The organism is Mucilaginibacter calamicampi, assembly GCF_042676765.1.
GTDB lineage: Bacteria > Bacteroidota > Bacteroidia > Sphingobacteriales > Sphingobacteriaceae > Mucilaginibacter > Mucilaginibacter calamicampi.
Genome location: NZ_JBHTHU010000022.1, coordinates 173,015 through 288,357, shown reverse-complemented (window position 1 = coordinate 288,357; position 115,343 = coordinate 173,015). Strand labels below are relative to the sequence as shown.

Annotated in this window: 106 protein-coding genes and 2 tRNA genes (1 of these 108 cut by a window edge); 68 read left to right on the top strand and 40 right to left on the bottom strand. The window is 43.2% G+C overall.

Annotated elements, in window-relative coordinates; all coding sequences use genetic code 11:
• Positions 1 to 334: 334 nt before the first annotated feature.
• The 10 genes from ACFQZS_RS18810 to ACFQZS_RS18765 all read right to left on the bottom strand — a co-directional run bounded on the left by ACFQZS_RS18810 (position 335) and on the right by ACFQZS_RS18765 (position 9,626).
• Positions 335 to 601, bottom strand: coding sequence for a UBP-type zinc finger domain-containing protein (locus ACFQZS_RS18810; RefSeq protein WP_377102560.1), 267 nt, complete (start codon positions 599 to 601; stop codon positions 335 to 337).
• Positions 601 to 2,268: an FAD-dependent oxidoreductase gene (locus tag ACFQZS_RS18805; protein ID WP_377102559.1), complete on the bottom strand. Its 1,668-nt coding sequence runs from the start codon at positions 2,266 to 2,268 to the stop codon at positions 601 to 603. The genes ACFQZS_RS18810 and ACFQZS_RS18805 overlap by 1 nt, the downstream gene beginning before the upstream one ends.
• Positions 2,269 to 2,295: 27 nt before the next feature.
• Complete coding sequence (locus ACFQZS_RS18800; protein WP_377102558.1) at positions 2,296 to 3,696, bottom strand: sensor histidine kinase; 1,401 nt, start codon at positions 3,694 to 3,696, stop codon at positions 2,296 to 2,298.
• 246 nt (positions 3,697 to 3,942) lie between these two features.
• Positions 3,943 to 4,767: a TerC family protein gene (locus ACFQZS_RS18795; protein ID WP_377102557.1), complete on the bottom strand. Its 825-nt coding sequence runs from the start codon at positions 4,765 to 4,767 to the stop codon at positions 3,943 to 3,945.
• A gap of 55 nt (positions 4,768 to 4,822) precedes the next feature.
• The gene (locus tag ACFQZS_RS18790) at positions 4,823 to 5,779 is read right to left on the bottom strand and encodes a hypothetical protein (protein ID WP_377102556.1); all 957 of its coding nucleotides are present in this window, start codon (positions 5,777 to 5,779) and stop codon (positions 4,823 to 4,825) included.
• Positions 5,780 to 5,788: 9 nt separating this feature from the next.
• Positions 5,789 to 6,901: a toxic anion resistance protein gene (locus ACFQZS_RS18785; protein ID WP_377102555.1), complete on the bottom strand. Its 1,113-nt coding sequence runs from the start codon at positions 6,899 to 6,901 to the stop codon at positions 5,789 to 5,791.
• Between the two features lie 8 nt (positions 6,902 to 6,909).
• Positions 6,910 to 7,521, bottom strand: coding sequence for a TerD family protein (locus ACFQZS_RS18780; protein ID WP_377102554.1), 612 nt, complete (start codon positions 7,519 to 7,521; stop codon positions 6,910 to 6,912).
• A gap of 12 nt (positions 7,522 to 7,533) precedes the next feature.
• On the bottom strand, positions 7,534 to 8,088 hold the full coding sequence (locus ACFQZS_RS18775; protein WP_377102553.1) for a TerD family protein: 555 nt from the start codon (positions 8,086 to 8,088) through the stop codon (positions 7,534 to 7,536).
• A gap of 4 nt (positions 8,089 to 8,092) precedes the next feature.
• Entirely contained in the window at positions 8,093 to 8,926 is an 834-nt protein-coding gene (locus ACFQZS_RS18770; protein ID WP_377102552.1) for a phosphoribosyltransferase family protein, read from the bottom strand.
• Positions 8,901 to 9,626: an HAD family hydrolase gene (locus ACFQZS_RS18765; RefSeq protein ID WP_377102551.1), complete on the bottom strand. Its 726-nt coding sequence runs from the start codon at positions 9,624 to 9,626 to the stop codon at positions 8,901 to 8,903. Before ACFQZS_RS18765 ends, ACFQZS_RS18770 begins: the two co-directional genes overlap by 26 nt.
• A 337-nt stretch (positions 9,627 to 9,963) precedes the next feature.
• Here ACFQZS_RS18765 and ACFQZS_RS18760 point away from each other — a divergent pair, with 337 nt between their 5' ends.
• Positions 9,964 to 10,365 (top strand): OsmC family protein, encoded by a 402-nt coding sequence (locus ACFQZS_RS18760; RefSeq protein WP_377102550.1) that lies wholly within the window; start codon positions 9,964 to 9,966, stop codon positions 10,363 to 10,365.
• A gap of 40 nt (positions 10,366 to 10,405) precedes the next feature.
• On the opposite strand, the gene ytxJ is transcribed toward ACFQZS_RS18760, so the two are convergent.
• From ytxJ to ACFQZS_RS18745, 3 genes are all read right to left on the bottom strand, one after another.
• On the bottom strand, positions 10,406 to 10,738 hold the full coding sequence (gene ytxJ, locus ACFQZS_RS18755; protein ID WP_377102549.1) for a bacillithiol system redox-active protein YtxJ: 333 nt from the start codon (positions 10,736 to 10,738) through the stop codon (positions 10,406 to 10,408).
• Positions 10,739 to 10,969: 231 nt separating this feature from the next.
• On the bottom strand, positions 10,970 to 11,464 hold the full coding sequence (ribH, locus tag ACFQZS_RS18750; protein WP_377102548.1) for a 6,7-dimethyl-8-ribityllumazine synthase: 495 nt from the start codon (positions 11,462 to 11,464) through the stop codon (positions 10,970 to 10,972).
• 131 nt (positions 11,465 to 11,595) lie between these two features.
• Positions 11,596 to 12,273, bottom strand: a complete 678-nt coding sequence (locus tag ACFQZS_RS18745; RefSeq protein WP_377102547.1) for a tetratricopeptide repeat protein — start codon at positions 12,271 to 12,273, stop codon at positions 11,596 to 11,598.
• Between the two features lie 140 nt (positions 12,274 to 12,413).
• On the opposite strand from ACFQZS_RS18745, the gene recF reads away from it, so the two are divergent.
• The 7 genes from recF to ACFQZS_RS18710 all read left to right on the top strand — a co-directional run bounded on the left by recF (position 12,414) and on the right by ACFQZS_RS18710 (position 19,204).
• Positions 12,414 to 13,514: a DNA replication/repair protein RecF gene (gene recF / locus ACFQZS_RS18740; RefSeq protein ID WP_377102546.1), complete on the top strand. Its 1,101-nt coding sequence runs from the start codon at positions 12,414 to 12,416 to the stop codon at positions 13,512 to 13,514.
• Positions 13,507 to 13,797: a DUF721 domain-containing protein gene (locus ACFQZS_RS18735; RefSeq protein WP_377102545.1), complete on the top strand. Its 291-nt coding sequence runs from the start codon at positions 13,507 to 13,509 to the stop codon at positions 13,795 to 13,797. Before recF ends, ACFQZS_RS18735 begins: the two co-directional genes overlap by 8 nt.
• Positions 13,798 to 14,311: 514 nt before the next feature.
• Positions 14,312 to 15,322 carry a DHH family phosphoesterase gene (locus ACFQZS_RS18730; protein WP_377102544.1) on the top strand — a complete coding sequence of 337 codons (1,011 nt, stop codon included), beginning with the start codon at positions 14,312 to 14,314 and terminating at the stop codon, positions 15,320 to 15,322.
• A gap of 2 nt (positions 15,323 to 15,324) precedes the next feature.
• The gene (locus ACFQZS_RS18725; RefSeq protein ID WP_377102543.1) at positions 15,325 to 16,260 is read left to right on the top strand and encodes an FKBP-type peptidyl-prolyl cis-trans isomerase; all 936 of its coding nucleotides are present in this window, start codon (positions 15,325 to 15,327) and stop codon (positions 16,258 to 16,260) included.
• Between the two features lie 43 nt (positions 16,261 to 16,303).
• Positions 16,304 to 17,317 (top strand): FKBP-type peptidyl-prolyl cis-trans isomerase, encoded by a 1,014-nt coding sequence (locus tag ACFQZS_RS18720; RefSeq protein WP_377102542.1) that lies wholly within the window; start codon positions 16,304 to 16,306, stop codon positions 17,315 to 17,317.
• A gap of 67 nt (positions 17,318 to 17,384) precedes the next feature.
• Entirely contained in the window at positions 17,385 to 18,149 is a 765-nt protein-coding gene (locus tag ACFQZS_RS18715; protein WP_377102541.1) for a TatD family hydrolase, read from the top strand.
• A 35-nt stretch (positions 18,150 to 18,184) separates the two neighbouring features.
• Positions 18,185 to 19,204 (top strand): asparaginase, encoded by a 1,020-nt coding sequence (locus ACFQZS_RS18710; protein WP_377102540.1) that lies wholly within the window; start codon positions 18,185 to 18,187, stop codon positions 19,202 to 19,204.
• Positions 19,205 to 19,485: 281 nt separating this feature from the next.
• Here the strand turns inward: ACFQZS_RS18710 and ACFQZS_RS18705 are convergent, their stop codons facing one another.
• From ACFQZS_RS18705 to ACFQZS_RS18695, 3 genes are all read right to left on the bottom strand, one after another.
• Positions 19,486 to 21,039 carry a carboxylesterase/lipase family protein gene (locus ACFQZS_RS18705; RefSeq protein ID WP_377102539.1) on the bottom strand — a complete coding sequence of 518 codons (1,554 nt, stop codon included), beginning with the start codon at positions 21,037 to 21,039 and terminating at the stop codon, positions 19,486 to 19,488.
• Between the two features lie 67 nt (positions 21,040 to 21,106).
• The gene (locus ACFQZS_RS18700; protein ID WP_377102538.1) at positions 21,107 to 22,546 is read right to left on the bottom strand and encodes a hypothetical protein; all 1,440 of its coding nucleotides are present in this window, start codon (positions 22,544 to 22,546) and stop codon (positions 21,107 to 21,109) included.
• 16 nt (positions 22,547 to 22,562) lie between these two features.
• On the bottom strand, positions 22,563 to 24,557 hold the full coding sequence (locus ACFQZS_RS18695) for a hypothetical protein (protein WP_377102537.1): 1,995 nt from the start codon (positions 24,555 to 24,557) through the stop codon (positions 22,563 to 22,565).
• Positions 24,558 to 24,793: 236 nt separating this feature from the next.
• Between ACFQZS_RS18695 and ACFQZS_RS18690 the strand changes: the two genes are divergently transcribed.
• The 4 genes from ACFQZS_RS18690 to ACFQZS_RS18675 all read left to right on the top strand — a co-directional run bounded on the left by ACFQZS_RS18690 (position 24,794) and on the right by ACFQZS_RS18675 (position 31,045).
• Positions 24,794 to 25,195, top strand: a complete 402-nt coding sequence (locus tag ACFQZS_RS18690) for a hypothetical protein (protein WP_377102536.1) — start codon at positions 24,794 to 24,796, stop codon at positions 25,193 to 25,195.
• A 151-nt stretch (positions 25,196 to 25,346) separates the two neighbouring features.
• Positions 25,347 to 26,429, top strand: a complete 1,083-nt coding sequence (locus ACFQZS_RS18685) for an efflux RND transporter periplasmic adaptor subunit (RefSeq protein WP_377102535.1) — start codon at positions 25,347 to 25,349, stop codon at positions 26,427 to 26,429.
• A gap of 22 nt (positions 26,430 to 26,451) precedes the next feature.
• The gene (locus ACFQZS_RS18680) at positions 26,452 to 29,619 is read left to right on the top strand and encodes an efflux RND transporter permease subunit (protein WP_377102534.1); all 3,168 of its coding nucleotides are present in this window, start codon (positions 26,452 to 26,454) and stop codon (positions 29,617 to 29,619) included.
• Complete coding sequence (locus ACFQZS_RS18675; protein WP_377102532.1) at positions 29,612 to 31,045, top strand: TolC family protein; 1,434 nt, start codon at positions 29,612 to 29,614, stop codon at positions 31,043 to 31,045. The genes ACFQZS_RS18680 and ACFQZS_RS18675 overlap by 8 nt, the downstream gene beginning before the upstream one ends.
• A gap of 98 nt (positions 31,046 to 31,143) precedes the next feature.
• Here the strand turns inward: ACFQZS_RS18675 and ACFQZS_RS18670 are convergent, their stop codons facing one another.
• Positions 31,144 to 31,767 carry a dioxygenase family protein gene (locus ACFQZS_RS18670; protein ID WP_377102530.1) on the bottom strand — a complete coding sequence of 208 codons (624 nt, stop codon included), beginning with the start codon at positions 31,765 to 31,767 and terminating at the stop codon, positions 31,144 to 31,146.
• 200 nt (positions 31,768 to 31,967) lie between these two features.
• Here ACFQZS_RS18670 and rlmD point away from each other — a divergent pair, with 200 nt between their 5' ends.
• From rlmD to ACFQZS_RS18645, 5 genes are all read left to right on the top strand, one after another.
• Positions 31,968 to 33,380 carry a 23S rRNA (uracil(1939)-C(5))-methyltransferase RlmD gene (gene rlmD / locus ACFQZS_RS18665; protein ID WP_377102529.1) on the top strand — a complete coding sequence of 471 codons (1,413 nt, stop codon included), beginning with the start codon at positions 31,968 to 31,970 and terminating at the stop codon, positions 33,378 to 33,380.
• Positions 33,381 to 33,399: 19 nt separating this feature from the next.
• Positions 33,400 to 33,795, top strand: coding sequence for a hypothetical protein (locus tag ACFQZS_RS18660; RefSeq protein ID WP_377102528.1), 396 nt, complete (start codon positions 33,400 to 33,402; stop codon positions 33,793 to 33,795).
• Positions 33,796 to 33,900: 105 nt separating this feature from the next.
• Positions 33,901 to 34,416, top strand: a complete 516-nt coding sequence (locus ACFQZS_RS18655) for a phosphoribosyltransferase family protein (protein WP_377102527.1) — start codon at positions 33,901 to 33,903, stop codon at positions 34,414 to 34,416.
• A gap of 99 nt (positions 34,417 to 34,515) precedes the next feature.
• Positions 34,516 to 35,601 carry a hybrid sensor histidine kinase/response regulator gene (locus ACFQZS_RS18650; RefSeq protein WP_377102526.1) on the top strand — a complete coding sequence of 362 codons (1,086 nt, stop codon included), beginning with the start codon at positions 34,516 to 34,518 and terminating at the stop codon, positions 35,599 to 35,601.
• A gap of 7 nt (positions 35,602 to 35,608) precedes the next feature.
• Positions 35,609 to 36,031, top strand: a complete 423-nt coding sequence (locus tag ACFQZS_RS18645; protein WP_377102525.1) for a response regulator — start codon at positions 35,609 to 35,611, stop codon at positions 36,029 to 36,031.
• Between the two features lie 7 nt (positions 36,032 to 36,038).
• On the opposite strand, the gene ACFQZS_RS18640 is transcribed toward ACFQZS_RS18645, so the two are convergent.
• The 4 genes from ACFQZS_RS18640 to ACFQZS_RS18625 form a co-directional block, all read right to left on the bottom strand.
• Positions 36,039 to 36,503, bottom strand: coding sequence for a response regulator (locus ACFQZS_RS18640; protein ID WP_377102524.1), 465 nt, complete (start codon positions 36,501 to 36,503; stop codon positions 36,039 to 36,041).
• A 111-nt stretch (positions 36,504 to 36,614) separates the two neighbouring features.
• Positions 36,615 to 37,199, bottom strand: coding sequence for a carboxymuconolactone decarboxylase family protein (locus tag ACFQZS_RS18635; RefSeq protein WP_377102523.1), 585 nt, complete (start codon positions 37,197 to 37,199; stop codon positions 36,615 to 36,617).
• An 89-nt stretch (positions 37,200 to 37,288) separates the two neighbouring features.
• Entirely contained in the window at positions 37,289 to 37,834 is a 546-nt protein-coding gene (locus ACFQZS_RS18630; protein WP_377102522.1) for a peroxiredoxin, read from the bottom strand.
• Between the two features lie 135 nt (positions 37,835 to 37,969).
• Positions 37,970 to 38,686 carry a LytR/AlgR family response regulator transcription factor gene (locus tag ACFQZS_RS18625; RefSeq protein WP_377102521.1) on the bottom strand — a complete coding sequence of 239 codons (717 nt, stop codon included), beginning with the start codon at positions 38,684 to 38,686 and terminating at the stop codon, positions 37,970 to 37,972.
• A gap of 156 nt (positions 38,687 to 38,842) precedes the next feature.
• On the opposite strand from ACFQZS_RS18625, the gene ACFQZS_RS18620 reads away from it, so the two are divergent.
• The 5 genes from ACFQZS_RS18620 to ACFQZS_RS18600 all read left to right on the top strand — a co-directional run bounded on the left by ACFQZS_RS18620 (position 38,843) and on the right by ACFQZS_RS18600 (position 47,553).
• Entirely contained in the window at positions 38,843 to 40,129 is a 1,287-nt protein-coding gene (locus ACFQZS_RS18620) for a sensor histidine kinase (RefSeq protein ID WP_377102520.1), read from the top strand.
• Between the two features lie 194 nt (positions 40,130 to 40,323).
• Positions 40,324 to 41,331 carry a hypothetical protein gene (locus tag ACFQZS_RS18615; RefSeq protein WP_377102519.1) on the top strand — a complete coding sequence of 336 codons (1,008 nt, stop codon included), beginning with the start codon at positions 40,324 to 40,326 and terminating at the stop codon, positions 41,329 to 41,331.
• A gap of 31 nt (positions 41,332 to 41,362) precedes the next feature.
• Positions 41,363 to 44,290, top strand: a complete 2,928-nt coding sequence (locus ACFQZS_RS18610; protein WP_377102518.1) for an outer membrane beta-barrel protein — start codon at positions 41,363 to 41,365, stop codon at positions 44,288 to 44,290.
• A gap of 103 nt (positions 44,291 to 44,393) precedes the next feature.
• Positions 44,394 to 45,209 carry an MBL fold metallo-hydrolase gene (locus tag ACFQZS_RS18605; RefSeq protein ID WP_377102517.1) on the top strand — a complete coding sequence of 272 codons (816 nt, stop codon included), beginning with the start codon at positions 44,394 to 44,396 and terminating at the stop codon, positions 45,207 to 45,209.
• A 133-nt stretch (positions 45,210 to 45,342) separates the two neighbouring features.
• On the top strand, positions 45,343 to 47,553 hold the full coding sequence (locus tag ACFQZS_RS18600) for a tetratricopeptide repeat-containing hybrid sensor histidine kinase/response regulator (protein ID WP_377102516.1): 2,211 nt from the start codon (positions 45,343 to 45,345) through the stop codon (positions 47,551 to 47,553).
• A gap of 343 nt (positions 47,554 to 47,896) precedes the next feature.
• Here ACFQZS_RS18600 and ACFQZS_RS18595 read toward each other — a convergent pair whose 3' ends face one another.
• Complete coding sequence (locus ACFQZS_RS18595) at positions 47,897 to 48,475, bottom strand: DUF4142 domain-containing protein (RefSeq protein ID WP_377102515.1); 579 nt, start codon at positions 48,473 to 48,475, stop codon at positions 47,897 to 47,899.
• Between the two features lie 225 nt (positions 48,476 to 48,700).
• Between ACFQZS_RS18595 and ACFQZS_RS18590 the strand changes: the two genes are divergently transcribed.
• The 7 genes from ACFQZS_RS18590 (at position 48,701) to ACFQZS_RS18560 (ending at position 56,480) form a co-directional block, all read left to right on the top strand.
• Positions 48,701 to 49,567: a M23 family metallopeptidase gene (locus ACFQZS_RS18590; protein ID WP_377102514.1), complete on the top strand. Its 867-nt coding sequence runs from the start codon at positions 48,701 to 48,703 to the stop codon at positions 49,565 to 49,567.
• Positions 49,567 to 49,926, top strand: a complete 360-nt coding sequence (locus ACFQZS_RS18585; protein ID WP_377102513.1) for a bactofilin family protein — start codon at positions 49,567 to 49,569, stop codon at positions 49,924 to 49,926. The genes ACFQZS_RS18590 and ACFQZS_RS18585 overlap by 1 nt, the downstream gene beginning before the upstream one ends.
• A gap of 81 nt (positions 49,927 to 50,007) precedes the next feature.
• Entirely contained in the window at positions 50,008 to 51,324 is a 1,317-nt protein-coding gene (gene ahcY / locus ACFQZS_RS18580) for an adenosylhomocysteinase (RefSeq protein ID WP_377102512.1), read from the top strand.
• Positions 51,325 to 51,704: 380 nt separating this feature from the next.
• Positions 51,705 to 53,321, top strand: a complete 1,617-nt coding sequence (locus ACFQZS_RS18575) for a Na+/H+ antiporter (RefSeq protein WP_377102511.1) — start codon at positions 51,705 to 51,707, stop codon at positions 53,319 to 53,321.
• A gap of 285 nt (positions 53,322 to 53,606) precedes the next feature.
• A complete protein-coding gene (locus tag ACFQZS_RS18570) occupies positions 53,607 to 55,013 on the top strand; it encodes a glucuronyl esterase domain-containing protein (RefSeq protein WP_377102510.1) in 1,407 nt (468 codons plus the stop codon).
• A gap of 76 nt (positions 55,014 to 55,089) precedes the next feature.
• Entirely contained in the window at positions 55,090 to 56,118 is a 1,029-nt protein-coding gene (locus ACFQZS_RS18565; RefSeq protein WP_377102713.1) for an alpha/beta hydrolase family protein, read from the top strand.
• A gap of 23 nt (positions 56,119 to 56,141) precedes the next feature.
• Complete coding sequence (locus tag ACFQZS_RS18560; protein ID WP_377102509.1) at positions 56,142 to 56,480, top strand: glucuronyl esterase domain-containing protein; 339 nt, start codon at positions 56,142 to 56,144, stop codon at positions 56,478 to 56,480.
• Positions 56,481 to 56,541: 61 nt separating this feature from the next.
• On the opposite strand, the gene ACFQZS_RS18555 is transcribed toward ACFQZS_RS18560, so the two are convergent.
• From ACFQZS_RS18555 to ACFQZS_RS18545, 3 genes are all read right to left on the bottom strand, one after another.
• On the bottom strand, positions 56,542 to 56,988 hold the full coding sequence (locus ACFQZS_RS18555; protein ID WP_377102508.1) for a carboxymuconolactone decarboxylase family protein: 447 nt from the start codon (positions 56,986 to 56,988) through the stop codon (positions 56,542 to 56,544).
• Between the two features lie 78 nt (positions 56,989 to 57,066).
• Positions 57,067 to 57,639: a Crp/Fnr family transcriptional regulator gene (locus ACFQZS_RS18550; RefSeq protein WP_377102507.1), complete on the bottom strand. Its 573-nt coding sequence runs from the start codon at positions 57,637 to 57,639 to the stop codon at positions 57,067 to 57,069.
• 2 nt (positions 57,640 to 57,641) lie between these two features.
• Positions 57,642 to 58,028, bottom strand: coding sequence for a hypothetical protein (locus ACFQZS_RS18545; protein WP_377102506.1), 387 nt, complete (start codon positions 58,026 to 58,028; stop codon positions 57,642 to 57,644).
• 61 nt (positions 58,029 to 58,089) lie between these two features.
• On the opposite strand from ACFQZS_RS18545, the gene ACFQZS_RS18540 reads away from it, so the two are divergent.
• Positions 58,090 to 58,500 (top strand): hypothetical protein, encoded by a 411-nt coding sequence (locus ACFQZS_RS18540; RefSeq protein ID WP_377102505.1) that lies wholly within the window; start codon positions 58,090 to 58,092, stop codon positions 58,498 to 58,500.
• A gap of 292 nt (positions 58,501 to 58,792) precedes the next feature.
• Here ACFQZS_RS18540 and ACFQZS_RS18535 read toward each other — a convergent pair whose 3' ends face one another.
• The 4 genes from ACFQZS_RS18535 to ACFQZS_RS18520 form a co-directional block, all read right to left on the bottom strand.
• The gene (locus ACFQZS_RS18535) at positions 58,793 to 59,866 is read right to left on the bottom strand and encodes a hypothetical protein (RefSeq protein ID WP_377102504.1); all 1,074 of its coding nucleotides are present in this window, start codon (positions 59,864 to 59,866) and stop codon (positions 58,793 to 58,795) included.
• Positions 59,867 to 59,947: 81 nt separating this feature from the next.
• Complete coding sequence (locus ACFQZS_RS18530; RefSeq protein WP_377102503.1) at positions 59,948 to 61,084, bottom strand: helix-turn-helix domain-containing protein; 1,137 nt, start codon at positions 61,082 to 61,084, stop codon at positions 59,948 to 59,950.
• Positions 61,085 to 61,178: 94 nt separating this feature from the next.
• Positions 61,179 to 61,255 (bottom strand) — tRNA-Ala (locus ACFQZS_RS18525).
• A 273-nt stretch (positions 61,256 to 61,528) separates the two neighbouring features.
• Positions 61,529 to 61,915 carry a winged helix-turn-helix transcriptional regulator gene (locus ACFQZS_RS18520; RefSeq protein ID WP_377102502.1) on the bottom strand — a complete coding sequence of 129 codons (387 nt, stop codon included), beginning with the start codon at positions 61,913 to 61,915 and terminating at the stop codon, positions 61,529 to 61,531.
• 131 nt (positions 61,916 to 62,046) lie between these two features.
• Here ACFQZS_RS18520 and ACFQZS_RS18515 point away from each other — a divergent pair, with 131 nt between their 5' ends.
• The 5 genes from ACFQZS_RS18515 to ACFQZS_RS18495 all read left to right on the top strand — a co-directional run bounded on the left by ACFQZS_RS18515 (position 62,047) and on the right by ACFQZS_RS18495 (position 65,458).
• Positions 62,047 to 62,829 carry an SDR family oxidoreductase gene (locus tag ACFQZS_RS18515; protein ID WP_377102501.1) on the top strand — a complete coding sequence of 261 codons (783 nt, stop codon included), beginning with the start codon at positions 62,047 to 62,049 and terminating at the stop codon, positions 62,827 to 62,829.
• A 686-nt stretch (positions 62,830 to 63,515) separates the two neighbouring features.
• Positions 63,516 to 64,718, top strand: a complete 1,203-nt coding sequence (locus ACFQZS_RS18510) for an MFS transporter (protein WP_377102500.1) — start codon at positions 63,516 to 63,518, stop codon at positions 64,716 to 64,718.
• A gap of 215 nt (positions 64,719 to 64,933) precedes the next feature.
• Positions 64,934 to 65,119, top strand: coding sequence for a hypothetical protein (locus tag ACFQZS_RS18505; RefSeq protein WP_377102498.1), 186 nt, complete (start codon positions 64,934 to 64,936; stop codon positions 65,117 to 65,119).
• Positions 65,120 to 65,129: 10 nt separating this feature from the next.
• On the top strand, positions 65,130 to 65,279 hold the full coding sequence (locus ACFQZS_RS18500; RefSeq protein ID WP_377102497.1) for a hypothetical protein: 150 nt from the start codon (positions 65,130 to 65,132) through the stop codon (positions 65,277 to 65,279).
• 29 nt (positions 65,280 to 65,308) lie between these two features.
• Positions 65,309 to 65,458 (top strand): hypothetical protein, encoded by a 150-nt coding sequence (locus ACFQZS_RS18495; protein ID WP_377102496.1) that lies wholly within the window; start codon positions 65,309 to 65,311, stop codon positions 65,456 to 65,458.
• Positions 65,459 to 65,542: 84 nt separating this feature from the next.
• On the opposite strand, the gene ACFQZS_RS18490 is transcribed toward ACFQZS_RS18495, so the two are convergent.
• Together ACFQZS_RS18490 and ACFQZS_RS18485 are read right to left on the bottom strand one after the other, a co-directional pair.
• Positions 65,543 to 66,787, bottom strand: a complete 1,245-nt coding sequence (locus ACFQZS_RS18490) for an MFS transporter (protein WP_377102495.1) — start codon at positions 66,785 to 66,787, stop codon at positions 65,543 to 65,545.
• A 66-nt stretch (positions 66,788 to 66,853) separates the two neighbouring features.
• The gene (locus ACFQZS_RS18485) at positions 66,854 to 67,288 is read right to left on the bottom strand and encodes a MarR family winged helix-turn-helix transcriptional regulator (RefSeq protein WP_377102494.1); all 435 of its coding nucleotides are present in this window, start codon (positions 67,286 to 67,288) and stop codon (positions 66,854 to 66,856) included.
• A 310-nt stretch (positions 67,289 to 67,598) separates the two neighbouring features.
• Here ACFQZS_RS18485 and ACFQZS_RS18480 point away from each other — a divergent pair, with 310 nt between their 5' ends.
• Genes ACFQZS_RS18480 through ACFQZS_RS18465 form a run of 4 tightly spaced genes read left to right on the top strand, consistent with a single transcriptional unit; the run spans position 67,599 to position 73,032 of the window.
• A complete protein-coding gene (locus tag ACFQZS_RS18480; RefSeq protein WP_377102493.1) occupies positions 67,599 to 71,618 on the top strand; it encodes a DUF4175 family protein in 4,020 nt (1,339 codons plus the stop codon).
• A 1-nt stretch (position 71,619) separates the two neighbouring features.
• Entirely contained in the window at positions 71,620 to 72,039 is a 420-nt protein-coding gene (locus ACFQZS_RS18475) for an ATP-binding protein (protein ID WP_377102492.1), read from the top strand.
• Entirely contained in the window at positions 72,039 to 72,467 is a 429-nt protein-coding gene (gene ybeY / locus ACFQZS_RS18470) for an rRNA maturation RNase YbeY (RefSeq protein WP_377102491.1), read from the top strand. The genes ACFQZS_RS18475 and ybeY overlap by 1 nt, the downstream gene beginning before the upstream one ends.
• Before the next feature lie 52 nt (positions 72,468 to 72,519).
• On the top strand, positions 72,520 to 73,032 hold the full coding sequence (locus ACFQZS_RS18465) for a glutathione peroxidase (RefSeq protein ID WP_377102489.1): 513 nt from the start codon (positions 72,520 to 72,522) through the stop codon (positions 73,030 to 73,032).
• 62 nt (positions 73,033 to 73,094) lie between these two features.
• On the opposite strand, the gene ACFQZS_RS18460 is transcribed toward ACFQZS_RS18465, so the two are convergent.
• Positions 73,095 to 73,805 carry a pirin family protein gene (locus ACFQZS_RS18460; RefSeq protein ID WP_377102488.1) on the bottom strand — a complete coding sequence of 237 codons (711 nt, stop codon included), beginning with the start codon at positions 73,803 to 73,805 and terminating at the stop codon, positions 73,095 to 73,097.
• Positions 73,806 to 73,889: 84 nt separating this feature from the next.
• On the opposite strand from ACFQZS_RS18460, the gene ACFQZS_RS18455 reads away from it, so the two are divergent.
• The 4 genes from ACFQZS_RS18455 to ACFQZS_RS18440 all read left to right on the top strand — a co-directional run bounded on the left by ACFQZS_RS18455 (position 73,890) and on the right by ACFQZS_RS18440 (position 80,146).
• Entirely contained in the window at positions 73,890 to 74,546 is a 657-nt protein-coding gene (locus tag ACFQZS_RS18455; RefSeq protein WP_377102486.1) for an NAD-dependent epimerase/dehydratase family protein, read from the top strand.
• Positions 74,543 to 76,405 (top strand): ABC-F family ATP-binding cassette domain-containing protein, encoded by a 1,863-nt coding sequence (locus tag ACFQZS_RS18450; protein WP_377102485.1) that lies wholly within the window; start codon positions 74,543 to 74,545, stop codon positions 76,403 to 76,405. The genes ACFQZS_RS18455 and ACFQZS_RS18450 overlap by 4 nt, the downstream gene beginning before the upstream one ends.
• 110 nt (positions 76,406 to 76,515) lie before the next feature.
• Positions 76,516 to 78,378 (top strand): tRNA uridine-5-carboxymethylaminomethyl(34) synthesis enzyme MnmG, encoded by a 1,863-nt coding sequence (gene mnmG, locus ACFQZS_RS18445; protein WP_377102483.1) that lies wholly within the window; start codon positions 76,516 to 76,518, stop codon positions 78,376 to 78,378.
• 115 nt (positions 78,379 to 78,493) lie between these two features.
• Entirely contained in the window at positions 78,494 to 80,146 is a 1,653-nt protein-coding gene (locus ACFQZS_RS18440; RefSeq protein WP_377102482.1) for an Ig-like domain-containing protein, read from the top strand.
• Here ACFQZS_RS18440 and ACFQZS_RS18435 read toward each other — a convergent pair.
• The gene (locus ACFQZS_RS18435) at positions 80,136 to 80,648 is read right to left on the bottom strand and encodes a gamma carbonic anhydrase family protein (protein ID WP_377102481.1); all 513 of its coding nucleotides are present in this window, start codon (positions 80,646 to 80,648) and stop codon (positions 80,136 to 80,138) included. The two genes, ACFQZS_RS18440 and ACFQZS_RS18435, sit on opposite strands and share 11 nt — an antisense overlap.
• 114 nt (positions 80,649 to 80,762) lie before the next feature.
• On the opposite strand from ACFQZS_RS18435, the gene ACFQZS_RS18430 reads away from it, so the two are divergent.
• Positions 80,763 to 80,835, top strand: a tRNA-Gly gene (locus tag ACFQZS_RS18430).
• Positions 80,836 to 80,856: 21 nt separating this feature from the next.
• Positions 80,857 to 81,270, top strand: a complete 414-nt coding sequence (locus ACFQZS_RS18425; protein WP_377102480.1) for a hypothetical protein — start codon at positions 80,857 to 80,859, stop codon at positions 81,268 to 81,270.
• Here the strand turns inward: ACFQZS_RS18425 and nadB are convergent, their stop codons facing one another.
• Positions 81,271 to 82,863, bottom strand: coding sequence for an L-aspartate oxidase (gene nadB / locus ACFQZS_RS18420; RefSeq protein WP_377102479.1), 1,593 nt, complete (start codon positions 82,861 to 82,863; stop codon positions 81,271 to 81,273). It lies immediately after the preceding gene.
• A gap of 409 nt (positions 82,864 to 83,272) precedes the next feature.
• On the opposite strand from nadB, the gene nadA reads away from it, so the two are divergent.
• The gene (gene nadA / locus ACFQZS_RS18415; protein ID WP_377102477.1) at positions 83,273 to 84,265 is read left to right on the top strand and encodes a quinolinate synthase NadA; all 993 of its coding nucleotides are present in this window, start codon (positions 83,273 to 83,275) and stop codon (positions 84,263 to 84,265) included.
• A gap of 219 nt (positions 84,266 to 84,484) precedes the next feature.
• On the top strand, positions 84,485 to 85,165 hold the full coding sequence (locus ACFQZS_RS18410) for a porin family protein (RefSeq protein WP_377102476.1): 681 nt from the start codon (positions 84,485 to 84,487) through the stop codon (positions 85,163 to 85,165).
• Positions 85,166 to 85,203: 38 nt separating this feature from the next.
• Here the strand turns inward: ACFQZS_RS18410 and ACFQZS_RS18405 are convergent, their stop codons facing one another.
• Positions 85,204 to 86,652: a DNA/RNA non-specific endonuclease gene (locus ACFQZS_RS18405; protein ID WP_377102475.1), complete on the bottom strand. Its 1,449-nt coding sequence runs from the start codon at positions 86,650 to 86,652 to the stop codon at positions 85,204 to 85,206.
• Positions 86,653 to 86,761: 109 nt separating this feature from the next.
• On the opposite strand from ACFQZS_RS18405, the gene thiL reads away from it, so the two are divergent.
• From thiL to ACFQZS_RS18390, 3 genes are read left to right on the top strand one after another with little or no spacing between them, the layout of a single operon-like run.
• Entirely contained in the window at positions 86,762 to 87,811 is a 1,050-nt protein-coding gene (gene thiL / locus ACFQZS_RS18400) for a thiamine-phosphate kinase (RefSeq protein ID WP_377102474.1), read from the top strand.
• A gap of 57 nt (positions 87,812 to 87,868) precedes the next feature.
• Positions 87,869 to 88,324: a hypothetical protein gene (locus ACFQZS_RS18395; RefSeq protein ID WP_377102473.1), complete on the top strand. Its 456-nt coding sequence runs from the start codon at positions 87,869 to 87,871 to the stop codon at positions 88,322 to 88,324.
• Positions 88,325 to 88,359: 35 nt separating this feature from the next.
• Positions 88,360 to 89,217, top strand: a complete 858-nt coding sequence (locus ACFQZS_RS18390) for a hypothetical protein (protein ID WP_377102472.1) — start codon at positions 88,360 to 88,362, stop codon at positions 89,215 to 89,217.
• A 140-nt stretch (positions 89,218 to 89,357) separates the two neighbouring features.
• On the opposite strand, the gene rmuC is transcribed toward ACFQZS_RS18390, so the two are convergent.
• The 4 genes from rmuC to ACFQZS_RS18370 all read right to left on the bottom strand — a co-directional run bounded on the left by rmuC (position 89,358) and on the right by ACFQZS_RS18370 (position 94,006).
• A complete protein-coding gene (gene rmuC / locus ACFQZS_RS18385; RefSeq protein ID WP_377102471.1) occupies positions 89,358 to 90,740 on the bottom strand; it encodes a DNA recombination protein RmuC in 1,383 nt (460 codons plus the stop codon).
• A gap of 200 nt (positions 90,741 to 90,940) precedes the next feature.
• Positions 90,941 to 91,414, bottom strand: a complete 474-nt coding sequence (locus ACFQZS_RS18380; RefSeq protein ID WP_377102470.1) for a gliding motility lipoprotein GldH — start codon at positions 91,412 to 91,414, stop codon at positions 90,941 to 90,943.
• 5 nt (positions 91,415 to 91,419) lie between these two features.
• On the bottom strand, positions 91,420 to 92,859 hold the full coding sequence (ricT, locus tag ACFQZS_RS18375; protein ID WP_377102469.1) for a regulatory iron-sulfur-containing complex subunit RicT: 1,440 nt from the start codon (positions 92,857 to 92,859) through the stop codon (positions 91,420 to 91,422).
• 1 nt (position 92,860) lies between these two features.
• Entirely contained in the window at positions 92,861 to 94,006 is a 1,146-nt protein-coding gene (locus tag ACFQZS_RS18370) for a DNA polymerase III subunit (RefSeq protein WP_377102467.1), read from the bottom strand.
• 209 nt (positions 94,007 to 94,215) lie between these two features.
• On the opposite strand from ACFQZS_RS18370, the gene ruvX reads away from it, so the two are divergent.
• From ruvX to ACFQZS_RS18335, 7 genes are all read left to right on the top strand, one after another.
• Positions 94,216 to 94,626, top strand: coding sequence for a Holliday junction resolvase RuvX (ruvX, locus tag ACFQZS_RS18365; protein WP_377102466.1), 411 nt, complete (start codon positions 94,216 to 94,218; stop codon positions 94,624 to 94,626).
• A gap of 17 nt (positions 94,627 to 94,643) precedes the next feature.
• A complete protein-coding gene (locus ACFQZS_RS18360; protein WP_377102465.1) occupies positions 94,644 to 95,462 on the top strand; it encodes a maleylpyruvate isomerase N-terminal domain-containing protein in 819 nt (272 codons plus the stop codon).
• 9 nt (positions 95,463 to 95,471) lie between these two features.
• Complete coding sequence (locus ACFQZS_RS18355) at positions 95,472 to 96,122, top strand: O-methyltransferase (RefSeq protein WP_377102464.1); 651 nt, start codon at positions 95,472 to 95,474, stop codon at positions 96,120 to 96,122.
• Positions 96,123 to 96,125: 3 nt separating this feature from the next.
• Positions 96,126 to 96,692 (top strand): glucosaminidase domain-containing protein, encoded by a 567-nt coding sequence (locus tag ACFQZS_RS18350; protein WP_377102463.1) that lies wholly within the window; start codon positions 96,126 to 96,128, stop codon positions 96,690 to 96,692.
• A 15-nt stretch (positions 96,693 to 96,707) separates the two neighbouring features.
• Entirely contained in the window at positions 96,708 to 97,556 is an 849-nt protein-coding gene (locus ACFQZS_RS18345) for a glucosaminidase domain-containing protein (RefSeq protein ID WP_377102462.1), read from the top strand.
• Between the two features lie 64 nt (positions 97,557 to 97,620).
• Entirely contained in the window at positions 97,621 to 98,358 is a 738-nt protein-coding gene (locus ACFQZS_RS18340; RefSeq protein WP_377102460.1) for a hypothetical protein, read from the top strand.
• A 105-nt stretch (positions 98,359 to 98,463) separates the two neighbouring features.
• Positions 98,464 to 99,450, top strand: a complete 987-nt coding sequence (locus tag ACFQZS_RS18335) for a DUF3078 domain-containing protein (protein ID WP_377102459.1) — start codon at positions 98,464 to 98,466, stop codon at positions 99,448 to 99,450.
• Between the two features lie 2 nt (positions 99,451 to 99,452).
• Here the strand turns inward: ACFQZS_RS18335 and ACFQZS_RS18330 are convergent, their stop codons facing one another.
• On the bottom strand, positions 99,453 to 100,643 hold the full coding sequence (locus ACFQZS_RS18330) for a redoxin domain-containing protein (protein ID WP_377102458.1): 1,191 nt from the start codon (positions 100,641 to 100,643) through the stop codon (positions 99,453 to 99,455).
• A 125-nt stretch (positions 100,644 to 100,768) separates the two neighbouring features.
• On the opposite strand from ACFQZS_RS18330, the gene ACFQZS_RS18325 reads away from it, so the two are divergent.
• The 11 genes from ACFQZS_RS18325 to ACFQZS_RS18275 all read left to right on the top strand — a co-directional run.
• Positions 100,769 to 102,274 (top strand): sensor histidine kinase, encoded by a 1,506-nt coding sequence (locus tag ACFQZS_RS18325; protein ID WP_377102457.1) that lies wholly within the window; start codon positions 100,769 to 100,771, stop codon positions 102,272 to 102,274.
• A complete protein-coding gene (locus ACFQZS_RS18320; RefSeq protein WP_377102456.1) occupies positions 102,271 to 102,957 on the top strand; it encodes a response regulator transcription factor in 687 nt (228 codons plus the stop codon). The genes ACFQZS_RS18325 and ACFQZS_RS18320 overlap by 4 nt, the downstream gene beginning before the upstream one ends.
• Positions 102,958 to 103,103: 146 nt before the next feature.
• Entirely contained in the window at positions 103,104 to 104,432 is a 1,329-nt protein-coding gene (gene ffh, locus ACFQZS_RS18315; protein WP_377102455.1) for a signal recognition particle protein, read from the top strand.
• Positions 104,433 to 104,503: 71 nt separating this feature from the next.
• A complete protein-coding gene (locus ACFQZS_RS18310; protein ID WP_377102454.1) occupies positions 104,504 to 105,130 on the top strand; it encodes a hypothetical protein in 627 nt (208 codons plus the stop codon).
• Between the two features lie 8 nt (positions 105,131 to 105,138).
• Positions 105,139 to 106,734, top strand: coding sequence for a M1 family metallopeptidase (locus ACFQZS_RS18305; protein WP_377102453.1), 1,596 nt, complete (start codon positions 105,139 to 105,141; stop codon positions 106,732 to 106,734).
• 71 nt (positions 106,735 to 106,805) lie between these two features.
• Positions 106,806 to 108,350: a YifB family Mg chelatase-like AAA ATPase gene (locus tag ACFQZS_RS18300; protein WP_377102452.1), complete on the top strand. Its 1,545-nt coding sequence runs from the start codon at positions 106,806 to 106,808 to the stop codon at positions 108,348 to 108,350.
• A 107-nt stretch (positions 108,351 to 108,457) separates the two neighbouring features.
• On the top strand, positions 108,458 to 108,799 hold the full coding sequence (locus tag ACFQZS_RS18295) for an Imm32 family immunity protein (protein ID WP_377102451.1): 342 nt from the start codon (positions 108,458 to 108,460) through the stop codon (positions 108,797 to 108,799).
• A gap of 336 nt (positions 108,800 to 109,135) precedes the next feature.
• Positions 109,136 to 110,152, top strand: coding sequence for a hypothetical protein (locus tag ACFQZS_RS18290; protein WP_377102450.1), 1,017 nt, complete (start codon positions 109,136 to 109,138; stop codon positions 110,150 to 110,152).
• 379 nt (positions 110,153 to 110,531) lie between these two features.
• Positions 110,532 to 113,348: a carbamoyl-phosphate synthase large subunit gene (carB, locus tag ACFQZS_RS18285; protein WP_377102449.1), complete on the top strand. Its 2,817-nt coding sequence runs from the start codon at positions 110,532 to 110,534 to the stop codon at positions 113,346 to 113,348.
• 91 nt (positions 113,349 to 113,439) lie between these two features.
• The gene (locus ACFQZS_RS18280; RefSeq protein WP_377102712.1) at positions 113,440 to 113,850 is read left to right on the top strand and encodes a BrxA/BrxB family bacilliredoxin; all 411 of its coding nucleotides are present in this window, start codon (positions 113,440 to 113,442) and stop codon (positions 113,848 to 113,850) included.
• 189 nt (positions 113,851 to 114,039) lie between these two features.
• Positions 114,040 to 115,343 carry the 5' portion of a M1 family aminopeptidase gene (locus ACFQZS_RS18275; protein ID WP_377102448.1) on the top strand. The gene runs 1,180 nt beyond the window's last position, so 1,304 of the gene's 2,484 nt are visible here — the first part of the coding sequence; it begins with the start codon at positions 114,040 to 114,042; its stop codon lies beyond the right edge, outside the window.

Below are 115,343 nucleotides of genomic sequence, written 5' to 3'. Positions count from 1 at the left end.
AGGTAAAATAAAAGGAAGATAATGTTGCGTGCCGCAGGTATGGCATCTAAGTTTACGTACCTGCGGCACGCTTTTCTATTCTACCGACCTTTAACTCCTAAAGGAGTTGCAGCTTAACAGTGTTTTTATAATTTTTAAAATGCTGACTATCATTGCCTTACAGGCAATTCATAGCTAAACTCCCATACGAATAAGTGTGTTGCAAAGTGTTGCGTGTTTAACCATGCAATTGTGATAACTTATTAACGATAAGCTAGTTGAAAAAAACGCTGTTGCAAAGTGTTGCATCTGTTGCTATTTATATCTGCAACATTTCATCATTCACGCTTCACAATCAATACTCTGCAAAAACCTCATCCGGATGGCACCATAACCAGCGCTCGCCGGGTTGCGCCGAGGAGATAACCGGGTGGCCGGTTTCGTGGTAGTGCGCAGTCATATGCTTCATGGGCGAATCATCGCAGCACAGGGTTACGCCACACGTTTGGCAAGTGCGCAGGTGCACCCAGCGGCCATGGTTTTTGATACAGATCTCGCAAACCAGTTCATCCGCTACCTTAAGTTCAGTAAGTGCCTCTATGTGCGTGCATGTATTTGCCATTATTTTACCTCCGCTAAATATTTGTGTACAAAACTAATAGCCATTGAGCCTTCGCCCACGGCTGAAGCAACACGGTTCATGGCTCCGGCCCTAACGTCGCCTGCGGCAAATACGCCGGGGCAGCTGGTTTCTAACAGATACGGGTCTCGTTTTTGTTTCCAGATCCTGTCAAAATCGCTGTTCAACTTCAGGTCTCGCCCGGTTTCAACAAAGCCGCGGTCATCCTTAATAATATCAAGTCCCAACCAATCGGTAAAAGGTTTGGCGCCAATAAAAATATAAAGGGCATCGGCTGTCTTGCGGGTGATCTCGTTTGTTGACAGGTCCTGTATATCCAAATGCTCCAATCTTTCTGAGCCATAAGCCGAAGTGATCTCTGTTTTAGGCATTACATGGATGTTGGACTCACCTGCTATCTGGTCAATCAAATAAGCCGACATGGTATAACTCAAACTATCCTTACGGATAAGGATATATACATTTTTAGCAAACTTAGACAGGTACATGGCTGCCTGCCCGGCAGAGTTACCGCCGCCAACTACATAAACTTCTTTATCACGGCAGGCCGTAGCTTCCGTCATAGCGGCACCGTAGTAAATGCCTGCACCGGTAAACTGGCTCATGCCTGGGGTTTCCAGCTTGCGGTAATCAACCCCGGTGGTAACTATTACACTGCGGGTTACTATATCTTCGGCATCTTCCATTACAATGCGTTTGTAACCATCCTTTTGCTGTATAGCCTTAACCGTTTGCGGCGAAAGGAACTCGGTGCCCAAACGCGCGGCCTGTGTCATGGCCCGGCGGGTTAACTCCGCTCCGCTTAAACCCGTAGGGAAACCCAGATAATTCTCAATCCGCGAACTTGTGCCCGCCTGCCCTCCGGGTGCGCGCCGCTCTATCAGCAAAGTTTTTAAACCTTCGGAAGCGCCATAAACGCCTGCCGCCAAACCAGCGGGACCAGCGCCTATTATCACCACATCATATATATCCTGGCGTTGTATCTGTGGGTTAAGGCCAATCCTGTCGGCAATCTCCACAATGCCGGGGTTGGTCAAAAATTTGCCGTCCTCTAAAAAAACAACGGGCAGATCAGAAGCCGACAGGTTGTTGTGCTGCATCATCTTCTCCGCCTCTTTTTCTGTTTGCACGTCAAGCCATTGGTAAGGTACCAGGTTGCCGGCCAAAAAGTCTTTCAGCTCATGCGATCGCTGCGAGTATTGGTAACCAATTACCTTAATGCCTTTAAAAACGGGATGATAGTCGCATTGCCAGTTATCCAACAGATCATCAATAACCGGGAACAGTTTTTCCTCGGGCGGATCCCAGGGTTTAATCAGGTAGTAATCCAGCTTAACGGCATTGATAGCCTGTATAGCGGCATCCTTATCGGCGTAAGCAGTAAGTAGCACCCGTTTTGCTTCGGGGAAGTACTTGAGCGCCTTTGCCAAAAAATCAACACCCGGCATATCGGGCATGCGCTGGTCTGATATAAAAAGAGCGATGCTCTCGCCTTTGTTACTCAGATCGAGCAAGCTATCTAAAGCTTCCTGTATGTTGGTGGTACTTAAAATTCTATAACCCTCGCGGTAGCGGCTTTTCAGGTCGCGGGTAATGGCCCTTAAAACCTGGGCGTCATCGTCAATACAAAATATGATAGGTAAACTCATTGTGATATAAAGATACAAATAGGCTTGTTAACCATTAAACGGAAACTCAACAATAAAAACCGTGCGCCCCGGTTCTGATTCGATCTTAATTTTGCCATTGTGCTGCTTTACAATGTTGGTTACTACATCTAAACCCAGGCCTGTGCCTTTTCCGGCTTCCTTAGTGGTAAAAAACGGATCAAAGATGCGGCTTTTAATTTCCTCAGGGATTCCCGGGCCATTGTCAATAATGCAAACCTGCACACATTCCTTAGCGCGGCCGGTTTTAATTTGCAACACCGCGTTATCGCGTCCATCCATAGCATCCAACGCGTTATCAATCAGGTTGGTCCAAACCTGGTTTAGTTCGCCAATCATGGCATTAACGGGGGGCAGCGTAGTATCAAATAACTCTTCTACCTTAACATTACCGTGTTTTATTTTATGCTGAAGCATGGTTAGCGTATTACGAATGCCGTTATGGATATCTGCATATTGCTTACCATGCCCCTGATCCATATGGGTAAAGGTTTTTACCGCGCCCACCAGCTCGGCAATACGGCGGGATGCTTCTTCAATATCTATCACCATTTTTTCGGTAACCAGGTTGTTGTTGATCCAGCCAAAAACGGATGAAAGCGCTTCCTGTGGAATGTGCTTCTTGAAATCATCCAGGTCATCAACAGAAAAACCAAAATCAACCAGGCTTTCCGCTATCTCCTGACTGTTTTCTACCTCGTATTCGTCCAGCCAATCCAGTACGTCATCTTCTCTCTCTGAACGTTCCATCATGCTTAGGGTGGGCTTTTCATCTTTGCATACTACCGAGAACAGTTTATCGCTAACGTATGTAACATCATCAACACTCAGCTTAAGGGCCATTACCCGTTTAAAGGCATCAGGGACCAGCTTTAGGTGTTTTAAAAGCGAGACAGAACCACGTACTACTGCCGATGCCGGGTTATTCAGCTCGTGCGCCAGTCCGGCAGATAGCTTACCCAACGCCATCATCTTTTCGTTTTGCTGCTGCAAGGCCGTAAAATCGCGGATGCGGTTGGCCATAACGTGCACCAGGGCCTGCGTCAGCTCAAACTGACTGCGGATCATTGATTGTTCCTGTTCTATCGGGAAGAACAAAACAGTTAGCGTTTCTACAACTTCGGCATTGCCAATGGTTATCTTCCCGCGCGAAAAAGGTAAATGCCCGGTAATATCCTGAGCTTCGAACACAGCAACCTCGCGCATTTCTTTGCCTTGGGGCATGCATAGGCGAAAGCTTCCGTCAACAACAATATAAGTGCCTTTTATCGGGTTATTGGGTACAAAAACACTGTCGCCTAATTGCAGCGTTATTTGCTCGCTTCTATCCAGAAACCATTGTAATTGTTCAAGCGGCACATCTTTAAGGGCATCAATGCTTTGCAGCCATTGGGCGGTAACTTTTTCCATAAGCAATGTTATGGTATAAAGTTATGGGGAAAAGTTGAGAGTTTTAGGGATACGATCCTATGAGGTGAAAATTAAACCTCGTTGTCATTTCGATTGAGCGGGGTGGGACTGTGCGGCTGCGCGAAAGAGAAATCTTTTCAAATTGATTAGCCGCCGGTCGCTTCGAAAGGATTTCTCTTTCGCGCTCTTCTCAGCCTTTCCGCACGTGCTCTATCGAAACGACATTGAAGTTTGTTATTGTTGTGCCTAACTCTTATCCAAAACATCCTCTGCTGCTTCAGCAACTTCGGGTTTGGTAATGTTTTTTCTGGGATAGTTAAAAAGTATAGAAGATAATACAGGCAGTATAAATATAACTACGGTGAAGATAGACACATACATATCCATTTGTTCACCAGCAATAGCATGGGTTAACGGTGTATTTGAGTAGAAAAATGATGAAGGGTCAGTAATAATTGATGATGTTAGCTTAATGCCTAACACGCCGATCACTATAAAAGCAATGGCTTCTAGAAAGGTAAACTTCTCCATCAGCTTTACAAAAGCCTGTGCCACAAAACGCATGGCCAGTATGCCAATGAAAACACCGGTGTAGATCAAAAACACGTGGTCTGTAAATGCTACGGCCGCAAAAACGTTGTCAATAGAAAAGGCCAGATCCATTAACTCAACCAGCGCCACCGTGGCCCAAAACGGCCCGATCAGTCCGACTGTTGATTTGTACAACCAGCTTTCGTCTTTGTTAACAGCTTCTTCCTCACCTTTTTCTGCAGATTTATTTTTGAAGTAACTAAATGCCAGATAAATAAGGTACAAACCGCCTAATGGTTTTAACCACCACACCTTAACCAGCCACGACGCCAGCAGTAAGCAAATACCGCGGAAAACATAGGCCCCGATAATACCATACCGTAATGCTTTATTGCGCTGCTCTTTAGGCAGGTCAAGCACCATTGTTGCCAGTACCGCGGCGTTATCAACAGATAAAAGGCTTTCAATAACTATCAGGTTTAATATAATAAGCAATCCTGCTTTTATGTCTTCGCCTAAAAGCGAATGTAAAATGTCCATGTATTAAGCTATATTTTTGTGTTAGACCAACAATACAAATATCTGTTACAATATGCTAAATGATATCGGTATTCAGCATGGTTTTTAAAATATTTGCCTGCGCGTCAAAGCCGGCAATATTTTGCAGGAAGTTAATATCGGTAATTTTTTTATAATTCTCTGCTAACAGGGAGCTTACCTCTTGCGGGATATTGATGCGAGCTAAACTCGCGCTGCTTTGCAGTTGGTCGTTTTTGTCTAATAGTTCCTGTATTATGCGCTCGTTGCGGGTTACTTCCGTGGCCTGGTCAATCGTATTTAAAACGGCAGCATCGCAAAGCAAAAACAAATGGCGCGAAGGGTAGAACAGGTAATAAGTGTCCTCGTCAATAAACTTATAAACCTCAAGCGCCAGGTTGCCGGTTTTTAGCCCGCAGTAAAACTCCGTACGGAAATCGTGCTTGCAGGCCTTCCCCATTAACTTACGCTCAATAACGGCGCTGGCGTTGGTGTAAACTTCGGCTGGCTGGTAAGCGGTAAGGTCGCCCAGCATTTCCGTGCTGATATCAAAAAAATAATCCTGCGCGTAACGAGCGCTAAAGGCGTTTATGTTTTTAGCAAAGGGATACTCTTGTCCATCAGCAGATAGCAGCTCATACAGTTTGCGTAATGACGTATTGATGCGCAGGGCCTGCCGTTGCTTGTCGTTATTAAAATCCGCAAAATTAAAATCGCTGTCCTTTACACTTTGGATCAGATCTTTGTTAAGCTGTATCTCTTCAAACAGCAAAGACGTATTGCGCTCATTGATCTTCTTTATTTTTTTAAGCAGATCAATTACCGCCGAAGTAAACTGCACATGGAACAGCTCCAGCTTGTTAATGTCCAGCTCCGCGTTAGTTTCGTACAAACGATGAATAACCTGTGTACGCAAGTAGATCTTATAAACTATTTCGTCTTCAAAAAAGGCGGATAAAAGGTGTAGTTTATTTAATAATCTTGTCGACTCGCGTAATATCGGGTTGTCATCCATGCAGCATCATCAGCTTACGTTGGTTACGTTCTTTCTTAATTCGGTTTCCAGGGTTTGTAATTCGGTATTTAATAACTTGCGGTTTTGTGTGCCTTGCTCGTGTATTTGTTTTACCTCGTTCAGCGTTTCAATTAGCGATTGCGTAGTACGTTTTAACGTATCTATTGACACCACTGTTTTTTCATTCTCCTTAGCAACATCAATACTGTTCTGCTTTAACAGGTCGGCATTTTTTTGCAGGATGGTGTTAGTAGTATCAGATATTTTGCGCTGCATCTCTACATTGGCTTTTTGCCTTTGTAAAGCTACTGCAATAGTAAGCTGATTTTTCCAAACCGGGATGGTTGTTGATACAATTGATTGCGCTTTTTCTGCAATAGATGTATTATTGTTCTGCACTACGCGTATTTGCGCTAATGATTGCAGCATAATAAACCTTACTATCTTCATATCAGCCAGGCGCTTATCCAAACGGCTGCAAAACTCGCGCAGATCGGCAATTTCATAATCCTGGTACGCTGTAGGGTTGGCTTCCATTTCGTCCAGCTTCTCCATCAGCTCTTTGTATTTCATTTGACCGGATATGATCAGTTCTTCCATCTGGTGGATGTACTGCACATTACTGTCAAACATGGTTTGCAGCGAGCTATTGTCTTTTATCGCGTTTAAGCGCCCCGCTTTTACCTTGTTGGTGATCTTATCTACGTTGTTAACAACCAGATCATACTTCTGGAACATTTTTTTTACGTCTGTAACCAGGTTTTTGATGAAAGGGATCTTTGATAAAAACGTTTTGAATGAGTTTTGTTCCAGTTCATCAACGTCAATATAGTTCAGCTCAACCAATAGCTCGTTGATCAAGCCGCCAACCTCGCCAGAGTTGTAGGTACGTACCGATGACAGGAACTGGTTACTGTACCGTTCCATAGAGTTTTGTACCTCAACGCCATAGTTTAATATGGAGTTAGCATCAGCGGGACTTAGGTCTTTGCTTAAAGCCGAGTATTTGCTTATATCCTCGGGCGTGGCCTGCGTAAGGTCAACATTACCCTCTTTGTCTATCAGCTTTACGGCTGTTATTGGTGCAACAACCTGCTCGGTACTGTTTGGTGTAGGTTCCATTGCTTCTACTATAAATATTGTTGTGTAACCGTTTGAACGGTTTCTTGTAATTTTTTGTCTTTTGTAGGCTCGCCTATGGCGTTAAACTTCCATTCGCCATTACGTTTGTAAAATACCCCTAACACCATAGATACATGCCCTGCAAAGTTGCCGCCGGCAATGTTATAGGTAGCAAACACTTCGTTAACGCGTTTCGGTGTTCCTTCGTAAACACGCAATGATGCAAATGGTATGCTGCCAAAATCCTGTCCGCGGAAGCTGTTTAATACAAAAGCCACATAGGTTGTGGTTGGCTCCAATGCGCCAAGGTCAACAGTTATAACTTCGTTATCTAAACCGTCGTCGCCGCCCATGTCACCTGTAAGGTCATCGCCACTGTGTTTTACTGATCCATTCTTTGATTTTAAGTTGCCGAAGTAAACTACCTCTTGCAGCCCCTTGCCTTCATTAAATAGTGCGCAGCTTGCATCCAGGTCCACAGCTTCTTTTTTACCGCCGAAACCAAACAGTCCTTTTTTTTCTATAGCGCCCCAGTTAATGCCTACACATATATTTTGCAGCTTGCTGCCGTTGCTTTTTTCAAGGCTAATGCGCTGCCCTTTTTCTAAATTGATTGCCATTGCTGTTTAGGTTTAGTTGTATTTGTTTAAATAATCCTGCAGGCCGCCTTTCATGCCGGCTCCAACAGCTTCAAACTTCCACTCGTTATTACGCTTGTAGATCCGGCCAAATTCAACCGCCGTTTCAATAGAAAAATCTTCTTCCAGCTCGTACTTAAGCAACTCCGCATTGCTTCCTGTATCAAATATACGGATAAACGAATTGCGCACCTGGCCGAAATTCTGCCTGCGGTTAGCTGCTTCGTGTATAGTAACTACAATACAAATCTCTGATGCCTGCGGCGATATTTTAGAAAGATCGATCTTGATCTGCTCATCATCACCATCACCGTCTCCGGTCAAATTGTCGCCGGTATGCTCAACAGCACCATCAGGCGATTTTAGATTATTGTAAAAAACAAAGTGTTCGTCGCTTAAAAGCTTTTTGTTATCACCCATAATAAAAATGGATGCGTCAAGGTCAAATGCAGCACCGGTTGATGAACTGTTGGTATCCCATCCTAAACCGATGGTAAACTTTGGGGCCGAAATAGATTCGCGCTGCCCTTTTTGCAAATTTATAGCCATAGTGTTATGCTAACTTTTTAATATTGGTAACTAATTGGTTTTTAATATAATTTAAATTGGGCTGGTAGCTTTCCATTGTATGGTAGCTGTTGCCCAGCGCCATATCGTATAGTTCGTTTATAAATGCCTCGCTTTTGTTCTGCAAAAACACGCAAAAGCTTTCGTGCTCATAGTTTAGTATGTATTTAACTATGCGGGTATTGATACAAAAATTGCCGCTGGTTATAATATCATCCAGATCAAAAATAGTTTGAACGCTAAAATAATTCAAATAATTTTCAACGCTGGGGTGTATGTTGTGATTTACAAGCTCGGCAAAATAAAGCATATAAACCGGATTATCCAGTTGATACTCCTCAATCATTTTTTTGATCATGCGCTCGTGCCCGCCGGTAATTCTAATATCATCTAAAAACACTAACGTTTTACCCGTTAAAAACATTTTATCAATGTGAAAAGAATCGTTACCTATGAGTTGCAAACGCTGCTCGGCATCCAGCTCGCCGTAATCTTCTTTATAGGTAATAGTTCTGTGCACTTTACACTCCTGCACCACAGGCATATTGTGGCGCGCAAGCCAACGGTTTATGGTAGATACAAAATGATTTTTTAGTGTAAAGGTTGCGGTTGGAATGAACGAATACGGGCTGGAAATAACAACTATTTGCTCGTGCCCTAAAAAGCCCGTCAAATGTTCTTTTATAAAGCCGGCAGCCAGTGCCGCGCCAAAGTGGCGGGCAACTTCACCATCGCCAAACTTAAACCGGCTGTAATCTGCAGCACTAAAGCCAAAATCGGCCGTAGTGCTTATATTATGTAGCGAGTAGGTGATGTGCATTGTTAATTATATCAGGGAGGTAAATGTTGTTTGAGTTGATAAGGCAGCTTTGCAAGCCTACGGCCTTAGCTCCGCCTACGTCTGCAATGGCGTTATCGCCTATGTGTATAACACGGGTCACGTCTATTTGCGTATGATGAGCGCTCAGTTGGTCAAGCATCATTTTAAACAATTGCGGATTTGGTTTTGACATCCCAACTTCATCAGAGTAAAGCTGGAAATCAATATACCTATCTATACCAATTTGATTTAAAACCTTGCGTAATGTTACACCTTTAATAAAACCGGTATTGCTGAGTATGCCCGTGGTGGCCTGGGTATTTTGTTTAATATGGGCAAGAGTGGCCAAAGTGCGGTCGCAAAAAGCCTGCGGCAGGTATTCAAAAACCAACGCTTCCATATCTGTGTAAACCTTTTCTATATCAATTTGCCATACTCTGGCATCCCCATCATTCATTATGCTAAGTACCATCAGGTACATCTCATCCGCGTCAATATTCTTTCCGGTTTTTTCATTGATCAGATTACACATAATATCCACCTGCCTGAAAGTGTGCTTAACACCATCAAGCGGCAGGTTACGGTAATTAAAATGTTGATGAAAATACGTTGCCCGTTGTTCTTTAAATGCCGGATTTGAGCGTATAAGCGTGAGCCACAGATCAAAAGAAAAATGCTGATAGTTGCCTGTTAAAAGCATGTGGGGGTGCTAAAGTTTTCGTAATGTATAAATTATTTTAGCAGCAGGCAAAAGTTTTTGTGGGGATATGTTAACAATTGTAGGGAACTATTAGTATTGAAGGTAATACTTAAAGGAAAGATTTTTTATAGCGATGGGTTTGAAACAAACCCCTTCCTTGGGGAAGGGTGCGGCTGTCTGTGAGGTGGCGGGAAGGGGTTAGCACCGCGGACTCACCCCCCTACACCCTGCCAGGGGAGGGTATAGCACAGCCCTATGCTTTATTCATATGTTTACATCGCGCAAATTTTGAAACCCATCGCTATAAAATTAAATTTGCTCCATATTTACATTTATTATGGCAACTATAAATACTACCTACCTTGGCGGATTGAGAACCGAGGCGACACACATACAATCCGGCACTACTATTTTAACAGACGCACCGGTTGATAATAAAGGAAAGGGTGAGGCTTTTTCGCCAACAGATCTTTTAGCCGAAGCGTTGGCCAGCTGTATATTAACCACTATGGGGATAGCAGCTGATACGCATGGTATTGACATAAACAACACCACTGCCGAAGTAACCAAAATAATGGCTCCTAACCCGCGTCGTGTTGCCGAAGTTGTGGTTGCGCTAAAATTCCCGAAAACTTATTCGGAAAAAGAAGTTAAAATTTTAGAACACGCTGCTACTACCTGTCCGGTTGCGGTAAGCCTGCATCCGGATGTAAAAAAAACAATTGATTTTGGCTGGTAAACTGATTCAACAATTTTAACGCGCGCTGCCGTTGGGAATATTAATCCCCAATTTCGCCAATTGCTTCCTCAACTGATATGCCTCCGTGCGACTGGTCGAGGATGCATTCGCCGTCTTTTATCAGTAACAATTGAGGCGATTCGTGATGAACCTGGAATATTTGGGCTACCTGGTTAGAAATATCGCGGTAGCGGATAAGATCAAGAAAGTAAAGGGGCATATCGGCAGGCAGATCCTCCCAGTCTAACTCAAAGCGTCTTTTTGCCATCATACTGATGGAGCAGCGGGTGCTGTGCTTAAAAATAAGCGCGTAGCCTTGCTGTTGCTTAATTTGATTCAGCTGTTCCGGCGATTCCAATTGTGTCCAATTCATAATGTTACAAATATAAAAACGGGCAAATTGTTCTCGGTAATTGCAAAGTCAAACCTTACGCAATTGCACCATGAAAAGAAATATGTAAGATTATCTGCGGCCGCGTGGGTAGGTACTGTAAGCCGGGCACAGCCTGTTAGAGCAGGAAGCTATGGTGCCAAGCGCAACCACAACAAGCAATATAAACGCAATTTTTTTCATTCGTTGGGGAATTTTCTAATTATACGCAAATTATATGCCTAAGGTTTTAGCAAGCGCTGTCATTTTTATGGCAGTTACCGCGGCCTCTATCCCTTTATTGCCGTGTTTACCACCCGCGCGGTCAACGGCTTGCTGCTGATTATCGGGGGTAAGCACTCCAAATATAACAGGTTTTGAGTATTTAATGGCAACGTTGCTCAACCCATTGGCAACAGCATCGCAAATAAAATCAAAGTGTCGTGTTTCGCCTTGTATAACGCAGCCCAAACATATAACGGCATCTACTGCGGTGGCCTTCAAAACCATGTCAGCCGCTGCTGTTAATTCAAAACTACCGGGTACCCAGTGTGCCTGTATATTTTCCGGCAAGGCACCGTTATCAACCAAAGCCTGGTAGGCGCCATTGTACAACGCTAAAGTAACCTCGGTATTCCACTCCGCAGCAATAATAGCAAAACTAAAAGGTGCTGCCGATGGGATGGTTGTTCCTGAAAAATCTGATAAATTTTTTAGCTGGGTAGCCATTTTGATTTCGGATTTCGGATTTACGATTTCGGATTTAACAGTATCCGGAATCGTAAATCTATCATTGAACTATAGTTTAGTATTTAACAATTAAACAAATTCGAAATTGAACATCCGAAATTCGAAATCAATTACAACTTCGCTTCTACACGCGCTATATAAGCATCAATGCTTTGCGCTTCGGTGCTGGTTGGGTAATCCTTCTTTATACTTTTATAAGCATCCGCAGCATCCGCGTTTTTGTTGGTTGCTTCGTAAACAAGACCCAGTTTTTTCAAATATAGCGGCGATAAAAAGTCGTTACCGGCTTTATCTACCGCTTTTTTAAAGTACGATGTAGCGTTCTCGTAATCTTTTAATTCCACGTACGCGTCGCCGGTGCTGCCTAAAGCCTCTGCGGCTATCATGCTGTCATCCCCTCTGTAATCGCTTAGGTAGTCAATCGCTTTATGGTATTCGCCTTTATTAAGATAAGCTACACCTAAATAAAAGTTAGCCAGGTTAGCCGCCTTGGTGTTGCTATATTCGCTTATTATTTTTTCAAACCCCGGGTAACCGGCATCGCCCTTAATTGCTTTATCCCAATCTTTTTTAGCCCATGACTCCTGCGCCACACGCATTTGTGTTGATGCGGTAACTTCGCGAGGTGCTAAATATAGTTTTTGGTAAAGCACATATACAGCTATCATAACAACAACTGCTGCTACTATAAATGTTAAACTTTTTTGGTTTTCCCTTGTAAAACTACTTACGTTACCCAAACCTTTATCATTCAATGGTTTTTGGGCACTTTGTTGGGTTTTTGACATTGTTATTCTAAATTAAAGTTTGCAAAACTACACTTTTTAAAAAGCTTTAGCAATAGCATTTTATTTTAAGTATACAGCCTGCTTTTAAGTGCTATACTACGCTAAAGCCCGCTTGTAATTACTAAATTTGAACTTTCTTTATGCATTTACAGCAACTTTCTGTTATCAATTTTAAAAATTACACCGAAGCCGGATTGTTATTGAGCGATGGCGTAAATGCTTTTTTAGGAGATAACGGTGCCGGAAAAACCAACCTGCTTGATGCCATACATTACCTGGCTTTGTGTAAAAGCTATTTTAACCCCATTGATAGCCAGCAGATAAAGCAGGATGCCGATTTCTTTATAATAACAGGAACATTTAGCCGCAACGGGCAAACCGAAGCTATTGCATGCTCCGTAAAGCGCAATCAAAAAAAGCAATTTAAACGGAACAAAAAAGACTACCCGCGCCTGGCAGATCACATTGGTTTGCTGCCGCTGGTAATGGTGTCGCCTAATGATGTGAGTATTATTGTGGAGGGAAGCGAGGAAAGACGCAAATTTATTGATAATGTTATATCGCAAACAGACAACGGCTATCTTGACGAATTAATTGCCTATAATAAGGTGTTGATTAACCGTAATGCGCTGTTGAAAGCGGCTGCTGATACCGGGCGATACGACCAAAGCCTGCTGGAGATATTTGATGAGCAGCTAACTTCATCAGGAAAGAAGATATTTGAAAAACGAAAGGCATTTATGGAGGCCTTTACCCCGGTTTTCAATAGCCATTACAGGTTTTTAACCGGCGAGGCAGAAAATGTAGAATTGATCTATGAGTCGCAATTACTGCAGATCGACCTTGAAACATTATTAAGAAAAAGCGCTGAGAAGGATAAAGTGCTTGAGCGTACCACCTGCGGCGTTCATAAAGATGATCTGCTGTTCTACATACATGGCATGCCCATTAAGAAATTCGGATCGCAGGGGCAACAAAAATCATTTTTAATAGCGTTAAAGCTGGCACAGTATACATTGCTTCAGCAAGCTAAAGGATTTAAGCCCCTATTGCTGCTTGATGATGTTTTTGATAAGCTGGACGATAAGCGCGTGGAGAAATTAATGCAGATGGTATCTAACCATGATTTTGGGCAGGTATTTATTACTGATACGGGCTATAACAGGGTTAAGCAAATATTTGAAGACATGCAGGTTCCTGTTAAATTATTTAAAATAGCACAAGGCGAAGTAGATGCGTAAAACAAACGACAAGTATTTAAAGGAGGCCCTGGAGCAAATGCTCAAGGTTTACAAAATAAAGCGCCGTTTTGACGAAACAGCAATTGTGGCGCATTGGCCGGATATTGTAGGCAAAGCAGTAGCTAACCGCACAAAAGAGCTTTATGTACACGACAGAAAGCTATTTCTGCGTATAGAATCATCAGTAATAAAAAATGAATTATTATTAATGCGGGGGCAAATTATAGAAAAGATAAATACGGAAGCCGGCGACGAACTTATAAATGATATTGTCTTTCTCTAAGCAGCTTGGCTGATGGCCTTGTGTAAAGCTCGTCCCTTATTAAAGAATAACCAACCAAAGTAACTCCCGGTGTTAAAAAAGCCAGCTGAACTTCTGGCGGGTGGTGTACGAAAAATAAAACGTGTACAATTACTATCGCAGCTATTGCGATAATAAAACGTATTATTTTATAAGCGAATTTCATTTTTTTTCTTTCTAGGCATTAAGCCATCTTGCACTGCAAATAAGGTTAAGCCATAGGGGACTATGCAAAACTATCACTTATTTACAGAAATTACAAGAAAAACTCAAAAGTTTAACAAATAACCAATTATTCTTTAATTTTTTATTGAAGTATGGCAAAGTTCGTTCCAATATTTAAGTGGGGTTGTAAAAATGACCAAACAGTGTATTATAAAAGACGCCGGCGATGCCTGCAAAAACTAAAAATGCGCCATTAATACTCTCTCATTTTAATTTAAATAATTATGCTTTCATTTTAATTTACATAGATTTGCATCTTTTTAAATAGAGAATGTTAGATACGGGCTCGCTGATTGATCTGTTGGGTCAGCCTCAAAAAATAGTTATTACTACCCATCATAAACCAGATGGTGATGCCCTTGGGTCATCGCTTGGGTTGTACAATTATTTGATCCAATTGGGGCATCATGTCCACGTTATTTCCCCAAGTGATTATCCCGATTTTTTAACATGGCTTCCCGGCAACGAAGAAGTTATCGTTTTTACAGACCGCAGGGAAGAGTCGGCAAGCCTTATTGAGAACGCCACACTTATTTTTTGCCTTGACTTTAATAGCCTTGACAGGATAAACGATATGGGCGAACTTGTACGTGCAAGTGGCGCTTATAAAATAATGATAGATCATCACCTTGATCCTGCAGACTTTGATGACTATCGCCACTGGAATATTAACGCCTGCGCAACAGCGCAACTGGTTTATGATTTTATTGCTAATGTTTTAAACCATAAAGATTATATAAATAAAGATGTTGCAACCGCATTATATACCGGTATAATGACGGATTCAGCATCGTTTAGATTGCCCAATACAACGGCTGATGTTCACCGGGTGGTAGCCGAATTGATTGATAAGGGTGCTGTTAACTGGCGTATACATGAATTGGTGTACAATAGCGCGTCCGAAAACCGCATACGCCTGCTTGGCCATTGCCTAACTAATTGTTTGGAAGTGCTGCCGGAGTTTAACACAGCCATAATAGTGCTTAAAAAACAGGATATTGCTGCTTATGACGTACACACAGGCGACACGGAGGGTATAGTAAATTACGCGCTTTCTATAACAAGTATACGGCTGGCGGCGTTCATTGTTGAGCGAGACGATCAGGTAAAACTATCATTACGCTCAAAAGGTGATTTTCCGGCTAACGAGATCTGTAAACTTTATTTTAACGGTGGCGGGCATCGCAATGCTGCCGGAGGCCAGTCAACCGACACTATTGCACAGGTTGTTGAACAATTCAAATTAATTTTACCAAAATATAAAAAATTACTAATTCAATAAAAATGAGAAAAAACTTAATGTTTTTAGCGCTTGCAGCTGTAGGTTTTGCAAGCTGTAACGGCGGATTTAAACAAGGACCGGGCGGACTTCTATACGATGTACATAGCGAAAAAAGTTCAGCGAAAATTAAAGAAGGCGATTTTGTTGCGGTTTATGTTGTAGTAAAAAACGATGCAGACTCTGTAATATTCAACTCTTATGATGGCAGCCAACCACAATACTTGATAGTGGAAAAACCGCAATTTAAAGGCGATATGATGGACGGCATCAAACTGGTTGGCGAAGGCGATAGTGTTACAATAAAAACGGTGGCAGACAGCGCTTTCAAAGGCGGCCAGCCACGTCCGGATAAATTTAAAAGCAGCAAGTATGTTGTATATGATCTAAAAATAGTTAAAGTTCTGCCAAAAGGAACCCTTACAGACGAGGTGTTTCAACGCGGCATATCAACATATATGCGCGGTCAGGCTGAGTCTGTGAAAAAGCAGGAGCCTGCCAAAATCCAAAAATATATTACTGATAACAAACTGGGTGTAAGCAAAACCGACTCGGGCTTATACTATGTAATTACTAAAGCAGGCACCGGGCCGCTAATGGCGCCAGGGGATACAGCTGTAGTTAATTATGCAGGCAGATTGATGAGCACCGGCAAATTGTTTGATACCAACATTAAATCTGAGGCCGTTGCAGCAAAGCTTGAACGCATAGAAATGCGCCAGTTTCAGCCTATACGCATCCCGGTTGGTATGCCTGCAGGGCAGGAGCAAGTTATACCAGGTTGGAACCAAGGGTTTTTGTTACTTAACAAAGGTGCTAAGGCAACGTTAGTTATCCCGTCTCACTTAGGTTATGGAGAAAGAGGCTATCAGCAAATTCCGGGCAATGCTCCGTTGGTGTTTGATGTAGAGTTAGTTGATATTGTTCATCCAAAAAAATAAAAGTAAAACCACGGCCTTCCGTTAATGGAAGGCCTTTTTTATTATGAAGAAGTTTTTTTTAGTATTAGCTGCGCTTGCTTTTGCTTTTAACGCCGATGCCCAGGATGGTTTTAAGCGTACCAGTAAGGGTACTATTTATCGTATTGTAACAGCTAACCCCGGCGAAAAAATAAAGCTTGACCAAATAATAACCTTCAATATGGTACAGAAAACCGAAAAGGATTCTGTATTGGCCAGCACATATGCCGTAGGAAGGCCCTTTCAGGCCAGGTGCGCTGCTGACGGCGATCTGATGGATCTATTTCCACTGCTTGCAGTAAAGGATAGTGTTATTATTAAAGTGCCTACAGACAGCATCTTTAACGGAAAGGAAGAGACACGCCCTGCCTTCTTCCCTAAGGGTAGCAATTTAATGGTGTTTTTAAAGATTGAAAAAGTGCAATCATTGGATGAAGCCATGGCAGAGCGCAACAAAGCCCTTGAAGAAGAAAGGGCTGTTACTGCTAAATTAGCTACGCAGGAAGCCGGCATCGCATCAACTTATATAGCCGATAATAAATTGCTGCTAAAAACAACCCCTTCAGGACTTAAATACACAGTTACCCAGGCTACCATTAAACGCAAACCTTTGCCCGGTGATACGGTGTATGTACACTACCTTGGCCGTACCCTTGACGGGAAGGTTTTTGACACAAGCATTGAGGCAGAAGCTATTAAATCAGGCACTAAACAAGATGGCCGCGCCTACGAGCCAATATCATTTGCTTTAGGCAGGGGCGAGGTTATACCAGGCTGGGATGAGGGTCTGCAACTGTTAAACGAGGGCTCAAAAGCCACGTTCATTATACCGTCAAAATTAGCATATGGCGAAAGAGGCGCGGGTAATGATATTCCGCCGTATGCTACATTGCGGTTTGATGTTGAGCTGGTTAAAGTAAGCCCGGTTAAGCATACCTTGGCTAAAAAAACGGTTGCTAAGAAAGTAGCAGCAAAAACAACAACGGTTAAAAAAGCAGCAGCACCTGCCGCCAAAAAAGCGGTTGCTAAAAAGCCGTAAGCCTTTTTTACTTAAACATAACAAGCCTCCCCCGTAAAAACAGGGAGGCTTTTTTTATTTTTGCATCATGATATTAACCGATACGCATACCCATTTATATTATGAACAGGATGCCGAAAAGCGCGATGCCTTAATGCAGCGCTGCTTTGATAATGGTATAACGCGGCTGTTTTTACCCAATGTGGATATACAATCAGTAAGTAATATCAATACGCTGCTGCATGCATATCCTCACGCTTGCTTCCCCATGCTGGGCATGCACCCATGCTCGGTAAAAGGCGATTGGGAGGCCGAACTGAATGCCATCAAAAAAAGCGATGTTGGCCCTATTTACGCCATTGGCGAGATCGGTATAGACCTATACTGGGATAAAACCAATCTGCCCGATCAGGTTAAAGCGTTTAAGCAGCAAATAGCCTGGGCTAAAAGTGTTGGCCTACCCATAGTTATACATTGCCGTGAGGCTTTTAACGAGGTTTTTGAGGTGTTGGAGGAAGAAAAAGACGAACTGCTGCGTGGCATTTTCCATTGCTTTACCGGCAATGCAGAACAGGCACAACACGCCATTGATCTGGGTTTTTACCTGGGCGTAGGCGGCGTGGTTACTTATAAAAATGGTGGCCTCGACAAAATTTTACCTCAATTTGATCTGAGCCATATCGTTTTAGAAACAGATTCTCCGTATCTTTCGCCCGTTCCGCACAGAGGCAAACCTAACGAAAGTTCCTATCTGATCTACGTGGCCCAAAAGTTAGCCGAGATCTATCATACCGACGTAGAAAGCGTGGCGGAAATAACTACTGCAAATTCAAAGAAAATATTTGGTGTTTAACAAACGCCTGCATATAAACTAAATTATCCTGATTAATGAGCCAGATACTTATCATCTATACCGGGGGTACAATTGGTATGATGACCGATCCTGTAACCAAAGTGCTTAAGCCCATCAACTTTGAGCAGATCATGGATAATGTACCTGAACTGGAAAAGCTGAACTGTAAGATCAAGGTGCACTCGTTTGATGAAATCATAGACTCATCTAACATGAACCCCGAAATATGGGGTGAACTTGCCGGCCTTATTCAAGACAATTACGACGATGTTGATGGCTTTGTTATACTGCATGGTTCAGATACTATGGCCTTTACAGCTTCGGCCCTTAGCTTTATGCTGGAGAACCTGGCCAAGCCTATCATCTTCACCGGCTCGCAGCTGCCTATTAGTGCCATACGTACCGATGCCAAGGAAAACCTGATGACGGCGATTGAGATAGCCAACGCCAAAAAGAACGACCGTGCACGGGTTCCCGAAGTTTGTATCTATTTTGATTACAAACTGTTCCGGGGTAACCGCTCGTTTAAATACAACTCATCTAAGTTTGAGGCCTTCCGGTCGCCTAATTACCCGATACTGGCCGAGTCTGGTGTGCATTTACGATTTAGCGTGAATGATATCCGCCAGCCAAAAGACGCCCCTTTAACCGTACACAACAACCTTACTAATGACGTTGCCGTACTTAAGCTTTACCCCGGCATTGGACCAAAGGTGGTTGAGGCCATTTTAGGTGCCGACGTGCGCGGCATCGTAATGGAAACCTTCGGTGCCGGCAACACCGCTACCGACCAATGGTTTATAGACCTGCTTAAACAGGCTATTGACAGCGGCAAGGTAATAGTTGATATATCGCAATGTAAAGTAGGCACAGTGGAGTTGGGCCGCTACGAAACCAGCAAGCAATTGAAAGATATAGGCGTTGCTAACGGTTACGATATGACTTACGAAGCCGCCGTTACCAAGATGATGTACCTGCTGGGCCAATCTACCGACCCTAAGGAGGTTAAGGAGCTGATGGAGGTGGATCTGCGGGGCGAGTTGACGGTTTCTTAAGTGTAAGTTGTATATGTTTTGTCCCGCGCGTGTGTGAGACAGGATGGGACACTCTGGGACACTTTTTTGGGTAAATAATTGATTTTTAATTCCTTGCTATTGGGGGATGGGACAAAGTGGGACAACTTATTCGTCAGGAAATTTAGCTGTAAATTGCATATAAAAATCTGATTATCAGATACCTTATAAAATATCGGATTTTTGTCCCACTTTCGCCCGGAAATAGGTTTATACTTCGGCTTGTGGCCCTGCCGGCTGGTAATCCAGAACGTAACAAGTTCCTACTTAATCAACCCCTCCATCAAGGCATACCTTGCCACCGTATTATCAGGTAAACCTTTGCTGTCTGCATCAAGTACCATCACCTTTTTGGTGCCTTTGCCCTGTATCGTATCCCATTGGGGCAAACCATTGGCGTTAGGGTTGCCGGTTTTAATAAAATTGGCAAAAAAGTCGTGCATTACCTGTGCTGTTTTAAGGTCCTCAGGGGTCCAGTTATAAACTTTGTTGTAGTGCAGGTTTCCCATAGCATACTCTATCTCTGCCGAGTGCACAGCGCCGGTAGGGGCCTCTGCCTCGGTAGCCAATTTAGGGCGCGGGCGGGTATATAAATAACGGTATACCGGTGCACTTTGGGTGCGCGCCTGCATATCTATCAGTTTCCAGGTACTGAAAGCGATAAAGCGATCGGATGCCAGGGCGTTGCCTGATGCGATAATTTCTTCTTTAGTAGTTGCCGGGTATTGCTGCAACACTTCAGCAGCTTTATCCGGATATAAACGTTGTATGGCCGCTTTGTAATTCTCGGGCGTAGCCGCAACGTTTCTGCCTAAAATACTTTTATAATCGCCTTCGGCTGAGTTCCATCCGGCTAAAAGTGCTACGTGCATCTGTTTTCCCGCCGCGAAAATTTCCTGTGGTTGCTGCGGCAGAAAATAGCCATCTACCGTACAGCCAAAACGACCGCTGGCACCCCATTTCAATAAAGAGTCTGCCGGAATTTTGCGCAGATCCGCCACGCTTGCTGCCTTAACTTTTGCGGCAAAGGCTACACCCGCCTGCTCTGCAGTTGCCAGTGGTGTTGGAGACAAATTACCCAGCAATGCGCCACTTTCTGCAATTGCACCCCTGAACAGTCCTTTAGACAATGGCGATGCCATTTGCGCCGATACCGCCATAGAGCCTGCGGATTCGCCGGCAATGGTAACTTTATCCGGGTCGCCGCCAAATGCAGCTATATTCTTTTTAACCCAAAGTAACGCGGCATGCAGATCCATCAATCCGTAATTGCCCGAAGCGTGTTGCGGAGATTCTTTGGTTAGCTCAGGGTGAGCCATAAAGCCAAATACGCCCAAACGATAATTTACCGTAAGCGCCACAATGCCTTTTTTGGCCATGCTTTCGCCGTCATACCGCCCTTCAGAACCATCGCCGGTGCGGAAACCGCCGCCATAAAAATAGACCAGCACAGGCAATTTCTCGCCGGCTGCTTTGGCGGGGGTCCAAACGTTAAGGTAAAGACAGTCTTCGCTTTTGCCGTTGCTGCGAAAGATCATATCACTATACAATGGTTGCTGCATAGCCTGCGGGCCAAAATGATCTGCCTTAAGCACGCCGCTCCAGTTATCAGCAGGCTGCGGGGCTTTCCAGCGCAGATCGCCAACAGGTGGCTTTGCAAACGGGATACCCTTGAATGAGCGGATGCCACTGGTTTCGGTTACGCCTTGTACAATGCCATTGGCTGTTTTTATCTGCGGACTGGTGGTCATATTTTGCGCGTTGGTGGTCATTACCGCAGCAAGTGCTGCGATAAGCAAGTATATCTTTTTGTTCATAAAGCCTGATGCTTATAGGTTCAATACAAACTTAATTATTTGTTGTAGTTTTTTGTATAACGCCAAACTAAAAATTGTAGATATACGCAAACAACAGCCCCATAGAAAAATGGCTGGCTTTGGTTTTAAGCAGCTCTCCCTGCAAAATATTCTGTTCTGTTGGGGTATCAAAGTTGATGGATTGCTTATAGTTATTGGTGCTGCCGTAAGCAAACATAAAGCCTGTGCGCAGGTTAAACTTGCGCTTTTTTACATTGGTGCCCAATTGCCAGCGAATGTTGTTCCAGTTGGTAGTGTTGTATGGGTAACCCGTGTTGCCCTGGTTCAAAGCATCGCTGGCATAGCTCATATCTGTCCGTATGGATGCGTAGCCGGTTAGGTTAGGCTTTAAAAGATAACTTACTCCCACGCCGAAGTTTATTACCGCTCTGCGGGCATCTGTTAGCTTAAGCTGGTCGGGGGTATAAATAGATGCAATATTGCTGCCCCTGGCAAAGTAATCTTTGGTTGGCGTAAGGATATTGTAGAACGGCACGTCCTTAAAATACTCGGTAGTAAAGTTTATTTGCCCTTTATTGTTGTTAAAGTCGCGGGCATAGCCCAAGGCTACGCTAACGGGCATTTTCCAGGTTGCCGCCATGCTGGTTTGCCGGGCATTGGCAAGCAGGTTAATGGGGCGCTCCGTAGGTGATGGGCGAAGGTTGTTGAGCTCTACGTCGCTTAATACAGTACCATTGCCGTATAAGCGCATAAGCGGGGTGGTTATTACCAGACCCAGATGATTGCTTCCATCATCGTATGACATTCCTGCTTTAAAACGCATACCCAGGTGAAAAAAGTCGGCTTGATAGCCCTCGTGTGTTGCTACATAATTTAAGGCGTTATCGCGCATGTTATTTCTAAAAGCCCTGGCGCTGTAATAACCGCTAAAAAAATAATGGCGCAACCCAGCCTCGCCTGTAAAACCCAGGGCTATCTTATCAGAAACCTTAAAACCAACACTTAGTAAACTTGATGTATAGCTTGATTTGTTTTGTACGGAGTATTGGCCCAAAAAACTCTCTTTGCCGGGGGCGTTATTTAAGTCGGGGATGTCAATGTCTGAGTTGCCTTGCTGGTTAGCCTGGTAGTTGATCTCCGGGTCATGCAAAAAGGCGTAACCAATGGTAAATGCTTTGCCTACATCCAGGTGCAAGGTGCCCGAACCCGTAACCGGAATAATATTAGCGTACACAGAGCGCAGGTCTTTATTAACCCCTGTACCGTCTTTTACGTTGATGAGCTGCCATTGGTATAAGTTACCGCTAATAGCCGCCGAGTTTTTTAGAGAATAGGCCAGCAAGGCCGGATTATAAAATACCACACCACTATCCCGATTATTGGCTACCACGCCGCCCGGCATTACAAAGCTACCTGCAGAAAAGTTGGCCGCCCAATAATGGGTATCTTGCCCGGCAGCCTTTAATGCCATCAATAACAAAAAGCTTATCAGTACACGTTTTATCATCCTACAACAATATAAGCTATTTAGTGTAAATAGCGCTTTTATTCAATTCCACGCAGTAATCGGTTATCCAGGCGCCCGCCATATCTACATATAAAATGTTGGGCTTGTTTTTTTTATTGATGGTGCCATCGCCCGCCCACTCTTTTAATTTAAGCGGAAGGGATTTGTTGCCATACAGGGCAAGGTCGCGAATGCTTTTATTTTTGCGAATGAGGTTGGTTAAAAGGATAGCGCCATTAACAATGGGGCTTATCCGCTCATCCTGAAAGTCATTACATACCAGCGCCGCTTCGTCGGCCGCTTGTGTTAGTTGCCAGTCAAGCCGTACCAGATCATTGTTTTTAACCTTGCCCGTCATTTCAATCAGAAACGCTTGCTGGCCCTGTAGTAATTTATTAAGCGCGTTGGTGGCGGCATACGCCCTTCGAAAATTTACGAAAGCTGCTGAGCCGGTGCCGATGGTAGTACTGCCAACCAGTTTGTCGGTTGTATTATACCCCTCAAATAACAGTACTGCTTTACCGGCCACATCGGCCAAAGTAACTTCGTTCAATGGTTTATCAATAACATATACCAGGTCTTTGCCCAGTTTAGCTATCATATCATTAGCTACCCTTTGCGCCGGAGCTTCCTTTTCGCAAAAATGGGTCAGGGTCAATAAAACAAACTCTTTGTTGTTGGTATGCAAAAACTGTTTTACCCCACTCAAAGCGTCATCAAACTTTTCGCCATAGCCGCCCCCTACAGCCTCGCTCATACAATCAGACGAACTGTGCTTGGTGTATAGTTCTTTATTGAACTCGCCAATACGCAGGTCAAACATGCGTATTCCCTGGTCAAGCTGTGTTTTTATATTTTGCGATTGGGTAAGTGTATTACACTCGTTAATAGTGCCTTTTTGCTGCCCGCCGGTTGCGGTAAGTACAGACATTCCCGCATCATGCGAGCCGGGTATAACAATGTCTTTCAGCGTATAATGCATTTTTTCCGGATAAAAAACATCCTCTATCCACGATGCCGGATCATAGCTGGTAAAAAAGCTAAGGCGTATTTTCTTATCCGTGCCAACAAAGGCCAGGATAAACTTTTTATCGTCAACAGTGGCTATAGATGCCGGCAGCCTGGTAGTAAAATCGTTTGATAATGTAATGGTATTGGTAAGCGGCCCCTCTTTCTGCCCCGTTGCATAATTAAGGCGATTATCTCCGGCACCTTTCCAGATATAAAACAACCTGTTCGCATCAAAAACGTGGTAAACGGCCGGTGTTGTGTTTGATTTTGCGAAGCTTTTAGGCGGTGCCCAGGCGTCTGTACCTGCCTGGTAATCCATATAATAGGTTTTATTCTCCCCGAAACCTTTATAAGTTATCCGCGCGCTTGTGTTGTTTAACGATACAAGAAATGGGTAATCAGCACTTTTCACATTCGGAATAGCCTTTATTGTGGCATTAGTGAAGGTGCCGTCGGCATCTACGTCAAAAAGTGCATACACCATTTGATTTTTAGCATTGCCGTGTCCGGTGATCATCAGGCGGTTACCCAATGCAGCTGATGTTACGCCGGATGTTAATTTAGCATTTAGCACCGCTGTGTAAACCTTTTGTGTATTAAAGCTGGTATCTGTGGCGTTTATTATGTACTTGAAGGTTCCGTCGGCAGCTATCCATGATAGATAAAGCCTGCCGTTTAACTTACTGAATACCGGGGCAAAATTGCTTTGCGCGTCAGATAGTTGTTCTTCGTGCTGCGAGGCTATAGCCGCATATTGTTTGCCCAGATACCTGAGGTGTATTTTCCCCGTTTTTCCTATCTCCTTCCACGATACAAAAAAGCCCCCTTTATAATTAGTAATGTCAACAGCGTTGTCTGTGGTTGCGCCGGGCATAAACTCAACAGGCTCCCCAAAGCTAAGGCTCTGCGCAGTTAATTTGCCGCACATAAACAGCACCAGGGCAGCAACAAAAACCATAGCTATATTACAGCGTTTAAAATTCACAACTAAGGGCTTCAATTGGTTTAAAGTAAAGCTAATTTAAAAACTATGCCATAATTAAAAAATTAAGACACTGTGCTGGCAGGTTGTATGTTATAGCACAGATTGCAAGCGCTTTGTAAAAAAACGCAGTAACAACTTTTGCGGCATAATTAATGCGTACGGTTAACGTTGTTGCAATTAATGGTAAAGTCTGTATTACAAACACTTGTTTATATACAACTTATCAAACTTTTATTACTTTTGCCACCCGAATGAAGTTTATCCTTGTGATATTGTGTTTTTTTATATTGCTTCACAAAAGCAATTCGAACGCGTCTGCTGCACGTTCGGGACACACTGTTGCCATTAAAGCCTTCGCTTTAGAACGGAAAAAATCCGACGCGCTTAAAACTTCAGACAGTAATACAAACATCAGCGAATTTGACAGCTCCAACTCCGTATCTCAATTTATACTTTGGGATTGTGAAGAGAGTGAAGAGGATGGCTTTATTTGCGATGTAAAATTCAAAATTCTAAGTAGCTTTTACTTAACGCTTTCGCCGTTATATCAGGTTATTTCCGGCAGCTTAAAACCGGGGTTTACAACGCACGATCGTTTAAACCCACAAGCCGTTTGCGCCAAATATCTCGCTCAGAGATCAATCCGTATCTGAGTACTCCCTTGCTTCCATTTTAGGAAACGATAGCAAAGCTGTTATCCGCCGCGCTGTAACGCCTGGCTTTTAACGTCTTGTTATCTGTAAAGGCTCAATGCGGCTCTTCTGTGTTTCCTACATCCCAATGCTAATTTTCTTAAATAATAATATGAACAAAATTGTGGTGCTTGCCGGTATAATTGCCCTGTTGGGCCAGATCGGCTGTACGTCAAAAACCGAAGAAAAAGTTGAGGCCGCTACCTATACAGTAACAGGCCCGTTAATGGTAGACACCTCTTTTACCAAAGAATACGTGTCGCAGATCCGTGCTGTGCGCGATATTGAGATCCGCTCGCAGGAAAAAGGATTTCTACAAAATATTTATGTTGATGAAGGGCAATATGTAAAAGCCGGCCAGCTTTTATTTAGAATAATGCCCAAAATGTATGAGACCGAGGCTTTAAAGGCCGAAGCCGAGGTAAAACAAGCTGAGGTTGAGCTATCCAATACGCAAAGCCTTGCAGATAAAGACATCGTATCAAAAAACGAGCTTGCAATGGCCAAGGCCAAACTGGCGGGTGCTAAAGCCGGCCACTCGCTTGCCAACATTCATTTATCTTTTACAGAAATCAGGGCTCCATTTAGCGGATACATTGACCGCATACCTAAAAAGCTGGGTAGCCTTATTGATGAAGGTGAACTGCTTACCTCCCTGTCAGACAACAGCGACGTGTACGCTTATTTTAACCTATCTGAGCCGGAATACCTGAATTATCAGGAAGATAAAAAAGGGCGCGCAGACACAAAAGTTAATTTGCGTTTGGCAAATGGCAATCTTTTGAAATATAAAGGCGAAGTACAAACAGTGGAAAGCGAGTTTGAAAATGAAACCGGCAATATCGCGTTTCGCGCAAAATTCCCTAATACCGACGGGCTTTTACGCAATGGGCAGACCGGCAAAATTTTAATGACCGTTCCGCTTAAAAACACACTGATCATCCCGCAGAAGTCAACTTACGAGATACAAGACAAAAAATATGTTTTTGTAATTGGCAAGGACAATGTTGCTCGTTCGCAGCCGATAACCATCCGCGGCGAACTGCCCGATCTGTATGTAATTGACACCGGTTTAAAATTAGGCGATAAACTGTTGCTTGACGGTATTCAATCAGTAAAAGATGGTGATAAGATCAAATTCAAATTTGAAAACCCTGCAGAAGTGATGACAAGCCTGAGATTAAAGGCTGAATAAATTCATTTATATAGAAATTAAAATGTTCAACAAATTAATACAGCGACCTGTACTTTCAATAGTAATATCGCTGCTTATAGTTTTTTTGGGGGTGCTTGCCCTGGTGGGGTTACCTGTAACGCAATTCCCCTCCATATCACCTCCGAAAGTAAACGTTATAGCCGACTACCCTGGTGCTAATAACGAACTTTTGATCAAAGCGGTTGTGATACCGCTTGAAAAAGCATTAAATGGAGTGCCCGGCATGAAATATATGACCGCCGATGCCGGTAACGACGGTGAGGGCGCTATACAGGTTGTGTTTAACCTGGGTACTGACCCAAACCAGGCAACGCTGAATGTTCAAAACCGTGTGGCTTCCGTTGTAAACAAACTTCCGCCGCTGGTAGTGCGCGAAGGGGTGAAAATATCCCGCGAGGAATCAAACATGCTGATGTACATCAACCTGTACAGCGAAGACCCGCACACCGATCAGAAATTCCTTTTCAACTTTGCAGATATCAATCTTTTATCTGAGCTAAAGCGTGTTGATGGTGTGGGTTTCGCGGATATATTAGGTAATCGTGAATACGCTATGCGGATATGGCTAAAACCCGACCGCATGCTGGCCTATAAAATATCAACCGACGAGGTGATGAAAGCCCTTGATGAGCAAAGTTTAGAGGCATCGCCGGGTAAAACAGGCGAAAGCTCGGGTAAGCGGTCGCAATCTTTTGAGTATGTACTAAAATATCCCGGCCGTTTTACCACTAAAGAACAGTATGAAAAAGTGGTACTGCGCTCAACCCCGGATGGTGAAATTCTGCGCCTTAAAGATGTAGCAGACGTTGAGTTTGGCAGCTCCATGTACGATATTTACTCCAGCTTAAATGGCAAGCCATCAGCGGCTATCGTTTTAAAACAATCATACGGCAGCAACGCCAGTAAGGTTATTGAAAACGTAAAAGCCAAGCTGGCTCAAATAAAGGCACGCTCGTTCCCTAAAGGGATGAACTACGAGATAAGCTATGACGTATCCAAGTTTTTGGATGCTTCAATAGAAAAAGTTATCCATACGCTTGTTGAGGCCTTTATACTTGTAGGCCTTGTAGTATTTATTTTCCTGGGCGATTGGCGCTCAACCCTTATTCCTGCCATAACTGTTCCGGTGTCGCTTATAGGTACGTTTATGTTTATGCAATTCTTTGGCATCACATTAAACCTTATAACACTGTTTGCATTGGTTTTGGCAATAGGTATAGTTGTAGATGATGCCATTGTGGTGGTTGAAGCCGTACACGCCAAAATGGAAACCAAGCACCTTGGCCCCCGCAAAGCAACCATAGAAGCTTTAAAGGAGATCAGCGGGGCTATCGTTGCCATAACATTCGTAATGGCGGCGGTATTTATTCCGGTGGCGTTCATGTCTGGACCGGTAGGTGTGTTTTACCGCCAGTTCTCTATAACCATGGCAACTTCTATTATACTATCGGGTTTGGTGGCTTTAACACTTACCCCGGCATTGTGTATAATAATGCTTAAGAACAACCATGGCAAAGAACAAAAGCAAGGCATAATTACCAAACTCTTAATAGGTTTCAACAAACGGTTTGACAAGCTGGGGGGGCGTTACAGTGGCATATTAGAGGAAATTGTAACCCGCAGAACGCTGACCTTTGGTGTACTTATTGCCTTTTGTGCCGGTATTTGGTTTTTAAACGGTGCCGTTCCATCGGGTTTTATCCCGAATGAGGACCAGGGGATGGTTTATGCCATTATACAAACGCCACCCGGATCATCATTAGAGCGGACCAACCAAATTGCAGAACGTTTGCAGAAAATATCCGAAGATGTTGATGATGTACAATCTGTATCATCACTAGCCGGCTACGAAATACTTAACGAGGGCACCAGCGCCAACTCCGGTACTTGTTTGATCAATTTGAAAGGCTGGGACGAGCGCAAGCATAGTGTTCAGGATGTGATTAAGGAGCTGGAGGAAAAATGTAAGGACATAACCGGTGCGCAGATAGAGTTTTTCCAGCCTCCGGCAGTTCCGGGATATGGTGCCGCGGGAGGTTTTGAGTTGCGCATGCTTGATAAAAGCGGATCCGGCGATTTCAAAAAAATGGAATCGATAAACAGAGACTTTGTTGCCGACTTAAGCAAACGGCCTGAATTAGCATCGGTATTTAGTTTTTACAGCGCTAGTTTTCCGCAATACCGTTTAGATATTGATAATGATCTGGCGCAGCAAAAAGGAATAACCATTGATAATGCCATGAATAATCTGTCCACACTTATTGGCAGTAACTACGAGATCAACTTCATCAAATTTGGGCAGCAGTATAAGGTTATAATACAGGCATTGCCGCAATACAGGGCATTACCAGAGGACGTGTTGAAGCTTTATGTAAAAAATGACCGGGATGAAATGGTGCCGTACTCGGCATTTATGAAAATGACAAAGGTTTACGGGCTATCAGAGATCACCCGGCATAATATGTACAACTCTTCAGAAATAAGCGGATCTGCAGCTCCTGGTTACAGTAGCGGTACAGCTATTAAGGTTATTCAGGAGGTAGCCGCCAAGAGTCTTCCACGCGGCTATGATATTGAGTGGGCGGGTATCTCAAAAGACGAATCGTCAAGAGGTAACGAGGCTATATACATTCTGCTTATCTGTCTGGGCTTTGTTTATCTTATCCTTTCCGCACAGTACGAGAGTTTCATTTTGCCTTTGTCAGTTATCTTGTCGCTTGCCGCGGGCATATTTGGCGCATTGTTTTTTCTATTGGTGTTTCATCTGGAAAACAACATTTACGCGCAGGTGGCCATCATTATGCTAATTGGTTTGCTGGGCAAAAACGCTGTTTTGATAGTGGAGTTCGCGGCGCAGCGTCATCGCGCCGGTGATAGTGTGTTCCAGTCTGCAATTCAGGCCGCCAAGGTTAGGTTCAGGCCTATTTTAATGACCTCGTTCGCATTTATTGCCGGATTAATTCCGCTGGTTTTTGCAACCGGCCCGGGTAAACTAGGCAACAGAACAATTGGTAGCGCCGCCGCGGGGGGTATGCTTATAGGTACTATTGTAGGTTTGCTGGTTATCCCCGGCCTGTACTACGTATTCGGTTCCATTGCGGCAAAATACCAGTTTGTTAGTGACGAAGAAGAAAACCCGTTAACCGAAGAAATTGAAAACAATGTTTAAATTAAAGAAAATAGCCTACTATGCCATTTCGGGCATATGTATTATAGCTGCCGGGTGTAAAATCCCGGCAGTAACCCAGTCCGCAGGCATGCGGCCGGGGCCGGCATCATACAACACCAGTATGGATACCCTGAATGCCGCGGCTACTAACTGGCGCAGCTTTTTTAAGGATAAGTACTTGAATGGTCTGATAGATACCGCGCTTAACAACAATCAGGAATTGCTGATAACCTTGCAGGATATTGAATTGGCGAGGAATGACATAAGGATAAGAAAGGGCGCTATGCTACCCACTGTTGGTTTGCGTACGGGTATTGGTGTTGATAAAGTAGGCCGCTATACCAGCCAGGGAGCGGGCGATGCCTCAACCGAAATTGCTCCTGGAAAAGAAGTGCCGGAAGCACTGATGGATTATTCTGTTGCGGCTGTGGCCAATTGGGAGGTTGATATCTGGAAGAAGTTAAGTAACGCTAAACAGGCCGCTGTTAAACGCTACCTGTCAACCATTGAGGGCAAGAACTTTGTTTTGAGCAACCTGGTGGCTGAAGTTGCCAATTCGTATTATGAATTGGAGGCGCTGGACAATCAACTGGATATTGTACGCCAAACCATAACGCTGCAAAAGCAAGCGCTTGAGGTAGTAAAACTTCAAAAAAACGCATCGCGTGCTACAGAGCTTGGCGTTCAGAAATTTGAGGCAGAAGTGTTGGGTTCGCAAAGCCGCGAGTTCGACCTCTTACAACAAATAAAAGAAACCGAGAATCGTATTAACTTTTTATTAGGACGTTATCCGCAGGAGATCCCGCGCGATAAGGCAAGTTTTATGGCGGGTGTGCCCACACTCATCAACTTCGGCGTACCGGCACAGATGCTTGAAAACCGCCCCGATATAAGGCAGGCCGAGTTTGAATTGGCCGCAGCAAAACTGGATGTAAGTGCTGCGCGGAAGGAGTTTTATCCATCGCTTAATATTTCGGCGGCTGTGGGTATACAGGCTTACAATCCGTCTTACCTTGTAAAACTTCCCTCATCCATATTATGGAATCTGGCCGGAGAACTTACTGCTCCGTTAATTAATCGTAACGCAATAAAAGCCGAATATTTTAATGCTAACGCAAGGCAGCAGCAAGCCCTTTACAATTACCAGCGCACGGTACTCAACGCGTATATGGAAGTGTCTACAGAGCTTTCTCGTATTGATAACCTGGAGAAAAGCTATGACCTGAAGTCAAGGCAGGTAGGCGCGCTAACCCGGTCAATAGATATAGCGAATGACTTGTTCAAGTTTGCCAGGGCAGATTACTTTGAGGTGTTAATGACACAGCGCGATGCGCTGGATTCAAAACTGGAAATGGTTGAAACCCGCAAGGCGCAGCTTGTGGCAACAAGCAATATATATAAGTATTTAGGCGGAGGGTGGAGATAGCATAAAGAAGCTGGTTTAGTTGGTTAACCGGAAGTTGCTCATATTGTGGCGATATTATTATCGCTGCAATATGGCAGCGCCCAACTGTTATAGCGGAGCTAATAGTTGGGAATATTAAGTCCTAAAACTATGTTCCGTTTACAAACCCACCAGCCATTTGCATTTTTTGTTAGTTTTACAATTCCCGACCCTCCTCTGTTTTGCAGCTTTGATCTGTATGCAGCTGTAAGCAGGGCATCCCCCTCAAAAATATATTCGTCAATATAATATTCGTTTGTGTCGGCCTCTTTAACCACCGGATGGATGTGCGCAGGTTCATTATGTTCCGGATATGGTGCAGGTAAACAGGTATAAAAACGGTAGAACCCGTCGGCCGCGGTCTTTATCCAACCACGAATGTGCCCGTGCCTCAGGGCCAGCTTTTGGTTAGGCGCAGGGCTATATCTGCCTTTACTATCTGTATGATAGATATATAGCGTTACGCCTGCCGCCGGAGTGATGCCATCCTTTTTAAACAGATAACCCTCCACAATCATTTTGTGCATGTCTTCGTTCCAATCAGGCAAATAAGCGGTATTGGATAATTCTGATGGCATGCCAGCATAGATCAACTCGCAGCCATCACATCCGTCGCTTACTTTTCTGATGGTACGCCCCTGCGACATAGCCGTTGCGGCGAAAAGCCCGCCGGCAATACTTCCTAAAAAATCTTTCCTGTTCATGTTAAGTTTTTTAATGCTAACCGCTACCCAATTTTAACGCAGTTTTTAATAGAATCAAAACTTAGTATACCAACGGCAATTTTAATATACCAACAACTTAAATTGCCGCATAATAATGTAATGCTGTCCGCATATCCAAATATCTGCATATCCGCGCATCTGCACATCCACATATCTGCACATTTGCTACCTTTGCAGCAATGAGCAGAGGTAAAGGAGCAAAAAACCAGGTATTTGAAAATGTAAGCATTATTGACATTGCCGAAGAAGGAAAAGGCGTTGGCAAAACCGACGACTTTGTGCTTTTTGTAGAAAAAGCCGTACCCGGCGATTTAGTTGACGTACAAGTATATCGCAGTAAAAAAAACTTTGGCGAAGCAAAAATAATTGCGCTTAAGCAACCCAGCGCCCATCGCGTGCCTGCATTTTGCGAACATTTTGGCACCTGCGGTGGCTGCAAATGGCAGCACATGACGTATGATGCCCAGCTGCAATTCAAACAAAAAACTGTTGCTGATGCATTGAGCAGATTGGCTAAGATTGATTTAGGCGGTATGCTGCCCATTGTCGCATCGCCTGCTGATAGATACTACCGCAATAAGCTGGAGTTTACTTTTAGTAATAAGCGCTGGCTTTATGATGGCGAGAACCGGGATGATGCAGAGCTTAACATGAACGCGCTGGGCTTTCATATCCCCGGCAGGTTTGATAAGATATTGGATGTCAGGCATTGCTATTTACAGGCCGATCCTTCTAACGCTATCCGCAATACAATAGACAGCTTCGCGCGGACCAACGGTTATACGTATTATGATCTGCGCAGTCATGAAGGCAATTTACGCAACCTGATTATCCGCACCTCATCAACCGGAGAGCTGATGGTGATAGTTGTTTTTGCTTACGCGGACGAAGAGCAGGTGAACAAGTTGATGGGCTTTGTTGAAGCGGAGTTTCCACAGATCACCTCCCTGTTATACATCCTTAACCAAAAAAAGAACGATACCATTTTTGATCAGGAAGTGCACGCCTGGAAAGGACCAGAATATATTCACGAGGAAATGAATGGCATACGTTTCCGCATAGGGCCGAAATCATTTTACCAAACCAACTCGGCCCAGGCGCTGCGCCTATATGAAATAACCCGCGACTTTGCCGGGTTTAAGGGCGACGAGCTTGTTTATGACCTTTATACAGGTGCAGGCACCATTGCCAACTTTGTAGCGGGGCATGTACGAGAGGTGGTTGGTGTTGAGTACGTACCGGATGCTATTGAAGATGCCAAAATAAACAGCGCTATCAATAACATCAACAATACTAAATTTTACGCCGGCGACATGAAAGATGTGCTATCGGCAGAATTTGTTGCAACACACGGTAAACCCGACGTTATAATAACCGATCCGCCACGGGCGGGTATGCACAGCGATGTGGTAGCCAGGCTGATGGAAATTGAAGCCGAAAAAATTGTATACGTAAGCTGCAACGCCGCTACACAAGCACGTGATCTGCTGGTATTAAAAGAAAAATATGATGTGGCAACCATACAACCTGTTGATATGTTTCCGCATACCCAGCATGTGGAAAATGTGGTTTTATTAAGAATCAGGAAATAAGAGGCAAGAATCAAGATATATGAATCCCGAAGATTTGCTTAATGAAGGTGCCGGTAAGCAAGAACCGGCAGCCAAAAGTCCGCTGTTAAGTTTAGAGCGTGACCTTAAAGTTTTTAATGACGCTATTCGCGAGGTGGCAGTTGAGATAATAGTGGAAGGGCTGTCTAAATACCCCATTTTTATAGCACACCAACACGAGTTAAAGCTGGGCGAAGTAATACTTGATCGCCATGAGCTAAATTCTGACTGGACCATTCATGCCTCAACACTTGAGGAGTTTATTGAGCGCGGTGTAATAAAACCAGAGCTTAAAGAGCGCTTTATTGCCAGCTACAAAAGCCCTAAAGACCATATGTGTGTGTTTGTAGTGGTGCCCGAAGGGGCTAATTTTGTCTATTTCCCCTATATAAAATAGCGTTTGCTATTTTAATGTTTGATTGTTGTAATTTGCTTTTATATTTACCATAAGATTGATCTGCTACAACTTTTTTGTGTTTCTACACGTACAAACTACCAATCAATGGAACCCTCAGGCAAAAAACTATTAATACTTAACAAACAGCAAATACAGCAAAAGATAGACAGGATTGCCTACCAGATACTGGAAGACAATTTTGACGAGCACGAGATTCTGATTGCAGGTATGCTACCACGTGGCGGGCATTTGGCCGCGCGGTTAAAAAAAGTGCTGGATGAGATTGCGCCTTTTAAAACCCGGCTGCTTACCATAGAGATAGATCGTTTTAGCAGCAGCCTGAACGCCAAAATTGATTTTGAGCTGGAAGAATGTACCAACAAGGCGGTTATTCTGGTAGATGATGTATTGAACAGCGGCAAATCATTAGCCTATGGTTTCGGCGTTTTTTTAGATGCCCCTTTAAAAAAACTACGCACGGTTGTGTTGGTAGACCGCAACCATAAAAGCTTTCCGGTAAATACGGATTATGCTGGTATTGCTTTATCAACCATTATAAAAGAGCATATTGATGTAGTACTGGATGAGGAAGGGCAGGAAGATGCCGTTTATCTTAGATAATAATTAAATAAATAGCCCTGTTAAGTTGGCTTATTAAGACGGCTGTTATTAAATTACATACAGTTATTGCCTCCTTAACACAACAATATTAGCCGCAGAATGGCAGAAAAAATCAAAATACTGTACCTTGATGACGAGATAGACAACCTAACGGGCTTTAAAGCATCGTTTAGGTTAGACTATCAGATCTTTACTGCGGTAAATGTTCAGGGCGCGATGGATTTTCTCCATGAGCACCCGGATATAAGGATCATATTTTGCGACCAGCGCATGCCGGGAAAAACCGGCGTTGAGTTTTTTGAAGAGATAAGAAGCACCTTTCCGGCACCCATACGCATACTGATAACCGCTTATACCGACATTGAATCGGTTATTGGTGCCATTAACCGGGGTAATATTTTTAGGTTCATCAAAAAACCATGGGACCCTGCAGATATCATTTCGGCCATTGACGAGGCCAATAAGTTTTATCAGACCAACTCCGTTTTATCCGTAAAAAACGAGGAGCTACGTAAGGCCTACGCCGAGTTAGACAAGTTTGCCTACAGCGTGAGCCATGATATAAGGGGCCCGCTATCGGGGATTTTAGGCGCTATTAATGTAGCCCGGGAGATCTATGATATAAACGAGATGAAGGAAATGCTTTTCCTCATGGAAAAATCGCTTAAAAAACTGGATACTTACATCCTTAGCATGCATGACTATTACAGCCTGCAGCGCGGCGAATTACGCATAGCCGAGATTGATTTTAACCAGGTGGCGCAGGAGCTAAGGGATATTTACAGGGTAGTGGCCGACGCTAATAATATCACTTTTGCTATTACTGTAGATCAGCGCGAACCATTTAGAAGCGATATTGTACCATTGAAACTGGTTTTAAATAACCTTTTATCAAACGCATTTAAATACCAGAGCAAGGTAACCGAAGACAAAAGAGTTGAATTAACAATGCTGGTACACCGCGGCGTGCTTAATGTTGAGGTAAAAGATACAGGCATAGGTATATTAGGCAACCATATTAACGAGATTTTTAACTTATTTTACCGTGCCAGCTCTCAGGAAGCCGGTTCGGGTTTTGGCTTATACAATGTAAAGAGCGCGTTGCTTAAACTTAACGGACATATTGAGGTAAACTCGGCGCTTAACAGAGGTACAACTTTTAAGGTTTCTATCCCCACTAAATAAACCGGCTATGGATCTATCATTTATAATAATTGATGACACAGAACTTGATCATTTCATCGCAAAGAAAATGATAAACCATGCCGATAAAGCGTTTGAGGTAAAATCTTTTTATGAAGCACAGTCTGCACTGAATTACATAAAAGAAGAGCGTTCGATAATTAAAAGCGATGCCATTACCCTCATTTTACTTGACATTTATATGCCAATAATAAGCGGGTATCAGTTTTTAGATGCATTTGAGGCGCTTGACCCTGCTGTTCAGGATAAATACTATGTTGTTGCACTAACTTCGTCTCATGAACCTGCAGATATGAACAGGATGAGTGCTTACAAAAGCGCTAAAGGCATATTAAGTAAACCGCTTTTAGCAGAGGATCTTTCGGCAGTAATCATGCGGATGATAACCGAAAAGGACATTGACATGCAATAAACGGTTTTCAGGAAAGCAGTTTTTGACGCAGCAAAAACTCAAGCTGATCATTTGAAGTACCCAGCAATTTATTCTCTTCCTTTAGTTTTTCTTTTTGCAGATATGCTTCATGAGCGCGGTTAATAGTGATATCCAATTCCTCTTCATTCCAGGGTTTACTCAGATAATGGAAAATTTTTCCTTTATTAACGGCATCAACTACGGCGTTCATATCAGCGTAACCGGTAAGTAATAAACGCATCGGGTCCGGATACAGCTCAATCACTTTCTCTAAAAACTCAACCCCCGTCATGTTGGGCATGCGCTGGTCAGTTATAATGATCTCTATAGGTCTTTCACCCAATATTTTCAAGGCTTCATCGCCGCTAATGGCAGTGTAAACCTGATACTTTACGCGAAAAACAGCCTTAAAAGAAAACAGGTTGTTTTCCTCATCATCTACATATAGTACTGATATTTTTTTTCCGGCCATAATCAGGATGTTTGTTTCGTCCTAAGGAGACGTTTATAATTGTAATAACACATATCAAATATAACAGTTTCTATATTTTAACAATGTGTTATCACAATATACGCAGAAAATTTAAAAAACAACTTTCCCAAATGATGTTACCAGCGAACCTATGCGTACCGCATCAAAAATACGCTCCTCGGTAGTTCCTAACTTTATAAGAGAATCCTCGTGCGCGTTAACACACATTTCGCAGCCATTAACGGCCGAAATGGTTAAGCTCATCAACTCAAAAAACTCCTTACCGGTTACAGGTTTCATCATTAACTGCATACGTATACGCGCAGGTATCTGGCTATATTTTTCTTTTTGTGTAAAGTGCCTGAAACGGTAAAAAATATTGTTTGAGGCCAGCAACGAAGCGCAACCCGCTGCCTCAGCTATTTCTTCGGCAGTAGCGCCGCCCTTTTCTGCATAGCTTGTGTAAAAACTAATAAGAGGCGTATTGTTGTTGTTTATGGCAGTTGACAGTCCAAGCAATGCACATTCTTTTTCTGTTAAATGCGCGGATGTTAGCGTGCTGTTAAAGTTGAGCTTAAGATCACGTACGTAGCGCGATTCGCCTTTCTCTAAAAGGCTCAGGCTTACGTTTCTGTAAGTAACATCAAGCCCTATAATTTGCAGTAATTCGTTTATGGTTTCTGTAGTTTCGTTCATTTTGCTTTGATAATCAAACTATTATTTTCATAGCAGAAAAAAATATCCCCGTAGCAATACACACTAAGGGGATATAATTTATTGTAAAATTAAGCGGTTAAGGTTTCCTGGCCTTTTTCCCAGTTACATGGGCAAAGCTCATCAGTTTGTAAACCGTCTAATACGCGTAAAACCTCTTTTACATTGCGGCCAACATTCAGGTCGTTTACACATACCCAGCGCACAATACCGGTAGGGTCAATAATAAACGTAGCGCGGTAAGCAATTTTTTCATTAGGCTCTAAAATACCCAGATCTTCCGCCAGTGATTTTGAAGTATCAGCAAGCATAGGGAATTTAAGGTCGCGCAAATCATCATGATGCGTTCTCCATGCAGCATGAACAAACTCAGAATCTGTTGATGCACCGATCAAACGGGTTTCGCGATCGCGGAATTCGCCGAAGTTTTTGTTAAACTCGGCTATCTCTGTAGGGCAAACAAAAGTAAAGTCTTTTGGCCACCAGAACATAACGGTCCACACGTTATCATCATTAGCAAGGTAGTCTGAAGTTAACGTTTCAAACTCTTTTCCTTTCTCCAGGCTAACAACAGCAGTTTTAGAAAATTGAGGGAATTTTTCGCCTATAGTAATCATATATATATAACTTTTATTTGCGGCAAATATAGGCCTTTTTAAGGTGCGCGCAGATCATATTTACCTATACTATATAGATAATACTTATATATAATTAGAAAAAAATAGGCAATATTGATGTTTAGGATTGGGCCTTTAAAAATTCATTTTACCCGTCATCTGGGTTATAACATCCTTAAAACTATCACTATACGGAATCTCGGCATCGGCAATTTTTATACGCCCTTTACGTATGGAGTGTACATGGTCAAGGTTAACAATGTATGATTTATGCACCCTGAAAAAAACATCAGCGGGTAACTGGCTTTCTAATGATTTTATAGTAACCCTTGATATAATCGCCTTCGGATTACTAATCCTGTGTATCTTAACATAATCCTTAAGCCCCTCTATATAAGTTATATCGTCATGATTTACTTTAATAAGGTTATAGTCGGCATACAAAAAAATATATTTTCTTGATACTTCGCCCGCCTTTGCCTCAGGCTGCCGTCTGGTCAGTTCAAACTGCTGCGTGGCTTTGTTGCACGCTTTTAAAAACCGCTCTAACGACACCGGTTTCAACAAATAGTCAACCACATCCAATTCAAAGCCATCCAAAGCGAACTCCTGGTAAGCCGTAACAAAAATAATAAGCGGTTTTTGCGCGAGGCTCTTAACAAACTGCAGCCCGTTTATGCCCGGCATTTGTATGTCGCAAAAAATAAGATCTATTTCCCTGTCCTGCATAATTTGCAGGGCCTGCGTTGCCGAGCGGCAGCTTGCCACCAAGTGCAGGTTTTCCACCCGGCTTACGTTATCTTCCATTAGTTCAAGCGCTAAGGGCTCGTCATCTATTATAATGCAGTTCATAATTGGTTTAATACAATGATACTAATTATCAATTATATCTGATATAGCATAAGCGTTTTAAACATTTGCAGTATAGGTTGTGGTATTTCGTCGCAGCATTAGGGCGTTTTATCTCATAAATGTTACAGTGGTTTTTTTTATGATTTTATTTGTAGCATGAAAAAACTGATTAGTTGGCGTTGGATACAATACATCCTGCCGTTAGTAATATGGTTTACCTTAATGGTGCTGCCTTATTTAGGTCGCGATGAGAACAGTCCCATCCCGGAAGAGTATCACCATCGTTTTATAATGGGAGTTGTAACGTCAAACTTAGCGCTACTATGCGTATTCTACGTACACACCTATCTTATTTATCCCTTAATTAACAAAAGAAAAGCCCTTTATATCCTTGGCTTCTTACTTATGTCCGGAGCTTATTGGGTTTATTGGGCATACTTAAGGCCCAACCCTTTTGAGGGAATGAAAGAAAGACCATGGCCAACCAGATATTCCGATACATCCGGAAGACCAAACTTTGGGCCGCGAGCGGAAGCATTCCCGGGCAAGCCCGGCGACACACTTACCTCGAGAACCTTCGAGAGACATGTTGAGACGCCCTTCCCCGGTACAAATGACACGCTTAACCAAACAAAGGCCAGGCCTTATCCGCCATTTCCTGAAAGATTTGGAAACGGCTCAGGGCGTTTCAGGCAAGGGGGGCAGCGCGTAAACATTTACAGATTTAGTCGTGGACCAAGGTACATGTTTCTCGATTGGATTGCGCCGCTAATGGCCATATTGTTAAGTGTATGTTACCGCATAATTATTGATAACCGCGCAAAACAACAGCTGTTAAAAGAGCGGGAAACACAGCATCTTAAGTCTGAACTAACCTTTTTGCGTTCGCAGATAAGCCCTCACTTTATGTTCAACGTATTGAACAATCTGGTAGCGCTTGCCCGTAAAAAATCTGACTCGCTGGAGCCTGCCATTGTAAGCCTCTCCCAGCTAATGCGTTATATGCTGTATGAGAGTGATGATTCGCGGGTAACCCTGGGCAAGGAGGTTGAATACATTAAGAGCTTTATCAGCCTGCAAATGCTGCGCTTCAGGGATTCTGTAAAAACCAATCTGGATGTGCAGGGCAATATAGACTTTTATGCCATTGAACCCATGTTACTGATACCGTTTGTAGAGAACGCCTTTAAGCACGGCACGGGCATGTTAGAAACTGCAGTTATTGATATTACATTATCTGTAGATGAAGTAACGCGCCTTATGCGTTTCAGCGTGGCAAACGATGTTGGCCCTGCTGATGATTCAAAGGATGGTAGCTCTGGCATTGGTATAGCCAACGTACGCAGGCGCTTAGCCATCCTGTACCCGGATAAGCATGAACTCACTATCTCTAACACACCCGATAAATTTACCGTAGACCTTACTATTTACTTAACTGAGTAACAAAAAAGTTGGTAACTATAAATTTACAGCACTAACTATTTAGTTTTAAAAACGTTTGGCTAATATTGTCGTCGCACCAATTAGCCTTATTGTCGCAACATTAATAGCCCTTGTATACTTTATTTTAGCCAACATTAAATACTCGCTATTCTTGTACGTGTCTTAAAAAGCATGATAATAAACCAATTACGAAAATGAAGAAAATACTCACAATAACAACTTTGCTTGCAGTAGCCTGCTCGGTAGCAGTAGCACAAGACAAGAAGATGAAAGATGTGCAGGAAGTTAGCCTATGGGCGCCGGCAGGTGTTAAAGCCGATGGCAAACTGGTTGAATGGAATGATAGCTTTCAGGCTTATAATAAAGCCACTAAACTTTATTACACCATAGCTAACGACGAAAAAAATATTTATCTCGCCATCAAGTCAACAGATGCGATGAATAATAATAAGATAGTGGCGGGCGCAATAACCATTGCAATTAATACCGAGGGTAAAAAGAAAACCGAAAACACGTACAAAATTACCTATCCCGTTATTGCTCCTATTAGCTTTCAGCGTGGTGCTGGAGGCCCTATTGCGGGCGGGCCTGCCGGTGGTGGCGGTGCAATTACGGTGATGCGTGTTGGTGTTGGTGGCCCGGGCGGCGGTGGCGCAGCCGGTGGCATGGGTGCTATGATGGGCATGGGAAGGCCCGGCGATCCACTGGATTCTGCAACCATAGCCCTACGCAAAAAAGCGCTTTTAACCTACAAGGAAATAAAGGTATCAGGCTTTAAGGATATTCCCGACTCGCTGATATCATTATATAACGAACATGGCGTAAAAACCATGGCCAATTATGACAATGAAGGAAACTTTATATACGAAGTTGCTATACCGCTGAAGCTGATGGGCCTTACTACCGCGAGCACCAACGAGCTTGCTTACAACGTAAAGGTAAACGGTTTACAGATACCCAACCTGCCAAACATTGATATGATGGGTGGCGGCGGATTAGGCGGTGGTGGTGCAGATCCGGGAGGCCCGGGTGGCGGCCCAGGTGGTCCTGGAGGTCCTACTGTAAACATACGCATGAATGGCGGTGGCGGCTTTGCAGGCGCAGGTGGCGGCGGTCGCCCCAGAGGTGGCGGAACCTTCAATTTCCAGGAAATGGTAAGCCCGAGTGATTTTTGGGGTAAATATACACTGGCTAAAAAATAAAAACCCTAACCTATTTTTAACAAACCCAACAATGAAAAAATTATTACTTATAGCTGTAGCTCTGTTTTTATCGTGCAGTGTATTTGCTCAGCAACCCACAACACCGCCGGCTACACCGCCAACAACGGTAACACCAACTACGCCGCCGGCTACGGTAGCCCCAACAACACAGCCTGCTACGGTAACCCCGGGTGCACCACCAGCTGCTGTAAGAACCGTAACGCCAGGCTTACCAGACGCTCTTGATGCCCGCGACGTTAGCGGCGTGGTTAAAGATTCAAAGGGAGAAACTGTTATAGGCGCCAGCGTTAAGCTGATATCTGCAAAAGACTCTTTGCAAACCGCAACAAACGAGGATGGTATATTTATTTTTAAAGATGTAAAACTTGCCACCTTTGTTATTACTGTAAAGGCAATGGGAATGAAAACAGTAATACGCAAATTGTTAAACAATGACGTTGCAAAACGAATTACTTTGGATCCGATTGAGTTGTTTGGCGAGAATGAGTTGCTAAAGGAAGTTGTTATTAACGGAACACCAAGCATTACCTACAAAACCGATACTGTTGAATACAAAGCCAGCGATTATAAAGTACGCGCAAATGCCACAGTTGATGAAATGCTGAAAAAAGCTGAAGGTTTTGAAGTAGGAACAGACGGCTCTTTAACTTTTAACGGAACGGCAGTAGCTAAGGCCCGTTTAAATGGTAAAGATTATTCTGGTGGCGATGTAGCACAGGCTATACAATCTTTACCTGCAGACATTATTGAGAAGTTTCAGGTAGTGGATGATTACGGTGATCAGGCTGGCCGTACCGGCATAAAAAATGGCGACGCCCAAAAAGTGCTTAACTTAACCACACGTGCGGATAGATCTGTAGGTAACATACTTCGCTTAAGTGCTAACGTGGGTCCAAACGGACGCCATGAGGAGCGTATATTTGCGCAACGCATAAATGGCAATCAGCAAATTGGTGTAAATGTGGCATTATCAAACACCTTAAACGGTATCGCGTCTTCCGGAAGGCAAGGCAATGGTGGTGGCGGCGGTGGTGGTAATGGTAGCGGTGGCAATACAGTATCTGGCAACGCATCTGTAAACTATCGCGATCAATTAAGTAAAGCAGTGCAAGTTACAGGTAGCTATAGCATAAACTATAGCGATGCCAATGTACTTAACCTCACTAGTTCATTAAACTCTTATAAGTTTTTTGATAAAGCAACAAATACGGAGAGGACTGATACTTTATTCAATACTACTACAAGTAATAATCTTACAAACAATAAAACCCACAGAGCTAGTGTTGAATTTGAAATTACACCTGATAGCTCTAATTTTATAAGAATTACTCCAAGTTTTAGCCTGACAAATTCTACATCAAGCAATATGCAGGACCAACTGCAAAAAGGCTTTCGCAACCAATCAACTAACAGCGTCACAAGCAACAGTAATAATACGCCGCAATTGGGGTTAATTGCCTTTTATCAATACATATTTAAAAAGCCAAGAAGAAACATTTCTATCCAGTTCAATTTAACAAGTGGTGATCAGAAACAAAACAATGAACAAAACACGCTTATACGTAATCTCGATAAATTGCCTATAACCGACTCTGTGATTCATCGTATTGTAGCGCGAAAAAATCTATCTAAAAACTTTAGAACAAGCCTTACATATGTTGAGCCACTATCGCCATCTTCACAAATAGAATTTAATGGGCAGATCAACTACAGAGGGTACGATAATTCGCTCCTTACAGATAGCGTTGGCCCTAGCGGAACAGTAACCAGGCTTGAGAAAGCGACAAACATTTTCAATTATTCATTTACCGAAACGCGCGCGGCTCTAAACTATCGTTTAGTAAAAACTAAATTTAACATATCTCTCGGTGCAACTGCAATACCAACCCGTTTGGAAGGAACTAACGTAAGCCGCGGAAATATCGCAGTAGCCCGTAGTAATTTCTTCCTGGTGCCATTGTTCCGCTTCCAATATCAATGGTCTCGCCAACAGCAGTTAGCTATTAATTACAGCGGCACACCTAGCGAGCCTACTTTTGATCAGATACAGCCCGTACCGGATGTGTCTCAGCCCTTGAATACTACTTACGGTAATCCAGATCTTAAACCATCATTCAGGCATACAGCTTCAATTCGCTATAGCAATTACCTTTCTAACTCAAGGCTTAATCTAAGCGGAACCATTAATGGAAGTTTAAACAATAACCAGGTGGTTAGCAACACTACGTTGATATTAACCGACAAGGGCACAGAGCGTGAAACGCGTTATGTTAATATAAGTGGTGGTAAAACAGTGTCAGGAAACTACAACATATCTAAAAGCTTTAGCGACAGACGCTACTCTCTAATGCTTAACGGAACAGCTTCTTACGATTACTCATTAGGTTTAAACGCTGGCACCCGCACTCAGATAACTACTTATAACTTTAGAAATTCTTTTGGCCCGCGTATAAATCCAAACGACGTAATTGAGATCAATCCGTACGTTTCGCATTCATTAACCAGGTCTTATAATAGCTTGTCAACCGAAAAAAATAATTTAAATTCCGACATAACCCGGATGAGCTTTAACCTGGAAGGCCGTTTCTATTTTGGCAAAGACAGAAGCTGGACTATAGAGTATGACTTAAGCAAGAACTATGTTAGCGGCATTGCTAACAACGTAACTAAAAACCCTTTTGTAGCAAATGCCTTTATTGAAAAGCAAATGTTTGCGAAACGTAATGGTATCTTAAGGGTGGCTTTCTTTGATATATTTAACCAAAATAACTTTATTAACCGTAACATAACAAGCACAGGATACACCGATACCCGCTCAAACCCGCTTAGCCGTTATTTCATGGTAGGCTTTACGCTTAACCTGCAAAAATGGAGCGGCAGGGCCCAAAGAGACGGCCGTAGCTTACTACGCCGTGGCGATGGTAGCTTTATATATTAAAAACACAATTGATTAAACAATACGCCGGGCAGCTGTAGCAATACAATGCCCGGTTTTTTTATGCCTATTGATTAACTGATTAAAAACGGGTTTATTTGTAAACATGTGTTTGTTTGTAGCATCATTAAATTCAGGAAGTAACGGTAATTGCTATTATGTTGGTAATGACCACGATGCTGTGCTGATAGATGCGGGCATATCATGCCGCGAAACCGAAACACGTATGGCGCGCCTCGGTTTATCTATGCGTAAAGTGCGGGCCATCTTCGTTTCGCATGAGCATAGCGATCATATTCGTGGCCTTGCCGTTCTCGCAAAAAAACACAATCTGCCGGTTTATATAACACCGCTTACGCTGCTGCATTCCGGCTTGCAAATTGCAGCTGGCTTGCTAAGGTCATTTTGTGCCGATGTACCGGTAAGTATAGGCTCGCTTACAGTTACACCATTCAATAAATTGCATGATGCCGCCGAGCCCCATAGCTTTACCATAACCTGCGGCGATTTAAAAGTAGGTGTGTTTACGGATCTGGGCGCGGTATGCGAAAATCTGATCGCTCATTTTCAGCAATGCCATGCCGCTTTTCTGGAAGCCAATTATGATGAAGAAATGCTTGAGCGCGGCAGCTACCCCTATCATTTAAAACGCCGCATACGGGGCGGCAAGGGCCACTTATCTAACAAACAAGCGCTTGCCCTTTTTGAGGATTACCGCCCGTATTTTATGAGCCATCTTTTTTTATCTCACCTTTCAAAAGATAACAACTGCCCTGAACTGGCCCTTAGCCTTTTTAAAAGCCGCTCTACCGAAACTGAAATAGTTGTTGCTTCGCGGTATACAGAAAGCGCCCTATACCAAATAGCTGGCGCGGGCCAAATAGCCCTACCGGTGCTAAGCACGCAATTCAGTTTGTTTTAGAAGATCCCGAATCGCTTTTCTGCGTTTTAATCTTTAAAAAATCTATAACGTATTAATAATAAGCATATAATGCTTTTTTATACTACCTTTAAAAAAAAGGCAAACTGTTTACGTCCCTAATCGTATAATTGCTATGACTCCATCTTTGCAGAACAGTAGGACCCAAGTGGTCAGCTTATTGGATGAGGGCTATGCGTGCCGGTCAAGTAATTTGACGCTAAGCGTGGAGCTGGCCCAAAAAGCGCTTTCAATAAGCCGCGAGATAAACGATAAGCCCCTGGTTGCAAAAAGCCTTAGTCAATATGCTCTTTTTTTAATGATACAGGGCGAGTACGACTCGGCCATCAACATGTCAAAAGAAGCGCTGGCCTATTTTGAAGAGCTAAAGGATGAGTTGGGAGTAGCAAGCGCCAAATATAACTTAGGTGGTGTTTATTATAAAACCAACGACTACTACCTGGGCATGGCCTACCTTACCGATTGTGTCAACATCTATCGTAAAAACAACGATCATCAAAACCTGGCGCGCGCGTTAAAATCATTAGGCACCATTTATGATTATTTCGGCGACCCAAAAAACGCCATCAGGACTTACGAACAAGCTATAGCAGAATCAAAACTGGCCGGAGATCTTAACCAGGAAGCCAACGCGTATAACCCGCTGGCAAGCATTTACCTTAAACAAAAAGATATTCAGAAAGCTATCGCGCTTATTGACCAATCTGTTGCTATTAAACAGAAAACAGGCGATATAAGGGGGCTTGCATTTGCACTTTATGGCCGTGGGAAGATAGCTATCGCACTTAAAAAACATGATGAAGCTGAAGCCGATATTAAAGAAGCGATAAGGATCCATAAGGAGGTGCGTGAGGTTTTGGGGCTGGGCATGGCCCTGCACAGGCTGGCTGTTTTATACGCCGAAATGAGGCAATTTGAAAAAGCTAAGCAAATTTTAGACGATGGTTTAAAGTTGGGTATAGAATACCATTTGATAATGGTAAATTTTAAATGCTATTACCTGTACTATCAAATATTTAAACAACAGGGTGATACCGAGAATGCGCTGCGATACCTGGAGTTATATTTTAAGGAAAAGGATACCGTAATTAACAATCAAACGCTCAAGTTAATTGAGAACTACGAAATGGTTGCGGAAATGGACCGGCTAAAAAAAGAGGCCCAGATGCAGTTAGAAAAAGCCGAGATCATTGAGAAAAAGAATCACGCGGAGCAAATGGCTTTGGTAAAGCAGGAGTTCCTGTCAACCATGAGCCATGAAATAAGAACGCCTTTAAATGCTGTAATAACCATAGCCTCGCTGTTGTCTGACAGGGCAGACAAAGAGGAGCAGGAATTGCTCAGTTCGTTGCGCCTTGCTTCTAATAATTTATTGCTGCTGATTAACGATATTCTGGATTTTACAAAGCTGGAAGCGGGTAAAACAGCCCTTGAGCTTGCGCCTTGTAATTTTTTACAGCTGCTTGAAAACATCAGAAATACATACGTTAGCCTCGCTTCAGAAAAAGGTGTGTTATTGCAACTAAACATTGCCGATGGCGTTGCTTCTGCTTACGAGTTGGATGAAACCAAGCTTTCACAAATCTTAGGGAACCTCATTACAAACGCCATTAAGTTTACTTACACAGGAAGCGTTCAAATATTTGTTGAAAAAATTGATACGCTAAATGATGGCGACTTGCTTCGCCTAAAAATTATTGACACAGGCATTGGCATTAGTCCAAAAAACCAACAAAGTATATTTGATGCATTTACACAACCGCACTCCATTACTAAAAAAAAGCATGGCGGCTCTGGCCTCGGCTTGGCAATTGTGAAAAAGCTGGTATCGTTACATAACAGCAACGTTAAAGTAGAGAGTACAGAGGGCGAGGGCTCAACGTTTTACTTTGACCTTATCCTTAAACCATCTGCTATTCCCGGGGGAAAAAGCACTACTTATTCAGATGATCTGAACGGAAAGAAGGTTTTGCTGGCCGAAGATAATTTGATAAACGCTATGGTGATAACGCGGTTGTTAGGCAACTGGAAAATTAACACAGAACACGCCAAAAACGGTCTTGAAGCATTGGTAAAAACAAGAAACAATAGGTTTGATTTTATTTTGATGGACATACACATGCCCGAAATGGATGGTTTTGAGGCTGCCCGCGAAATTTCTACAGGGGAAAATGTAAATAATAATACGCCCATTTTTGCCCTTACTGCCGACATAACCGCCGAGCACCAAAGCGAACATCGCAATTATTTCGCAGGTTTTTTAAGAAAACCCATTGAGCCCGAGAAGCTTTTCACTGCACTTGCAGCTTTAGAAAAAAATGGTTGAAAACGGGTAAAAAACATTATAAATTGAAAAAAACAGATAAAAAAGCAGCTTTTTTGACGAATTTATAATTACGAGGAGGGGTGAGGCAGTAAGCGACCTTAAAAAAAGGAAATAAAAAAAGGAGAAGTTACTACCCTTCTCCTTCCATTAACTGATCTTATTATCCTCATAAAGAACAAATTGGTTTAGTCCGATGTAATAAGTTATTACAAAGGTATAAAATAACATCGCACTTATCCGCTACTTTTTGCACTTTTTTTCAAAAAAAATACAAAAAACAATCAAAAAGGGGCAAAAAAAAGATTTTTTGCCCCTTTTTTAATACTTTTTTAATCTTTTCTAATTATTTCATACCATCGTTAATGGCTGTTATTTTGTCTAAATGACCTTTCAGGGTGGGTAATGTTTTGTCAACAAAGGCCTTTAATTCAGCGTCTTTCAGGTCCTTACTGGCGCTTTCAAACATGGCAACTGTTTTTTTATGTTCGCTAACCATGGTGCTTACATAGGCTTTATCAAAATCCTTCCCGGTTTTAGCATTCAGATCGGCCCACGCTTTCTTTGAGTCGGCATTTAAAGAATCAGGCAAGGTTACGTTCTTTGCCTTGGCCAATGCTTTCAGCTCTTCGTTAGCTTTAGAATGGTCCATAACCATCATATCCGCATATTCTTTAGCTTTTGCGTTAGTTGCTTTTTGCTGAGCCAGTTTGCTAAGCTCAACCTCTGTCATGCCTCCATTTCCGGCATCAACCACAAATTTGGCGTCATCCTCCACAACAGCTATGCCCGGGCCTGCTACCGAGGTATCCTTCTCCATGTTTAAACTGTCTGCGGTTTCTGTACTGTCTTTCTCGCCGCTGTTACAGGCCTGCAATGCCAGGGTTGATAGCGCGATCATTAAAATTACTTTTAGCTTTTTCATAAGTGATGTGTGTTTCTTCAACAAACAATAGTTAAATAAATAAGTTTGAAAAGAAATTTTATTAATTATAAAGACTGGCTTTTGCGCTTTTCTCAAGAATTTTGGCTTCTAAAAAAACACAGCAAACGCCTTGCCACAAGGCTAAACGCCACAGCATTTTTAACAATTTTTTAGCTTGATTATTTGAAGGGTTTTTCTAACTTGCAAACCCTAAATGATTTAACATTGAAGAAGTTAGACCCCAAAGACGTTAGCACTGTCATCATTTTAAATAAAAGCGACGCGGCAACTAAAACGCTGCAGGTTAAAACAAAACATATACACCGCTTAAAGTTTTATGCCTTAGGCCTTTTTAGTGTTTTGGCATTGCTTGTGCTCACCATTGTTGTTCAACGGCAGAACAATACACGCCACGAGTTGGAAAGACAGCAACTATTATCGCAGATAAAAAGCCTGAAGGGCCAGATACCCGAAAGTTTGAGACGTGCGGGCGAAGAGCACCAGGCACAATCTTACATACAAGCCATTGAAGGCAAACTAAAAAAGATAAACGACTATTTAAAGAAACGTGGTTTAAAGGGTTTCTCAACTCCGTCTGTTGGTGGTGCCGGCAATGCCGACGCCGATCTGTCAGACAAAGAGGTTTACATGGCGTATGATAGTTATTTAAACAGTGTGGTTACAGCAGTTGCCTTTACCCCAATGGGTTATCCACGTATAAGTTCGTTAACATCACGTTTTGGTTATCGCAGTGATCCGTTCAGCAGCGCGAAGGCGGAGTATCATCCGGGCATAGATTTTAAAGGCAACTATGGCGACGCGGTAAAATGTACCGCCAATGGTCAGATTGTTTCTGCGGGCTGGTCTGGTGGTTATGGTAATTGCGTGCGGGTTAAACACAATAACGGCTTTGAGACCGTTTATGGGCATTTATCGCGCATAACTGTTAAGGTTGGCCAAAAAGTGCACGTTGGCGACAAGGTGGGTCAGGTTGGCTCAACAGGGCGTTCAACAGGCGCGCACCTGCATTATGAGGTTAGACAAAACGGAAGGCCGGTAAATCCTACAAAGTTTTTAACGCTTAACAACTAATGGCGTTTTTAGACAAAACCACAAAGCCGGGCATATACCGCAGGCCCATTACCACATTAATAAGCGAGGGCTCTGTAGTTGACGGCAGCTTGCAGGCCAAAGCTTTCGCGCGTATTGATGGCCACATAAAAGGTAACGTTGAAATTGCAGACGGCCTTATTTTGGGCAAACACGGCAGCATAGATGGCCACGTAAAAACCAAAGAAATGGTGGTACACGGCACCGTTAACGGCAACATAACCGTAAGCACCATTGAGATAGCCGCCACCGGCAAGGTAACTGGTGATATAACAACCGGCGCACTCTCTGTTGAAACCGGCGGCGTATATAATGGGCGGCTGGTGATGAAAGCGCAATAAGCCCGTTATCATCCTCACACCAAAGCATTTTACTTTCACAAGGGAATACTGTACTTTTGCATTTCAAAAAAATGAAACGCTATGTCATCAGTAGAGACCGCTTACATCAAGTACAAAGTTAAAGACTTTTCGCTGGCCGAGTGGGGCCGTAAAGAAATTGAATTAGCCGAGGCAGAAATGCCGGGCCTAATGTCCCTTCGCCAGGAGTTTGGTGCATCAAAACCATTAGCAGGCGCGCGCATTGCAGGTTGCCTGCACATGACCATACAAACCGCCGTATTAATTGAGACCCTTGTTGAGCTGGGTGCCGAAGTTACCTGGTCATCATGTAATATATTTTCAACGCAGGATCATGCTGCTGCTGCTATTGCTGCTGCAGGTATTTCTGTTTATGCCTGGAAAGGTTTGAATGAGCAGGAATTTGATTGGTGTATTGAGCAAACTTTATTCTTTGGCGAAGATAGAAAACCATTGAACATGATATTGGATGATGGCGGCGATTTAACCAATATGGTTTTAGATCGTTATCCTGAACTGGTTGCCGGTATTAATGGTATATCTGAAGAAACCACTACAGGTGTTCATCGCTTATACGAGCGTGTTAAAGCCGGTACATTACCAATGCCTGCTATCAACATTAACGACTCGGTTACCAAATCAAAATTTGACAACAAATACGGTTGTCGCGAATCGTTGGTTGACGCTATCCGTAGAGCAACTGACGTGATGATGGCCGGTAAGGTTGGTGTTGTTTGCGGTTATGGCGACGTAGGTAAAGGTTCTGCCGACTCGTTACGCAACGCTGGCGTACGTGTTATAGTTACCGAAATTGACCCTATCTGCGCTTTACAGGCAGCTATGGAAGGTTTCGAAGTTAAGAAATTAAGCACTGCTATTGCCGAGGCTGATATTGTTGTTACCGCTACAGGCAACAAAAACATCGTTCGCGAGCAGCATTTCCGCGCGTTAAAAGACAAGGCTATTGTTTGTAACATTGGCCACTTTGATAACGAGATTGATATGGCCTGGTTAAACGGCGCTTATGGCAGCAGCAAAATTGAAATTAAACCACAGGTTGATAAATATACTATTGACGGTAAAGACGTTATTGTTTTAGCCGAAGGCCGTTTGGTTAACTTAGGTTGCGCCACAGGCCACCCAAGCTTTGTAATGAGCAACTCGTTCACCAACCAAACGTTGGCTCAATTAGAGCTTTGGACCAACGCCGGTGCTTACGAAAACAAAGTATACACCCTGCCTAAACACCTGGACGAGAAAGTTGCACGTTTGCACCTGGCTAAAATTGGCGTTGAGCTGGAAGTACTTGACCAGGATCAGGCTGAATACATTGGCGTAACAGTTGACGGTCCGTTTAAGGCTGATTACTACCGTTACTAATTAAGGTAAAAGGCGAAAGCTAAAAGGTTAAAGGCTTGATCGAAAGATCAGGCCTTTTTTGTTGGCGTGTTTTAACCTCTTGTCATTTCTGCGGAGCACGGGTTGGGTGGTGCGCTGCGCGAGGGAGAAATCTTTTTGAAGCGATAATACCCCCGGTCATTACCTATCGGTTCGAAAAGATTTCTCTTTCGCCCCGGCGCTCATTGCATTTAACCTGCTGCTCTATCGAAATGACAAATTGATAAGGGGTGTCCTTCCGCTATTGAGATAGGGCAGTTGTGACGGTATTTCATTAGGGAGTACTTTGATCCCAACCCATTGTGCACAACTAATCTCCAATCAACCCATCACCAATCAACCAAAAACATTATTTTAGTTGCATGCATCACGCCGTAATACAATACTCCTGCCTGCTGGTTATTATTCTGTTTGTAGTAATGCTGGCGCAGAAGATAAAAGTAGCCTATCCTATTTTGCTTGTGCTGGTTGGTTTGCCTTTAGGTTTCGTTCCGTTTTTGCGCGGGATACAAATAGAGCCGGATCTGATCTTCGTGATATTTTTACCGCCCCTGCTTTACGAAGCCGCCTGGAACACATCCTGGAAAGACTTTTGGAAATGGCGACGCGTTATATCCAGCTTCGCATTTCCCGTAGTTATTTTAACATCATCCGCGGTAGCGTTCGTATCGGCAGCGCTTATACCCGGCTTTACGCTGGCAGCCGGGTTTTTGTTAGGCGGCATCGTTTCGCCACCTGATGCGGTTTCGGCCAGCGCCATTTTAAAGCATATTAAAGTACCCAGGCGCTTTGTTACCATTGTAGAGGGCGAAAGCTTGTTGAATGATGCCTCCAGTTTGGTAGTGTTCAGGTTCGCACTGGCGGCTGTACTAACCGGTACCTTTGTGTTTCAAAATGCCGCCATCAACTTTGTGTTGGTTATTGTAATGGGCGTAGGCATTGGCCTGGCTGTGGCATTGGTTTTTTACGCTATACACCGCTGGCTGCCCACATCGGCCAATACAGATGTGGTGCTTACTTTTATGAGCCCCTATGTAATGTACATAGCGGCAGAGAGTTTCCATTTTTCGGGCGTGTTGGCGGTGGTAAGCGGTGGGCTGTTTTTGTCGGCACGGCGGCACTTGTTTTTGTCGTACCATAGCCGCATACAAAGTGTTAGCGTGTGGCAGGCTGTGTCCTTTGTGCTAAACGGCTTTGTGTTTATTTTAATAGGACTGGCATTTCCGGTTGTTATAAAAAATCTGGGAGCCGATGGTGGATTACAGTCGGCCATCAATTACAGCCTGATAATAACGGGGGTTTTAATTATAGGGCGATTTATTTGCACTTATGCTGCCGTGGTTATTACTATGGTGATGAGCAAGATAATAACCGTTGCCGATCCAAATCCGGGATGGAGATCGCCAACCGTGTTGGGGTGGACGGGTATGCGCGGTGTAGTATCATTAGCGGCGGCGCTAAGCATCCCCTTAACCTTAACCAACGGCGCGCCTTTTCCTAACAGGGATATGATATTATTTATCACCTTCTCGGTAATACTGGTTACGCTGGTATTACAGGGCCTCACCCTACCATTGGTTGTAAAATGGGTAAAAATGCCCGACCCAGACCTTACTGTACCCATGGAGCAGCAGCGGCAATTGGTACGAAAAAAACTGGCGCACCTGTCATTAAGTATTTTGGATGAGCATTATAATGATGTTTGCAAAAACAACGGCATGGTGCAAAGCCTGGTGATGCGCTACAATGCCGAAATGAAATTATTGAAAGACTGGGACAAAGGCGATAACCACGCGCGCGAAAAGTTTTATTATAATGATTATCTGAAGATAATGGCTCATCTGCTAAAAGAACAGCGCAAGCTGCTGCATGCCCTCAACAAAAAAGAAGAGATAAGCGATGAGCTGGTTAAGCACCAATTTGACCTGTTAGACCTGGAAGAAGAGAAGCTGCACCAGCATTTTGAGCATGCCGAATAATTATTGCGCTATTTATAAAATTGATTATTGTTGATTTAACAATTGTAGCGCCGTTTTCCTGCTTTTTATATCAATCGAAATAGTTTAAAAAGCTACGTCTAACCTGATTGTAAAGACATGATGATTAGGCTAATTTTATTATTGTACACCTTACAATTGTAACAAGCATTTTATCCTGCAATTGAGTTGCAAATGGCTTTATTCCCTATATTTAAGCTGATTGTGTGACGAGATCGTCCATCCCACACACAAAACCAATACCGCAACCCGTAAACTAAATTATAAATGAAAAAGACAATCGCACTTATTTTCGCCTGTGGGGCGTTGGCTACGTCGGCATTTGCACAACGCCCTGCCGCATCGCCCGAGCAACAAGCAGCCCAAAAAGCAGCAGCAGATGCCACCCAGGCCGACCGTAATGACATGATGAAGCAATTGGGCATTACCACCATGAGGCCCCCCAAAAATGGTTCAGACTCAACCGCGGCTAATTTTACCAATTACGATGAATCAAAGGCTAATATCTATCCAAACTTGCCGGAGGTTTTAACTTTTAACGATGGCAAAAAAGTAACAAAAGCTGCTGAGTGGCCAAAGCGCCGCGCCGAAATAGTAGAGCTTTTTGATCGTGAAATATACGGCAGGATGCCTAAAAATGTGCCTAAGGTAACATGGAGGGTTTATAAGGATAGTGACCAGGTGGTAAATAATATCCCTGTAAATGTGAAACAATTGGTTGGCCATGTAGACAATTCGTCTTACCCGGCTATTAATGTAGATATTCAATTAACTTTAACAGTACCTAAAAGTGCAAGCAAAGCTGTACCTGTAATAATGGTATACGGCGGGCAGGATTTTTTAGCGCCTCGCCCGGCGGGTGGATTTGGTGGTGGTTTTGGGCCGCCAAGAGCCGGCGCGCCGGGAGCGGGCCCGGCTCCTAAAAGTGCGCAGCAACAAATATTAGAGAAAGGCTGGGCTTATGCAAGCCTAAACCCGGGTACCATACAGGCTGATAATGGTGCCGGATTAACAAAAGGCATAATTGGTTTGGTTAATAAAGGTCAGTTTCGCAAACCTGATGATTGGGGAGCCTTGCGCGCCTGGGCCTGGGGGGCAGATCGTGCTATAGATTATTTTGAGAGCAACAAGGCTGTTGATGCAAAAAAGGTAGCCATTGAGGGCCATTCACGCTATGGAAAAGGTGCGATTGTTGCGTTGGCTTATAACCCACGTATGGCAACAGCCTATGTAAGTTCATCGGGCCAGGGTGGCGCTAAAATTCTCCGCCGCAATTTTGGCGAAGTGGTTGAAAACGTAACCGCATCGTCAGAGTATCATTGGATGGCCGGCAACTTCCTAAAATACGGAAGTACATTACAATGGAGCGATCTGCCTATTGACGCGCATGAATTAATAGCCCTGTGCGCCCCTCGCCCTGTATTTATAAGCGGTGGTAAAGTAGCTAAAGTTAACATGGATGGATGGGTTGATGCACCGGGCATGTTTATGGCAGCCAATGCTGCCGGCCCCGTTTATACGCTGTTAGGTAAAAAACCTATGGAAACAAAAGTTTTCCCCAAAATAGAGACCATGGTTGATGGCGATGTCGCTTTCCGCCAACACGCTGCGGGCCACACAGACGGACCAAACTGGCCCTATTTTTTAACCTGGGCAGATAAGTATTTTAAATAGAGTAAATGACCTATAAAAACCCGGAATGTGATAGTTTCGGGTTTTTTATCGCTTCCATTCGCTATAAACCACCGTGATGAGAATAATCGGATCAATAAGCGTTGCATTGCTGTTTACAAGCATTGCTTACGCACAGGCGCCGCAACGCCAGCAAACTCCAGAGCAGCAGGCTGCTCAAAAAGCCCGTGCTGATGCTACCGCCGCCGACCACCAGAACATGCTTGATCAGCTTAAGATAATCAACTTACGACGAGGCCGCGACGGCAACGACCCCGCATCGCCTTATCACGCCAATTATGATGAATCAAAAGCTAACCCATTCCCGGTATGGCCGGATCCTTTGACGTTTAAGGACGGCAAAAAGGTAACCAAAGCATCAGAGTGGCCAAAACGCCGTGCCGAAATAGAAGAGGATTTTAGCAGGGAGATATACGGGCGCGTACCTAAAAATATGCCCCGGGTTACATGGAAGGTGTTTAAAGATACCGACCAGGTTGTGAACAATATTCCTGTTAACTTTAAACAGCTGGTGGGCCATGTAGATAACTCATCTTACCCGGCCATTAATGTTGATATACAACTTACGCTGATGGTACCTAAAAACGCCGCTAAAGCTGTCCCTGTAATAATGGTTTACGGCGGGCAAGATTTTCTGAACCCTGCACCGGCCGGAGCCTTCGGTTTTGGCGGGCCGCCAAGAGCGGGGGCCAATAATCAACCCCGGCCCAAATCCCCGCAGGAACAGATATTAGAAAAAGGTTGGGCCTATGCAACAATTAACCCGGGTAGTGTTCAGGCAGATGATGGCGGGGGCCTTACAAAAGGCATTATTGGTTTGGTAAATAAAGGTCAATGGCGCAAGCCCGATGACTGGGGTGTTTTACGTGCCTGGGCATGGGGTGCAGACCGCGCTTTAGATTATTTTGAGACCAACAAAGCTGTTGATGCCAAGAAAGTAGCACTTGAAGGCCATTCGCGCTGGGGTAAGGCTACGCTGGTATCAATGGCTTTTAATACGCGCCTGGCGGCAGCTTATGTAAGCTCATCCGGACAGGGAGGCGCAAAGCCGGGCCGCAGGGATGCCGGGGAAGTTGTTGAAATTTAACAAGCAAAGGTGGTTACCATTGGATGGCCGGAAATTTTATAAAGTACGGGGGCCCATTAAACTGGAATGATCTTCCGGTCGACTCGCACGAACTGATAGCGCTTTGCGCCCCTCGCCCTGTATTTATCAGCGCCGGCGAAAAGGGCGACGAATGGGTAGATGCAAAGGGCATGTATATGGCTGCTGATGCTGCCGGACCGGTTTACACGCTATTAGGTAAAAAAGCCATGGCAGTGCATGAGTTTCCTAAAGTTGAAACCTTGTTAGATGGAGATGTGGCCTACCGCCAGCATGCATCAGGCCATACTGACGGACCCAACTGGCCCTTCTTTTTGGCTTTTGCTGATAAGTATTTCAAATAGCCATATTAAACAAAGCGGCCCCGGTAAACCGGAGCCGCTTTGTTTTTTTGAACCCTACCTTTTATGCCTTTGCCGGTTGCAAGTGGGTTGATATGGCTATACGGTTCCATGCGTTGATGGTAACTACTGCCATTATCAGTTGCGCTATATAATCAGGCTCAAATAACCCGGCTGCTTTAGCGTAGGTTTCCTCAGTAAGCCCTTTGTTGCTTATTAAGGTAACCTCTTCGGTTATGGCCAGTATACAGCGTTCTTCTTCGGTATAAATGCTATCAACTTCGCGCCAAGCGTTCAATAGATAAATGCGTTGCTCGGTTTCGCCTAATTTGCGGGCGTCGCGCGTGTGCATATCAATACAAAAGGCACAACCATTTATCTGCGATGACCGCATTTTTATCAACTCTTTGTGTAACGGTGGTATTGCGCTGGTGCTTAAATATTTCTCAAGGGCAAACATGGCTTTGTAAGCCTCTGGCTGTTGTTTCTGGATGTCAATTCTATTGCTCATTGTTGTATGTTTTTTTGTTGAGACAAACATACAGCGCCGCATCCGGGTAAAAATTAAACTGGTTTAAGAAATGCAGGGTCAGTGTTTTTTCTTTCGGATCTCGCTCAGGTATTCCGGCGTAAGGCCCAGGTAGGATGCCAGCATATATTGTGGCACGCGCTGAACAAAATCAGGAAAAAGGCCGCTAAACTGGTGGTACACTTCTTCCTTTGAAAAGTCGTGCATGTATTTAATACGCATTTGCATAGCTGCATAGGCGCGCTGCATCATCACCCTAAAATAATGCTCCAACTTAGGCAACAGTTGCAATAGTTCTTCTTGCTTATGATGATCAAGGGCTACTACCTGCACATCCTCAACAGCCTGTATAAAAAAAGCCGATGGCTTCTGCATGGTCAGGCTCATGTAGTCGGCCAGCCACCAGTTCTCTAAAGCAAACTGGGTAATTTGCTCGGTGCCTTTATCGGTAATATAATACATACGCAGGCAGCCGCTTTCAACAAAGTAGTTATTGCGGCATATTTGCCCCTCGGTCAGCAACCATGCTTTCTTTTTGATGTTTAATACCCGCACATGCGCGTTCACTATTTGCACCTCAGCTGCAGTAAGTGGAACATACTTTTGAATGTGGGATATAAAAGCCGATGGCATAGCTATTCAGTATCTGCGGGTTGCTCTTCTTCATCCTCCGGCTCCATATCGGGCTCTTCCTTTCGTGGCAGAAACAAAAATACCAGGGCCACTACCTGAAGGATCTCAATAATAATTAATAATACCGTTGTGCCTGTGTTGCCCGACCAGGGTTTAGAAACAAGGGCTATGAATGCCGGAACATTGTAAAGTTCCCATACCAGCAGCATCCATTTCAACCATCTAAACCCGGCCCTGATCAAATAGGCTACTATCAGCATAAACGCTATCATCAGCATTTCGGGTACCATGTTAGCTACATCAGCCAGCAGGTACGCCAAAACAGTTGCCAGCGCCGATGCCCGGTACAGGTTTGATGCTATAAGCAGATTGCGGTGGAGTGGTTTCATGTTAGCCTTGCAAAAATCTAAATTAGAAAAAACATTGCTTATGGCTGCATTAGTTTTTTAAATGACGATTTTTAACCCCATGGAGCGTTTTGACACCAGCATTAACGACGAACAGCTTGGTCAACTAAGCGGCTTGAACCCAGGCGTTGCAGCATGGCTTAACAACCTGTTTGCGACTGGTTCTGCCAACTACAATCAACTTGCGCTGGAGCTGCAGCGCGAGTTTAGGCAAGGTGGCTCGCCGGATGTTATGCGCATGGCTTTTGACAGGGTAAATTACGACGCGAAAACCGGTAGTGGCAATTTCAGAATAGTGCTGGATGTGCGCTTTACGTTTGGCTGCGAAGACAGCACCACCGAACAAAAAAACCAAACCTCTGAATGGACCTTTGCATTAGACCGGGCCAACAAAACCATTACCTTTTACAATTCGCCGTTTGCTGAAAGCCGCTCTACGGCTGATGAGTTTTGATGTGTTTTGTCCCACGTGCGTGTGAGACAAAGCGGGACAACCTGGGACAAGATTTTTCGTAATCATCTGACTTTGAACATTTTGAAGTCTCGGCGTGGGACAAAGTGAGACTACTTATTCGTCAGGAAAATTAGCTGTAAATACGGAGTAATACACTGGTATTTAATTGATTGCAAAATGTTGATTTTTTGTCCCACGGACCGCCACAAAGTTTTAATGGCCCCCATCATTTAGGGACCATTAAAACAATCCACACCCATATGTAGAATTCGGTTTACCCGGTACAAATAGCCTATCTATTTACCTTTGTCATTTCTACTTTAAGGGTTTCATTTCCCATTTGTCCGTCAATAATTTGGGTGCCGGGTTTTGGGCCGGGCAAAATTTTAGCGAACAAAGTATCGCGTTTATCCTCCGGATAATACCACCATGCTTGAATTTCTTTCGTTGCTCCGTTATATTTATAATCGCCTAAAACGCGTCGCTTATAGTTGTTATATTCCAGCACAAAGTCTTCCCCGTCAATAAAAACCTTGGTGAGCACGCTGTCGCGGGTATTAAGGTTTTTCATTTCGTTATTCACGCTTAGCTTTTCAACATTATATTCTCCGTTTATCGCAGCAAAATATTTTGGCTTTTTATGTACAGCCATCAGTATTAGCGGCCCAATTATAACAAACGCCTTCAGCAGATTTTTTAGGGCGCTGCTTTTAAAGTGGTAAAACGGTTGCTCATCGTAGTCAACAAAAAAGAACTGCTTTAAGCGGTTATAGTCTATTAACAACAGATACAAAAGTGCCATCGTCAGGATCAGCACATAATAAAGCGTGGCGTGCAGATAGAACGCGTTTAATAACAGCAGATGTAAAACTACAGGCAGCAGGAAAATTACACCGGCCAACCTTGTGCGCCTAAAGATCAACAGCAATCCGCCGGTTATTTGCATTACGCCTATAATACGCGCCAAAGCATCAAATTTGCCATAAAAAGCAAATAGCAGGTGGTGCGGCGGCAGGCTGCCAAAAGGGGTAGCCTGCCAAGCCAGGGGGATATTGAACTGGATATCGAAAAACTTACCTATACCAAAAATGCAGATGTCAAACGCAAATACATAACGCAAGGCCCCTTGCCAAAAAGCTAAATCAGCCTGGCCCTTTACCGGGTTGGCGGCGTTCTTTCGCATCCGGGTAAAGATATAAACCAGAAAACATACCAGGTAGATAAGCACAAGCGCAGTGGCAATTGGCCGTCGGGATGGCGGAATAATATTAAGATAGTTTTGGCCCACACGCAGGGCGGATGCCGCGCTTACCAGCCCTGTAAGGATACAGGCTAAAGCCGTTTGGATAAAGGTTCTTTGTTTCATAATAAAGTGTCTTTCAGTTTTGACACAATATTACCGGGCTACAAAACACCCGTCGTTCGGTTGTATAAATCCGAACGGAATTTATACAACGGTTGAAACCAGCTGCCCGTTTTTCTCTTTTTGAATAAACTGAGTGGGAGATAAGCCCGTCTCTTTCTTAAATGCGGTATTAAAGGTGGTTTTTGAGTTAAAGCCGGCATGATAGGCAATGCCCAACAAATTAAGGTGCTTATATTGTTCGGATAGCATTAGCTGCTTCGCCTCCTCAACGCGGTGCGCGTTAACAAACTGAAAAAAGTTGGTACCAATTGCAACATTAAGCAGGTAAGACAGGTCGTTAACTGTAACCGGCATAAGCTGCGCTAACTGCGGAAGATTTAACTCAGGATCTAAGTAAAGCTTCTCGGCGGTCATTAAATAATCAAGCCGCGCCTTTAGCCGGGAAGCTTCCTCGTCGGTTAAGCGTTGTTTTGTAGTCTTCGCGTTATCCTTAACATCAACAAATACCTGCCTTATGCTTTTCAGTTCTTCGGGCTGGTAGGGGTAAATTTCTTTTTGAGCAAGAGAGTAGTAAAGTATCCCCAGGCTGCCGGCCAGGTAAATGCAAGGCGCAATAACACTTGAAAAGCCTACTTTAAATAATACGGAAATGTAAAAGCAAAGCAGCATAAGGCCCAATATCCCTAACAGGTACTTTAACCAATTCAGGCTAACCGGTTCAACGTCGGCAATTATTAACCTGATGTGTTTTTGATGATTACTGAGCCGTTTATAGGCCAGCACCCAATAAATTATAAACTGAGATCTTATTCCTATTACGGATAACCAACTAAATATTTGTGCCTGTTGCCACGTTAAAAAATTATGCCCTGATAATGCGGAGATTTGAACAACAGCAAAAATGGCCCAGGGCAGTAAATGCAAATAGTCTGTTACGTTAATTTTTTTTGCGGGGGTAGTAAATTGCACTATGGCTAAATACAGGGCGGGCATCATGGCAAAATGGCTCAGTTCATTAAAACCCATAACGAATGATAACTTGCGCGCAAATCCAAAGCTATAAATGGCAGGGTTAAGCGTTATGCAAGCGGCCGAAATATAAAACAAGCCCATCCACCTGTTTGCTGCTATATTAACCCGGGCAGGATTAAATAACGCGATCAATGCCATTAAAACGAAGCATATGCTGCAGGTAAAAAATAAAAGGCTAATGGTCATATCTGTATTATCAGCTTTTAAAGCTAATGATTTTTTGTATTAGTCTCCATCGCAACGATAATGGGAAATAAAAAAAGCCCACAGTTGTGGGCTTTGGTGGAGAATATCGGAGTCGAACCGATGACCTCTTGCATGCCATGCAAGCGCTCTAGCCAGCTGAGCTAATCCCCCGTGCGGATGGCAAAAGTAGTAAAAAGATACGAATTGGCAAGAGATAACTAAAAGTCACTGTGAACAATTAGTTATCTGCTTAATTCTTGTTGGGTGTATCTGGCAATGTGTCGCTTTGATGTGGCATTGTGGGTGTATTTACCAAAAGCCCGCACGTAAAAACGTATGCCAACCCAATCGCAACAACATGCGATATAGCAACAGTAAAATCATTCTCGACAAGAGAACAAGCCGATTAGGCGGCACATATAAGATATTTTTGTTAAACAGTGACTAATCAACCAGCTTGTTCTCCAACTCTGAAATTGAAATTTGTTTTAAAATCACATCTCGTAAACGTTCTTCGTGGTTATCGCCCCATTCCCCTAAAGCTGCAATCACCGGTATTACCGTTTTACCAAAGTCCGTAAGGCTATATTCTACTTTTGGTGGTACAACCGGATAAATTTTTCTGATAATCAGTTCATGTTTTTCCAATTCATTTAGTTGCATATTCAATACCCTGCGTGAGGCATCAGGAATTTTGCGTTGCAGTTCACTTGGTCGTTGATGCCCCTGATCTATAAACCAAAGCAGGCGTATCTTCCATTTGCCGTACAGTACTTCACCTATCAGGTCAAGCCCGCAATTCAGGTTGGGTATTACTTTCCTTTCATACATGCTGCAAAATTAAACCTATAACCCAGCATGTACAATAGGGGATAAATTTATCCCTATCTGAATCGTAACTCCGTACTTGTGAGGAACTAACGTACTTCAGAGATTTGCACAAAGAAATTAAAAAATCGACAATGAATTATCAAAATGAACTATCAGGCAAAATTGCGCTGGTAACGGGAGGTACAAAAGGAGCCGGAAAGGCTATTGCTGAAAGGCTATTGCAACTTGGCGCAACGGTAATCATAACTGCAAGAAATGCTGCCGAAGAAAAAAACAGCAATTTACATTTTATTCCATCTGATCTGAGTAAGGCAGAAGATGCGCAAAAAGTGATCAATGAAGTGTTAGTAAAATATGGTAGGTTGGATATTCTGATAAACAACCTTGGTGCTTCATCAACACCGGCCGGTGGTTTTTCAGTGTTGAATGATGAGGATTGGATATCAACCTTACAAGCTAATTTATTGGCTCCTGTTAGGCTTGATCGGGGATTTTTACCGCAAATGATTGATCGTAAAAGCGGGGTTGTTATTCACATCGCTTCCATCCAGGGTATACTGCCGCTGTATGATTCTACATTGCCTTACGCAGCATCAAAAGCAGCATTAATCAATTACAGTAAAAGTTTATCAAACGAAGTTACACCAAAAGGGGTCCGCGTGCTAACTGTTTCGCCGGGATGGATAAATACAACAGCGTCAAAAGCCTGGTTAGGCGAGATTGCGAGAAATTCCAACAGTACTTTAGAACAAGCTCAGCAAAGCGTTATGGATGCATTGGGTGGTATACCTTACGGCCGGCCCGCTGAACCTGAAGAAATAGCTGATTTGGTTGGTTTCTTAGTTTCACCAAGAGCAAATTATTTAACAGGAGCAAATTTCGTTATAGATGGCGGAACTGTACCAACAATTTAATAAACTTAAAATACAATAATGAACTTGCCGAAAGTAACATCAGATTTAATAAGCACGTAAAATAGCTTTACTAATATATTATTCCTGAAAATTTTAACTGGTCTGGCAAAGTTTGAGTAGTAATAAAGCCGTAAAAAAACCCTATAAAACAAGTAAGGCCCCTGATGGGCAGGGACCTTTACTAAACCAATTATAAACCTAAATTATGAGAAGACTCTTTATGTGTTAGCCTTTCGGCCTGTACTATCGTTGTTTGATGGTGTAAAGGTAACACTAAGTTTTATATTGTGCAAATTTTTTTTTATAATTTTTTTGTCAAAACAGTGTCACAACCTATCACATTCGCAAAACACAACACAAAACGTTAAGAATTTGTTAATTTTTTAATGTCAGAAGCAGTTTTTCCACATTTTATGGCAGAAATAATTAAAAAAAATATTTTTGGGTATCTTCTGGCCCTTAAACACCCGTTTTTGCCGTAAAACTGATAGTTCCGGCTTCATTTTAATTGTTTTTACTGCTTTTTTGGCGATTTCTGTGTGATTTTTGAGCCGTTTATATTTTAGACATACAAACTCTTTTTTTATAATTTTTCGGTTAGTAAGTTTTTTAGTGCGCTTTTTTTATAAAAATTTACTTTTGTGCCCTATGCCAAAATGTGCAATCGCATTTTGGCTTATCAATTAATGACCGGATCAACAAAAAAAGAAGGATCGCTCCTAACGCCGTTTACCTTATGGGTAATAACCATTACCACGGGTTTAGTAATAGCCAACATTTATTATAATCAACCCTTACTGGATGATATATCGCGCACGTTTGGGGTAACAAGCGCCAAAGCTGGCCAGGTGGCTATGCTAACGCAGGTTGGGTACGCCTTGGGTATGTTTTTTATTGTGCCTATGGCTGATAAGTTTAAGCGCAAACGCATGATGGTAATTGATTTCGGTTTTATTACCCTATCGCTGCTTTTTGCCGCCTTTGCTCCAAGTATTAACGCATTATTAATTGCGAGCCTGCTTATTGGCGTATCTTCCATAATTCCGCAATTGTTAATTCCAATGGCCGCGCACCTGGCTAAACCGAGTGAACGCGGGCGTAAAATAGGTTTTGTACAAACAGGTTTGTTGCTGGGCATCTTGCTTTCGCGCACGCTAAGCGGATTTATAGCCGCCCATTGGGGCTGGCGCTGCGTGTTTTTGGTGGCAGCCGGCCTAATGATTATTATGTGGATATTGGTTTATCGCCTCATTCCGGAAGTGGAGCCTACCTACAAAGGAACCTACAAAGGGTTAATGCTTTCTATTATTGATTTAATAAAAGAAAACAGGCACTTACGGCTTGCGGCGTTACGGGGAGCGTCATGCTTTGCCTGTTTCAGCGCGTTTTGGAGCACCCTTGCCTTTTTGCTAAAAGCCAACTTTGGCTTAGGCAGCGATGTTGCCGGCCTGTTTGGATTAGCAGGTGCTTTTGGAGCGGTGGCTGTCAGCAATATCGGCCGTATGGCAGATAAAACCAACCCATACAAAATTGCCACATTTACCATCACCGCGCTAATGGTATCGTTTGCTATCTATTATTTCTCGGGATACAGTCTGCCCGGAATGATAGTGGGGGTTATTTTAATGGATATGGGGTTACAGGGAACGCATTTATGTAACCAAACTATCATCTTCGCCAACAACCCCGCTGCGCGTAACCGCATTAATACGGTATATATGGTATCGTACTTTGGCGGAGGGGCCGTTGGCACTTTTATAGGCACGCAGTTGTGGTACCGCTACCAGTGGACTGGCGTATGCCTGTTGGGCATAATCGTGTCGGCTATAACACTCTTCCTGCATCTTAATAACCAAGAAAAACTACAGCCCGATACACCAACTGTATAGTGTTGAGTACTCTACCCAACACTCCTTATCCGTTTTTCAATACAAGCGCCTTCAGATCTTTTTACTTTTTTATGTATTTTAAATTGCTGATTTAAAGCCGTTTAAGCGAATAGCTGTTTAAGTTTGGGCCCACTATACTGTATGTTTTTCCTCTTTTTTTAAAGACTGGCACTTTATTGGAAATAGAAAAATCAAATTACTTAATACACTAAACCATGGTAGTTAAAGTAAACACCCCGGATACCGGCGAAAAAGAGTGGGAAAACCCTCAGGCGCCTGAAAAGACCTCAGACGACCGGGATAAAGAACAACTGATACGTCAGTTTAAAGAGGCCAAACGCAGAAAGGATAACCTTTCAACTGAAGAACCAAATAAAGAAGATAGTAATAAAAACATTTAAGCTATAGATTATGAAAAACAGAAAACCAGCCGTGAGCAAATTAGTGGCACGTTTTGACAACGAATTGAAGGCGATATTAATGAATGATCTGAGAAGCGTTAAACGCGCCCGCAACGTGTTTATGAGAGCTATCCTTAACGAACAATTGTCTGTAGCCTAGTTTATAGTCTAACCTAAAAAACATCAGTCATGAAAACTTATAACAAACCCGCTACCAGTAAATTACTTAAACGTTTTGATAACGAACTAAAGCAACTGTTAATGGAAGATCTTAAAGCTTTCCGGGCTAAAAACATACAGCGCAACAACCAGCCGGCCATACAACAACAGGCCGCCTGATCCATATATACATCTACCTATAAAAATCTTTTTATCTACTCTATGAAAAGCGACAGAGCCCTCTAATTTTGGAGGGCTTTGTTTTTATACCGCCGTAATGGCGGTGTTATCAACAATGTGTTTTGCTGTTTTATTTTGCTTGTGCAAATAGCGCCATTGTAATGCCCCTATTGCCGCGGCAGCAAAGCCCTGAACCATAATTGTGTTTTGTGTACCTATCCAATTAGACAGTGCCCCTACCAGTAAGCCGCCCAGCGGCTGCATGCCAAAAATAGCCAGGGCGTAAAAGCTGATCACCCGCCCCCGCATTTTCTCATCCACGCTGGTTTGGATCAATGTATTACTTATTGTTGCCTGCGACATCATACCAAACCCGGCGACGGTTACAAACAGCAGGGCCAGCGGATAGTAGCCCTCATGCGAAAACAGTAACAAGCCGCAGCCAAACACCACGGTATTTATGGCTAATACTTTTTTAAGATCGATGCCTGCCGGTACCGAAGCAAGAAATATAGCGCATGATAACGCGCCAAGACCTATAAAACTGTCAATAACACCAAATGTTGCCGCCGTGCCTCTAAACACGTCGCGGGCGTAGTAGGGGATAAGTGTAGTATAAGGCATTACCGTAAGGCTTATAAGCGTTAACGATACCAAAACATTGCGGATAGCCGGAGTGCGTTTTATGTAGGCCAGCCCTTCCTTTAACTCGGCAAAAACATTTTTATTGGTTGATACCGGTTTATGCCGGGGCAATTTCAGCATTAAAAGCGAGCCGATAACGGCAATAAAGCTAAGGGCGTTCATTAAAAAGCATAACTCCTCGCCAAACCGGGCCAAGATAAGACCCGCTATAGCCGGGCCTATCAACCGCGAAAGATTTACCATGGATGAGTTTAGGGCCAACGCGTTAGGCAGATCCTTTTTATCCTCTACCATCTGGTAAACCAGCGCCTGGCGGGCGGGTACATCAAAAGCGTTTATTATACCTAAAAGGGCGCTAAGGGCCAGGATCTGCCACACCTCAACATGGCCTACATATATTAAAACCGCAAGCAAAACGGCCTGCACCATTGATGCTATTTGGGTGATCAAAAGCACGCGGTAGCGGTTATACCTATCGGCTACAACCCCGCCAAACAACGAAAGCACAAAAGATGGGAACAAGCTGGCGAATAATGATAAGCCCAGCATAAATGTAGAATGGGTGAGCGCGTAAATAACCCAGCTCACCGCCGTTTTTTGCATCCATGTTCCTATTAACGACACGGATTGCCCGGCAAAATATATCCTGTAATTTCTGTTTTTAAACGCCCTGAAGGTACTCATCTCTTTTCCATCTCTCCTTTTCTACTTAAGCTGCTTTGAGACACAGCCCGCGGCAAAGCCGCCTAATTACTCAAACTCTAATATCTTTTCCAGCGGCGCAATTATTTTTTTTAGCAGGTCCTGTTCCTGGTTGGTACAGGTTGCGGCAATGGCTTGCGCCAGCCAATGATCGCGCTCGCTGCGCACCTGCTTTAATATTTGTTCACCATCAGCAGAAAGTGTTATAATGGCCCTTCGCTTGTCGGTTTCAGACATGGTACGGTTTATATACCCCAGCTGCAAAAGATGATTCAATATCTGCGACATGGATTGGTTGGTGATCTTCTCCATAGCGGCCAGCTCTGTAGGCTGCAATTGTTTATGCTGCTGCAACAAAGCCAGGGTTGACCGCTCCGTCAACGAAAGCTGCTGTCCCGAAACCGATTCTTTCCTCAGCTTCTTAATCAGCCGGGTTATAGCGGTACGTAGTTCTGTAACATATTCCAATTGGCTGTTTTCCATTATATCAGTTAAACTAATAAGTTTACCTTACAAAGGTAGGCTAAAACCGAATTGCATTTATCATATCCTTGTAAGCTTTATGGCTATATATTGTCCAACACAAGCATCCTTTAACAACAACAGCACGTATTGATAGTGAAAATGGCGTATGCCTGCTATTGTAAAAATGTTAGTAGGTGTGCTCCTTATTATTTAGTTAGACCCTGCTTTTGTTAATATTAATTAATAATTTAGCTTACCCTTGTTATCAAGCGTCTGTTACATAATAAATTATGCAGCATTTTTTATTTAAACATTAATTGTTTGGGTTATGAATAGCCACGGGAATTACGAACTGCTTATAGATAAGATCAATACCTTTATTAAACGGTATTACCTTAACAGCCTTTTAAGGGGCCTGATATTTTTAGGCGCGGGCTTATTTTCGGCGTATATTGTTATTACCCTGTCGGAGTATTTTGGGAACTTCGATTCGCTTTTCAGAAGCGTTTTATTCTATGGCTTTATTTTGCTTAACCTGGGTTTAATAGCCTGGCTGGTTGTGCCGCCATTGATGGCCTGGCTTGCCTTGGGTAAAACCCTGACGCACGATCAGGCTGCGGATATTATAGGCAAGCACTTTAATGATGTTAATGATAAACTGCTTAATACGCTTCAGTTAAAAAAATTATCTGCTGAGGAAAGCCAACATCAGGACCTGATACAGGCCAGTATTGATCAAAAAATAGATAACCTGCGCCCCATCCGCTTCCCTTCGGCCATTAACCTGCGCGAAAACCGCCGTTACTTAAAATGGGTGCTTGCCCCGGCCGGCGTAATTATAGTGCTTGCCTTTGCAGCGCCGTCTATGTTAACAGAAAGTACAAAGCGTATACTAAGGCACAACGAATATTTTGCTCCTGTAGCTCCTTTTAAATTTGTGGTGCTTAACCGCACACTTTCTGTGGTACAGGGCGATGACCTTAATCTGGAGCTCAAATTAGAGGGCGATAAATTCCCGGCTGATGTTTATATCGAAATGGGTAACAACACCTTTAAGCTGGATAAAGAAAATGTAAGCCGTTTTAAATACCTGTTCAGCAACTTGCAGGAAAGCACAAAGTTCCGGTTATCCGGCAATGGGTTTAACTCAGTTCCTTATGAGATAAAAGTTAATCCGCGCCCGGCGTTGCTGCATTTTGATGTAGTGCTTAACTATCCGCCTTACCTGCATAAACCATCAGAAACATTGGCCAACGCCGGCGATATTACCATACCTGCCGGAACAACAGTAACCTGGAAATTCCATACCCAAAACGCAACCGGCATCGCTTTCAACATGGGCAACAAGCAACAAATGCTGCAAGCATCAGAAGCTAACCTGTTTAGCCACAGCGAACGCATATTGGCCAATACAATTTATAAATTAAGCCCGGTTAATCAGATAGTAAACACCACAGATTCTGCCGCCTACAGGATTAATGCCATAGCCGACGAGGCTCCCGCTATTGATGTAGCAGAGCGCCCGGATTCTGTCAGCATGAAAGCATTCTATTTTACTGGTAAGATACAAGACGACCACGGTTTTTCTAATCTTACATTTCACTACAAAATAAGTCCGGGTGGGGGCAAAGCAAATGAAAAATCATTTGTAAAACCTGTTAAAGCCGATCTTGGGGTTAATATATCAGACTTTTTTTACTACTGGAACCTGAAAGACCTGGGTGTTAGGCCCGGCGACCAGGTAACCTACTTTTTTGAAGTGGCTGACAACGACGGTGTAAGCGGACCCAAAAAGGTGCAATCGCCGGAAAGAAGTATAAATGTTCCGGATGCCATGGAGCTTGAAAACGAGTTAAACAAAGGCACAGAGCAGGTTAGAAAAAACATTCAACAGGCTGCCAAGCTTGCCGCGGAAATTGAGCGGGAATCGCAGAAAATGAATGAGCTTTTATTGAGCAAAAGCTCCATATCATTTGATGAGCAAAAACAATTGGACGCGCTGATGGAGAAAAGGCGCGAGTTAGACGATCTGGTTAAACAAATACAGTCTGACAACAGAAAGAACATGTTTAACAGGCGGGAGAACCAGCAGCAAAACCAGCAGCTGGCAGAGGAGCAAAAACAGGTTGAGAAACTACTTAACGATGTGCTTGACCCTAAAACCCGCGAGTTGCTGGATAAGTTACAGCAACTGGCCCGAAACAATCAAAAAGAAAGCACCCGCGACCAGCTGCAAAAAATGCAGATGGATAACAAATCGCTTAAGCGTGAGTTTGGCCGGTTGGAAGAGTTGTATAAAAAGATGGCCTTTGACCAAAAGGTAAATCAAAATATCAATAAGTTGAGCGAGTTGGCTGACAAGCAGGAGAAACTGGCCGATGAGACCGAGAAACCTGTTGACCCGGCTGAGGCCCAAAAACAAGAGAATAAAGATCAAAAAGCACAGGAAGCGCAAAAACAAGCTGCAGAAGCGTTGAAAAAAGCATTGCAAGATGCGCAAAAACAAACTGCCGAGGTACAAAAGAACCAGCAGCAGAGCCAGGAACAAAAGGCTCAGCAAAAAGCGCAGCAGGATGCCTTGAAACAGGCGATAGACCAGGTAAAGAAAGCCCTCCAGGAGGCCCAAAAGCAAGCTGCAGAGATGCAGAAAAATCAGGCCCAAAATCAGGAGCAAAAAGGCCAGCATGATGCACAGAAACAAGATCAAAAGGCACAGGCTGATGCGCAGAAACAAGCAGAAGATGCTTTGAAAAAAGCCATAGAGGACGCGCAGAAGAAAGCTGCCGAACTGCAAAATCAACAAAATCAGCAGCAGCAACAAAATCAAAACCAACAGAATCAGCAGCAGCAGAACCAAGGGCAGCAACAACAAAAGGCCCAGCAGGAAGCACAGAAACAAACTGCCGAAGAGTTGAAAAAAGCCATACAGGAGGCGCAGAAACAAGCTGCCGAGTTACAAAAACAACAGGAGCAGGGCCAGCAGCAAGGCGACCAAAAGAGCGGCGATCAGCAGCAGCAGCAAAGCGCTGAGCAACAAAAAAGCGCGCAGGAAGAGAAACAGCAAGACAAGCTGAATAAGGAGTTTGAGGATATTAAAAAATCCATGGAAGAATTAGCCAAGGAAGCTGAAAAGATGCAAAGCAGGCAAGACTTTGAAAACCCTAAAAGCGAGCAGGAAAGCATTCAGGATAAAATGGAGCAAAGCAAACAGCAATTGTCAAAAAGCAATCGCTCAAAGGCATCGCAGTCTCAGCAGCAAGCTGCCCAGCAAATGAAAAAGATGGCGCAAAAAATGCAGCAGCAACAGGAGGAGGAAGAAGAGGAAGACAATGCCGTTAATATTAAACAATTGCGCGAGCTGTTAAAAAGTTTGGTAAATAGTTCCTTCCGCCAGGAAAAAACCATGGAGGCGCTAAAAAACACCAGTCAGTTAGATCCTAACTACGTAACTTTGGCGCAAACGCAAAAAACAATAAAAGATAACCTTAAAACTGCCGAGGACAGCTTATATGCCATAAGTAAACGCGTTCCGCAAATAGAAGCAACTGTAAACCGCGAAATATCGGCTATAAACGACAGGATAGACCAGGCACTTGAGAATTTGGGTGACAGGCGTACATCCGAGGCCAACCGCAACCAACAGTATGCCATGACGTCAATGAACAACCTGGCATTAATGCTTAGTGACGCGCTTAATAATATGCAGGCTAAGGCGAATGAACAGAAGTCTGGCAGTTCTTCAAAGAAATCTAAGAGCCAGCGTATGCAGCAGTTAAGTCAGCAACAACAAAAGCTTAACCAAAACATGCAGCGCGCACGCGAGCAGATGCAGCGGGAACAACAACAGCAGCAGCAACAAGGCCAGCAGCAGCAACAACAGGGTCAACAAAACAGGGTACAAGGCCAGCAACAGCGTGGAATGAGCGAGCAACTGGCACGTATGGCCCGTGAGCAGCAGATGATAAGGCAGGAAATGCAGCGCCTTAACAACGAAGACAGGCGGGATGGCGGCACCGGAATAAAGGATCTGGATAAAATTTCGCAGCAAATGGAACAATCTGAGAATGATATCGTAAACAGGAGAATAACAGAGGAAGCATTGAAGCGCCAGCAACAGATACAGATACGTATGTTGGAGGCAGAAAAGGCAGCCCAGGAACAAGAACAGGAGCAGCAACGCGAAGGACATGCCGGTAAAGACATGCCTCCGGGTTATATAAAAGCTCTGCAAGACTATCAACAGGTTAAGGAAAAGCAAACCGAACAGATCAGAACCGTTCCGCCAGCACTTAACTTATATTACAAGAAGAAAATTAAAACATATTTTGATCAACTTAACATCAACTAATATGCCGGAACGCGCTCAGCCAACAGAATTGTATACCCTACAACTTCCGTCAAAGCTGGAGAGCATAACACAGTTAGAGAGCCTTGTGGAGGAGATAGCAGACAGGTACCAGATAAGCGAAGATACTTTTGCAAATATGATGACCTGCCTTAACGAAGTTGCTACCAATGCCATTGTACACGGCAATAAGTTAGCGCCAGAGAAGAAAGTTATTATTAACGCGGAGGTTGACGGCAGACGGTCTGTATGGACCATTACAGACGAGGGCGAGGGCTTTGACTATATTAACCTGGCCGACCCAACGGCTCCGGAAAACCTGGAGAACCTGGCCGGCAGGGGTGTGTTTATTGTAAAACACCTTGCAGACCAGTGTGTGTTTAACGCCAAAGGCAACGAGGTGGAACTGCTATTTAAGATATAATGCCGGCTATACATTTTTTTGAAGAAGATATAGCTTATAAACTCCGGGATAAAACAAAGGTAAAGCAGTGGATAAAAGCCGCGATTGTTGAGGAGGGCTTTACGCTGCAGGAGCTTACTTATATCTTCTGCTCTGATGAGTATCTGCTTAAAATAAACCAGGAATATCTTGATCATGATACTTATACGGATATCATTACGTTTGATAGTTCTGAGGAGGAGGGGCTGATAGCCGGGGATATTTTTATTTCGATACCCCGCATTAAAGAAAACGCGGAGAAGTTTTCGGTGTCTGAAACCGATGAGTTACACCGCGTTATTATTCATGGAGCACTGCACTTGTTGGGCTATACCGACAAAACCGCATCGTCTAAGAAAAAAATGAGTTTAAAAGAAGACCATTATTTGACCAAACGTGTTTTTAATTAACTAATTTTACATTGTAAACGCTTAAAACTATTTACTTTAAAATATTACGAAAATGAAATTTTTAGGATTCCTGCTTGCGTTCGTACTCCTGGCTGCACCAGCCTCTGTTTACGATTTTAAATTGAAAACCATTGATGGCGACGATTTTTCGTTAGCTAAATATAAGGGTAAGAAGATTCTTGTTGTTAATACTGCATCAAAATGTGGTTACACCAAACAATATGCAGACTTACAGAAGCTTTCTGATCTGTATAAAGATAAATTGGTTATCGTAGGTTTCCCGGCTAATAACTTTGGCGGACAGGAACCGGGTAGCAATGCCGATATAAAACAATTCTGTTCAGATCTTTTCAGTGTTAAATTCCCGATGAGTGGGAAAGTTAGTGTTAAGGGTGATGATATCGCTCCCCTGTTTAAATACCTTACTGAAGCTGAAAACCCTGACTTTAAAGGTGAGATTAAATGGAACTTTGAGAAGTTTTTATTGGACGAAAATGGTAAGCTTATACACCGTTACCGTTCTGCCACTGTGCCTTTAGATCCGGCTATTACATCTAAGATCTAATATTGAGATGCTATAACCTGAAAAGGCCCCGGTAATATTACCGGGGCCTTTTTCTTTTAGCGTTATATCATGGGTACGTCTATTATAAGCAAGCGGGTGTTTTCCCGGCTATCAAATACAACCGAACCGGCTTCAGAAACGCCAATAGCATCCTTTGCGTTCAATATCTGGCCATTTATTTCAACTGCTCCTTCCAAAACAAATATATATGCTCCGTTTTCAGGACGGGTAATGGTATAATTTATCTGCCGGCCACCGTCAAAGCTACCCATTGAGAAGGTAGCATCCTGGTTGATCCAAAGCGCGCTGCCGTCCTTATCGGGTGACACCAGTGTGGTTAGCTGATTCTGCTTAAATGAGGCTTTAAAATCCTTCTGATCATATCTTGGCTCAACATTCCTTTCCCGCGGGAACAGCCAGATCTGCAGCGTGTTTGCCGATTCTGTTTTTGAGTGGTTATATTCTGAATGCCGTACGCCCGTTCCCGCCGACATTACCTGTACTTCGCCCGCATGTATAACCCCAATATTTCCCATGCTGTCCTTATGCTCCAACGCGCCGGATAGCGGTATTGTTATGATCTCCATATTATCATGCGGATGGGTGCCGAAACCCATTCCACCGGCAATAATATCATCATTTAATACACGCAATGCACCAAAATGAATCTTATCTTCATCATAATAGGAAGCAAAGCTGAACGAAAAATTTGCTTTAAGCCATCCGTGGTCGCTTTTTCCACGCTCATTAGCGGGATAAAAAACTGTTTTCATTATTTCTCCTTTTTATGTGTTTAAACATGCAATATTTATTCCATAAAATTATATTGCGTACTTTTGCGTGTTAAATTACCCTAAATGGCAAAAACAGCGATCATAATCGGCGCAAGCGGACTTATTGGCAGTAAGTTGCTGAATCTTTTGCTTGAAAGCAGAGCGTATGATTCAGTTATTAGCCTGGCCAGGAAGCGTGTTCAAAACAAGCATCCACAATTGGTACAAGAGCTTGTTAATTTTAATCAGCCTGAGACGTATTTACCGTTTATAAAGGGAGATGTTATCTTTTGCTGCTTAGGCACTACGCAGAAGCAAACCCCTAATAAAGACGATTATTATAAGATAGATCACGACTATCCTGTTGATCTGGCCCACGCTGCTTTGAACAACGGGGTAAATGATTTTCACTTTATATCAGCAGTTGGTGCCGATCCATTTTCGTCTAACTTCTATTTGAGAACGAAAGGAGAGGCAGAGCGGGATCTGAAAAAAGTAGGTCTACCCACACTGCATATATACGAGCCATCGCTTTTAACAGGCAGAAAAAGAAAAAAGCGGCTGGGAGAAAGAATAGCAACTATTGTTATGACAATAATAAACCCATTGCTGATGGGTGGTTTAAAAAAATATCAAAGCATTGACGGCGCTATAGTGGCAAAGGCAATGTTTAATCAATCATTAAAAAACAAACAGGGTGTATTTATATATACAACCGATAGAATAAAAAAGCGCGCGTGAGTACTTATATATCTGCCGAGAACATCGGACATTCATTTCATGACAATTGGCTATTTAAAAATCAAACCATTGGTATTAACCGCGGCCGGCGGGTTGCCCTGGTGGGTATAAATGGTGCAGGAAAATCTACATTATTAAAATTATTAGCCGGCCTATTGGTACCAACAGAGGGCAAGGTGGTTCAAAGCCGCGACCTGAGAATGGGGTATCTTGAACAGGACCCGGGCTTTAAGAACTCCGTTACCATTAGTGATTATATTTTTCATGCTGATAACGTACAGCAGCAGGCTATACGCAAGTATGAAGAGCTATTAGAAAATGACCCCGATAACGCTAAGGCGCTTGAAAAGGTAATGGAGGAGTTGAGTGAGACTGATGCCTGGGAGTATGAATACAAAATAAAAACAATTTTAGGGAGGTTGGATATCCATCACCTTAATCAGAAAATAGATACCCTTTCGGGTGGGCAAAAAAAACGGCTTGCATTGGCCAGGCTATTGATTGAGGACCCGGAATTGTATGTTTTAGATGAGCCTACCAACCATTTGGATATTGACACGATAGAGTGGCTGGAGAAGCTGCTTACCGAGGGCAATAAAACTATTTTGATGGTTACGCACGACCGTTACTTTTTGGATAATGTGTGTAACGAGATATTAGAGATAGATAAAGGCAAATTTGTGCCTTATAATGGCAACTATGCTAACTACCTTGAGAAAAAAGCAGAACGCGACGCTTCAGACGAAGCTACCTTTCAGAAAAACTCTAATTTGTTGAAGAAAGAGCTGGAGTGGATGCGCAGACAACCACAGGCGCGGGGAACCAAATCAAAAGCGCGTATTGATGCTTACTATGAACTTGATGCCAAAACAAAAAACGGCGGCCCTAAGCAAAATGTCGAACTCAGCGTTAAAACAGCAAGGCAAGGCAATAAAATAATGGAGATACACGATATAAGCAAAGCTTTTAATGGCAATACTTACATCGATCACTTTAACTATGTATTTAAAAAAGGGGATAGGATTGGCTTGGCGGGCAGAAACGGAAGCGGTAAATCAACCCTGCTTAATACTATTACCGGCTCTTTACAGCCGGATAGCGGTTATATAGAAAAGGGTGAGACTACCGTTTTGGGTTATTTTCATCAATCAGGCATACAGTTTAAGGAAGATGAGCGCGTTATTGATATTGTAAAGAACGTAGCGGAGTTTATTACCATGGCCGATGGTAAAACTATATCTGCATCGGCTTTGCTTACTTTGTTTCTTTTTCCCCCGGCAAAACAATATGGTTTTATTTCAAAATTGAGTGGTGGCGAAAAAAAGCGCTTGCAATTAATGCACATCCTGATGAAAAATCCCAATTTTTTGATCCTGGATGAGCCCACTAACGATTTGGACATTGATACGTTAAATGTTTTAGAAGAATTTTTGACCAATTATACCGGCGTTTTGATGTTGGTGTCGCACGATAGGTATCTATTGGATAAGCTAACCGATCAACTATTTATAATGGAAGAGAAAGGCCGCGTAAGGATTTACAATGGAAATTATTCTTCTTATAGAATAGAATTGGAGGAGGAAAAGCAGCAAAGCAAAAAGGAAGAAACTAAGCCGATTAATACTTCGCCTGCGCAGCCTAAAAACAAATTAAGCTTTAAGGAGCAGAAAGAGCTTGATGGATTAAATATTGAAATTGCACAGCTGGAAGCAGAAATAAAACAGCTTACAGAGCGTTTGTATTCGGGGATTGATAATGCTGCTATATTAGAAATAAATGCGCAGCTATCTTCTCAAAACGATGTTTTGGATAAAAAAACATCCCGTTGGATAGCGCTGACAGAACTTAATGAAGGATAAGCATAGCATAGTGTTCCACGTGGCACATGTGTTATTGCAATAAATAAAGTTCCACGTGGAACTTTAAACAAACAGAACATAACTGTTCCACGTGGAACATGGAGGATTAAATGTTTAAGAAGTACGACGTAATAGTAGTAGGTGCCGGGCATGCCGGCTGTGAAGCCGCTGCTGCTGCCGCCAACCTGGGTTCATCGGTTTTGCTAATCACCATGAACATGGGCGTAATAGCTCAAATGAGCTGCAATCCCGCTATGGGTGGCGTAGCCAAAGGGCAAATAGTGCGCGAAATTGACGCAATGGGTGGTTATTCTGGTATAATAACAGACAAATCCTCCCTGCAATTTCGCATGTTGAATTTGTCAAAAGGACCTGCTATGTGGAGCCCCCGGGCCCAAAGCGACCGTATGCGTTTTGCAGAAGAATGGCGCCTGGCCCTGGAACGAACCCCAAATGTCGATTTTTGGCAGGATACTGTTAACGAAGTTCTAGTTAAAAATAATACCGTTACTGGTGTAAAAACATCATTAGGTGTAGAGATAGCATGTAGTGCTGTTGTGTTAACCAATGGCACTTTTTTAAATGGCGTAATACATATTGGCGAAAAAAAATTTGGCGGGGGCCGCACAGGAGAGAAAGCAGCAACGGGCTTAACCGAACAATTGCTTTCACTGGGCTTCGACTCAGGCCGTATGAAAACCGGCACCCCTCCGCGTATAGATGGGCGCAGCTTGAATTATGCCGTAATGGAAGAACAGTGGGGAGATGAAGAAAGAGGGCGCTTTTCGTACACAGATGTAGAGCAAATAAAAGAACAGCGGTGCTGCTGGATAACTTATACTAACACCAAAGTTCACGAAACCTTAAAAGAGGGATTTGAAAAATCGCCCATGTTTACCGGTAGGATCAAAGGCCTGGGTCCGCGTTACTGTCCTTCTATAGAGGATAAAATCAACCGTTTCGCTGAGCGTGACCGTCACCAGATATTTGTAGAGCCCGAAGGATTAAACACAGTAGAGATCTATGTAAACGGCTTCTCAACCTCATTGCCGGAAGACGTACAATACAAGGCCCTGACACAAATACCGGGATTTGAAAATGCTAAAATGTTTCGTCCGGGTTATGCTATAGAGTATGATTACTTTCCGCCTACCCAATTAGGGTTGACGTTAGAAACAAAACTGGTAAGTAACCTCTACTTCGCCGGCCAAATCAATGGCACAACGGGGTATGAGGAAGCAGCGTCTCAAGGTTTCATTGCAGGCATAAACGCGCATCAGAAAATACACGATAAGCATGAGTTGATCATGAAGCGATCAGAATCATACATCGGCGTACTAATAGATGACTTGGTAACTAAAGGAACGGAAGAGCCATACCGAATGTTCACATCAAGAGCGGAGCATCGTCTATTATTGAGGCAGGATAATGCGGATATCCGCCTAAGTCCGATTGGGCACGAACTGGGCTTAATAAGCGATGAGCGCCTGGAGAAAGTAAATCAGAAAATAAAAAACTCCGATGATATTGTTTCCTTTACAAAAAACCGCGCCATTACTCCCGCTAATGTAAATTCGCTATTAGAAGATTTAGGCACAAGTACGCTTCAGCAAAACGTTAAACTATTTGCTTTAATAAGCAGGCCGCAGGTATCTATCAATGACTTGGCCGTTGCCGATGATAGCTTTAAAGAGCTGCTTTCAAAATATGATAAAGAAACTATTGAACAGGCCGAAATAAAAATCAAATACGAGAGTTATTTTGAAAAAGAAATAGAGATAGTTTCTAAAATGAAAAAAATGGAGGACAAAGAAATAAATACCGATTTTGATTATCACCAATTGGTGTCGTTGTCAAAAGAGGCCCGCGAAAAATTGATGCGGATAAAACCGCGCACTCTGGGCCAGGCCTCGCGCATTTCCGGTGTTTCGCCGTCTGATATCTCTGTTTTGATGGTACATATAAGCAGATAGTATATAAACATTTGATTTTCAATATATTACAAAATTTTATTTATAAGCCGCTTTCTCATTTTTTTAATGATAACCTTCGTAAAAACAAAAAAGTTGCTTATAGCGCTTAAAAATAATGTTAAATAAAAAACGCTCCCTTTTTTCTCATTTAAGGCCTCTTTTTTTGGCCCTGTTAGCGTTATCAGGCTGCGCCGTACAACAACGACCGCAGGGGGGCCCGCGCGACCTTGCCGCTCCAAAATTATTAAAGGCCACTCCGCTTGATCAAACCAGAAATTTTAAAGGAAATAAAATTGAGCTCGAATTTGATGAATACTTCAAGCTCAATAATCAATACCAGGAGATCAGCATATCGCCGGCACAGGAGCGCACGCCGGAGTACACGTATAAACAAAGAACACTGGTAATAGAATTAAAAGACTCCCTGCAAAAAAACACAACTTACGTTATTAATTTTGGCAAGGCTATAACCGATGTAAATGAAGGAAACATTGTAAAAAACCTTACGTATGTTTTTGCCACCGGCCCGTCTATTGATTCGTTAAGCATCAGCGGGACCGTGTTTAACGCCTTAACTCAACAAAAAGAAAAAGAGGCCACGGTGATGTTATTCAACCTGAAACAGGACTCTCTTTTATTCGGGAAAAAGAAACCTGCTTTGTTTACCCTCACGGATAGCGTTGGAAACTTCAAGTTTAGTAATTTAAAAGCCGACGCTTATAAAATATACGCCTTAAAAGAATCATCTGCGGATAAGATATATAACAGCGATAACGAACTCATTGCCTTTAAGGCCAATCCTATTCAGTTAAAAAAGGATACATCCGGCATTAATTTAACTTTGTTTAAAGAAATAGCAGCCCAGCTGCGTTTTTCAACCAGAAATTTTGATCGCGATGGCAGTATGCTGCTTGTTGCCAACCGGCCACTTAGCCGTCCATCTATCAGAATAATATCGCCGGCAAATCTTGATGCGCAGAAATGGGTTGAAATTAATAAGACCAATGACACTATCAGTGTGTATTCAAAAAACATGGAATTTGATTCCGTAAAGCTGGCTATTTCTGAAAAAGGCATTGCTTTTGACACGTTAACCCTTAGAAAAGCCCGCAGAGAAACATTTACACGTAATATTGCCTTAAATTACAATATAAACGCTAATAGCGTTATTAAACCCGGCAGCGATCTTATCGTTACATCAAACATGCCCATAGAAAGCTTTGACCAACAGTTAATAACTTTAATGGAAGATTCTAATAAAGTAAATTATACTATACGGCGTGATACCAGCACCCGCAAAAAGCTCCTTTTTAGATATCCCTGGAAACTCAAAGCAAAGTATAACCTTATTTTCAATGAGAATTCAATTACAGGGTTTTTTGGAGATAAGATAAAAAAGACGCAAAAGTCGTTTAGTTTAGATAATCCGGAAAATTACAGTGAACAAACTATCCGGATAGCTGTGCCTGATACTGGCAAAAGTTATATCATAGAGCTTTTAACCGCCAGTAACGAACAAAAAGTAGTAGTTAGAACAGAACGTATAACGCGAAGTACATCTATCATTTACAAACAGTTACCGGCCGGAAAATATCAATTAAAGGTATCGTATGATGCTAACAAGAACGGCAAATGGGACACGGGTAGCGTAGCGGGAAAAACCCAGCCGGAGCAGGTTTGGCTAAATCCAACAGTTTACACCGTTCGCCCTAATTGGCAAGACTCTGCAGATGTTCAAATACCAAAGGAACCTGCTGCTAATCCTTAAACCAGCCGGAATATAAGATGTAATTATCCGGAAGTTTATCTAATAAAGCCTTTTGCTCATCAGTTAACGGCTTTATTTTTTTTGCAGGCGAACCGGCGTAAAGGTATCCAGACTCGCAAATTGTCTTTTCTAAAACAACAGATCCGGCACCGATAATTACGTATTCTTCAACAACAGCGCCATCCATTACTATAGCGCCCATACCCACCAGGGAGTGGTCTTTGAGCGTACACCCATGTACCAGCGCATTATGCCCTATGGATACATAATTGCCTATGTTGGTAGCGGCTTTAAGGTAAGTGCCATGTATTACTACGCCGTCCTGTATATTGGTATTGTTGCCTATGCTGATGTAGTTTACATCGCCTCTGATCACCGCGTTGAACCAAACTGAACAATTATTGCCCATCTGAACATCGCCAACGATAGTGGCGTTTTCAGCTATAAAACAGTCGCTGCCCCATGCAGGAGCTTTATCTTTCACGGGTAAAATTAAAGGCATATTATTTTCTTTATGTCATTGCGAGGTACGAAGCAATCGCAAGTATCCAAAGTTCGCGATTGCTTCGTACCTCGCAATGACAATTTAAATATATTTTCTACTTTAGTACAATAAGCGGAAATAGCTCAGTTGGTAGAGCATCAGTTTCCCAAACTGAAGGCCGCGGGTTCGAATCCCGTTTTCCGCTCAAAGGCATATTAAGTATAACATGAAAAAAATAGCATTCTTAGTTATTACTATTTGTGTTCTAATCTACACTAAATCTTCTGCTCAAAACCGAAGGTTATTAAAGGAGGTTAAAATAGATTCCTTTCTTCCTGTTGATTCTATAACTGATGTTGAAATCTATAATTCCTGGGATAACAAGCGCTACAACTTATCTCCAACAGGCAAAGCCAAACTAAAGAACATTCTAAATAAATCTAAGGCCTATAATATGCCTATACTCAAACCCGGGCATTTTTATATGAAAATTGCATTTAAAAACTCCGATACTCTTAAATCTTATGAAATTTACATGTATCCTGAATTTATAATTTTAGATCCGCCCTATTTGAGTAAGCTACCATTTTACTATATAAAGCTTTCTAAATCTGTCAATTGGGATAAACTAAACGACTAATTAAAACACCGTATCTTCCAAAATCTGCTGATGCTCCGGGTAATCCGTAGTATAATGTAATCCCCTGCTTTCCTTTCGCTTCATAGCTGATTTTACAACGATATAAGATACCTGTATCAAATTACGCAACTCGCACAGTTTAACTGATACTTTTGTCTTTTTATAAAAATCCTCTGTTTCCTCATGCAATAAACCTAAACGGCGCATAGCCCTTTCTAAACGAAAATCTGAGCGTACTATACCAACATAGTCACTCATTAATTTTTGCATTTCGCGCACGTTGTGTGTTACCAAAATATCCTCGTTGGATAACTGAACACCTTTTTCATCCCAATCGGGGATATTATCAGGAATAACTTTATTATCAAACTCTTTAGCAGCATCTGTATAAATACGGTGTGCAAATACCAAAGCTTCTAATAACGAATTAGAAGCTAAACGGTTAGCACCGTGCAAGCCGGTTGAAGAACATTCGCCGCAAGCATATAACCTGCTTATAGATGATCTTCCATAATGATCAACCATCACCCCACCACACATATAATGACATGCAGGCGCAACAGGTATCATATCCTTGGTCATATCAATACCTATATCCAAACATTTGGCATAAATATTAGGGAAATGTGCCAGTATATCCTTTTTACTACGATGACGGATATCCAGGTAAACATAATCTTCGCCTGATTTTTTTATCTCAGCATCAATAGCCCTGGCAACAATATCACGTGGGGCTAATGATTTACGCTCGTCATATTCTTGCATAAATTCTTCGCCATTGGTACGCTTTAAAATACCACCAAAACCCCTTACAGCTTCTGAGATCAGAAAAGAGGGATACTCCCCGGGATTATATAACGCGGTAGGATGAAACTGGATAAACTCCATGTTACGCACCTTGCCCTTAGCGCGGTAAACCATAGCAACACCATCACCGGTTGCTATAGTTGGATTAGTGGTAATTGAATAAATATGGCCTGCGCCGCCTGAAGCCATTACAGTTACTTTTGATAAGATCTTATCAACTTCCTTGCTTTCGGTATTCAAAGCATAAATACCATAGCATTCAATATTTGTGCTTGATTTATCTACAAACTCACCTAAATGATGCTGCGTTATCAGATCTAAAGCAAAATGATGTGTTAGTATCTCTATATTGGTATTGTTGTGAATCTGCTCTAACAAGGCCCGCTCCATTTCAAAACCGGTTATATCTTTATAGTGTAATACCCTAAACTCTGAGTGTCCACCCTCTTTTGCCAGATCAAAAATACCTTCGTTTGTCTTGTCAAAATTGGTTCCGTAATCAATAATCTCGTTAATTCTATCCGGGCCTTCCTTAACAACTATCTCTACAACTTCTGTATCACACAGCCCATCGCCGGCATCAAGCGTATCATTTATATGCTTTTCAAAAGAATCCTCTTTTTTATCAACAACCACAGCTACGCCGCCTTGGGCATATTTGGTATTAGATTCATCTTCATTAGCTTTTGTAACTATCAGTACCTTACCATGTTTTGCAGCCTTTAATGCAAAACTTAAACCGGCAATACCCGAACCCACTACCAGGAAATCAACAGATCTGGTCATATTATATATAGTATATGTGTAAAATTAGCGCCTATGTTAATATTAGCCTTTAAAGATGTTAATTTTGTGTAAGTAAAAACTTAACAAATTGTTTTTTGGTGGATAACCTCTAAATCGGCTTTCATCAACCACATTTTTTAAGCTACTTTTGAGATACAAAGCACGTGAAATTAACATTTATCAACGCCAAAAACTATTAACAAATAACTTTTTAAATTAAAACAGCATTAACAGACTTATCTAAAAATCAGCATTATAAAACGTAAAAAAATAAACATCTGTGTTGATAACCCGTTAGTAATATATCTGTCAATACCTAATTCATTCTATTTATACACATAACTAACACCCTAATAACAATAAGTTTTTTTATTTAAAATAATTAGTTGTTATTAATTGAAATGTTGAAATGAATACCTTCGAAGAAATAAACCTGAAAGGCTACGTTGAGGAATACATAGACCCAACGCTTGATCTTTTTGCTGAAATAGAAAAACTTAAAAAAGAAAAAAATGCGGTTATACTGGCTCATTATTATCAGGACGGCGATATACAAGACATTGCAGACTATATTGGCGATAGTTTGGGCTTATCGCAACAAGCTGCAAAAACCGATGCCGATATTATTGTTTTCGCCGGTGTGCACTTCATGGCCGAAACAGCAAAGATATTATCGCCAACAAAGAAAGTTTTACTACCCGACGTAAAGGCTGGTTGTTCATTAGCCGACAGCTGCCCGCCGCATTTGTTTAAAAAGTTTAAGGAGCAATATCCTGATCACCTGGTGATAACTTATGTAAACTGTACGGCCGAACTGAAAGCTTTGAGCGATATAGTCTGCACATCAAGCAACGCTATCGGAATTGTAGAAAGCCTGCCAAAGGACCAGAAAATAATATTCGGGCCCGATAAAAACTTAGGAGCCTATGTAGCTAAAAAAACAGGAAGAGATCTGGTATTATGGAATGGTGCTTGTATGGTACACGAGATATTTTCGCAGGAGAAAATAACCCGTTTAAAGGAGCGCTATCCAAATGCTAAATTACTGGCACATCCGGAATGCGAGGATGTTATATTAAAAATGGCTGATTATATTGGATCAACCACGGGCATACTAAAATATGCTACTAATAGCCCGGTTAAAGAGTTTATTGTTGCTACAGAACCGGGCATAATTCACCAGATGCAAAAGGAAAACCCGGATAAGGTTTTTATACCTGCACCACCAAATAACCAATGCGCCTGTAATGATTGCCCGCACATGAAAAGGAATACGTTAGAAAAACTTTACCTGTGCTTAAAAAATGAAATGCCGGAGATAACTGTACCACAGCATATTATTGAAAAAGCGGTAAAACCTATTGAAAGAATGCTGGAGATATCGGCAAGGTTGGGGTTATAGGGAAAAAAAACAAACTCTTTGTCATTTCGATGAGCGAAGCAAAGGATTGAGCGTTAGGGCGAAGAGAAATCTTTTCGAACTGTCCATGACCTTGGTGCTTTGAAAGGATTTCTCCTTTGCTCTCTTCACAGCCTCCCGCCACTCGTCGAAATGACATTTTTATTAGGTTAAACCTTTATAGCTTAACGCCCTCTAAAATCGTATTAAACAAATACGATTATGAAAAAAATTCTCTTTTTAGCATTAGTAATGGCTATGGCGATAAGTGCGGATGCGCAGCGCAGAGTTTATCGCCAACCGGTTAGGCGCGCCCCCGCCCCACGTTATGCACAGCAACGTAATAATTACAATTCCTTTCAACCCGGCATAGGTTTTAAAATTGGCGCTAACGTATCTAACAGTGTAAGTACCCGCGATTATGGCTATAACACCGGTAGTTTGTTAGGCATAAACCTGGGTTTATTTGCTGATCTGCCAATTATTCAACCTATCTCTTTCGCACCAGAAGTATTGTATTCGCAAAAAGGCTACAGGGTTGGAACTACTTATGGCAACTTTACCCAACGTAATCATTTTATTGATGTGCCTTTACTAGCCAAATTTAAGGTAACGCCTAATTTTAATGTTTTGGTAGGTCCGCAGCTTTCATGGCTAATGTCAACCACCAATACTTATGATGATGGATTTACTGTTACCCAGCAATCAACTTATGACAACGACAATAACGGCCATAAAACGTATTTAGACGGCGTTATAGGTGTGAGCTTTGATCTGAACAGAAAAGTTGATCTGCACGGCCGCTATGCCATAAATTTGCAGGGTACAGACCGTTATGGCAACACTTACACGCCCGATTATCGCAACCAGGTTTGGCAGGTTGGTTTAGGCTTTAAATTCTAAAAAATTTTCCGGCTTCGCCGGTAGTCGCTTAGAGAGGGTTACGGCAGTGCTGTAGCCCTTTTGTTTTGTTCTAATGCGTCCTGCAGTTGTTGCGGCAGGTTGGATAATAAATTATAGCCGGTAGCCATCTCAATATCACGAACAGATACGAGGTACCGTCGCCAATCTTTATCAACAGCGTTATTGTTGGGCGTGTTAACGGCGATTACCCGGGTTGCGGTGTTTACCCGTTGCATATCGTTGTTCCCGCCCGGAATAATTAGCGCCACTTTCCAAATGTTAGAGGGGACATTTATTTTATAATCACCTGATGTTATATTGCTAAAGTAGCCCTTAGCTCCCGTTCCGCCGGTACCGTAACTCCCCATAATTATATAAACCTCATTTCCCTGCAAAACCAAAGAGCGCAGGTAATCCTCAAAACTACCCCAGGTATACTGATTGTTATTGGGAGCCTGGGGTATCATGTTAGTCATTAAAAAGGTAGAGGAGTTAGCGTTGGCCGAGCTTGTCCTGTCGGCAGATGGGCAGTTGTGGCCGCGTTCAAATCCATATTTGCTGTAGCTATAACTGTTGTTTTTAACCGCGAACCAATCCGGGGGCAAGCCATTAAATGCGGCAAAGTTATTTACCCGTGGAACAGTGTTAGTAATGTTGGCGGCATCAATATGCCAGCTTACCCAATTGGGCCCGGCTTTTGATCTGTTGTACGATTCGGTGTAATAACCCATATCTATCAAATAATTATCAGCCATGGCAATTACCGCCTGCGCGCCCGATGGATTGCCGAACAACATGTTACTATTATCTCCGGTGGCGGGCGCGGCATCACTGCCAATTACAACGCCCCTTACGGCGGCTGATGAAACCCTCACTGTATCAGGTATCTGTACCTCAGGAATGCCTACTAATATACCGGCATCGCCAGTACCTTTAAATGTAATATCATCAATATTGATGCGTGATGTGCCCTTTTTAAAAATTTTAAAACGAGCCCGTTTAGTGATATTAAATTGGAAAGAGTCGGTTCTTAATAGGGTATCTGTATCATTTACCGGCATTCCCAAAGGCAGGTAAATTACGCCACCATCTACCGAGAAATATAATTGCCATTTAGCCTTGCCGCCTTTACCATATTTGGCGTGTTTTATACTGATCTGCTTTACACCTGCCACATCAAAGTTCATGCTGATATAACCGGATCGCAGGCGAGCAGAGCTGTGCCTGTTTTTGTTACCGATGCTATCCGTAGCAATAAGGGCATCATTTAAAGTCCAGTTGCCCGTAATTAGATCAACATCTCCTTTTTTATAGGTCGACTTTTCGCCGGTTTCAAAATCTTCAGTAATGGTGTAGGTAACAGGTTGAGCAATAACGGCAGTATTCACAAAGCTTTGTATGGGAGTAATAGCTGATTTAGGCGCGCCATTATTGCAGCCCCACAGGGCAAGTGATAAAATAAATAGAGTAGAAAGTATACGGCGCATCGGCATCAAAACCATATGATAAGCATTGGCCAAACTTAATAAAAGCAATCAAGGGTTCAATTGGGCAGGGTTTCGTATTTTTGCACACGCATAAAAACGTGTAATGGCAATGTTTGATAATAAAGAGAAAACCAATATAGAGGCCTTAGGCGAGTTCGGCCTGATAAAGCATTTAACAGACAATATTGAGCTGGTAAATAAAAGCACCATAAAAGGTGTGGGCGACGATGCCGCCGTGTTAGATACGGAAGGTAAACGAATGCTGGTATCAACAGATCTGCTGCTGGAGGGTATTCACTTTGACCTGGCTTATGTGCCGCTTAAGCACCTGGGCTATAAAGCAGTGCAGGTTAACCTAAGCGATATTTATGCCATGAATGGTATGGCTACGCAGATAACGGTATCGTTGGGTATGTCGAGCAAGTTTCCTATTGAGGCCATTGAGGAGTTATACGAAGGTGTTTATATCGCCTGCAAAAAGTATGGTGTTGATGTTATTGGGGGTGATACTTCTGCATCAAAACAAGGCCTGGTTATCAGCATTACATCTATTGGCTATGCCGATGCGGAGGATATTGTTTACCGTAACGGCGCGCAGGAAGGCGACCTGATCTGCGTATCAGGCGATCTGGGCGGGGCCTACATGGGGCTGCAGTTATTGGAGCGGGAAAAGATGATCTATCTGGAAAACCCGAATATCCAACCCGATCTGGAAGGAAAAGATTATATAGTAGAGCGCCAGTTGAAGCCCGAAGCCCGCAAAGACATTGTGGAGCTATTAAAGGAAATTGAAGTAAAACCAACCGCCATGATAGATGTGTCTGACGGGTTAGCATCAGAGATATTGCATATATGCAGGCAAAGCAATAAAGGCTGCAGTATTTATGAAGAAAAGATACCTATTGACCCTATGACCTTTGAAACTGCCCGCGGCTTTAACATGGACCCAACCGTTTGCGCTTTAAGCGGCGGCGAGGATTATGAACTGCTGTTCACCGTGCGTCAGGCCGATTATGATAAGATCAAATTTAAAATGGATATTACCATTATCGGGCATATTACTGAACCGGCATCGGGCTGCAACCTGGTAACCAAGGCGGGTAATATGCATGAGATAAAAGCACAGGGCTGGAATGCCTTTAGCGCCCCGGCCCCCTGAAGCAGGTTGTGATGTAACATTTAGTGTGCGCACCTATCTAACAATAAATTAAAAGCGATGAAAAAAATTGTACTCTTAGCGTTTGTTGCTATCGCGATGGCGTCGTGCTCTGAAAATTACTCTAATGGCGAGCGCATTGGCGTTATTACGCAATTTTCAAATACCGGCTTGTGGTGGAAATCATGGGAAGGCCACCTGAATGTTACCCAAACCGGGATGAACAGCAGCGTGCCATTTGATTTTTCTATAGATAATAATAAACCCAGCCCAATAGTTATAAAGCAGTTGGACAGCGCAGCGCAATATGGCTGGAAGGTTAAACTGGTATACCACGAGGCTAAGGGAAAAAACTGGTTTAACAATCGTGGCGAAACTAACCATTTTGTTGACAAGGTAGAGGTGCTTGATAAGAATATGGCCTCACTGTTCGGCAGTCAAAACACACGTGCAGGGCGCGTGGTAGATACTATCTACGTGGTAATAGATAAAAGCCAGCTGAAGAACCACAAATAAATAACCCTAACACATAAAATCATCAAAACCCTATCATGAAAAAAGCATTAGTATTGGGCATAATTTGCCTGGCCGCGCAAACCGTATTTGCACAGCAAACCTTAAAACTGAGTGTGAAATATTTGCCGATGCAAAACTATGCCACCACCTACAAAATGGACATGGATATGAAAATGAGCATTGGCGACGAGGCAACAGCACAAGCATTGAAAGCGGCGGGCCAGCCATCAAACATGGTGATGAAAATGAACATGGCCATGGCAGTAGATATGGCCACCCAGGCCATTAACGCGAAAAAAGAGGTTCCGTTTACCGCAACGTACACCGACTTTGCCATGAACGGCAGCATGAACGGACAAGCATTGCCTTTGCCGCAAACCAGCATTAAAGGCATTGGTTTTCTGGGGCATTACTCCAACGATACAAAGAAATTAGCGGTAGATGGCATTAAGGGAGATACAACAAACGCGGCAGCTAAAGCTTCGGCACAGGAACAGCTTTCACAGATCTTTAATCAGTACAGCTTTCCGGAGGCAACATTAAAAGTTGGCGAGAGTTTTGAACAGAATATGCCGATAAGCCTTCCGGTTGGTGCGGGAAGCACCGAGGTAATGACCAAAATAAAATATACGCTGAAAGAGATCAAGGCAAATGAAGCCATTTTTGACTTGAACCAGGTATTGGATATGACAATGGATCTTCCTCAGAATGCAGGCAAAATGACCATGAACGGCACCGGAAAAGGCAGTATGATTTATAACATTGCCGCAGCGTTTCCGGTTCGGTTTGCTATTGATATGGATTTTGGTTTTAAAATGAATACCGCAGGCACGCCAATATCAGGAAATATGAAAGGCGTTTCGCTTACCGAAGTAAAGGTGACGAAGAAGTAAACAAATCATCAATAATACCTATTGTCATTCTGAACGTAGTGAAGAATCTTATAAGCTATCCAGGTCGCACGCTTAGCATAGTTTGATGGGATTCTGAACGCAGTGAAGAATGACAACTTTAATATTCCCCCTTCAGGGGGTTAGGGGGCTGGTTCTTCCTCATCCCCAATATACTTTTGGTCTATCTGCTTATTGGCCTTAGCGCCTAAACTGCGTATCTTCTCTGCCGTGCGGGTAAGGTTGCCAGCACCATCGGTTAGTTTGTTAAGAGCGCTGTCATACGCGCTCTGGCTTTGCTTAATGTTTTTGCCGATGCTTTCCATGTCGGTAACAAAGCCAACAAACTTATCATACATGCTGCCGCTTAGGCGGGCAATTTCCAGCACGTTTTTGTTTTGGCGCTCCTGTTTCCACATGCTGGCAATGGTGCGCAGCGTAGCCAATAAGGTTGACGGGCTAACTATAACCACCCGCTTATCCCAGGCATCGCTAAACAGTTCGGCATCTAACTGAACGGCAAAACTGAACGATGATTCTATCGGCACAAACAGCAAAACAAAATCGGGCGAGTTGATCTGGTACAGGTCATGATAGTTTTTGGTTGACAGGTTATGCACATGCCCGCGTATAGACTCTACATGCGCCTTTGAGAACAACTTTCTATCCTCTTCGGTCTCGCAATTCACCAAACGTTCATAAGCTATCAGGGATACCTTAGAGTCGATTATGAGGTGTTTATTATCCGGAAGGTCAATTATAGCGTCGGGCTGCAGGCGGCTGCCGTCAAGGCCGGTTATACTCGCCTGTAAGCGGTATTCCTGATCCCTTACCAGGCCGGAGCGCTCCAACACTTTCTCCAATATCACCTCGCCCCAGTTACCCTGCTTTTTATTGTCTCCTTTAAGTGCTTTGGTCAGGTTGCTGGCTTCGTCGCTAATCTGCTTGTTCAGTTCCATTAGCTGGGTTATTACCCCTTTCATGGTGTTGCGTTCCGCAGCTTCCATATTGTACACCTTGTCTACCTTATCTTCAAACGCTTTAAGGTTTTCTTTAAGCGGATTAAGGATGGTATCCAGGTTATTGCGGTTTACATCAATAAACTCTTTTGATTTTTCTTTAAGCAGCTTCTCGGCAACATTCTCAAACTCTTTTTGAAAGTTTGCGCGGATCTGCTCTACCTCTGCCTTTTGCTCCTGGATCTTTTCCTGTTGAGATTTATAATAGGAACGTGCGCTTTCAAGGGATTGATTAGCCTGGTCCAGGCTGGTGCGAACGGTTAATAGTTCATCCAATAGGCGCTCTTTTTCTTCTTTCAAAAGCTGCGTAATGCTCTCTTTTTCGGCAACCACGCCAACTGCTTTTTGCTCGGCTATGGCCAGGGATATTTTTAGCTGGTCGGCTTCGGCTTTAATGCGCGCAATTTCTTCTTCAGAAATACTTGCTATGGCTTTCGGTCGCTTTAAAAACAAAACCACCGCCACAACCAATAAAACAAGCGAAACAATTAGTACAACCAGATCCATTTTGATAAAAATATTAGCAAAACGAAGGTAGGAAAAATTTGATGATGTGCGAATGTGAAGATATGTAAATGTGCAGATGAGAGGGAGCTTAATACCGACATTTTTATTTGAACATCAGCATAGGGCGCAAATGCCACTAACTATATATTGTTATATGCTGATATCTTATGGGACATCCTCACATTTGCATATCTGCACATCTACCTGGCTTGTTCTACCCTCAAACCCACGTCGCTTACCTCGTGTAGCGGATTATCGCGCATGTTCTGCTCTATGCTGATATGATAGGTGCCGGGTGCCGGGAATTTATAATTTGATTTAAAGGGTATGCGAAAGCTGTACAGATTGCCGGAGCCCTTACCCAGCCATTGCCCATCCGGCCGGGCAAGTTTTAATTCATAACGCGCCGCCGGTTTTTTCTTAACCGGATCGCTGATCAAAACAAATAGGTTAGAATATTTATAATCGCCTGTTACCCGCAGGTTGATATAAAAATTATACCCGGCATTAACATCGTCTATTTTAAAATTATAGCCAACGTGGTTGTTATACGGCCATACCTTGTTTGGCAGGGCCATGTTATCGTCAATTACAGCGCCGGGGTCAGAACAGCTATTAAAAGCAAAAAGCAAACAACTAACCAACAAATAATAAAGCAGGCGCGCGTTTTTCATTGCAATTATTGGGGTTGTTCGCCCCTGTTATTGTTGTTATTATTATTGGGGCGATTGTTGTTACGCCTGTTTTTATTCCGGTTTCTGTTGGGGTTACCGCCACCTTCGGGGCGCGGGCCTTGTTCCGGGCGAGCACCGCCCTCTGGTTTTGCACCCTGCTCCGGCCGCGGACCTCGCTCCGGTCTTGGGCCACGCTCTGGTCGAGGGCCCTGGTCTGGCCTTGGTCCTTGCTGCGGCCTTGCTTCCCTTGGTCTATCGGCAGATGCCTGCGAAGCTTGGGTTTGCGTATCATCGCCGGTGTTGCCCGGCCTGTTTTTATTCTTGTTTTTGTTACGGTTTTTCTTTTTGCGATTGCGCTCATCAAGGCGGGTTAGGCTATCCTGTCCAACCACGTTCTCGTAATCAAGCACCTTAGGCGGAGCAACAGCCTGTTCCTGAACAATGTTAAGATCGTCCGGCAAAACGCCATCACGATTCATCTGCTGGATCTCTTTAACGCGCGAAAGCGAGAGAGGAATCCATGATTCTTCGCGCAGGTAGCTAAACCACATCAGCTTTTTAAAAATATCGGTCTTTTGCAGTCGCGCGTCTCCCTTAACCGTTTTAAGGATATTCACATTATCTGGGATGTGTTTTAGCGCATCCATGTAAGTATCCAGCTCATAGTTAAGGCAGCATTTTAACTTACCGCATTGGCCCGCAAGCTTTAAGGTGTTTAACGAAAGGTTTTGATAGCGTGCTGCCGATGTTGAAACCGTTTTAAAATCGGTTAACCAGGTAGAGCAACACAACTCGCGCCCGCATGAGCCTATGCCGCCTAAGCGACTGGCTTCCTGGCGCATGCCTATCTGCCGCATTTCTATCCGGATGCGGAAGGTTTCGGCCATTTTTTTGATCAGCTCCCTAAAATCCACACGGCCTTCCGCAGTGTAATAAAAGGTAGCCTTTGTTTTATCGGCCTGATAATCTACGTCGCTCAGCTTCATGCTCAGGTTAAGCGCAAGCGCCAGTTTGCGGGCACTGTGCATGGTTTCCCACTCCAGGTCCTTGGCGGCCTTCCACTTATCTACATCGGTTGGTGTAGCCCTGCGGTATATTTTCTTTAGTACATCCTCTTCCTTAACGCGGCGCTTAACCATCTGCATGCGCACCAGTTCGCCGGTTATTGATATGTGCCCGATGTCGTATCCGCCGGTAGCGGCTTCAACTACAACCAGGTCGCCGTTTTCAAGGTAAACGTTGTCGGGATTTTGGTAAAACTCCTTACGCGACCCCTTAAACTTTACCTCTATTATAGAAAAAGGTTTATAATTAACAGGCATGTCCATGTGCGACAGCCAATCGTAAACGTCTAATTTACTGCATCCGTTAGTAAGGCACGAGCCATTACTTTTGCAACCCGCGGGCGTACAACCGCCTCCGGTTGAGCAACTTCCACATCCCATATTATCTTGATATATATTGATCCCCCTGTGGGGTAGGTTTTAATTTTAAAAATCCAACAATTTGTAAAGATACATCTAAAAACATAATTTTCGGGTTAGCATTTCTTTCCACATGATAATGGGCCTTTTCCAGCTCGGCCGTTATGGCGCTAATGGACTGCAAATGCAGTATTGCCGCCATTTTCTGCGCAGTTTCTAATTCGGCAGCGGGTAAGCGCACCAGTTCGCCCGCGCCGGCCAGCAACAGGCCGCATTCCCTTAAAAAACTAATGCCGTAGCGTATAAAATTCTTTTGGTTCTCCCGCCCCATTTTTGAAAGCTGATCAACAAAGCCCACTACCTCAATTCCTTTATTGCCAAAGCAAAGCCGCAGCCATTGCACAAAAAGCGGATGATAGCTTTTGCTGCCCTGTTGCAGCATAAATAAAGCCTCATTTAAGCTGCCATTGCACAGGTAAGCTATTTCTGCAGCGGCGTTTTCTGTTTGGTGATGCTCCTCAATCAAATGTTGTTTTATCTCTTCGTATGCTACCGGTGGGATCTTAATCAGTTGCGTACGCGAGAGAATGGTATTCAATATCTGATCCTGGTTTTGGGCCACCAAAAGGAACAAAGTGTTAGGTTGCGGCTCTTCAATAATTTTTAAAAGCGCGTTACCCTCTTTATCCAAATACTCAGGCAGCCATAAAATGAGCACTTTGTAATCAGACTCAAAGGGCTTTAAGCTCAATTTTTTTATTATCTGATGACATTCAGCGATGTTAATATTAGCCTGCTTGTTTTCGGCATCCAGGTAACCGCGCCAGTTGTCTAATCCTAAATAGGGATTGGCTAAAAAAGCATCCCGCCATTGCTCTATAAAAGTTACCGCGGTATCATCTTTGTGTTTGGCGAAGAATGGATAGGAGAAATGCAGATCGGGGTGCATCAGCTTCTGGTACTTGCGACACGACGAACATTCGCCACAGGAATCATTGTCGTGCTTATCTAAACAGCACAAATATTGGGCGTAGGCGACAGCCAAAGCCAAACTACCCGACCCCTCCGGCCCCAAAAACAACTGCGCGTGGCTAACCCGGTTCTCGTTTATTGAGTTTACCAAACGCTGCTTGATGGCTGCCTGCCCTACTATCTGTTTAAACTGCATTGGTGCAAAGTAATAATTTGATATGAGATGTGAGATAGGAGATGTGAGAATGCGTGGTTTTTTGACAAAATACGGAGGGTAGCTCACGCAGGCTCACAGGGCTCACATGGGTTCACCCGGCTCTGAGCCCCCCATTAGTACAATTACTGTATCTTTGCCAACATGAATGGATTAATTACTAATCTCCAATCACTAATCTCTGCGAAGCCATGAGAATAATGGCCTTTGATTACGGAACCAAACGGATAGGCATTGCCGTTACTGACCCGCTGCAGATAATAGCAACCGGGCTGGATAACATTCATCCGCTTAAAATAATAGAATACCTGCAGAAATACCTGCAAACTGAGCAGGTGGAACGTTTTATTGTTGGTGAACCCAAGCAAATGGACAACACGCCATCGCAATCTGCACAGCATGTAAAAGGCTTTGTTAATCTGTTAAAGAAAACCTTTCCACAAATCCCAATAGAGATGTTGGATGAGCGTTTTACCTCTAAAATGGCATCGGCAGTAATTGCCCAAAGCGGCATGGGTAAGAAAGCGCGGCAGAATAGAGAACTGGTGGATACCGTTTCGGCGGTGATATTACTACAGAGCTGGATGCAGCAGTATCGTTAATTTCTACTTTTGTATATATGATTGAGACGAGACACCTTTTCCCAATATTACATAATAAGCTGATTGAGCTCTTGCGGTCGCTCACCGAAGAAGAGTGGCACAAACCCACTATCGCCAGGCTTTGGACCGTTAAAGATATAGCAGCCCATTTGCTGGACGGGAATTTTAGAGCTATCGCATTGCAAAACAACTACAGCAGTAAACCCGATAGAGAGATCAACTCCTATCAGTATCTGGTTGCTTACCTTAATCATTTAAATGCTGAATGGGTAAGCGCCATGAAAAGGGTTGATCCGGATACGTTGATAAAATTAATGGACGATACGGGTAAGCAATACAATGATTATATAGCATCGCTTGACCCGAACGCGGAAGCTCCGTTTTCGGTAGCTTGGGCAGGTGAAGAGCGCTCAACCATGTGGTTCCACGTAGCAAGGGAGTACACAGAAAAATGGCATCATCAACAGCAGATAAGGGATGCTGTGGGTAAACAGGGCATTATGGATAGGGAACTTTTCTATCCGTGTATTGATACGTTTATGTACGGATTGCCGCACACCTATCGTAACACAACCGCACCAAAAGGAACAACAATTAAAATAACCATTACCACAGAAAGTGGTGGCGAGTGGTATTTAGTAAGTACAGGCAACGGCTGGCAGTTGAAGAAAGAAAACACTGAAGCCATATCGGCAACCGTTTTGCTCGACCCTGACACCGCCTGGAAGCTGTTTACCAAGGGCCTTAACCCGCAAGCGGCGGCTGGGCGCGTGCAATTAAGTGGAGATGTAGATTTGGCGGGGGTAGTATTAACAATGGTATCTGTTATGGCGTAAACATTTATAATGAACAACAAACTGGAAATATTACCTGACGACCTGCAAACTTACTTGGACACGCACTGTGAGCCGGAGCCGGAGGTGTTAAAGTACATCAACCGCGAAACGCACCTGAGGGTACTAAAACCCAATATGCTTACGGGCCACTACCAGGGCAGGGTATTGAGCATGGTCAGCAAAATGATTCGCCCCCGGCGCATTTTAGAGATAGGCACATTTACCGGTTATGCTACTATTTGCCTGGCGGAGGGCCTTGTTGAGGACGGCATTATCCATACGATTGAGGCTAATTTAGAAATGGAAGAAATGTTGCGAAAACATTTTTCGCTAACAGATGTTGGTAAAAAAATTAATCTCCATTTTGGCCCCGCAGCGCAAGTTATAGGCACAATTGATGAAGAAAAGTACGATTTAGTGTTTATTGATGCGGATAAAAAGAATAATTTTCTTTACTTTGAATTAATATTTGACAAAGTCAGATCTGGAGGACTAATAATAATTGATAATGTGTTGTGGAAAGGAAAGGTGTATGGCGCTGAAAATGACGCAGATACCCAAAGTTTCCGACAACTAAATGATCAGATAGCCGCCGACCCGAGAGTTGAAAAACTGATACTCCCGGTGCGTGATGGGTTGCTGGTCATCCAAAAAAAGTAAATTATGAAGAAAACCTTACTGATTGCCACGTTGGTCATCTGTAGTTTTGCAGCAAACGCGCAAACACAAAAAAATACTTCACAATCTTATATCGAACAATTCAAAGATAATGCCATAAGTATTATGCGCGAAACAGGCATCCCTGCCAGCATAATATTAGGCATTGCCATGCACGAATCTGGTAATGGAAACAGTTCAGTTGCCAAAAATCTGAACAATCAGTTCGGTTTTAAGAGCAATAGCGGTTCTGTTTACTATAAAAACAAGAAGAAAGTACGCTCATCATACAAAAAGTACGATTCTATTCTGGAATCATTTGCAGATTTTGCCCGGGTTATTACACAGCGTCGCGATCGCGGTGCTATATCATCAGAACTTACTGAAACCCAGTACGAGAAATGGGTTAAAGGCATTCAGCGCAGCGGTTATGCCAGCAGCAAAAAGTGGAGCGCCCAGGTTTTAGCCATCATTAGAAAATACGAGCTTAACACCCTTGACAAGGAACCTGCAAAACCGGCACCATTGCAAATGGCACAATATGAAACTGCCATTACAACCGGGAAAAAGTAATAGTATTTAGCCGCAATGATATTTAAACGGCGCGTTTTTCATCATTCCATTTTTTTATTGTCAATTGCCTTTTTGGCCTCGTGTTCTGCGCACAAAAGCGTTATTTCAAACAGCCAGGCCCGTAAGAACAACAGTGCTATTGAGCGCTCTAATAAGGATGCCATAAGCAACTACGTTCCTTTCACGGTAACATCATACATTGAGCGTTTTAAGAAGATAGCCATTAAAGAAATGGATCTTTATGGCATCCCCGCAAGCATTACGCTTGCACAAGGGCTATTTGAGTCGGGCAATGGCAATAGCGATCTGGCTAAAATAGCCAACAACCATTTCGGTATTAAATGCACAACAGACTGGAATGGTAAAAGCTACTACAAGAACGATGATCAGGATAATGACTGTTTCAGGGTATATAACAATCCTGAAGATTCCTATCGGGATCACTCCGAGTTTTTAAAGCGCAAGCGCTACGCCCCTCTTTTTGAATTGGATAAGAACGACTACCGCGGTTGGGCCAGCGGCCTTAAGCAAGCCGGCTATGCCACCAACCCCAAATATCCGGAATTGCTGATCGGTGTAATTGAGCGATATCATCTTGACCAATACGATAAGGCGGAGGGCGAGATACAGAAGATAAAACGCGAGGACAGGGTTTTAGCCGAGATAAATAAGAATATCGGCACAGAAAATAAAGACTCAATTATTCAGAATACCCCAACCGAAAAGTTACACACCGTTGTAACCGGCGATACACTATATAATATTTCAAAACGTTTTGGCCTTAGTGTAGATGAGCTTAAGGCATTGAACAACATGGCCGATAACAACATTAAACTGGGCCAAAAGTTAATTGTTGTTAAATAGCATCCTGTTAATTATTGTTAAATGTATCATCAAAACTAAACAAACATTTAGCTTTGGCTCTGTAATGAAACGGCTGTTACTGTTTATATTATTTACTACCGCGTGCCTGCAAACCTTTGCTCAGCAAAAGTTTACAGAGGGCCTGGTTTTTGATGCCGTAACAAAAGACCGGATAGCCGTTGTTAACATTGTAAACCTACGAACAGGCGAAAGCATGTATAATAACCTGAACGGTGTATTTAAAGTAAAATCAGAGCCGGGCGACCTGCTGGTTTTTAGCAAAGCAGATTATTTTAATGACACGGTACGCGTTTCAAACGATATGGCAAAAGTTGTTTATTTAAGCCGTGCCGGCATAGCACTTAAAGAAGTGAATATTTATGGCGCATTGGCTACACCAAGATCAATTATGGATAAAAACCGGTCGCTTTACAGTAAGGCTTATGGCTCGCTGGCCAATAAGGATCTGCTGAGTTTTAGCGGAGGCAGCGTTGGTTTAAGTATTGATGCGCTTTACAACGCTTTTAGTAAAGAGGGGCGTAACGCTAAACACCTGCGCGATGTACTGGATGCCGATTATAAGCAAAACACGATAGATTATCGCTTCAGCAGAGCTTTTGTAGGCCGGGTAACAGGGCTGCAAGGAGGAAAGCTGGATGACTTTATGAAGAAATACCGCCCCGGATATTATTTTATTACGTATGCCAGCGAGTATGAACTGATAGCATCCATAAGGGCTAACTTAAAACGATACCAGCGCAATCCCCTGGCATTTGAGCTGCCGTCGCTGGAGCCGCTTTAGTAAAAGCAAGGCCCGATTTAACGTAAACATAGGTTAAACGCGAAAAAAAACCTTTATTTGTGGGTGATGTCAGGAAAACTATTCCACCTACTTTTTTGTGGATGCATGCTGTTATTTGCGGCCGCGTCTGCACAAAATCCGGACACGGCCCGGAGCAATAACAGCACAATTGATACCGCATTGTTAAACAGGTATCGTATTGCGCCGAGGCGTAATGCCATCCCGGTGAGAACGCGGCTTCCGCAGATAAGGCCTGTGGCTATACCTGTTGTAATGCCCGATTATGAGCTTAATTATTGGCGTAAATCTATTACCATTGGCGTAAACTTTAGCCAGTCGGCATTTACAAGTAATTATAGCGCAGGGGGTGTAAGTGCAATTGCCCTTAACTCCAACTTTATATACCGCACAGAGTATAAAAAAGATCCGTTCAATTACACGGCAGAAATCAATTTTTTATATGGCATTTCAAAAAACAAGGGCCAGGGGTCGCGCAAAACCAACGACCGAATCTTTATCGACAATAAAATAGCTACCAAACTATCAGAACATTGGTTCTTTTTCGGGGCCTTGAGTTTTGAGTCGCAGTTTGACAGGGGTTACCAGTATACCAACAGTGCAGGGCAGGTGTTAGATAAACCGTTGTTACTGTCAAACTTTATGGCTCCCGGCTATTTTACAGAATCAATAGGTTTTGAGTTTAAGCCCGAAAAGTGGTTCTCTATGCGCTTTGGTACCGGTACCGCCCGGCAAACATTTGTGTTGAATACGGATATTTATCGCAACAATCCGGCTAATTACGGGGTGCCTATTGGTAAGACCTTTAAGAACGACCTTGCATTTCAGGTAGTTACTCAGTTGGATAAAGACATTTTTACCAACGTGCACCTCAATGCCAGGTACGCCTTGTTTATACCCTACGAAAAACGAATTGATTTTATAACCCACCGTGTTGACGCCCTGTTAACCGCCAAGATCAATAAACTGATGAGCCTGACCATTAACGGCACGTTTTTGTACGATAAAACTACATCAAACCAGGTGCAGGGTACCGAGGGAATGGCGCTGGGCATCATTTACAGGTTCCCGTAAAACTATTTATAAAAAACCAGCACCTTCATTTTACGTTCCGCTTTTTCAAGGGAAAGGCCAAGGTCTGTTACTGATTTGACGATATTATCAAGCGTACGTATGTCAACGGTTGTCTTTATATCATAGCGCCCATCTAAACCCGTTTCATCAACTACAGGCCGGTCCAGCTCATTGTTTAAATACTTATCAGCAAACATCCCAAATGTAACCCCGGTGCCGTCAAACCCGCGCCCGCTAAAGGCTGGAGAAGGGATTTTTGATTGCGATAACTTGGGCTTAAATTCTGCGAAGCTTTTTTTAAGCACATAAACCGGCATCATTTGTTCAATAATTTTAGCTTTTATGGGCAGCAGGGCCAGTAGTTTCTTTTGCATAATGCTGTACAGACTATCTGCTTCTTCTGGCTTGACCAAAAGGTCAAAGCAATATAACGATGCCTTATTGTTGAAATCGCAAGCCTCTTTTTCATCCAGTTCATATCTTATCTGCTTAGGCGAGTTTATAGCAAAAGCATCTTTATAAAGGATATCTGAACAAACATTATAATAGCTTACCCTGCGCGAAAGGGGAGAATGAAATCCCCGGCTTCGTTCTCCTTTCATATAACCGCGCAGGGTTACGCTTTCCGTCATAGTGCTGTCCACCCCAAAAGCATCTTTTATGTTTGATACGGGTAGCTCCTTTGTTTCTGCATCTGAGCGGATTTTTTTTCCTGCCAGCAGCGCGTTTATCATTTGCTGATTGATAGCATGCGTTTTTACCAATGCTACCACCTGGTGTTTGCTGTTAACAATGGCGCTTTGCCCCACAGACGAAAGCCCAAAAGCACGGTATAAAAAAACACCGGTATCACTCGCCAGCCATATAGCCGATGGTTTCGTAGCCAGATATTTTTTTAGCCGGGCGGGCGAATCATCGGATATGGCTATAACCTGTAGGGTGCGCATATTGGCCTTCTGTAGTTTGGCCAATGCATCCATTTCGGGAATGCATGGGCTGCACCAGGTACCCCAAAAGTTAAGGATGTATAGTTTTGCCCCGTTTAAATTTTTAATATTAATTTTAGGGGAGGGGGCGTTAACTACAGGCCTGATGACCATATCCGGGAAAGTATCGCCGGTTTTAATAACCGGTAGCTGTGCAAATGCTGCAGATGTTATCAGCATTAAAAATAAAAGAAGGTTCTTTTTCATGTGAATTTATTTGATGGCTCAAAACTGGGAATATCAAAAATAAATAGGTGTTAACGGCTGGGTTAACTTAGGTTATATTATGTTAACGGGATAGGGCATTCAAACCGGAACATCTACATTTGGTTATGCAAAAAAATATCCGCTATGTAATTTTCGGGTGTGCCATAGCTTTGACCCTGGTATTGCTGTTGCAGTTTTATTGGATAACAAAGTACTACAAGGTAAACCAAAACGATTTTGAGAAAGAAGTGAACCTGGCTTTTGAAGATGCTTTAAAAAAAGAATTTAGCCTGCGTTGCGATACCATACAAGCGTTGATAGAACAGCGCCTTATGGATACCACCGAGTTTAAAATAAGCAGCGAATACAGCAACAGACACCAAAGGCTTATGTACACAATAAGTAACGCGCATAATTTGAAGGACAAATTTATATCATCATCATTCAGCTTTAATGGAATTTCTACACCGCTGTTGCCCGGAGATACTGTTTTGAAACGAATGATAGCGCGTAAGTTTGCTTACAATATGCGCACTGAAGATCTGGAAAACCATATGGTTTATTATCGCACGCAAAACCTGGGTAATTTTGTAGATAGCAGTGTAAAAAAATATGATTTTGACACAAGCCGTTTAAGGCCGGTGCTTAACCGTTACCTGGCTGAAAGGAATATCCGCGTTCCGTATAAATTTTATTTTCGCAGGCAAGACAGTACATTAAACCGTGGTTTTAATAGTAAGCAAACAACAGCCTATCCCATTATCACTAAGGCGTATCCAACGTATACGCAAAAGCCGGGGCAGCAGTATGTAAGAGCAATGTTTACAAACCCCTTCAGTTACGTTGTTTCACGGATGGGGTTAATATTTGCAGCCTCGCTGATCATCATTGGCGTTGTTGCCTTTAGTTTGATAGGCCTGATGCGGATGCTGATAAAAGAGAAGCGCTTGTCTGCAATAAAAAATGATTTCATTAGCAACATTACGCACGAATTTAAAACCCCGATAGCGACGGCATCAGCGGCAATTGAGGCGTTAACCAATTTTGATGTGCTGAAGGATGCAGATAAAACACAACGGTACTTGTCGCACTCAAAAAATGAGTTAGCAAAACTCTCACTATTGGTTGATAAAGTGCTAAGCAGCTCGTTATATGATAGCAAGCAGTTTGATATAAAGCCGGAAAACATTGACGCGGACGACGCCATCCAAAAAATAATGGAACAGTTTGCGGCCCAGCCGGGCAAAACAGTTAGCTGGACCTATAACAATAATGCGGGCACAAGTAACATACAAGCCGACAAGCTATATTTTGAGCACGCCATAAACAACGTAATTGATAACGCTGTTAAATATGCCGGCAATGATGTTACCATTAATATTCAAACCCACCTTAAAAACAATTTTTGGTTGTTGACGATAACAGATAATGGCATAGGCATAGAAGCCAACAACCTGCCCTTGGTATTTGAAAAATTTTACAGGGTGCCGTCAGGCAACAAGCACCTGGTGAAGGGGCACGGATTAGGGCTTAGCTATGTTAAAAATATTATTGAGCGGCACGGCGGCTGGTGCAGTATAGCCAGCATGCCCGGCAAAGGCACCACCTTAACTTTAGCATGGCCGGTATGAGCATTCAAAAGGTTTTATTAATAGAGGATGAACCGGTGCTTGCCGAAATTGTGTTGGAGAGTTTACAGTCGCGCGGGTTTAGTGTGTTACATGCGGCTACCCTGGCAGAAGGGCTTAAGCGCTACTATGACGAGAGCCCGGCAATAATTGTGCTGGATGTAATGCTACCGGATGGCAGCGGCTTTGACTTGGCCCGGCAGATACGGAATTTAGATACAGAACTGCCTATTATTTTCCTTACATCAAAATCATTACCGCAGGATGTGGTGGATGGGTTTGAAAGCGGCGGCAACGATTATTTAAAAAAGCCGTTTAGTTTAGAAGAACTTATTGTACGCATAAGGGCATTATTAAGCAAGGGGCGCTTGATAATTAAGCAGCCGGATGCTAATAACATTGCGCTGGGTCAGTTTTCTTTTAAATACCCAAAAGGGGTGTTGCAAATGATGGGTAACGAAAAGATTTTAACCACCCGCGAAGCCGAGATACTGCATATGCTTATTTTAAACAGTAATCGTGTATTAAGCCGTAACGAATTATTGATTACCCTATGGGGTAACGACGACTATTTTAGCGGGCGAAGCCTGGACGTTTTCATTACAAAATTAAGACACTATTTAAAGGCAGACCCATCTGTAAACATACTTAACATACGCGGACAAGGGTACAAGCTGATCTGCTGACCTCAGCAGCGCGATATATTAATACCAAGTATAAAAAAGCGGACCTTTTTTTTGCGGGTTGGGGTAAGCGTAATATTAGGTGTAATTAATTTAACGGATATATTTCGAAATCATACCTTTGTATCCTCAAAACTGGGATAATAATAATGTTTGAAAATCTTTCGGATAAGCTGGACAGAGCCTTTAAGGTACTTAAAGGGCAGGGAACTATTACAGAAATAAACGTGGCCGAGACCATGAAGGAAATACGCAAAGCCCTTCTGGATGCCGACGTTAACTATAAAACAGCAAAAGCCTTTACTGATGATGTAAAGCAAAAAGCGCTGGGCAATAATGTATTGACCGCCATATCGCCTGGACAGTTACTGACCAAGCTGATGAACGATGAGCTGGCCGAGCTGATGGGCGGCACAACCGCCGAGTTAGAGCTTAAGGCATCGCCAACAGTTATTTTGATAGCAGGTTTGAACGGCGCGGGTAAAACCACGTTTACCGGTAAGCTGGCTAACTATCTTAAAACACAAAAAAACAAGAAGCCGCTTTTAGTGGCCGATGATATTTACCGCCCTGCGGCTATTGACCAACTGGAGGTTTTAGCCGGACAGATTGGCGCGGCCGTTTATGCCAACCGCGAAAGCACGGATCCTATAGCGATAGCGAAAGAAGGCGTGGCTTATGCTAAGCAGCATGGCTACAATGTGGTAATTATCGACACTGCCGGTCGTTTGTCTATTGACGAGGCGTTGATGGTGGAAATAGAGCAGGTTAAAGCCGCTGTAAATCCGCAGGAAATATTGTTTGTGGTTGACTCCATGACCGGTCAGGATGCTGTGAATACCGCTAAGGTGTTTAACGACAGGTTGGACTTTACCGGCGTGGTGCTAACCAAATTAGATGGTGATACCCGTGGGGGTGCCGCGTTATCTATTAAATCGGTAGTAAACAAGCCCATCAAATTTATTGGTACCGGCGAGAAGATGGAAGCTATTGATGTTTTCCACCCGGACCGTATGGCCTCGCGTATTTTGGGCATGGGCGACGTGGTATCATTAGTAGAGCGCGCCCAGCAGCAGTTTGACGAGAAGGAAGCCGCCGAGCTGCAAAAGAAGATCCGTAAGAACAAGTTTGACTTTAACGATTTTTACAGCCAGATACAGCAGATCAAAAAAATGGGTAACATGAAGGATCTGATGGGCATGATACCGGGCGTAGGTAAAATGATGAAGGATGTGGAAATTGGCGACGACGCTTTTAAAAATGTGGAAGCGATTATACAATCAATGACCCCGCATGAAAAAGCCAACCCTGATACCATTAACCAAAGCCGCCGTAACCGCATAGCCGCTGGCTCAGGCACCAAGATGGAAGAGGTTAACCGGTTGATAAAGCAGTTTGAAGATATGCGCAAGGTGATGAAGCAAATGAGTAATCCGGCCGCTATGGCGAGCATGATGAAGAGAATGCCTAAGATGTAAAGAAAATAATGAGCCGCGTAAAGCGGCTTTTTTTATAAAGTGTTTTTTTATAATCCTTATCTTCACTTTTAATGAATAAAATAATTTCAAGGGCAATTATCTTGTTGTTAATAAGCTTTAGTGCTTATGCGCAACAAAATATTGAAGTTGCTCCGGTAGGCATATACAAGGAAATTGCAGTAACAGAACAAAGCAAAATGATTGAAAAGCTTACAGACAGCTTGTCATGGAAAAGTGCAGTGTTGACTGTTAGCCAAAACCCTAACAAATACTCTCCACCAGTTTTGTATGTATTAAGTGCCATGCTTTTTAAGAATAAAAAGTATGATGAGTCAATGTATTGGTTTTATTTAGCGCAGTTGCGGGGTAGATATGATGCTAACAGGTGTGCAGATGCAACAGCCCGACAAGCGGTTACCATTTTGAACAATGATTTTGGTCCGGAAATAAATCAGTATGCCTTCAAACATATAGATCAATTAAAAGCTACCATAGAAAAAGTTGTAACGTTTGTTCAGAATAACGAAGAGTTGTATGATAATCGATGGATAAACCTTCACGGCATTGATGCTATGTCAAAAAGCTTAAATGGCAACTCAAAAAATCGTGAATTAAGTTTGCCACAAAAAGATTGGCCAAAAATAAAAAAGCAAACAGTAGACAATTATTATTCTGATTTTAAGAAGTATGTAAAATAGTTTATGACATGAAAAATGTTTGTTATACCGCTTTCTTGCTTTTCGTATTAACAGTTAATTGCACCCTCGCCCAGCCCCCCGGCGCAACTATTGATGTTCAACACTACATTTTCAACATAGACCTTAACGACAACGATAACACCATCGCCTGCAAAGCAAAAGTTGCCCTGAAATTTATTAAAAACGCAAAATCATTTAATCTCGATCTTGTAAAAAAGAATGCAGCAGGCAAAGGCATGCTGGTTACTTCTGTAACCGAAAACGGAAAGGCTATTAACTTTTTGCAAAACGCAGATAACGTTTCAATAAGCGCGGCAGGGGTGGCGGGCAGTACCCACACTTATTCAATAAACTATAGCGGTATTCCGGCCGATGGCCTGATCATATCTACCAACAAATACGGCAAGCGCACCTTTTTTGGCGATAACTGGCCAAACAGGGCTCATAACTGGCTGGTTAGCGTTGACCATCCTGCTGATAAGGCTTCTGTTGATTTTGTGGTATCAGCCCCGGCCCATTATGATGTTATAGCTAACGGATTGAAGGTAAACGAGACGCCCCTTCCTCAAAATAAAAAACAAACCCACTGGCGAGAAACTGCGCAACTATCCACCAAAATAATGGTAATAGGCGTGGCTGATTTTGCTATTCAGCAATCGGCTAATATAAATGGCCTACCTGTTTACAACTATGTTTTTCCGCAGGACTCTGTTAAAGGGTTTAAAAGCTATGCTTACGCTAAAGAGATCTTGCCTTTCTTTATCAACAAAATTGGTCCGTATGCTTATAAAAAACTGGCCAATGTGCAGTCTAAAACCATATTTGGCGGTATGGAGAACGCCGGGGCTATATTTTATTTTGAAGACTCGCCCGGTAGCAGGGACATAGAATCATTAATGGCGCATGAGATTGCGCACCAATGGTTCGGCGATGCGGCCAGCGAAAAGAACTTTTATAATTTGTGGTTAAGCGAGGGCTTTGCTACCTATTTAACGCATTACTATCTGGAAAATAAGTATGGCATTGACACATTAAAAAAACGCCTTATTGCCGACCGCATAAAAGTAACAGCCTTTGAAAAAGACAGGTTTACCCCTGTTGTTGACAGCACCGTAAAAGATAACTACATGCCTTTGCTTAACGCCAACAGTTACGAAAAAGGCAGCTGGGTACTGCACATGTTACGCCGCAAGCTGGGCGATGAGGTTTTTTGGAAAGGCATTAAACAATACTATGCACTATACAATGGCAAGAATGCCAATACCGACGACTTTAGAAAAGTAATGGAAAAAGCGAGCGGGAAGGAACTGGCCGTCTTTTTTAAGCAGTGGCTCAAAACAGCGGGACATCCGGTGCTAAAAATATCGTATGATACCTCAACAGAAAAAGGCAAAATTGTGGTGAAGGTAGAACAGCAACAACCGGTTTTGTATGAGATGCCTTTGGAATACATAATAAACAAACAGTCGTTTACCGTTAATATAAAAAACAGACTTACCACATTTAAGGTACAGCTACCTATTAACGAAATTACATTTGACCCGAATGTTAATACCCTGGCCGAAATTATTATGGCAGATGCCACCTACCGCGTAAAGAAATAACGGTTTCAGTTGTTGGTAGGGTGGTTATTGCTAAAATGTTTATCTTTCGCTGTAAATAAACTTTATTACACGTGTTAGTTAAAACATTTGGCAGCGCCGTTTATGGCATCGAAGCCATCACCATAACAGTTGAAGTAAATATTAGCGGGGGCAGCAAGCCGTTTTATTTGATTGTGGGCTTACCGGATAACGCCGTACGCGAATCTATGCAGCGCGTAGAATCAGCATTGCAAACCAACGCATTACGCATGCCCAGGCAAAAAATAATTGTCAACATGGCACCTGCGGATATACGCAAGGAAGGGTCTGCCTATGATCTTCCAATCGCTATAGGGATATTGGCAGGTTCAGGCCAGATTGTTGGCGAAGACCTGGACAAGTATATAATAATGGGCGAACTTTCGCTGGATGGAGGCCTACAGCCAATTAAGGGAGCTCTACCCATAGCTATACAGGCCCGTAAGGAAGGATTTAAGGGGCTTATTTTACCCAAGCAAAACGCTCGCGAAGCGGCTATTGTAAGCGATCTGGAAGTTTATGGGGTTGAAAATCTTTGTGATGTAACCGGGTTTTTAAATGGCGACTTGCAGCTAGCACCCGAAGTAGTTAACACACGCGAGGAGTTTTACAATAGCCTTTGCAATTACGATAGCGACTTTAGTGAGGTTAAAGGACAGGAAAATATTAAACGCGCGCTGGAGATAGCCGCCGCAGGAGGTCACAATGTAATATTGATCGGTCCGCCGGGCGCGGGTAAAACCATGCTGGCGCGTAGGCTGCCCTCTATACTACCGCCGTTAAGTTTGCACGAGGCTTTAGAAACTACCAAGATCCATTCTGTGGCCGGTAAATTAGCGGCTGCGGACGCGTTGGTTACGGTAAGGCCGTTCCGGTCGCCGCACCACACCATAAGCGATGTTGCTTTGGTTGGCGGCGGCGGCAATCCGCAACCGGGTGAGATCTCGCTGGCCCATAACGGGGTGTTGTTTTTGGACGAGTTGCCGGAGTTTAAACGCAGTGCTTTAGAAGTAATGCGCCAGCCGCTGGAAGAGCGCAGGGTAACCATATCCCGCGCCAAGTTTACCGTAGATTACCCCAGCAGCTTTATGTTGGTGGCCAGTATGAACCCATGCCCATGCGGATATTATAACCACCCGGAGAAGGACTGCATTTGTCCGCCGGGGATGGTGCAGAAATATCTGAGTAAGATAAGCGGACCTCTGTTGGATAGAATAGACCTGCATGTAGAAGTAACCCCTGTAAACTTTAATGAGCTGGCGTCAGAGCGGCTGGCAGAAAAGAGCGAGTTCATCCGCGAACGCGTAATAAAAGCCCGAGAAATTCAACAGGAGCGCTTTGGTAACCGGCCCGATCTGCATGCCAACGCGCAAATGAGCCCCCAAATGGTACGCGACCTGTGTAAAATAACCGAAGCCGGGCAAAACCTGTTAAAGCGCGCCATGGAAAAACTTGGCCTGAGCGCCCGCGCTTACGACCGTATTTTAAAAGTGGCCCGCACCATTGCTGACCTGGCCGGGAGTGAAGAGATAAAATTGGAACACCTGGCCGAAGCTATACATTTTAGAAGTCTGGATAGAGAAGGTTGGGCGGGGTAAGCATATGGGGCACACGCGATACGCGTGCGTTAGCAATGGGGCCCTGTGTTAAGCAAGGCGAAAAAGCACTTTATATAACTGAGCAAACAATTATCAAGTTATTACATATGAGAAAGTTTAAATTCCGTGGCAATGAAATTAAAGGTCATTTGGACATTATAATTACAGATAACGAAGACGAGTTTGAAGGAAAAATAGAAAAGTGGCGGGAAGTATTAATCCATGGAGATCCCGAAGGGTTGAAATCTTTAGCAAAACTTTTAATTAAAATAGCCAATTTAAATCAGGAAAATGTAACTGAAATTCCATCAGGTGCAAGGGAGCACTACCATTTGAGACCAAACATAGAACTTAGTAAAAGTTCTGAGCAAGTAATTGTAGGCAGAATAGACGCGAAAGGAACAGGGGAGTTTTATGATGGATACGTAACAAAGGATATTAGTATATAGCATACATTTTAGAAGTTTGTATAAAGAGGGTTAGGCGGGGTAATGCGGCATTGCTAAGGTGTAGCCGTATACGCGGATTCATCACAATAATAGTGTATACATCATGTTTTTATCTATCTGAAGTACAGGGTCTTGTAAAAAATGTATTCGTTCTGTTTACATAAATATCTCAAAATACCGGCAAAACAACTTATGGTTGTATACGCTTTGCGGGTCAAAATGGTTTGGTGAGGGCGGTCCTTGTAGGCGCAGAAGTAGTAGCGGGTAAACTGCGGCGTTAATATCCCCAAATTCCCCCTCTTTTTGCTATCTTTGCGGCCGAAAACAGATAGAAAAATGACTGAAGCAGATAAATTAATACCATCTATTGTAAAAACAGTAAGCGAGGCGCAAAATGAAGCGTTTCTTTACAAAGAAATTTTTTCAGACAGCGGGATACCGGTTAAAAAGAACGAGTTTTTGTTCTTTGTTAAACCCGAGATCACTGTTAAAAACGACAATATAAAATTAGAGGAAATACTAAAACTGGTCTTCGCCAAGATCGATGAATTCGGCTTCGCGGTGCATGACGTAAAGGTGCTGACCGCGAAATATCTGGACCAATTTAACATCATTGCACAGCACTACGGCGTTATCAACCAGATAGCATCAAACGCGGTTGCTAATATGAGCGAAGGCGCTAAAGAGAAATTTCAGGAATTGTACGGCAAGTCGGTTAATGAAGCGCAGGTTTTAGGCGGACTGGAGTTTTTAGCAAAATACACAGAGTTTACCGCGACATCGCTTGATTATCTGTGCCAGAACTTAGGCAGCAAAAAACTGGCTGGTGGTACTTACGTGGTAGAGGTTAAGCTGGACGATGAGACTGTTTACCTGATCAATGGTTTCCATGGCCGCCAGTTAAAGCAGTTTACAGATAAAGGCAAAAGCATTATTGTAATGTCGTTATCAACCGATACGGATTGGAGCAACGCCAGAAGCAATTTTATTGGCGCTACAGACCCAACTAAAGCCAACGCGGGCAGTTTACGTAAAGCTTTCCTTGATAATAAAGATCGCTTAGGCCTTCCTGATGTATCGCAAGGCGCTAACGGCGTGCATTTATCGGCTGGCCCGATAGAGGCGCTGGTAGAGCTGCAACGCTACAACTCTAACTTTTCAACCGGCGAGGCTAAGGCATTTACAGACTTTAGCTTTGGTAAGCAATTAAACGAAGCCTTTACTGCGGATGTGGTAACCGCCATAGTTAAAAACAGCAATGTGGATGTTGACGGCAAATCAACATCAGTATTTGACCTTACCGAAGAGAAAAATAGCAGCGAAGCTCTTGAGCTTTTAAAGCCCCTGTTCTAAATAGAAAGGTACGTTATATAAAAGGCAGCACAACCCGGTTGTGCTGCCTTTTTTTATAATAAGTTTACCCCCACTTCGAAAATTACTTTAGTGGCCCATCCATTACTTATGTGGATCGGTTAGGAATCTAACACTCCTACCAACGAGGATTTTTGTAGCACCCTACCGGCTACGCTGCAAGCAATAAAATATAGCTTTTTTTTGTACTGCTCACCCCTTCTCCACAGCCGTTTATAATAATATAAAATTTAACACACCCAATACCTCATTTTTTCTATCTTTGCATCCCGACGCTGAAGTCGGAATAATCCCGCCTCGGCGCATAGAGTTTGGTCCATGAACTATCAACCATGAACCATGAAAACAACAAAAAAACACTATGCCAAAAGACAACTCCATTAAATCAATCCTCATTATCGGTTCGGGTCCTATTATTATTGGCCAGGCCTGCGAGTTTGATTACGCCGGTTCGCAAGCGGCCCTATCGCTAAAAGACGAAGGCATTAAGGTTTCCATCATCAACAGCAACCCGGCAACCATCATGACCGATAAGGTTATTGCCGACCATGTTTACCTGTTGCCGCTTGAGCCCGCAAGCATTGAAAAAATATTGCAGGAGCAACAAATTGATGCCGTATTGCCTACCATGGGTGGCCAAACCGCGCTTAACCTTTGTATTGCCTGTGCAGAGCAGGGCATCTGGGAAAAGTATAATACCAAAATAGTTGGTGTTGATTTAGCGGCGATAGAGAAAACAGAGAACCGCGAAGCCTTCCGCCAGCTAATGGTTGATATTGGTGTTGGGGTGGCTACCTCAAAAATTGCCAACTCGTTTTTAGAAGGTAAAGAAGCCGCGCAGGAAATTGGTTTCCCGCTGGTTATTCGCCCAAGCTACACGCTGGGTGGTAAAGGCGCTGGCTTTGTACATAAAAAAGAAGATTTTGACGCGGCTTTAAGTCGTGGTTTAGAAGCTTCGCCAACTCACGAAGTATTGGTGGAGCAAGCTGTTTTAGGCTGGAAGGAATACGAGCTGGAGCTGCTGCGTGATGGTAATGATAACGTTATCATCATCTGCTCGATAGAGAACTTTGACCCGATGGGCATCCACACCGGCGACTCGATAACCGTGGCCCCGGCCATGACGTTGAGCGACCGCTGCTACCAGGAAATGCGCAACCAGGCCATCAAAATGATGCGTGCCATAGGCAATTTTGCAGGTGGTTGTAACGTACAGTTCTCAGTTAACCCGGCTGATGAAGCTATTATAGCTATCGAAATCAACCCGCGTGTGTCGCGCTCATCAGCACTGGCATCAAAAGCAACAGGTTACCCAATTGCTAAAATTGCCGCCAAGCTGGCTATAGGTTATAACCTGGATGAGATAGAAAATCAGATCACAAAAACAACTTCGGCTTATTTTGAGCCGACACTGGATTATGTGATAGTTAAAATACCACGCTGGAACTTTGATAAATTTAAAGGCGCTAACCGGGAGTTAGGCCTGCAAATGAAATCAGTAGGCGAGGTAATGGGCATAGGCCGCAGCTTTATTGAGGCGCTGCAAAAGGCTTGTCAGAGCTTAGAGATCGGTCGCGCCGGTTTAGGTGCCGATGGCCGCCAAAGCCGCAACCTGGAAGAGATAATGCACAGTTTGGAGCATCCAAGCTGGGACAGGTTGTTCCATGTGTATGATGCCTTAAGCCTGGGCGTTCCAATTGAATCTGTACGTAAAGCTACCAAGATAGACCGCTGGTTCCTGAACCAGATAATGGACGTGGTAACCTTGGAAAATGAGCTGCGCCGTTATTCATTGAGTAACATCCCGCAGGATTTCTTATTCACACTGAAGCAAAAAGGATTTTCGGACCAGCAGATTGCTTACGTGCTGCACAACACTACCGAAGAGGACGTGTACCAGCGCCGTAAAGAACTGGGTATACGCCGGGTTTACAAAATGGTAGATACCTGCGCCGCGGAGTTCCCTGCCAAAACACCTTACTACTATTCTACTTACGAGGGAGAGAACGAATCCATCGTATCTGATAAGAAAAAGATAATTGTATTAGGCTCTGGTCCTAACCGTATTGGTCAGGGTATTGAGTTTGATTACAGCTGTGTGCATGGCTTGTTAGCGGCTAAAGAGTCGGGTTTTGAGGCTATCATGGTTAATTGTAACCCCGAGACAGTATCAACCGACTTTAATATGGCTGATAAACTCTACTTTGAGCCGGTTTTCTGGGAGCATGTACGCGAGATCATCGATCTGGAGAAACCTTACGGTGTAATTGTTCAGTTAGGTGGCCAAACAGCGCTGAAAATGGCCGAGAAGATGCACCAGCACGGTATAAAGATCATCGGCACATCATTCAATGATATGGATATTGCCGAGGATCGCGGCCGCTTCTCTGATCTGTTAAAAGAACTGGAGATCCCTTACCCTAAATACGGTGTAGCGGAAAGTGCCGAAGAAGCATTGGAAGTTGCGCACCATGTAGGTTACCCTGTGCTGGTACGCCCAAGCTATGTATTAGGTGGCCAGGGCATGAGCATTGTTATTAATGACGAGGATTTGGAGAAGGCTGTAGTAAGTTTGTTAAAGAACCTGCCGGGAAACCGTGTGTTGATAGACCACTTCCTTGACCGCGCGGCAGAAGCCGAATCAGACTCTATTTGCGACGGCGAGGATGTACACATTATTGGTTTAATGGAGCACATTGAACCTGCTGGTATCCACTCCGGCGACTCTTATTCTGTGTTACCTCCGTTTGATCTGTCTGAAGGGGTAGTTAAAAAGATGGAAGAATACACCGTTAAAATTGCCAAGGCGCTAAACGTTAGTGGTTTGTTAAACATCCAATTCGCCATAAAAAATGACGATGTATATGTAATTGAGGCAAACCCACGTGCGTCTCGTACTGTACCATTCATCGCGAAGGCATATGATGTACCTTACATTAACATTGCCGCTAAGGTTATGCTGGGTGTAGCCAAGCTAAAAGACTTTACTATTGAGCGTAAGCTTTGGGGTTATGCCATAAAAGAACCGGTGTTCTCTTATGATAAATTCCCTGAAGTAGAAAAACAATTAGGCCCCGAAATGAAGTCGACAGGTGAGGCCATACGTTTTATACCTAACCTTCAGGATCCTTATTTCAGACAGCTTTATAAAGAAAAATCAAGGTATCTGAGCAAGTAGTGATTGTCAGCAGGGTGTTAATATTCAAAGGTTTAAAGCCAACCTGCATACGTTTTGTTTATTTTTGTAGAAATATTTTAAAAAGATTATGATGTACCCGGAATATTTGGTAGCCCCCATGCGGGAAGAGTTGACCAAAGTTGGTTTTGAAGAGTTAAAGGATGCTGCCGCCGTTACTACGGCCGTAGAAAGCGAAGGAACCGTATTTGTAGTAGTTAATTCTGTTTGTGGCTGCGCTGCTGCTAATGCGCGCCCTGCTGCACGCATAGCATCGCAAAATGCTAAACATCCTGATAAATTGGTTACTGTGTTTGCCGGTATGGAAAAAGAAGCCGTTGATAAAGCCCGCGCTTACATGCTTCCGTATCCACCGTCATCACCTGCAATGGCTTTGTTTAAAGATGGCAAACTAGTACATATTATTGAGCGTCATCAAATTGAAGGCCGCCCTGCGCAAATGATAGCAGACAACCTTATCGATGCTTTCGATCAATATTGCTAAGTATTAATTACCTTAAAAGGTATATAATTATAAAAACCGGTGTGATTTTCATTCCGGTTTTTTTGTTTTAGGATAATTAGCAGGTAATTTTGAACACTCGCCTGTAACATTTAAACTATTTAGCTGTCTTATTTATTATTTATTAAACAGAAAAACCGTTAATTCGCTCATTAACTGATCAATTACTACATGAAAAAAACGAATCTTGCCGGTTTATTAACCGGTGTTCTTGTTGTTGGCGCCCTGTTGCAGCCTGCAGTAGCCCAGCAAGCCAAGCCGGAGGAAGCCGCCTCTACGGTTTACCGCGCAACTTATCCGCGAATAAATGATCTTATCCACACTAAACTGGATGTTCGCTTTGATTATAAAAAGCGTTATATGTACGGTAAGGAGTGGGTTACTTTAAAGCCGCATTTTTATCCTACAGATACCTTAAGGCTTGATGCTAAGGGAATGGATATTAAAACTCTGGCAATTGTAAAAGACGGAAAGAACGTTCCCCTGAAATTCAAATACGATAGCCTTACCCTGGCCATTACGCTTGACAAGGTTTACAGGAACAACGAGAAATATACCATTTACATTGACTACACATCTAAACCCAACGACCTAAAAGCCAAGGGGAGCGCAGCCATCAATGATGCCAAGGGTTTGTATTTTATAAACCCTGATGGCACCGAAAAAGATAAACCGGTACAGATCTGGACGCAAGGCGAAACGGAAAGCTCATCAGCATGGTTCCCTACGATAGAAAGCGGATCGCAAAAAACTACCGACGAGATCAGCATGACCGTTCCGGCTAAATACGTTACGCTTTCAAACGGTAAACTAACAGCGCAAAAAACCAATACTGACGGTACGCGTACCGATACCTGGAAAATGGATCTGCCGCATTCGCCCTACTTATTTATGATGGCTGTAGGGGATTTTAAAATTTATCATGACAAGTGGCGCGATAAACCGGTTGATTACTACCTGGAAGCCAAGTACGCGCCCTACGCGAAAGATATTTTTGGCAACACGCCAGAGATGATGGAGTTTTACTCAAAAACACTGGGTGTTGATTATCCATGGAACAAATACGCGCAGATTGTTGTGCGCGACTATGTTAGCGGGGCAATGGAGAACACTACCGCTACACTACACGGTAGCTACGTACAGGCCACTAAGCGCGAACTGATTGACACTTATTATGGCCAGGGTCCCAGCACTATAGCGCACGAGTTGTTTCACCAATGGTTTGGCGATTATGTTACCGCCGAAAGCTGGAGCAATCTTACCGTAAACGAGTCTTTTGCTGATTTTAGCGAAACCTTATGGGCTGAGCATAAATACGGAAAAGATGAAGGTGCGGCACATATTCACCAGGATATGCTGAACTATCTGAGGTCGCCGGGCGGAGATACAAAAAAGCTTGTCCGCTTTAATTATGACGATAAGGAAGACATGTTTGACCAGGTTACCTACCAAAAAGGCGGTCGTATTTTATATAT

What these genes read in the sequence shown, in the direction of transcription:
- ACFQZS_RS18280 (WP_377102712.1), top strand. Translation starts at nt 113,440, where the DNA reads ATGTACCCGGAATATTTGGTAGCCCCCATGCGGGAAGAGTTGACCAAA.
- ACFQZS_RS18610 (WP_377102518.1), top strand. Translation starts at nt 41,363, where the DNA reads ATGAAAAAATTATTACTTATAGCTGTAGCTCTGTTTTTATCGTGCAGT.
- ACFQZS_RS18560 (WP_377102509.1), top strand. Translation starts at nt 56,142, where the DNA reads ATGGCCGGAAATTTTATAAAGTACGGGGGCCCATTAAACTGGAATGAT.
- mnmG (WP_377102483.1), top strand. Translation starts at nt 76,516, where the DNA reads ATGTTTAAGAAGTACGACGTAATAGTAGTAGGTGCCGGGCATGCCGGC.
- ACFQZS_RS18725 (WP_377102543.1), top strand. Translation starts at nt 15,325, where the DNA reads ATGAGAAAAAACTTAATGTTTTTAGCGCTTGCAGCTGTAGGTTTTGCA.
- ACFQZS_RS18325 (WP_377102457.1), top strand. Translation starts at nt 100,769, where the DNA reads ATGCAAAAAAATATCCGCTATGTAATTTTCGGGTGTGCCATAGCTTTG.
- nadA (WP_377102477.1), top strand. Translation starts at nt 83,273, where the DNA reads ATGAATACCTTCGAAGAAATAAACCTGAAAGGCTACGTTGAGGAATAC.
- ACFQZS_RS18360 (WP_377102465.1), top strand. Translation starts at nt 94,644, where the DNA reads ATGATTGAGACGAGACACCTTTTCCCAATATTACATAATAAGCTGATT.
- ACFQZS_RS18510 (WP_377102500.1), top strand. Translation starts at nt 63,516, where the DNA reads ATGACCGGATCAACAAAAAAAGAAGGATCGCTCCTAACGCCGTTTACC.
- ACFQZS_RS18460 (WP_377102488.1), bottom strand. Translation starts at nt 73,805, where the DNA reads ATGAAAACAGTTTTTTATCCCGCTAATGAGCGTGGAAAAAGCGACCAC.
- ACFQZS_RS18390 (WP_377102472.1), top strand. Translation starts at nt 88,360, where the DNA reads ATGAAAAAAGCATTAGTATTGGGCATAATTTGCCTGGCCGCGCAAACC.
- ACFQZS_RS18355 (WP_377102464.1), top strand. Translation starts at nt 95,472, where the DNA reads ATGAACAACAAACTGGAAATATTACCTGACGACCTGCAAACTTACTTG.
- ACFQZS_RS18745 (WP_377102547.1), bottom strand. Translation starts at nt 12,273, where the DNA reads ATGTCAAAAACCCAACAAAGTGCCCAAAAACCATTGAATGATAAAGGT.
- ACFQZS_RS18515 (WP_377102501.1), top strand. Translation starts at nt 62,047, where the DNA reads ATGAATTATCAAAATGAACTATCAGGCAAAATTGCGCTGGTAACGGGA.
- ACFQZS_RS18675 (WP_377102532.1), top strand. Translation starts at nt 29,612, where the DNA reads ATGTTTAAATTAAAGAAAATAGCCTACTATGCCATTTCGGGCATATGT.
- ACFQZS_RS18320 (WP_377102456.1), top strand. Translation starts at nt 102,271, where the DNA reads ATGAGCATTCAAAAGGTTTTATTAATAGAGGATGAACCGGTGCTTGCC.
- ACFQZS_RS18480 (WP_377102493.1), top strand. Translation starts at nt 67,599, where the DNA reads ATGAATAGCCACGGGAATTACGAACTGCTTATAGATAAGATCAATACC.
- ACFQZS_RS18780 (WP_377102554.1), bottom strand. Translation starts at nt 7,521, where the DNA reads ATGGCAATCAATTTAGAAAAAGGGCAGCGCATTAGCCTTGAAAAAAGC.
- ribH (WP_377102548.1), bottom strand. Translation starts at nt 11,464, where the DNA reads ATGGCTACCCAGCTAAAAAATTTATCAGATTTTTCAGGAACAACCATC.
- ACFQZS_RS18370 (WP_377102467.1), bottom strand. Translation starts at nt 94,006, where the DNA reads ATGCAGTTTAAACAGATAGTAGGGCAGGCAGCCATCAAGCAGCGTTTG.
- ACFQZS_RS18505 (WP_377102498.1), top strand. Translation starts at nt 64,934, where the DNA reads ATGGTAGTTAAAGTAAACACCCCGGATACCGGCGAAAAAGAGTGGGAA.
- ACFQZS_RS18770 (WP_377102552.1), bottom strand. Translation starts at nt 8,926, where the DNA reads ATGCACATCACCTACTCGCTACATAATATAAGCACTACGGCCGATTTT.
- ACFQZS_RS18410 (WP_377102476.1), top strand. Translation starts at nt 84,485, where the DNA reads ATGAAAAAAATTCTCTTTTTAGCATTAGTAATGGCTATGGCGATAAGT.
- ACFQZS_RS18585 (WP_377102513.1), top strand. Translation starts at nt 49,567, where the DNA reads ATGGCGTTTTTAGACAAAACCACAAAGCCGGGCATATACCGCAGGCCC.
- ACFQZS_RS18570 (WP_377102510.1), top strand. Translation starts at nt 53,607, where the DNA reads ATGAAAAAGACAATCGCACTTATTTTCGCCTGTGGGGCGTTGGCTACG.
- ACFQZS_RS18625 (WP_377102521.1), bottom strand. Translation starts at nt 38,686, where the DNA reads ATGAACTGCATTATAATAGATGACGAGCCCTTAGCGCTTGAACTAATG.
- ACFQZS_RS18440 (WP_377102482.1), top strand. Translation starts at nt 78,494, where the DNA reads ATGTTAAATAAAAAACGCTCCCTTTTTTCTCATTTAAGGCCTCTTTTT.
- ACFQZS_RS18690 (WP_377102536.1), top strand. Translation starts at nt 24,794, where the DNA reads ATGAAGTTTATCCTTGTGATATTGTGTTTTTTTATATTGCTTCACAAA.
- ACFQZS_RS18810 (WP_377102560.1), bottom strand. Translation starts at nt 601, where the DNA reads ATGGCAAATACATGCACGCACATAGAGGCACTTACTGAACTTAAGGTA.
- ACFQZS_RS18350 (WP_377102463.1), top strand. Translation starts at nt 96,126, where the DNA reads ATGAAGAAAACCTTACTGATTGCCACGTTGGTCATCTGTAGTTTTGCA.
- ACFQZS_RS18775 (WP_377102553.1), bottom strand. Translation starts at nt 8,088, where the DNA reads ATGGCTATAAATTTGCAAAAAGGGCAGCGCGAATCTATTTCGGCCCCA.
- ACFQZS_RS18455 (WP_377102486.1), top strand. Translation starts at nt 73,890, where the DNA reads ATGGCAAAAACAGCGATCATAATCGGCGCAAGCGGACTTATTGGCAGT.
- ffh (WP_377102455.1), top strand. Translation starts at nt 103,104, where the DNA reads ATGTTTGAAAATCTTTCGGATAAGCTGGACAGAGCCTTTAAGGTACTT.
- ACFQZS_RS18715 (WP_377102541.1), top strand. Translation starts at nt 17,385, where the DNA reads ATGATATTAACCGATACGCATACCCATTTATATTATGAACAGGATGCC.
- rmuC (WP_377102471.1), bottom strand. Translation starts at nt 90,740, where the DNA reads ATGGATCTGGTTGTACTAATTGTTTCGCTTGTTTTATTGGTTGTGGCG.
- ACFQZS_RS18550 (WP_377102507.1), bottom strand. Translation starts at nt 57,639, where the DNA reads ATGCCATCGGCTTTTATATCCCACATTCAAAAGTATGTTCCACTTACT.
- ACFQZS_RS18645 (WP_377102525.1), top strand. Translation starts at nt 35,609, where the DNA reads ATGGATCTATCATTTATAATAATTGATGACACAGAACTTGATCATTTC.
- ACFQZS_RS18565 (WP_377102713.1), top strand. Translation starts at nt 55,090, where the DNA reads ATGAGAATAATCGGATCAATAAGCGTTGCATTGCTGTTTACAAGCATT.
- ACFQZS_RS18735 (WP_377102545.1), top strand. Translation starts at nt 13,507, where the DNA reads ATGCGTAAAACAAACGACAAGTATTTAAAGGAGGCCCTGGAGCAAATG.
- ACFQZS_RS18710 (WP_377102540.1), top strand. Translation starts at nt 18,185, where the DNA reads ATGAGCCAGATACTTATCATCTATACCGGGGGTACAATTGGTATGATG.
- ACFQZS_RS18380 (WP_377102470.1), bottom strand. Translation starts at nt 91,414, where the DNA reads ATGAAAAACGCGCGCCTGCTTTATTATTTGTTGGTTAGTTGTTTGCTT.
- ACFQZS_RS18495 (WP_377102496.1), top strand. Translation starts at nt 65,309, where the DNA reads ATGAAAACTTATAACAAACCCGCTACCAGTAAATTACTTAAACGTTTT.
- ACFQZS_RS18520 (WP_377102502.1), bottom strand. Translation starts at nt 61,915, where the DNA reads ATGTATGAAAGGAAAGTAATACCCAACCTGAATTGCGGGCTTGACCTG.
- ACFQZS_RS18595 (WP_377102515.1), bottom strand. Translation starts at nt 48,475, where the DNA reads ATGAAAAAGCTAAAAGTAATTTTAATGATCGCGCTATCAACCCTGGCA.
- rlmD (WP_377102529.1), top strand. Translation starts at nt 31,968, where the DNA reads ATGAGCAGAGGTAAAGGAGCAAAAAACCAGGTATTTGAAAATGTAAGC.
- ACFQZS_RS18635 (WP_377102523.1), bottom strand. Translation starts at nt 37,199, where the DNA reads ATGAACGAAACTACAGAAACCATAAACGAATTACTGCAAATTATAGGG.
- ACFQZS_RS18485 (WP_377102494.1), bottom strand. Translation starts at nt 67,288, where the DNA reads ATGGAAAACAGCCAATTGGAATATGTTACAGAACTACGTACCGCTATA.
- ACFQZS_RS18700 (WP_377102538.1), bottom strand. Translation starts at nt 22,546, where the DNA reads ATGATAAAACGTGTACTGATAAGCTTTTTGTTATTGATGGCATTAAAG.
- ACFQZS_RS18295 (WP_377102451.1), top strand. Translation starts at nt 108,458, where the DNA reads ATGAGAAAGTTTAAATTCCGTGGCAATGAAATTAAAGGTCATTTGGAC.
- ACFQZS_RS18535 (WP_377102504.1), bottom strand. Translation starts at nt 59,866, where the DNA reads ATGAAACAAAGAACCTTTATCCAAACGGCTTTAGCCTGTATCCTTACA.
- ACFQZS_RS18405 (WP_377102475.1), bottom strand. Translation starts at nt 86,652, where the DNA reads ATGCGCCGTATACTTTCTACTCTATTTATTTTATCACTTGCCCTGTGG.
- ACFQZS_RS18650 (WP_377102526.1), top strand. Translation starts at nt 34,516, where the DNA reads ATGGCAGAAAAAATCAAAATACTGTACCTTGATGACGAGATAGACAAC.
- ACFQZS_RS18765 (WP_377102551.1), bottom strand. Translation starts at nt 9,626, where the DNA reads ATGCTTTTAACAGGCAACTATCAGCATTTTTCTTTTGATCTGTGGCTC.
- ACFQZS_RS18790 (WP_377102556.1), bottom strand. Translation starts at nt 5,779, where the DNA reads ATGGATGACAACCCGATATTACGCGAGTCGACAAGATTATTAAATAAA.
- ytxJ (WP_377102549.1), bottom strand. Translation starts at nt 10,738, where the DNA reads ATGAATTGGACACAATTGGAATCGCCGGAACAGCTGAATCAAATTAAG.
- ACFQZS_RS18785 (WP_377102555.1), bottom strand. Translation starts at nt 6,901, where the DNA reads ATGGAACCTACACCAAACAGTACCGAGCAGGTTGTTGCACCAATAACA.
- ACFQZS_RS18425 (WP_377102480.1), top strand. Translation starts at nt 80,857, where the DNA reads ATGAAAAAAATAGCATTCTTAGTTATTACTATTTGTGTTCTAATCTAC.
- ACFQZS_RS18685 (WP_377102535.1), top strand. Translation starts at nt 25,347, where the DNA reads ATGAACAAAATTGTGGTGCTTGCCGGTATAATTGCCCTGTTGGGCCAG.
- ACFQZS_RS18500 (WP_377102497.1), top strand. Translation starts at nt 65,130, where the DNA reads ATGAAAAACAGAAAACCAGCCGTGAGCAAATTAGTGGCACGTTTTGAC.
- carB (WP_377102449.1), top strand. Translation starts at nt 110,532, where the DNA reads ATGCCAAAAGACAACTCCATTAAATCAATCCTCATTATCGGTTCGGGT.
- ACFQZS_RS18490 (WP_377102495.1), bottom strand. Translation starts at nt 66,787, where the DNA reads ATGAGTACCTTCAGGGCGTTTAAAAACAGAAATTACAGGATATATTTT.
- ACFQZS_RS18330 (WP_377102458.1), bottom strand. Translation starts at nt 100,643, where the DNA reads ATGAAAAAGAACCTTCTTTTATTTTTAATGCTGATAACATCTGCAGCA.
- ACFQZS_RS18540 (WP_377102505.1), top strand. Translation starts at nt 58,090, where the DNA reads ATGACGATTTTTAACCCCATGGAGCGTTTTGACACCAGCATTAACGAC.
- ricT (WP_377102469.1), bottom strand. Translation starts at nt 92,859, where the DNA reads ATGGGATGTGGAAGTTGCTCAACCGGAGGCGGTTGTACGCCCGCGGGT.
- ACFQZS_RS18605 (WP_377102517.1), top strand. Translation starts at nt 44,394, where the DNA reads ATGTGTTTGTTTGTAGCATCATTAAATTCAGGAAGTAACGGTAATTGC.
- ACFQZS_RS18395 (WP_377102473.1), top strand. Translation starts at nt 87,869, where the DNA reads ATGAAAAAAATTGTACTCTTAGCGTTTGTTGCTATCGCGATGGCGTCG.
- ACFQZS_RS18630 (WP_377102522.1), bottom strand. Translation starts at nt 37,834, where the DNA reads ATGATTACTATAGGCGAAAAATTCCCTCAATTTTCTAAAACTGCTGTT.
- ACFQZS_RS18640 (WP_377102524.1), bottom strand. Translation starts at nt 36,503, where the DNA reads ATGGCCGGAAAAAAAATATCAGTACTATATGTAGATGATGAGGAAAAC.
- ACFQZS_RS18680 (WP_377102534.1), top strand. Translation starts at nt 26,452, where the DNA reads ATGTTCAACAAATTAATACAGCGACCTGTACTTTCAATAGTAATATCG.
- ACFQZS_RS18620 (WP_377102520.1), top strand. Translation starts at nt 38,843, where the DNA reads ATGAAAAAACTGATTAGTTGGCGTTGGATACAATACATCCTGCCGTTA.
- ACFQZS_RS18705 (WP_377102539.1), bottom strand. Translation starts at nt 21,039, where the DNA reads ATGAACAAAAAGATATACTTGCTTATCGCAGCACTTGCTGCGGTAATG.
- ruvX (WP_377102466.1), top strand. Translation starts at nt 94,216, where the DNA reads ATGAGAATAATGGCCTTTGATTACGGAACCAAACGGATAGGCATTGCC.
- ACFQZS_RS18305 (WP_377102453.1), top strand. Translation starts at nt 105,139, where the DNA reads ATGAAAAATGTTTGTTATACCGCTTTCTTGCTTTTCGTATTAACAGTT.
- ACFQZS_RS18435 (WP_377102481.1), bottom strand. Translation starts at nt 80,648, where the DNA reads ATGCCTTTAATTTTACCCGTGAAAGATAAAGCTCCTGCATGGGGCAGC.
- ACFQZS_RS18600 (WP_377102516.1), top strand. Translation starts at nt 45,343, where the DNA reads ATGACTCCATCTTTGCAGAACAGTAGGACCCAAGTGGTCAGCTTATTG.
- ybeY (WP_377102491.1), top strand. Translation starts at nt 72,039, where the DNA reads ATGCCGGCTATACATTTTTTTGAAGAAGATATAGCTTATAAACTCCGG.
- ACFQZS_RS18340 (WP_377102460.1), top strand. Translation starts at nt 97,621, where the DNA reads ATGAAACGGCTGTTACTGTTTATATTATTTACTACCGCGTGCCTGCAA.
- ACFQZS_RS18310 (WP_377102454.1), top strand. Translation starts at nt 104,504, where the DNA reads ATGAATAAAATAATTTCAAGGGCAATTATCTTGTTGTTAATAAGCTTT.
- ACFQZS_RS18575 (WP_377102511.1), top strand. Translation starts at nt 51,705, where the DNA reads ATGCATCACGCCGTAATACAATACTCCTGCCTGCTGGTTATTATTCTG.
- ACFQZS_RS18545 (WP_377102506.1), bottom strand. Translation starts at nt 58,028, where the DNA reads ATGAAACCACTCCACCGCAATCTGCTTATAGCATCAAACCTGTACCGG.
- ACFQZS_RS18670 (WP_377102530.1), bottom strand. Translation starts at nt 31,767, where the DNA reads ATGAACAGGAAAGATTTTTTAGGAAGTATTGCCGGCGGGCTTTTCGCC.
- ACFQZS_RS18805 (WP_377102559.1), bottom strand. Translation starts at nt 2,268, where the DNA reads ATGAGTTTACCTATCATATTTTGTATTGACGATGACGCCCAGGTTTTA.
- ACFQZS_RS18730 (WP_377102544.1), top strand. Translation starts at nt 14,312, where the DNA reads ATGTTAGATACGGGCTCGCTGATTGATCTGTTGGGTCAGCCTCAAAAA.
- nadB (WP_377102479.1), bottom strand. Translation starts at nt 82,863, where the DNA reads ATGACCAGATCTGTTGATTTCCTGGTAGTGGGTTCGGGTATTGCCGGT.
- ACFQZS_RS18475 (WP_377102492.1), top strand. Translation starts at nt 71,620, where the DNA reads ATGCCGGAACGCGCTCAGCCAACAGAATTGTATACCCTACAACTTCCG.
- ACFQZS_RS18800 (WP_377102558.1), bottom strand. Translation starts at nt 3,696, where the DNA reads ATGGAAAAAGTTACCGCCCAATGGCTGCAAAGCATTGATGCCCTTAAA.
- ACFQZS_RS18655 (WP_377102527.1), top strand. Translation starts at nt 33,901, where the DNA reads ATGGAACCCTCAGGCAAAAAACTATTAATACTTAACAAACAGCAAATA.
- ACFQZS_RS18290 (WP_377102450.1), top strand. Translation starts at nt 109,136, where the DNA reads ATGACTGAAGCAGATAAATTAATACCATCTATTGTAAAAACAGTAAGC.
- ACFQZS_RS18555 (WP_377102508.1), bottom strand. Translation starts at nt 56,988, where the DNA reads ATGAGCAATAGAATTGACATCCAGAAACAACAGCCAGAGGCTTACAAA.
- ACFQZS_RS18335 (WP_377102459.1), top strand. Translation starts at nt 98,464, where the DNA reads ATGCTGTTATTTGCGGCCGCGTCTGCACAAAATCCGGACACGGCCCGG.
- ACFQZS_RS18660 (WP_377102528.1), top strand. Translation starts at nt 33,400, where the DNA reads ATGAATCCCGAAGATTTGCTTAATGAAGGTGCCGGTAAGCAAGAACCG.
- ACFQZS_RS18760 (WP_377102550.1), top strand. Translation starts at nt 9,964, where the DNA reads ATGGCAACTATAAATACTACCTACCTTGGCGGATTGAGAACCGAGGCG.
- ACFQZS_RS18615 (WP_377102519.1), top strand. Translation starts at nt 40,324, where the DNA reads ATGAAGAAAATACTCACAATAACAACTTTGCTTGCAGTAGCCTGCTCG.
- ahcY (WP_377102512.1), top strand. Translation starts at nt 50,008, where the DNA reads ATGTCATCAGTAGAGACCGCTTACATCAAGTACAAAGTTAAAGACTTT.
- recF (WP_377102546.1), top strand. Translation starts at nt 12,414, where the DNA reads ATGCATTTACAGCAACTTTCTGTTATCAATTTTAAAAATTACACCGAA.
- thiL (WP_377102474.1), top strand. Translation starts at nt 86,762, where the DNA reads ATGTTTGATAATAAAGAGAAAACCAATATAGAGGCCTTAGGCGAGTTC.
- ACFQZS_RS18795 (WP_377102557.1), bottom strand. Translation starts at nt 4,767, where the DNA reads ATGGACATTTTACATTCGCTTTTAGGCGAAGACATAAAAGCAGGATTG.
- ACFQZS_RS18720 (WP_377102542.1), top strand. Translation starts at nt 16,304, where the DNA reads ATGAAGAAGTTTTTTTTAGTATTAGCTGCGCTTGCTTTTGCTTTTAAC.
- ACFQZS_RS18345 (WP_377102462.1), top strand. Translation starts at nt 96,708, where the DNA reads ATGATATTTAAACGGCGCGTTTTTCATCATTCCATTTTTTTATTGTCA.
- ACFQZS_RS18465 (WP_377102489.1), top strand. Translation starts at nt 72,520, where the DNA reads ATGAAATTTTTAGGATTCCTGCTTGCGTTCGTACTCCTGGCTGCACCA.
- ACFQZS_RS18530 (WP_377102503.1), bottom strand. Translation starts at nt 61,084, where the DNA reads ATGACCATTAGCCTTTTATTTTTTACCTGCAGCATATGCTTCGTTTTA.